Source organism: Dorea sp. 210702-DFI.3.125, from assembly GCF_020560945.1.
GTDB lineage: Bacteria > Bacillota > Clostridia > Lachnospirales > Lachnospiraceae > Dorea > Dorea formicigenerans.
Window position 1 is genome coordinate 1 of the sequence record NZ_JAJCNF010000010.1, and the last position, 92442, is coordinate 92442.

General features: G+C 43.6%; 110 protein-coding genes and 2 pseudogenes. 52 read left to right on the forward strand and 60 right to left on the reverse strand.

All coding sequences use genetic code 11. The features are described 5' to 3' along the window. Positions 1 to 35: 35 nt before the first annotated feature. The 4 genes and pseudogenes from LI164_RS06360 to LI164_RS06375 all read left to right on the forward strand — a co-directional run. Positions 36 to 119: pseudogene (locus tag LI164_RS06360) on the forward strand (Maff2 family mobile element protein); the annotation flags it as partial. Between the two features lie 10 nt (positions 120 to 129). After that, a complete protein-coding gene (locus tag LI164_RS06365) occupies positions 130 to 993 on the forward strand; it encodes a VirB6/TrbL-like conjugal transfer protein, CD1112 family (protein ID WP_005361084.1) in 864 nt (287 codons plus the stop codon). A 38-nt stretch (positions 994 to 1031) separates the two neighbouring features. After that, complete coding sequence (locus LI164_RS06370; RefSeq protein WP_227086902.1) at positions 1032 to 1484, forward strand: SpoVG family protein; 453 nt, start codon at positions 1032 to 1034, stop codon at positions 1482 to 1484. Next, positions 1484 to 2059, forward strand: coding sequence for an MT-A70 family methyltransferase (locus tag LI164_RS06375; protein ID WP_227086903.1), 576 nt, complete (start codon positions 1484 to 1486; stop codon positions 2057 to 2059). The genes LI164_RS06370 and LI164_RS06375 overlap by 1 nt, the downstream gene beginning before the upstream one ends. 142 nt (positions 2060 to 2201) lie before the next feature. On the opposite strand, the pseudogene LI164_RS06380 reads toward LI164_RS06375, so the two are convergent. The 5 genes and pseudogenes from LI164_RS06380 to LI164_RS06400 all read right to left on the reverse strand — a co-directional run. After that, positions 2202 to 2642 (reverse strand): annotated as a pseudogene (locus LI164_RS06380) (plasmid recombination protein); the annotation flags it as partial. A gap of 306 nt (positions 2643 to 2948) precedes the next feature. After that, a complete protein-coding gene (locus LI164_RS06385) occupies positions 2949 to 3326 on the reverse strand; it encodes a TnpV protein (RefSeq protein ID WP_117605767.1) in 378 nt (125 codons plus the stop codon). A gap of 30 nt (positions 3327 to 3356) precedes the next feature. After that, positions 3357 to 3728, reverse strand: coding sequence for a hypothetical protein (locus tag LI164_RS06390; protein WP_117605766.1), 372 nt, complete (start codon positions 3726 to 3728; stop codon positions 3357 to 3359). Further along, a complete protein-coding gene (locus tag LI164_RS06395; protein WP_117605765.1) occupies positions 3712 to 4806 on the reverse strand; it encodes a site-specific integrase in 1095 nt (364 codons plus the stop codon). Before LI164_RS06395 ends, LI164_RS06390 begins: the two co-directional genes overlap by 17 nt. Beyond that, the gene (locus LI164_RS06400) at positions 4807 to 5004 is read right to left on the reverse strand and encodes a DNA-binding protein (RefSeq protein WP_117605764.1); all 198 of its coding nucleotides are present in this window, start codon (positions 5002 to 5004) and stop codon (positions 4807 to 4809) included. It abuts the gene before it with no gap. A 312-nt stretch (positions 5005 to 5316) separates the two neighbouring features. On the opposite strand from LI164_RS06400, the gene LI164_RS06405 reads away from it, so the two are divergent. The 11 genes from LI164_RS06405 (at position 5317) to LI164_RS06455 (ending at position 15390) form a co-directional block, all read left to right on the forward strand. Then, on the forward strand, positions 5317 to 5961 hold the full coding sequence (locus tag LI164_RS06405; RefSeq protein ID WP_117605763.1) for a helix-turn-helix domain-containing protein: 645 nt from the start codon (positions 5317 to 5319) through the stop codon (positions 5959 to 5961). A 1-nt stretch (position 5962) separates the two neighbouring features. Further along, the gene (locus tag LI164_RS06410; RefSeq protein WP_117605762.1) at positions 5963 to 6511 is read left to right on the forward strand and encodes a hypothetical protein; all 549 of its coding nucleotides are present in this window, start codon (positions 5963 to 5965) and stop codon (positions 6509 to 6511) included. A gap of 15 nt (positions 6512 to 6526) precedes the next feature. Then, a complete protein-coding gene (locus LI164_RS06415; RefSeq protein ID WP_173793482.1) occupies positions 6527 to 6703 on the forward strand; it encodes a hypothetical protein in 177 nt (58 codons plus the stop codon). Between the two features lie 314 nt (positions 6704 to 7017). Beyond that, positions 7018 to 8193 (forward strand): helix-turn-helix domain-containing protein, encoded by a 1176-nt coding sequence (locus tag LI164_RS06420; RefSeq protein WP_227086904.1) that lies wholly within the window; start codon positions 7018 to 7020, stop codon positions 8191 to 8193. 2 nt (positions 8194 to 8195) lie between these two features. Next, complete coding sequence (locus LI164_RS06425) at positions 8196 to 8726, forward strand: hypothetical protein (RefSeq protein WP_005333547.1); 531 nt, start codon at positions 8196 to 8198, stop codon at positions 8724 to 8726. A 132-nt stretch (positions 8727 to 8858) separates the two neighbouring features. Next, the gene (locus LI164_RS06430) at positions 8859 to 9707 is read left to right on the forward strand and encodes a MerR family transcriptional regulator (protein ID WP_005333545.1); all 849 of its coding nucleotides are present in this window, start codon (positions 8859 to 8861) and stop codon (positions 9705 to 9707) included. A 328-nt stretch (positions 9708 to 10035) separates the two neighbouring features. Continuing rightward, entirely contained in the window at positions 10036 to 10563 is a 528-nt protein-coding gene (locus LI164_RS06435; protein WP_005333543.1) for a DUF5697 family protein, read from the forward strand. Between the two features lie 6 nt (positions 10564 to 10569). Then, positions 10570 to 11271 (forward strand): DUF6100 family protein, encoded by a 702-nt coding sequence (locus LI164_RS06440; RefSeq protein ID WP_117603938.1) that lies wholly within the window; start codon positions 10570 to 10572, stop codon positions 11269 to 11271. Positions 11272 to 11428: 157 nt separating this feature from the next. Then, positions 11429 to 12487 carry a hypothetical protein gene (locus LI164_RS06445; RefSeq protein ID WP_226861986.1) on the forward strand — a complete coding sequence of 353 codons (1059 nt, stop codon included), beginning with the start codon at positions 11429 to 11431 and terminating at the stop codon, positions 12485 to 12487. Further along, positions 12477 to 14447, forward strand: a complete 1971-nt coding sequence (locus LI164_RS06450) for a VirD4-like conjugal transfer protein, CD1115 family (protein ID WP_022415647.1) — start codon at positions 12477 to 12479, stop codon at positions 14445 to 14447. The genes LI164_RS06445 and LI164_RS06450 overlap by 11 nt, the downstream gene beginning before the upstream one ends. A gap of 19 nt (positions 14448 to 14466) precedes the next feature. Beyond that, a complete protein-coding gene (locus tag LI164_RS06455) occupies positions 14467 to 15390 on the forward strand; it encodes a S1 RNA-binding domain-containing protein (protein ID WP_227086916.1) in 924 nt (307 codons plus the stop codon). A 495-nt stretch (positions 15391 to 15885) separates the two neighbouring features. Here the strand turns inward: LI164_RS06455 and LI164_RS06460 are convergent, their stop codons facing one another. The 9 genes from LI164_RS06460 to LI164_RS06500 all read right to left on the reverse strand — a co-directional run bounded on the left by LI164_RS06460 (position 15886) and on the right by LI164_RS06500 (position 23570). Beyond that, positions 15886 to 18348, reverse strand: coding sequence for an ABC transporter permease (locus LI164_RS06460; RefSeq protein ID WP_227086905.1), 2463 nt, complete (start codon positions 18346 to 18348; stop codon positions 15886 to 15888). Continuing rightward, complete coding sequence (locus LI164_RS06465) at positions 18348 to 19019, reverse strand: ABC transporter ATP-binding protein (protein ID WP_172676439.1); 672 nt, start codon at positions 19017 to 19019, stop codon at positions 18348 to 18350. Before LI164_RS06465 ends, LI164_RS06460 begins: the two co-directional genes overlap by 1 nt. Before the next feature lie 95 nt (positions 19020 to 19114). Further along, positions 19115 to 20368, reverse strand: a complete 1254-nt coding sequence (locus LI164_RS06470) for a sensor histidine kinase KdpD (protein WP_005333534.1) — start codon at positions 20366 to 20368, stop codon at positions 19115 to 19117. After that, complete coding sequence (locus LI164_RS06475; protein ID WP_227086906.1) at positions 20341 to 21015, reverse strand: response regulator transcription factor; 675 nt, start codon at positions 21013 to 21015, stop codon at positions 20341 to 20343. Before LI164_RS06475 ends, LI164_RS06470 begins: the two co-directional genes overlap by 28 nt. A gap of 225 nt (positions 21016 to 21240) precedes the next feature. Beyond that, the gene (locus tag LI164_RS06480; RefSeq protein WP_226850873.1) at positions 21241 to 21624 is read right to left on the reverse strand and encodes a hypothetical protein; all 384 of its coding nucleotides are present in this window, start codon (positions 21622 to 21624) and stop codon (positions 21241 to 21243) included. 55 nt (positions 21625 to 21679) lie between these two features. Beyond that, a complete protein-coding gene (locus LI164_RS06485; protein ID WP_005333531.1) occupies positions 21680 to 21913 on the reverse strand; it encodes an LPXTG cell wall anchor domain-containing protein in 234 nt (77 codons plus the stop codon). A 61-nt stretch (positions 21914 to 21974) separates the two neighbouring features. Beyond that, complete coding sequence (locus tag LI164_RS06490) at positions 21975 to 22304, reverse strand: DUF1648 domain-containing protein (RefSeq protein ID WP_022415592.1); 330 nt, start codon at positions 22302 to 22304, stop codon at positions 21975 to 21977. 85 nt (positions 22305 to 22389) lie between these two features. Further along, positions 22390 to 23103, reverse strand: a complete 714-nt coding sequence (locus LI164_RS06495; RefSeq protein WP_005333529.1) for a hypothetical protein — start codon at positions 23101 to 23103, stop codon at positions 22390 to 22392. Positions 23104 to 23258: 155 nt separating this feature from the next. Next, positions 23259 to 23570: a helix-turn-helix domain-containing protein gene (locus LI164_RS06500; RefSeq protein ID WP_179960461.1), complete on the reverse strand. Its 312-nt coding sequence runs from the start codon at positions 23568 to 23570 to the stop codon at positions 23259 to 23261. Positions 23571 to 24030: 460 nt separating this feature from the next. On the opposite strand from LI164_RS06500, the gene LI164_RS06505 reads away from it, so the two are divergent. The 13 genes from LI164_RS06505 (at position 24031) to LI164_RS06565 (ending at position 38372) form a co-directional block, all read left to right on the forward strand. Beyond that, complete coding sequence (locus LI164_RS06505) at positions 24031 to 24396, forward strand: hypothetical protein (RefSeq protein WP_040015535.1); 366 nt, start codon at positions 24031 to 24033, stop codon at positions 24394 to 24396. Positions 24397 to 24414: 18 nt separating this feature from the next. After that, complete coding sequence (locus LI164_RS06510; RefSeq protein WP_005333522.1) at positions 24415 to 25125, forward strand: hypothetical protein; 711 nt, start codon at positions 24415 to 24417, stop codon at positions 25123 to 25125. A gap of 15 nt (positions 25126 to 25140) precedes the next feature. Further along, positions 25141 to 26049, forward strand: a complete 909-nt coding sequence (locus tag LI164_RS06515; RefSeq protein ID WP_005333520.1) for a hypothetical protein — start codon at positions 25141 to 25143, stop codon at positions 26047 to 26049. Position 26050: 1 nt separating this feature from the next. Beyond that, the gene (locus LI164_RS06520; RefSeq protein ID WP_005333517.1) at positions 26051 to 27742 is read left to right on the forward strand and encodes a lysozyme family protein; all 1692 of its coding nucleotides are present in this window, start codon (positions 26051 to 26053) and stop codon (positions 27740 to 27742) included. Positions 27743 to 27752: 10 nt separating this feature from the next. Then, the gene (locus tag LI164_RS06525) at positions 27753 to 28373 is read left to right on the forward strand and encodes a DUF5038 domain-containing protein (protein ID WP_023921583.1); all 621 of its coding nucleotides are present in this window, start codon (positions 27753 to 27755) and stop codon (positions 28371 to 28373) included. Then, positions 28370 to 31567, forward strand: a complete 3198-nt coding sequence (locus LI164_RS06530; RefSeq protein WP_023921581.1) for an ATP-binding protein — start codon at positions 28370 to 28372, stop codon at positions 31565 to 31567. Before LI164_RS06525 ends, LI164_RS06530 begins: the two co-directional genes overlap by 4 nt. Positions 31568 to 31623: 56 nt before the next feature. Next, complete coding sequence (locus LI164_RS06535; protein ID WP_226861981.1) at positions 31624 to 35256, forward strand: VaFE repeat-containing surface-anchored protein; 3633 nt, start codon at positions 31624 to 31626, stop codon at positions 35254 to 35256. Positions 35257 to 35323: 67 nt separating this feature from the next. Next, positions 35324 to 35686 (forward strand): hypothetical protein, encoded by a 363-nt coding sequence (locus LI164_RS06540; RefSeq protein WP_040015509.1) that lies wholly within the window; start codon positions 35324 to 35326, stop codon positions 35684 to 35686. A 62-nt stretch (positions 35687 to 35748) separates the two neighbouring features. Next, positions 35749 to 36024 (forward strand): hypothetical protein, encoded by a 276-nt coding sequence (locus tag LI164_RS06545; protein ID WP_008373818.1) that lies wholly within the window; start codon positions 35749 to 35751, stop codon positions 36022 to 36024. Positions 36025 to 36184: 160 nt separating this feature from the next. After that, positions 36185 to 36604: a DUF3268 family zinc-finger domain-containing protein gene (locus LI164_RS06550; protein WP_005333505.1), complete on the forward strand. Its 420-nt coding sequence runs from the start codon at positions 36185 to 36187 to the stop codon at positions 36602 to 36604. Between the two features lie 13 nt (positions 36605 to 36617). Then, positions 36618 to 37205, forward strand: a complete 588-nt coding sequence (locus tag LI164_RS06555) for a sigma-70 family RNA polymerase sigma factor (RefSeq protein WP_005333504.1) — start codon at positions 36618 to 36620, stop codon at positions 37203 to 37205. A 20-nt stretch (positions 37206 to 37225) separates the two neighbouring features. Next, positions 37226 to 37912 (forward strand): cell division protein, encoded by a 687-nt coding sequence (locus tag LI164_RS06560; protein ID WP_227086907.1) that lies wholly within the window; start codon positions 37226 to 37228, stop codon positions 37910 to 37912. Between the two features lie 13 nt (positions 37913 to 37925). Next, positions 37926 to 38372 carry a hypothetical protein gene (locus LI164_RS06565; protein WP_005333500.1) on the forward strand — a complete coding sequence of 149 codons (447 nt, stop codon included), beginning with the start codon at positions 37926 to 37928 and terminating at the stop codon, positions 38370 to 38372. A 188-nt stretch (positions 38373 to 38560) separates the two neighbouring features. Here the strand turns inward: LI164_RS06565 and LI164_RS06570 are convergent, their stop codons facing one another. From LI164_RS06570 to LI164_RS06615, 10 genes are all read right to left on the reverse strand, one after another. Then, positions 38561 to 38893 (reverse strand): DUF5301 domain-containing protein, encoded by a 333-nt coding sequence (locus tag LI164_RS06570; protein WP_005333498.1) that lies wholly within the window; start codon positions 38891 to 38893, stop codon positions 38561 to 38563. Beyond that, entirely contained in the window at positions 38850 to 39686 is an 837-nt protein-coding gene (locus tag LI164_RS06575; RefSeq protein WP_005333496.1) for an EcsC family protein, read from the reverse strand. The genes LI164_RS06570 and LI164_RS06575 overlap by 44 nt, the downstream gene beginning before the upstream one ends. Position 39687: 1 nt before the next feature. Beyond that, positions 39688 to 40047, reverse strand: coding sequence for a YccF domain-containing protein (locus tag LI164_RS06580; RefSeq protein ID WP_005333494.1), 360 nt, complete (start codon positions 40045 to 40047; stop codon positions 39688 to 39690). A gap of 3 nt (positions 40048 to 40050) precedes the next feature. Then, a complete protein-coding gene (locus LI164_RS06585; protein ID WP_005333491.1) occupies positions 40051 to 40485 on the reverse strand; it encodes a hypothetical protein in 435 nt (144 codons plus the stop codon). A 229-nt stretch (positions 40486 to 40714) separates the two neighbouring features. Continuing rightward, complete coding sequence (locus LI164_RS06590) at positions 40715 to 41047, reverse strand: hypothetical protein (RefSeq protein WP_005333489.1); 333 nt, start codon at positions 41045 to 41047, stop codon at positions 40715 to 40717. A 3-nt stretch (positions 41048 to 41050) separates the two neighbouring features. Beyond that, on the reverse strand, positions 41051 to 41341 hold the full coding sequence (locus LI164_RS06595; RefSeq protein WP_022415108.1) for a hypothetical protein: 291 nt from the start codon (positions 41339 to 41341) through the stop codon (positions 41051 to 41053). A 121-nt stretch (positions 41342 to 41462) separates the two neighbouring features. Then, entirely contained in the window at positions 41463 to 42359 is an 897-nt protein-coding gene (locus LI164_RS06600) for a sensor histidine kinase KdpD (RefSeq protein WP_005333486.1), read from the reverse strand. Further along, the gene (locus tag LI164_RS06605; RefSeq protein WP_005333484.1) at positions 42360 to 43211 is read right to left on the reverse strand and encodes an ABC transporter permease; all 852 of its coding nucleotides are present in this window, start codon (positions 43209 to 43211) and stop codon (positions 42360 to 42362) included. Beyond that, entirely contained in the window at positions 43204 to 44130 is a 927-nt protein-coding gene (locus tag LI164_RS06610; RefSeq protein WP_008373911.1) for an ABC transporter ATP-binding protein, read from the reverse strand. Before LI164_RS06610 ends, LI164_RS06605 begins: the two co-directional genes overlap by 8 nt. A 77-nt stretch (positions 44131 to 44207) precedes the next feature. Then, positions 44208 to 44906, reverse strand: coding sequence for a response regulator transcription factor (locus LI164_RS06615; RefSeq protein ID WP_005333481.1), 699 nt, complete (start codon positions 44904 to 44906; stop codon positions 44208 to 44210). 325 nt (positions 44907 to 45231) lie between these two features. Here LI164_RS06615 and LI164_RS06620 point away from each other — a divergent pair, with 325 nt between their 5' ends. From LI164_RS06620 to LI164_RS06675, 12 genes are all read left to right on the forward strand, one after another. Then, the gene (locus LI164_RS06620) at positions 45232 to 45933 is read left to right on the forward strand and encodes a single-stranded DNA-binding protein (protein WP_005333477.1); all 702 of its coding nucleotides are present in this window, start codon (positions 45232 to 45234) and stop codon (positions 45931 to 45933) included. 141 nt (positions 45934 to 46074) lie between these two features. Continuing rightward, the gene (locus LI164_RS06625) at positions 46075 to 46851 is read left to right on the forward strand and encodes a hypothetical protein (protein WP_022415111.1); all 777 of its coding nucleotides are present in this window, start codon (positions 46075 to 46077) and stop codon (positions 46849 to 46851) included. Positions 46852 to 46867: 16 nt separating this feature from the next. Beyond that, positions 46868 to 48679: an AAA family ATPase gene (locus LI164_RS06630; protein ID WP_005333473.1), complete on the forward strand. Its 1812-nt coding sequence runs from the start codon at positions 46868 to 46870 to the stop codon at positions 48677 to 48679. Positions 48680 to 48688: 9 nt separating this feature from the next. After that, the gene (locus LI164_RS06635) at positions 48689 to 48955 is read left to right on the forward strand and encodes a helix-turn-helix domain-containing protein (RefSeq protein ID WP_005333471.1); all 267 of its coding nucleotides are present in this window, start codon (positions 48689 to 48691) and stop codon (positions 48953 to 48955) included. Next, entirely contained in the window at positions 48952 to 51069 is a 2118-nt protein-coding gene (locus LI164_RS06640) for a nitric oxide reductase activation protein NorD (protein ID WP_005333469.1), read from the forward strand. The genes LI164_RS06635 and LI164_RS06640 overlap by 4 nt, the downstream gene beginning before the upstream one ends. A 16-nt stretch (positions 51070 to 51085) precedes the next feature. Continuing rightward, the gene (locus LI164_RS06645) at positions 51086 to 51772 is read left to right on the forward strand and encodes a hypothetical protein (RefSeq protein ID WP_227086908.1); all 687 of its coding nucleotides are present in this window, start codon (positions 51086 to 51088) and stop codon (positions 51770 to 51772) included. Positions 51773 to 51834: 62 nt separating this feature from the next. Beyond that, on the forward strand, positions 51835 to 52353 hold the full coding sequence (locus LI164_RS06650; RefSeq protein ID WP_005333466.1) for an AbrB/MazE/SpoVT family DNA-binding domain-containing protein: 519 nt from the start codon (positions 51835 to 51837) through the stop codon (positions 52351 to 52353). 19 nt (positions 52354 to 52372) lie between these two features. Further along, positions 52373 to 52621: a hypothetical protein gene (locus LI164_RS06655; RefSeq protein ID WP_005333464.1), complete on the forward strand. Its 249-nt coding sequence runs from the start codon at positions 52373 to 52375 to the stop codon at positions 52619 to 52621. A 5-nt stretch (positions 52622 to 52626) separates the two neighbouring features. Then, positions 52627 to 53205: a hypothetical protein gene (locus LI164_RS06660; RefSeq protein ID WP_005333462.1), complete on the forward strand. Its 579-nt coding sequence runs from the start codon at positions 52627 to 52629 to the stop codon at positions 53203 to 53205. Continuing rightward, positions 53186 to 53563: a hypothetical protein gene (locus LI164_RS06665; protein ID WP_005333460.1), complete on the forward strand. Its 378-nt coding sequence runs from the start codon at positions 53186 to 53188 to the stop codon at positions 53561 to 53563. Before LI164_RS06660 ends, LI164_RS06665 begins: the two co-directional genes overlap by 20 nt. Continuing rightward, positions 53563 to 54171, forward strand: a complete 609-nt coding sequence (locus tag LI164_RS06670) for a hypothetical protein (protein ID WP_005333458.1) — start codon at positions 53563 to 53565, stop codon at positions 54169 to 54171. The genes LI164_RS06665 and LI164_RS06670 overlap by 1 nt, the downstream gene beginning before the upstream one ends. Positions 54172 to 54226: 55 nt before the next feature. Then, positions 54227 to 54511: a hypothetical protein gene (locus tag LI164_RS06675; RefSeq protein ID WP_005333456.1), complete on the forward strand. Its 285-nt coding sequence runs from the start codon at positions 54227 to 54229 to the stop codon at positions 54509 to 54511. 32 nt (positions 54512 to 54543) lie between these two features. Here LI164_RS06675 and LI164_RS06680 read toward each other — a convergent pair whose 3' ends face one another. The 7 genes from LI164_RS06680 to LI164_RS06710 all read right to left on the reverse strand — a co-directional run bounded on the left by LI164_RS06680 (position 54544) and on the right by LI164_RS06710 (position 59880). Next, positions 54544 to 54945: a response regulator transcription factor gene (locus tag LI164_RS06680; RefSeq protein WP_005333454.1), complete on the reverse strand. Its 402-nt coding sequence runs from the start codon at positions 54943 to 54945 to the stop codon at positions 54544 to 54546. Between the two features lie 62 nt (positions 54946 to 55007). After that, a complete protein-coding gene (locus tag LI164_RS06685) occupies positions 55008 to 55880 on the reverse strand; it encodes an ABC transporter ATP-binding protein (protein ID WP_005333452.1) in 873 nt (290 codons plus the stop codon). A 4-nt stretch (positions 55881 to 55884) separates the two neighbouring features. Next, positions 55885 to 56541, reverse strand: a complete 657-nt coding sequence (locus LI164_RS06690; RefSeq protein ID WP_227086909.1) for a hypothetical protein — start codon at positions 56539 to 56541, stop codon at positions 55885 to 55887. Then, positions 56538 to 57602 (reverse strand): ABC transporter permease, encoded by a 1065-nt coding sequence (locus tag LI164_RS06695; RefSeq protein WP_005333443.1) that lies wholly within the window; start codon positions 57600 to 57602, stop codon positions 56538 to 56540. Before LI164_RS06695 ends, LI164_RS06690 begins: the two co-directional genes overlap by 4 nt. A 70-nt stretch (positions 57603 to 57672) precedes the next feature. Further along, the gene (locus LI164_RS06700) at positions 57673 to 58875 is read right to left on the reverse strand and encodes a HAMP domain-containing sensor histidine kinase (protein WP_227086910.1); all 1203 of its coding nucleotides are present in this window, start codon (positions 58873 to 58875) and stop codon (positions 57673 to 57675) included. Next, a complete protein-coding gene (locus LI164_RS06705; protein ID WP_023921570.1) occupies positions 58863 to 59537 on the reverse strand; it encodes a response regulator transcription factor in 675 nt (224 codons plus the stop codon). Before LI164_RS06705 ends, LI164_RS06700 begins: the two co-directional genes overlap by 13 nt. 94 nt (positions 59538 to 59631) lie before the next feature. Continuing rightward, a complete protein-coding gene (locus tag LI164_RS06710; protein ID WP_227086911.1) occupies positions 59632 to 59880 on the reverse strand; it encodes a winged helix-turn-helix domain-containing protein in 249 nt (82 codons plus the stop codon). Positions 59881 to 60485: 605 nt separating this feature from the next. On the opposite strand from LI164_RS06710, the gene ligA reads away from it, so the two are divergent. The 4 genes from ligA to LI164_RS06730 all read left to right on the forward strand — a co-directional run bounded on the left by ligA (position 60486) and on the right by LI164_RS06730 (position 65010). After that, positions 60486 to 62480, forward strand: coding sequence for an NAD-dependent DNA ligase LigA (gene ligA / locus LI164_RS06715; protein ID WP_040015507.1), 1995 nt, complete (start codon positions 60486 to 60488; stop codon positions 62478 to 62480). Positions 62481 to 62557: 77 nt separating this feature from the next. Beyond that, a complete protein-coding gene (locus LI164_RS06720; RefSeq protein WP_023921566.1) occupies positions 62558 to 63061 on the forward strand; it encodes an NADAR family protein in 504 nt (167 codons plus the stop codon). A gap of 21 nt (positions 63062 to 63082) precedes the next feature. Continuing rightward, a complete protein-coding gene (locus LI164_RS06725) occupies positions 63083 to 63556 on the forward strand; it encodes an LPD11 domain-containing protein (protein ID WP_005333427.1) in 474 nt (157 codons plus the stop codon). Between the two features lie 89 nt (positions 63557 to 63645). Then, positions 63646 to 65010: an ATP-binding protein gene (locus LI164_RS06730; RefSeq protein ID WP_005333425.1), complete on the forward strand. Its 1365-nt coding sequence runs from the start codon at positions 63646 to 63648 to the stop codon at positions 65008 to 65010. 63 nt (positions 65011 to 65073) lie between these two features. On the opposite strand, the gene LI164_RS06735 is transcribed toward LI164_RS06730, so the two are convergent. The 6 genes from LI164_RS06735 to LI164_RS06760 all read right to left on the reverse strand — a co-directional run bounded on the left by LI164_RS06735 (position 65074) and on the right by LI164_RS06760 (position 67490). Continuing rightward, complete coding sequence (locus tag LI164_RS06735; RefSeq protein WP_005333424.1) at positions 65074 to 65436, reverse strand: type II toxin-antitoxin system HicB family antitoxin; 363 nt, start codon at positions 65434 to 65436, stop codon at positions 65074 to 65076. After that, positions 65420 to 65677, reverse strand: a complete 258-nt coding sequence (locus LI164_RS06740; protein WP_005333422.1) for a type II toxin-antitoxin system HicA family toxin — start codon at positions 65675 to 65677, stop codon at positions 65420 to 65422. The genes LI164_RS06735 and LI164_RS06740 overlap by 17 nt, the downstream gene beginning before the upstream one ends. 2 nt (positions 65678 to 65679) lie before the next feature. Next, positions 65680 to 66036, reverse strand: coding sequence for a hypothetical protein (locus tag LI164_RS06745; RefSeq protein ID WP_005333420.1), 357 nt, complete (start codon positions 66034 to 66036; stop codon positions 65680 to 65682). A gap of 9 nt (positions 66037 to 66045) precedes the next feature. Then, positions 66046 to 66267 (reverse strand): DUF5348 domain-containing protein, encoded by a 222-nt coding sequence (locus tag LI164_RS06750; protein WP_005333419.1) that lies wholly within the window; start codon positions 66265 to 66267, stop codon positions 66046 to 66048. A gap of 46 nt (positions 66268 to 66313) precedes the next feature. Further along, positions 66314 to 66973, reverse strand: coding sequence for a recombinase family protein (locus tag LI164_RS06755; RefSeq protein ID WP_040015506.1), 660 nt, complete (start codon positions 66971 to 66973; stop codon positions 66314 to 66316). 205 nt (positions 66974 to 67178) lie between these two features. Continuing rightward, positions 67179 to 67490, reverse strand: coding sequence for a winged helix-turn-helix domain-containing protein (locus tag LI164_RS06760; protein WP_023921561.1), 312 nt, complete (start codon positions 67488 to 67490; stop codon positions 67179 to 67181). A gap of 292 nt (positions 67491 to 67782) precedes the next feature. Here LI164_RS06760 and LI164_RS16310 point away from each other — a divergent pair, with 292 nt between their 5' ends. Beyond that, positions 67783 to 68085 (forward strand): helix-turn-helix domain-containing protein, encoded by a 303-nt coding sequence (locus LI164_RS16310; RefSeq protein ID WP_226861513.1) that lies wholly within the window; start codon positions 67783 to 67785, stop codon positions 68083 to 68085. Positions 68086 to 68238: 153 nt separating this feature from the next. Here LI164_RS16310 and LI164_RS06770 read toward each other — a convergent pair whose 3' ends face one another. Beyond that, positions 68239 to 68763, reverse strand: coding sequence for a PadR family transcriptional regulator (locus LI164_RS06770; RefSeq protein WP_005333410.1), 525 nt, complete (start codon positions 68761 to 68763; stop codon positions 68239 to 68241). Between the two features lie 210 nt (positions 68764 to 68973). On the opposite strand from LI164_RS06770, the gene LI164_RS06775 reads away from it, so the two are divergent. Then, positions 68974 to 70329, forward strand: a complete 1356-nt coding sequence (locus LI164_RS06775) for an MATE family efflux transporter (protein WP_005333407.1) — start codon at positions 68974 to 68976, stop codon at positions 70327 to 70329. A 130-nt stretch (positions 70330 to 70459) separates the two neighbouring features. Here LI164_RS06775 and LI164_RS06780 read toward each other — a convergent pair whose 3' ends face one another. Together LI164_RS06780 and LI164_RS06785 are read right to left on the reverse strand one after the other, a co-directional pair. Continuing rightward, complete coding sequence (locus LI164_RS06780) at positions 70460 to 70648, reverse strand: helix-turn-helix domain-containing protein (protein WP_005333406.1); 189 nt, start codon at positions 70646 to 70648, stop codon at positions 70460 to 70462. Next, on the reverse strand, positions 70648 to 71175 hold the full coding sequence (locus tag LI164_RS06785; RefSeq protein WP_005333404.1) for a sigma factor-like helix-turn-helix DNA-binding protein: 528 nt from the start codon (positions 71173 to 71175) through the stop codon (positions 70648 to 70650). The genes LI164_RS06780 and LI164_RS06785 overlap by 1 nt, the downstream gene beginning before the upstream one ends. A 326-nt stretch (positions 71176 to 71501) precedes the next feature. On the opposite strand from LI164_RS06785, the gene LI164_RS06790 reads away from it, so the two are divergent. Next, complete coding sequence (locus LI164_RS06790; RefSeq protein WP_005333402.1) at positions 71502 to 71831, forward strand: helix-turn-helix transcriptional regulator; 330 nt, start codon at positions 71502 to 71504, stop codon at positions 71829 to 71831. Positions 71832 to 71981: 150 nt separating this feature from the next. Here LI164_RS06790 and LI164_RS06795 read toward each other — a convergent pair whose 3' ends face one another. Next, positions 71982 to 72353: a hypothetical protein gene (locus LI164_RS06795; protein WP_195464614.1), complete on the reverse strand. Its 372-nt coding sequence runs from the start codon at positions 72351 to 72353 to the stop codon at positions 71982 to 71984. 4 nt (positions 72354 to 72357) lie between these two features. Continuing rightward, the gene (locus LI164_RS06800) at positions 72358 to 73296 is read right to left on the reverse strand and encodes a ParM/StbA family protein (protein WP_070097296.1); all 939 of its coding nucleotides are present in this window, start codon (positions 73294 to 73296) and stop codon (positions 72358 to 72360) included. 181 nt (positions 73297 to 73477) lie between these two features. On the opposite strand from LI164_RS06800, the gene LI164_RS06805 reads away from it, so the two are divergent. After that, positions 73478 to 73822, forward strand: coding sequence for a MazG nucleotide pyrophosphohydrolase domain-containing protein (locus LI164_RS06805; protein WP_008373991.1), 345 nt, complete (start codon positions 73478 to 73480; stop codon positions 73820 to 73822). Between the two features lie 63 nt (positions 73823 to 73885). Further along, a complete protein-coding gene (locus LI164_RS06810; protein ID WP_021865125.1) occupies positions 73886 to 74314 on the forward strand; it encodes a hypothetical protein in 429 nt (142 codons plus the stop codon). Positions 74315 to 74416: 102 nt separating this feature from the next. On the opposite strand, the gene LI164_RS06815 is transcribed toward LI164_RS06810, so the two are convergent. The 8 genes from LI164_RS06815 to LI164_RS06850 all read right to left on the reverse strand — a co-directional run bounded on the left by LI164_RS06815 (position 74417) and on the right by LI164_RS06850 (position 83054). Next, positions 74417 to 74863, reverse strand: coding sequence for a hypothetical protein (locus tag LI164_RS06815; protein ID WP_008373995.1), 447 nt, complete (start codon positions 74861 to 74863; stop codon positions 74417 to 74419). Positions 74864 to 74895: 32 nt separating this feature from the next. Continuing rightward, positions 74896 to 75678 carry a class B sortase gene (gene srtB, locus LI164_RS06820; RefSeq protein WP_005333383.1) on the reverse strand — a complete coding sequence of 261 codons (783 nt, stop codon included), beginning with the start codon at positions 75676 to 75678 and terminating at the stop codon, positions 74896 to 74898. Beyond that, the gene (locus LI164_RS06825) at positions 75675 to 76895 is read right to left on the reverse strand and encodes a CHC2 zinc finger domain-containing protein (RefSeq protein ID WP_005333381.1); all 1221 of its coding nucleotides are present in this window, start codon (positions 76893 to 76895) and stop codon (positions 75675 to 75677) included. Before LI164_RS06825 ends, srtB begins: the two co-directional genes overlap by 4 nt. A 54-nt stretch (positions 76896 to 76949) precedes the next feature. Next, complete coding sequence (locus LI164_RS06830; RefSeq protein ID WP_005333375.1) at positions 76950 to 77897, reverse strand: hypothetical protein; 948 nt, start codon at positions 77895 to 77897, stop codon at positions 76950 to 76952. An 83-nt stretch (positions 77898 to 77980) separates the two neighbouring features. Then, positions 77981 to 80218, reverse strand: coding sequence for an ATP-dependent RecD-like DNA helicase (locus LI164_RS06835; RefSeq protein ID WP_005333356.1), 2238 nt, complete (start codon positions 80216 to 80218; stop codon positions 77981 to 77983). Between the two features lie 51 nt (positions 80219 to 80269). Beyond that, positions 80270 to 81328 (reverse strand): YqaJ viral recombinase family protein, encoded by a 1059-nt coding sequence (locus LI164_RS06840; RefSeq protein WP_005333354.1) that lies wholly within the window; start codon positions 81326 to 81328, stop codon positions 80270 to 80272. Continuing rightward, complete coding sequence (locus LI164_RS06845; protein WP_227086912.1) at positions 81322 to 82461, reverse strand: transposase; 1140 nt, start codon at positions 82459 to 82461, stop codon at positions 81322 to 81324. The genes LI164_RS06840 and LI164_RS06845 overlap by 7 nt, the downstream gene beginning before the upstream one ends. A 398-nt stretch (positions 82462 to 82859) precedes the next feature. After that, a complete protein-coding gene (locus LI164_RS06850; RefSeq protein ID WP_005333351.1) occupies positions 82860 to 83054 on the reverse strand; it encodes a hypothetical protein in 195 nt (64 codons plus the stop codon). A gap of 186 nt (positions 83055 to 83240) precedes the next feature. Here LI164_RS06850 and LI164_RS06855 point away from each other — a divergent pair, with 186 nt between their 5' ends. The 3 genes from LI164_RS06855 to LI164_RS06865 all read left to right on the forward strand — a co-directional run bounded on the left by LI164_RS06855 (position 83241) and on the right by LI164_RS06865 (position 85350). Next, positions 83241 to 83558, forward strand: a complete 318-nt coding sequence (locus LI164_RS06855) for a helix-turn-helix domain-containing protein (protein WP_005333350.1) — start codon at positions 83241 to 83243, stop codon at positions 83556 to 83558. Between the two features lie 381 nt (positions 83559 to 83939). Further along, positions 83940 to 84134: a DUF3173 domain-containing protein gene (locus LI164_RS06860; RefSeq protein WP_005333349.1), complete on the forward strand. Its 195-nt coding sequence runs from the start codon at positions 83940 to 83942 to the stop codon at positions 84132 to 84134. A gap of 34 nt (positions 84135 to 84168) precedes the next feature. Continuing rightward, complete coding sequence (locus LI164_RS06865; protein WP_005333347.1) at positions 84169 to 85350, forward strand: tyrosine-type recombinase/integrase; 1182 nt, start codon at positions 84169 to 84171, stop codon at positions 85348 to 85350. 77 nt (positions 85351 to 85427) lie between these two features. Here the strand turns inward: LI164_RS06865 and guaA are convergent, their stop codons facing one another. From guaA to LI164_RS06915, 10 genes are all read right to left on the reverse strand, one after another. After that, positions 85428 to 86975, reverse strand: a complete 1548-nt coding sequence (guaA, locus tag LI164_RS06870) for a glutamine-hydrolyzing GMP synthase (protein ID WP_005333345.1) — start codon at positions 86973 to 86975, stop codon at positions 85428 to 85430. Between the two features lie 202 nt (positions 86976 to 87177). Further along, entirely contained in the window at positions 87178 to 88539 is a 1362-nt protein-coding gene (locus LI164_RS06875) for an MATE family efflux transporter (RefSeq protein WP_227086913.1), read from the reverse strand. A 116-nt stretch (positions 88540 to 88655) separates the two neighbouring features. Continuing rightward, positions 88656 to 88886, reverse strand: a complete 231-nt coding sequence (locus LI164_RS06880) for an HPr family phosphocarrier protein (protein WP_005333338.1) — start codon at positions 88884 to 88886, stop codon at positions 88656 to 88658. A 138-nt stretch (positions 88887 to 89024) separates the two neighbouring features. Then, the gene (gene spoIIID / locus LI164_RS06885) at positions 89025 to 89291 is read right to left on the reverse strand and encodes a sporulation transcriptional regulator SpoIIID (RefSeq protein ID WP_005333337.1); all 267 of its coding nucleotides are present in this window, start codon (positions 89289 to 89291) and stop codon (positions 89025 to 89027) included. 74 nt (positions 89292 to 89365) lie between these two features. Beyond that, positions 89366 to 89953 (reverse strand): manganese efflux pump MntP family protein, encoded by a 588-nt coding sequence (locus tag LI164_RS06890; protein WP_227086914.1) that lies wholly within the window; start codon positions 89951 to 89953, stop codon positions 89366 to 89368. Positions 89954 to 90302: 349 nt separating this feature from the next. Then, positions 90303 to 91028 (reverse strand): hypothetical protein, encoded by a 726-nt coding sequence (locus LI164_RS06895; protein WP_331464347.1) that lies wholly within the window; start codon positions 91026 to 91028, stop codon positions 90303 to 90305. A gap of 5 nt (positions 91029 to 91033) precedes the next feature. Beyond that, positions 91034 to 91180, reverse strand: a complete 147-nt coding sequence (locus tag LI164_RS06900) for a CD1871A family CXXC motif-containing protein (RefSeq protein ID WP_005343008.1) — start codon at positions 91178 to 91180, stop codon at positions 91034 to 91036. Then, positions 91167 to 91631, reverse strand: coding sequence for a thioredoxin family protein (locus LI164_RS06905; RefSeq protein WP_227086917.1), 465 nt, complete (start codon positions 91629 to 91631; stop codon positions 91167 to 91169). Before LI164_RS06905 ends, LI164_RS06900 begins: the two co-directional genes overlap by 14 nt. Then, on the reverse strand, positions 91546 to 91896 hold the full coding sequence (locus tag LI164_RS06910; protein WP_255642262.1) for a transglutaminase-like domain-containing protein: 351 nt from the start codon (positions 91894 to 91896) through the stop codon (positions 91546 to 91548). The genes LI164_RS06905 and LI164_RS06910 overlap by 86 nt, the downstream gene beginning before the upstream one ends. Further along, a complete protein-coding gene (locus LI164_RS06915) occupies positions 91893 to 92366 on the reverse strand; it encodes a hypothetical protein (RefSeq protein WP_227086915.1) in 474 nt (157 codons plus the stop codon). The genes LI164_RS06910 and LI164_RS06915 overlap by 4 nt, the downstream gene beginning before the upstream one ends. Positions 92367 to 92442: the final 76 nt, after the last annotated feature.

Genomic DNA, 92442 nt, shown 5'->3' on the forward strand with positions numbered 1-92442 from the left:
CCGCCCGCCATCGAGCAGAGTTTTACACCTAATTGGGGATAAAACAGCTTATGGCAGGCGGAGGTATCGCTCTGGTTGGTGCAACGCTGATTCCGCTGCTTTCCGGCCTGTTCGGTTAAGGGCTGACTTATGGGCAGTCTGTTTGAATGGATAACAGACTGGATTAAAGAGGGACTGATCGATGCGATCACCGGACAGTACACCAGTATTTTCAACTCCGTCAACAACCAGGTTGCGGATGTGGCAAATCAGGTAGGACAGACCCCGCAGGGCTGGAATGGCGGCGTGTTTTCCATGATCCAGAATCTTTCGGAAACCGTCGTCATTCCCATTGCGGGCATGATCCTTACCTTTGTTCTGGTGTATGAACTGATCCAGATGATTCTCGAAAAGAACAACATGCACGAATTCGATACATTCAACATCTTCAAGTGGATTTTCAAGACTTTTGTTGCCACTTACCTGCTCACCAACTGTTTTACGATTGTGATGGCGGTCTTTGATGTGGCCCAAAATGTGGTGTCGCAAAGTGCCGGTGTCATAAACGGGAACCTGGATGTGCAGGCGGCGTTATCTGACCTGGAAACCCAGCTTGAAGCAATGGGAATGTGGGAACTGATTGGACTGTGGCTGGAAACCAACATCATCAATCTGTGTATGTGGGTACTGTCCATCGTGATCTTTGTCATTGTATATGGCCGTATGATCGAGATTTATTTAACCGTGAGTCTTGCACCGATCCCGTTTTCCACAATGGCAAACCGGGAATGGGGACAAATGGGAACCGGGTATCTGCGTTCCCTTTTTGCCCTAGGCTTTCAGGGTTTTTTGATCCTGATCTGTGTCGCCATTTATGCAGTGCTGGTCCAGTCTATCCCATCGTCCGGCGACGTGCACGGTGCGATCTGGGGAACGGCGGGTTATACGGTACTGCTGGCTTTTGCCCTGTTTAAGACAGGTTCGTTATCCAAATCCATATTTAATGCAAGATAGCATGAACAAAACCAATTCTAAAAAGGAGGATTTCATATATGAGTAAAACCAATACAGAAAAAATGGCATCGGAGACACAGACGCCGGAAATGGCAAACGGCATGAAGCTGGATGTCCGCGTGCGTCCGATCGCTCCAATGGGAAACCTGCTGGCGTTTGCCAATGTTACGATTGGCGGATGCTTTAAGATCGACGGCTTCCGTATCTGTTCCAGTGAAAAGGGGCTGTATGTCAATATGCCCGCAACCCAGGATAAGGGCGGCAACTGGAAAGATGTCTGCTGGCCGGTTACGGCAGAGTTCCGCAAGCAGCTCAACGATGCTCTCATTGATGGGTACGGCCAGGCTATTGAAAATTTGCAGGCAACTCTTGAAGCGACAAAGGGAGCAGCGGAAAAACCTTCCCTGACCGGTGCATTGAAAGAAAATGCCGGTAAGGTCAAAGAACAGCCGGCCAAACCGGCCACATCTAAGAATGAGCAGGCTCGCTAATGCCGGAAACGAAACAGTACGGCATTATCTATGCCGATCCGCCCTGGCATTATGACAGGAAACATGGAAGCGGCGTTGCGGAAAACCATTACCCCACAATGAGCATTGAAGAAATCTGTGCCCTGCCGGTATCGGAACTTGCCGCAAAAGACAGTGCCCTTTTTCTGTGGGCGACCTTCCCGCAGCTCAATGAAGCCTTCCGGGTGATCGATGCCTGGGGATTCAAATATAAAACGCTGGCTTTTCTATGGCTCAAACAGAACCGGAAAGCGGATAGCTGGTTTTATGGCATGGGCTTTTGGACCCGCTCAAACGCGGAGGTCTGCCTGCTGGCAACCAGAGGCCGTCCGAAACGCCAGTGTGCGGGAATCCATCAGTTTGTGATCTCCCATATTGAGCAGCACAGCAAGAAACCGGACGAGGTGCGGGATAAGATCGTAAAACTCATGGGCGATCAGCCCAGAGTGGAAGTGCAGCCACTTCTTTTGCCCGCTCCTGCTTCTTATAATCCAGTACGGATAAATGCTTATTGTGTGTATCTTTCTTTTTCCAGTCAATTCCGTACCGGCTCATAATAAGAGCAATATCCTCTTTCTCTGCCTCCGCCCACTGCCTCCATTCGGTATTGCCTTTTCCTTCACTTACAAATCCTCTGGTAGCAAGTGCCGCCTTAAGACTTGTCTTTGTCTCCAATCCTCTCTTGCAACCGGATACCCAAGGGATAAAATTCAGATGCAAATGTGGTGTTTCCTCATCCAGATGAATATAAGCACCAATCACATAAAGCTGTGGATTGCGAAGTTGAAACTTTTTCACATAATCCTTTAGCACCCATGTTGCAACCTCTGCAGAAGAACTACCTACTCCGGTATCATCCCTATTGCCTATCTGAACGATAACCTCATAAAATAATTTTTCCTGCTTGCTTCGGGAAATCTTATCATAATAACTTTTAATCTGCCTGTCCTTGCGTTTCTGTTTTGCATTGTATTCCTTAAGTGCCTTGTCAAACAATTTATGATAAGCCTGCTTAATATCCTCATGGATAAGAGTGATGTTATTCTTGGTACGGCTGGCATCTACATTGTCAGCTATAAATCTCCTAGTGTTGTGCCCGATGGAACCTTCTCCATTCATGAAACTGATTGTTCTTTCCATTGTCAAAATCCTCCTCTTTTGGTATGTATATAGGCACCACCTTCTTATCCGTAATGAGTGCCGGATACGGCACGAAACAGCAGATTTCCTTGGGAAGGTTTTGTTACTTTTGTCAAAAGTAACGCAAAAGCACTTTTGACAGCTTCGCCATCAAAAATGCAGACCCGCAAGCGGGTTTTGCGCTCCTCGCCGGAGTGGCTGTACGGCTCTGCGAGCCAGATAAAGCTCCCCTGTGGGAGCTTATGAGCCGCAGATATGCGGCATATCCTTTACCATACACAGCCCCTTTAATACCCGTGCCGGTTCCTAATGAAAACAGTTCACCACATCATGCAGAACTACCTCCTCTGCTATCATTCTTGCTTGTGTTCGTAGCCGGTACATTTCCACAAAAGAATTTGCTTGCTTGGATTTATGTTCGCTCAGCCATTCCTTTTCAATTTCCTCTAGCAGCTCATAGGCAACCTCATTTACCTCTGCTGCCTTATCATGTAATTCGTCAAACCGCACCAGACTTTTGTATCGCTGTGGATACTCCGTCCGTATGTAATCAATCCACATGTGACCATATTTCCCAACATCTGTGCTTTTCTCCTCGCAACATAATGCAATCAACGGATAAAAGATGCCGTCCTTTTCTATGTATTTCACGCCTAATTTTTCAAATAATGTTTCTTCGCTCATAGCCGCCACTTCCTTTATATAAAATATCTGTTATTCCTCATTTGGTACTGTAAGGTGTTTCATATCCGCCAATGTTCTCGGTTGTTCCTTGAAGCCTTCCAATATTTCCAGCATGGAACGGATGGGAGTAAGCAACTCCCCATCCATATCCGATGCCTTTTCTATCCTCTCAAGCTCATGCTCAATCCTTTGCAGGTTCTGCCGGAATTGTACCAACATCAACAGATTGCCTGTGGCAACCACCTTTTGATGAAGAACACTCTGGATAATATAATCCTGCTTGGTACGAAATCCACTGAGCTTCACTCTGTTATTCAGTTCTTCATTTTCCTCCGGCGACATACGAAATGCGATTGTCACATTACGCCATCTGTTTTTATCATCTCTATTCTTTTCTGACATTGACCAACGCCTCCCTTTCTGTTTCCAGTTGTGCTGCCATATCCGTCTGCACCGTTGGAAATAAATGTGCATAATGATATGTGATATCAACCGCCTCATGCCCGACTCTTTCCCCTATTGCCAATGCTGAAAATCCCAAGTTAATCAACAGAGAAATATGAGAATGTCGTAATCCATGAATTCGGATTTTCTTCACTCCTGCAAGCTTTGCACCCCTATCCATTTCATGATGCAGATAACTTTTTGAAATGGTGAAAATTCTGTCATCATCCCTTATTCCATAAAGACTGCTTATGAAATCCTCCATCTCAACAGCAAGAAAATCCGGCATAACAATTGTTCTGTTACTCTTTGGTGTTTTCGGGTCTGTAATTACATCTTTGCCTTCCAGTCTCTGATATGACTTGTTTATCCGAAGTGTTTTCTTTTCAAAATTGAAATCACCCGGTGTCAAGGCAAGCAGCTCACCTTCACGAATACCAGTCCAATAAAGTATTTCAAATGCATAATAGGAAATAGGCTTATCTGCCACGCACTCCAAAAATGCCTGAAATCCCTCCTGTGTCCAGAACTCCATTTCCTTATTTTCTTCTTTGCCCATAGTTCCGGCTTTTCGTGCCACATTATCCTTAAGACCATACATATTTACAGCATGATTTAATATGGCACTGAGCTGATTATGAATAGTTTTCAGATAGGTAGGGGAGAATAACTCCCCATTATCCTTTTTCAACTTCATAATCTCATTTTGCCACTGGATGACATCCGAGGTCCTAATATCATCCAGTTTCCGTTTCCCGAAATAAGGCAGAATCTTTGTCTCAATAATGTGCTTCTTTGTCAGGAAAGTATTGCGTTTTATTCTTGGTTCTAAATCCGTCAGATAAATATCCACAAAACTTTTGAAGCTCATACTGATACTCTGATCCTCTTTCAGCTTGAAATTTCTCTCCCATTCAAGGGCTTCGCTCTTCTTGTCAAAGCCCCTCTTGGTTTTCTGTTTCCTTGCTCCGGTCAAATCCTTATAATAGGTTCTCACCTCCCACATTCCAGTCTTATTATTCTTGATAACCGCCATCTATCCCACCTCCTTATCCGTAGATAGCCCGTAGATTCGTTTCATAAAATACTGTGTACTGACACACCCTTTTATTGTCACGAATCCATCAGCCTCAAGTTCCGCATTCAGCCGTCGTATCAGTTTATAGGAATACGATAGTGAAACTCCCAGCATTTCCATTACATCCTGCGCTGTTAAAAATCTCTTGTTCTCCATAAGCAAATGCCTCCTCTCTTTTGTTTTAACAGTTCATTTCTGAACGGTTATGATGCGCATTATATTAACAATTCATTTTTGTACTGTCAATACTTTTTTGCAAAAAAACATTTCACTTTTGTACTGTTAATGATATAATGTACGCGAAGGCAAAACTCCATGAGAACGCGCACGCGAACGAGGAAAACCGAAGGTTTTTCGAGTTTTTGCCTTCGCAGAAAACGTATTTAGTATTAATGTACGATGCATGGTTTGTACCCCGTGTCTCCGTGCATGCTACAACACTCATTCCACGAATAAGGAGCAGTTAAAATGGGCGAGAAATTCACCAGCCGGGTAGGCTATTTGATTCGAAATTTCAGAATTGCATCTGACATGACGCAAAAGGAATTAGCAGATAAATGTGGATTAAACGAATCCACTATCAGAAACTATGAACTTGGAAACAGATATCCTGATGAAGCGACTTTATTAAATATTGCCAACAATCTAGGAGTCAGCTTTTATGCATTATCTGACCCTGATGTAGCAAATATATTCAGTGCACTTCACGTGCTGTTTGACATTGAATGGGCATACGGGCTACGACCTACTATGAAAGACGGGGAAGTTTGCTTTAAATTTGAAGAGCGGCTTCCAAGTGCTGGTCCCCGTCCACAGGAAGACCTTGATAACTTTCGAAAGATGGTTGAGTATTGGGCACGTTTACGAGACAAGCTGGAAGATGATAAAATATCAGAAACGGAATATTATCTCAAAGAGATAAAGTACCCAATGAACCCAACAGACCCGAATAAAGAGTACACTGTCTCATTGAATCTTGATGATGACGACCAACTACTGATTCAGAATATGAATGAGGATAACGATGCAGAAGAAACTGCTGAATTGTTAAAAGACCTGTTTCCGGATTTCTCTTATGTGAAGAGGAAAAGGAAACCGAAGAAAGGAGATTAAAATGGAATACACTGTAAAAATTGATAAAGTTGACACACCAAATATGTCATATGATTCTTCTGCCGAATGTTTAGAAATAGCACTTGAGGAATACAGACATGTTACAGAACGTGCAAACAAATACGATAATAAAATCTATATAATGATTACGTTTTGTAGTGTATTTTTTGCTTTCATATTAACTCTGCTAGATAAACTGGTAACACTTTCTTTCCCGCAGACAACAAGATCTGGCATTATATTTGTATTATGTATTGTGCTCTTTATAATAATAAGCTTGTGTTATATTTCTTCTATGCTTATACTTGTTATTGGATTACGACCAATCAAATTACACCGTTTTAATCCAAAATTATTGATAGACTACAGCTTATGGAATAAACCTTCTAGTCAAGCTAACATGCTCGCTGTTAAGCAGTACACAGAATTTGTCTTGAGCAATAATGAAGCACTTGAGAAAGCATATAAAAAAATATACATAGTGACTTTACTTATGAGCATCGTAGTTTCATTCAGTTTTTTAGAATATATTCTATTGATTTTTGCATAGAAAGGAGGCCTACTAATGGACGATATTCAAGATTTTTTAAATACTATTGCTGCTGGTCAAGATACAAAACCTAGCGATGTGGTAGTTCCATCTTCAACACAAAATGACACTTCTCAATATCTTTCACATGGTCAAAGCACCTGGAACTATGAACATCGTGGAGATAATTCTTCCAGCGAATCCAATCAATAATTTCCCAAAATTATTGTCATTTGATTGTCACACCAAAAAACAAGAGCCAAGAAACGCCGTAAATTCGGCATTTCTTGGCTCATTTGTATTATTCAAACTCCAGACAGACAGTACGGAGTATTAACGCATATAGACGATTTTAAAGGCTTTTTAACCAGTTAAGAGCAACATAGCCACATAATCTAAATTTTAAAAATGCAATAAAAATGCAATGAGTGACACGACTACTTGCTATACTTCCATCGGCTTCTTCTTGATACCAACACTATGAAAAGTCCGATTACAATTAAATATACTTTGAAAGGAAGATCACCATGAATTACAAATTAGAACTCAAACAAATCGTGGAATTTCCACGCTGTCGCATTTACCGTGACTTCATACAAACTTTAATCACTACCAAGAGCATCCGAACTACCGGGGGCTCTTTTCTTTTTTATTATCTGGTATTATGCTCCTATGCAAATTACCGCACATCCTACCGCCGGATGGAACACATTACCTATACCATTGGTCCAGGAGAGTGGATCTGCACAGTCACAGATCTTCAGGAATGGTTTCGCTGCCGTTTCCAACATCAAGCGTTGTCCATCCTTCGATTTTTTGAAGAGCAGAATTACATTACCTACTCTCTTCTCGGCAAAAACCGCCTGGTCAAATTCAAAATATCAGACTGGCCCAAAGACAATACCGTATTGGAATACAACTATCCCTGTAAAAAAGATACAGGGTTTTTCTTTTTCCCGATTGCCAAAGTTCACGAACTAATTGGCATTGGAAAATGCTCGGAAATGGATGTTATTCTGGATCTGTGGATTCATGCAGTTTACAACGATTCCTCTGTCCTGGGATCTGATTCCGGTCCCATTGTCTATTACCGGGATAATACCGGAAATCCCCTTACCAGCTTTAATGAACTGGGTGAAAGGTGGAGTCTGTCAAAGGCATCGGTATCACGACTCTTGAAGAAACTGGAGGAAAAAGAATACATTACACTTATCTCATTTACAGGAAAACACGGAAGCGTAATTTATCTCAACAATTACCTGTCCGTGATGTTTAATATCAGCGACGTTATGATTGACAAGGAGGAGATCGCTATGAAGATGCAATTACCAATCCATGTACCTGAAGAAATCACTATTGAGGATTCTGCTTCTGTTAGCGTTTCAGAAACTGTCACAGACTCACAAATCACCGTTACAAAAAATGATTCCTGCGTTCCAGATTCACACATGAAATTTATCGTGCAAAAAGTCGCAGAACTATTGGATTCACAAGGGATTCCATGTTGCCACTGCTCCAAAACCCGCTATATATTATCTCCATTATCAGCCTGCAAAGATATATTTAATACATTTAATATAAATATTATCTGTCCCTACGGAAATGCCGCTTATCGGTTTGAGTTGTCCGTAAGTCCAGGGGATGAGTCTGCCCAAAAGATGCCTGCCGTGGCAGAGCCTTCTGCACTGAAAGGGGGGGAATAGACATGGCAAACCGCAATACACAGGGATTTCCTTCACCCGAAGAAGATCCACGTTTTCACGACACCTATCAGTTTTTACGCAGATACCGGGATGCAACCTACAGCCTGAAGGTAGTCGTACACCAGATGGAGCACCAGTTTAAGCTCCAATACGACAATGACATCGACAAATTTCTGGACTCCATCTATGCTGCCGGGGCTGATCTTACCGGAAGCGACATCGAACAACGGGCAAAAAGTATTGCCAGAAGCAACCAGATGCTGAAGCTTTTGGAATCATCCATCGATCTCCTCCGGAACAATCACAAGCATGGGGAACAGTATTACTGGATTCTCTACTACGCTTTTCTCTCTCCACAGGAAATGAAAAATACAGATGAGATATTGGATAAGCTGGCTCACCACATCACCAATATTTCCTACCGCACCTATTACCGGAAACGCAGGGCTGCGATTGAAGCACTCAGTACCATCCTTTGGGGATTTACTGCAAAAGAGACATTGGATACGCTCAACAAGTTCTTTCCAGAGTAATACATATCGCCTATCTCCTCGGCTTTTCGTAATATCATAAAAATGTTATACTAAAAAATGCAAAATATATATTGACTCTCACGGAACGTCATAGCGTACAGTTATCTTATCAGGAACAGGAGGTCAGCAACTATGAGGACAGTCAAAGAAATATCAGAACTTACAGGTATCAGCGTTCGCACGCTTCACTATTACGATGAAATCGGGCTTTTAAAACCAACACAAAAAAGTGATGCGGGATACCGGCTTTATGACGATAGGGCATTGGAAATATTACAGCAGATTCTGTTTTTCCGTGAGTTTGACATTCCTTTGAAAGAAATCAAAGCTGTTCTGGAGAATCCTGCTCTTGAAAGGAACCAGATCTTGCAAATGCAGAGAAAAATGTTGGTAGCAAAGAAAGAACGTATGGAACATCTGATTGCCAGCATTGATGATATCCTGAAAGGAGAGAATAAAATGGATTTTGCGATTTTTAGTAAAACGGAAGTTGAAGAAATGTTCCAAACTATGTTTGAACATATGCCTGACAATATGAAAGAACTTGCTGTAAAAGAGTTTGGAAGCATTGAAGAATGGAAAAAGCATTATATTAAGACAGTTTCATCAGAAGAAATGCAGAAAGGCTATGCTAAAGTTGTTGAGTGGTATGGAGGAAAAGAGCAATTCCTGTCTGTTGCCAACAATCCTATTAGCAAAGAGGCTGCAGAAAGTTACAACCAACAATTTGACAATCTTTTATACAAATTAGCAGCTAAAAAAGTATGTTCACCAGATTCTTCTGAAGTAAGAGAACTTGTTTCCGAATACGGTTTTCTTATGAAACAACTTTCACAGATAAAGAAAGAACACGGTCTGATGGTTGCACAGGCTCAATATTACCGTAATGAAAAAATCAAACCTATGATAGATGAAAAATACGGCAATGGTACAGCCGAATTCTTCGCACAAGCTTTCGAAGCATTTTATAAAGACAAGTAATCATTAGAACTACACAAAAGCACAACAATACACCATGCAGGGAATCAAAATGGTTTCCTGCTTTTTTTATGCCAACCAGTGAAAATGGCACAGAAATGACCTGCTTCTGCGATTGAAGCGTAAAATTACCCATGCTACAATAGGTATTGCTTATAGTTTTCCTTATTTCCAGCACCCATAGATGGTGCTTTTTTTGTACCTGTAAATTCAATCGCTGACAGCAGGTTCTATGTACTTTGTACGTACACTATACTTACAATACCAAACGTATCCTGTACGTACAGCCATATGTATAAAGTTTCCTATTATATATAGAAGGGAGTCAATCATGAAAACAAGGAACGAAATCTATCAAGGAGAGGGAGCCAAGCTCTTACGGTTCATTACCACTTACCATACTCTGAGGTATGACCAGGTTTTACAACTTTTCTCCCGACATGAGCAGTCTATCAAGTCATTGATTACCAGCCTCATCAAACAAGGGCGCATCATTTACGATAAAGAGCATGACCTTCTTTGTGACAGCCAGCAGTCTGCTGAGAATCCTGACTATGCTATAATTACATGCTTCTGGGTACTGCTGGATTTTAAGAAAGGTGTTGTATACCACACCAGTGGCGAATTTCCAATCAAGCTCAATTTCTTTTCGCAAGATGAACAATACGAAATCATCTATATCGGTGAAGAACAGGAGGCTCTGATCAATCATGTGATGGAAAGTATCCCATCACATGGTTCCAAACGCCTGATTGTCTTAGAATCCGAAAGCCAGGCTGCCAAAATCACCATTGATGATGTAGCCGCTTACTGCCTTGTAAATGAATCCGGTGCTGTCAGTTACTACATGAGAAAGTAGGTTATTATGACGCAAAATACACCAACCATTTACCAGCGGCTTGAAAAACTGGAAGGGGAGCTGCAAAAACTGACGAATACCGTTTACGCTCTGAAGGTCACTGATATCCAGAATTATGATAAAAATTTTGAGGAACTGAGCGTCAGTGCTGCTCTTCGGGCGGAGCGGATTGCCTGCCAGATGCGTAACCTTGTCTGTCCGGCTCTCTCCCCAAATCAAGCAGCTTATCTTTCCAAAGCGGCAGATGCACAGGGAATGCGGATTGCAGAACAGCAGGGGATTCTCACCATTACGCTTCCCGGACTGCTTCCGAAACGAAGAGTCCACACAAACACTGCATTTCTCCATGAACCGCTTAATTATATGCTTCGGGAGTATGTAAAACAAAATGCCCTGCCCCTCTATCGTGACTGCGTGATATGTTTCAGTCAAATATATGACAGGGAACTTCCTCAAAGACGTATCCGGGATTATGACAATCTGGAGTTTAAACAGATTCTGGATACACTTTGTACTTATGTTCTGACAGATGACAGCGGCTTTTTCTGTGATTCCTACTACACGACACAGCTTGGCTTAAAGGACTGTACACTGGTATCGGTTATGGAAAAAGCTGACTTTCCGAAATGGCTGCAGAACCAGAAAAATCATCACGAAAGCATGTCGGAAAATCTCCTGACTTCTCAGGCAGAAATCCGACATCGGTAAGAACCACCGCAGGGAACTTTGTTTTCTTGCTTTTTTTATCTCCAAACCACCGGAGATTTACCCAAGTATAGGCTTGCATGGGTAAGAACTGAATTGAGGTGATGCTTATTTGATAAGACCTGACACTACGAAATACCGCTTACTGGAAATGATAGGGATGTGCGGGGAATTTCCCGCAGACCAGCTAAACAGACTCATCCCAAGTGCCTCCTATGCGGAAAAACTCATTACGGATTTGAAGGCGGAACACCTCATCCGTACCCACTACCGGGATGCTCTCAGAGGCTACCGTCTTACAAAAGCTGCGAAAGAGATGCTGTTATCTGTCTCGCCGCTACGCTTCCAGTGCTATCTGACCGGCAATACCGAGACGAACCTCATCCGAAGTGAAGTATCCCGACGTATCCGCTTACATCAGAAAGCCGAAACGTATCTGACACTCCTTCATGCCGGGATTCCCTTTTATCCGGATGTAAAACCTGACATCTTCTGTAATCACCGCGAAGCTGGTTCCATCGGTATGCGAAGCCTTCCTCTTTTTTACGCTTCCAGAGAAATTAAGGAATTGGGCCCGGAGACCACGAAGATTAGGAACTCCCGCAGCATGGGCATCCTGATGGCACCGCAATGTGTCTATGTCCTTTATAACACGGGAAACGGAGTCCTGAAATGGGAATATCGAACGGAAGTCCGCTTAAACGCCTTCCTGCAGCATTACCTGCAAGGCTACCCTTACAACGGACATCCACAGATCCGGGCAATCATGACCGGAACCGACATGGAAATGGCTTTCCGGCTGTTTACCAGTACCGGAGGCTACAAAAAGAGCCTGTTTATGCTGGACACCTCCTTCGAGCATTTCCATTACCTTCCCAATACTCCGGAAGGGGAAGTGCTTTTAAAACTGCTGGTTCACCCTGAGATCATGGAAAAGCTGGACAACCTCCTGCTGTCCGATCTGGGCTGCCGCAGCGATTCAATTCCACTGGAACATGATGCCACGGATGCTTCCGGGAACCCCATCCTTCTTGCTTATGATTTTGACATGCAGCGAATCAACCGGTTCAATACCGGCTTAAATGTATACGGCAGATCCGGGAACCTGATCTGTTTCGATTTTCAGATTCCGGTCCTGAAAAAATACTTAACTGCCACAATCCATTTCTCCAGTATTGACCTTTGCAAATTCAAAAGGGGGTTTTTACATGAACCGTAAATGGTGGAAGCTCATTTATATGCTTCCGATCACCTTCTGCACCCTCTATGCAGGAGGCTATGTTGCTCAATTTATCCGCAACTATCAGACCTGGGAATCTGCCGGCAATTTTGCCGGAAACGGAACTGCCCCGCAGATCCCCTCCCCGCACCCGCTCGCCTGTCTGGATGCCCTGACTGCTTTCCCGTACAATCTGTATGGGATTTTTCTATGTCTGGCAGCTTTTGGACTCCTGACCTTCCTTCTCATGCGTATGGGATTTGACCGAAACGGGGAAATAACAGACCGGGGCCGGAACCTGAATTATTCCACAAAGGGAACCTATGGGACTTCCGGTTTTATGACTTTGGAGGAAATGCATCAGGTACTGGAGCTTACGAATGATGTCAAGAAACACAAGGGAACCATTCTTGGAAAACTGAACGGAAAAGCCGTTTGTCTCCCGAAGGATACCCGCATGAACCGGAATATTGCCGTTTACGGTGCCAGCGGTTCCATGAAAAGCCGGGCCTTTGCACGCAACATGATCTTCCAGTGTGTTGCCCGCGGGGAAAGCCTCATCATCACCGATCCAAAATCGGAATTGTACGAAAGTACAGCCACTTACCTTGAGAATGCCGGATATATCGTGAAATCCTTTAATCTTGTAAACCCGGAAAACTCGGATAGTTGGAATTGTCTGGGTGAAATTGGCGGACAGGAAACCATGGCACAGGTATTTGCTGATGTCATCATCCAGAATACCGGTTCTGCCAAAGGCGATCACTTCTGGGACAATGCCGAGATGAACTTATTAAAAGCTCTGATTCTCTATGTGGATCAGGGATTCCCACCGGAGGCAAAGAATATCGGACAGGTATACAAACTCCTGACCATGAGTTCGGAAAAAGAACTGAACAGCCTCTTTGACCTGCTTCCGGTCTCCCATCCGGCAAAAGTCCCCTACTGCATCTATAAGCAGGCAAGTGACACGGTACGTTCCGGCGTCATCATCGGACTCGGTTCCAGACTTCAGGTATTCCAGAACAAGCTGATCCGCCAGATCACTTCCTATGATGAGATCAACCTGACGCTGCCGGGAAAAGAAAAATGTGCATACTTCTGCATCACTTCGGATCAAGACAGCACTTTTGATTTTCTTTCTTCCCTGTTTATGACCTTCGTATTTATCAAACTGGTCCGTTATGCAGACACCTATGGGGAAGATGGAAAACTGCCGGTTCCGGTACATATCCTGGCTGATGAGCTGGCGAATACGGGAGCAATCCTATCGCTCAACAAAAAGATTTCCGTGATCCGAAGTCGAAACCTCAGTATTTCCTGCATTTTCCAAAACCTGCCTCAGATGCAGAACCGGTATCCCTTAAACCAATGGCAGGAAATCATCGGGAACTGCGACACTCAGCTATTTTTAGGCTGTACGGATGAGGTAACTGCTACATTTATCTCTAACCGCTCCGGTGATGTGACCGTTGGTGTCAGCAGCGAAGCCAAACAATTAAATAGCTGGAGGGTATCCGATTATACACCGGAATACCGCCAGACCAGATCCATCGGGAAACGAAAGCTCTTAACTCCGGATGAGATCCTGCGGCTCCCGCTGGATACTGCACTGATTATCCTGCGTGGTCAGAAGGTACTGCAGGTAGAAAAATACGATTACACCCTGCACCCGGATGCCCAAAAACTCATTCCCCGGAAGGCTTCCGAACATATTCCGGAATGGAGAAAAGGAGCATGTAGTGAAGAATATACGTACACTCCAACTATTCCTGCTTCCCACCCGAAAAAAACCGCTTCTTATGGAAAGCAGAAAAAGAAAAAAGCTGAACCGCACTTTGACCAGCAAAGCGTTTATCAGGAACCTGGCTATCACGATTTCCCGGATGACTTCTCAGCAGATAACTATTCGGATCACACAGACATGGTTCCTTTAGATAAAGATTCTATCATGTCATAATTTGAAAGGAGACACTATGATGCCAAACGAAACAACCAACACACCTATTTTAACTCTGGATTCCGATGCGAAGCTGGAAACAGCCCAGTCCATTTCAGACCTTACCTGGCATGAGATCCAGAATGCCTACCGTCCCCGCCGGATCTTAACCGGAATGCTTGGCGGTATCGAGAAAACAGAAAACGGCAGCCTCATTGCCGTGGTTTACTACAAGGATTTCCGTACTGTCATCCCAGTAACTGAGATGATGATCCATCTCATGCAGGATGAAGCACACGATTATGGGGAGCTTGCTCTGCGGCAGAACAAAATCCTCAACAATATGCTTGGATGTGAGATTGATTTTCTGATTAAGGGATTAGATCCGAAGACACGCAGCATTGTCGCCAGCCGGAAAGAAGCGATGCTGAAGAAACGCCAGATCTTCTATCTGGATAAAGATGCTTCCGGAATGCCGAAAGTTTATGAAGACCGTATCGTGCAGGCAAGAGTCATTGCTGTTGCGGAAAAGGTAGTCCGGGCAGAAATTTTCGGTGTGGAAACCTCCATTCTTGCCAGAGACCTGTCCTTCGACTGGATGGGTGATGCCAGAGAACGCTTCCAGGTAGGCGATCACATCCTGGTACGCATCCTGGATGTGCGGGCAGACTCACCGGAGCAGGTCATTGTCCACGCAGATGTCAAAAGTGTGGAAGGCAACACCAGCAAGGAAAACATGAAAAAATGTAAGATTCAGGGAAAATACGCCGGAACTGTGGAAGACATCCATAAAGGCACCGTCTTTGTCCGGCTCTCCATCGGTGTCAATGCCATTGCCCACTCCTGCTATGACAGCCGGACAGTCGGGAAAAAGGATCAGGTATCCTTTGTGGTGACGCATATTGATGAAGAGCGTAATGTTGCCCTCGGCATCATCACCCGCATCATCAAGCAGACCATATAAGGCTTCCACCTTATTTTTAAATAGCTTTTTTTCATATACAGCACCAATTAGTCCAGCAAATACTCACGATACAGCTACATAAGGTGACAGAATAAAGTATTTTTCAGACCATTACCTTATTGTACTGAAAACGGTAACGTGTTATACTGATTCGGTATTACTGAACCGGAAAGACGGATGCATTTCGATTTTGCCCTCTAGTATCCAAGGAGGGTGATGCCCATGAATACAATGGAAGTATTGACTTTACTATTGGTAATTTTTGCGGCTTTGACTTATATAGATCGACATAATAAGAAATAGCATCCACGACCCTAGGAAAGTTTTGGATGCTATGACTTATACATAGAATATAAAATTTAACTGAGGGCATCAGATTTTGCATCTGAATACCTTTCTTGAGTTCATTATACACTGGGGGATTTGAGAAATCAAGTCCCCCTTTTTATTATGACATTGATTAGTATCTGCATTAAACATCAGAAATTTATATTCTTACTCACTGAAACGAATTCTCTCTATCAATGAATCTTTCCTTACTGACTTTGCAATGAATATTGCCAATAACATCTGTATCACAAACAATGTTAAAATTATAATAATAGCTGCTGTTACCGGATAATGGTATGTGCTGATATCAAACATTCCTGTACGCTTTGCATATAAAAACAACGGATATCCTGCAAGACTTCCCACTCCGATACTGATAATAAGAGTGCCTACTGTATAGAATATACCTTCCAACTGGAGCATCTTCATCAACTGACGGTCCGACATTCCGATTGCCTGCATCATGCCAAGCTCCTTTTTTCGCACATGGACACTATTGATCATTGTGTTAATCAAGTTCATAATGCTGATTGCTGCCAGAATGATGATAAATGCATAACATGCACCTCTAGTCATCTGTATGGCATTTTCCCATGTATCGTACTCATTCTTCCAGGTACGCATCTGCAGTCTGCCTGATCCATCCACAATAGCCTGTAGAGATGCTTCCAGTGCCTCATCATAATCCTTATCTGCAATCACCTGAAAATAGCTGGAAGAATTATTTATGGTAAGTTTCTCTGCCCCTTCTTTTGCCATGATAAGACAGTTATAGTTTGTCAGACCTGTTCCATATTCACCAATTGCTGCCACTTCAATCTCTTTTTGAAAGGTATTATCTCCATCATGAATATTGAGTTTCAGCTTATCTCCCACTTTAATATCTGGATACCAGTGAAGTAGCGCGCGGTCCAGAATCACTTTATCCCCGGATTTCAATTCCTCGTATGTGACATTGCCTTCAGTGATTCCTTTTTTCAGCTCTTCTGCGTATTCTTCCGGCACTCCATTGATAAATTCGGTTCCAATTTTTTCTTCAAAAGGTCCTCCTGATACCTTCAACGCGGTAAACACATCTACCCGCTCAACACCGTCAAGCTCCTCTATCTGCTGCTTTAGTCCTTCATTTAATGGATTATTCTTTTGAACCTCCGCCCATTCATATTCAGGATGCTCTTTATTCCCGGATTCCACAATTGGAGAAATCTCATATTGCCCCACAATCGAACTCTTTGCACTTTCCATCGGATTTGCACAAGACAGCACCGTTGCTACCATCATGACAAATATTCCGGTAACGACCATAGATACAATCGTGATAGTACTCTTCTTTTTATTCTCTGCAAGATTTCTCTTGGTCAGTCGTCCGATATTCAGAAATTGATATCCCTTCCTGCTGCTTTTCTGTCGCTTACTGCCTCCCTGGTAACGCATAGCTTCTATTTCTGATACCTTCGCCGCCATACGCATAGGCTTCATCAGTGACAGATACACTGTACACAGAGTCACTGCAATTGCCAACAGATAAATCCACCAATAATAAAGTTGGACTTCTCCTTTAGCTACAACCTTGTATGCCTCTGTTATAAGTACGTTTGAATCCTTTGCATGTTCTACAAACTGGAGAAGTACAACTTTCACAGCAACTGTTCCGATCAAAAGTCCTATCGGAATGGCAAACAACGCCACTCCCATTCCCTCTCTTAGTACGATTTGTCTAAGCTGCCGTTTCGTAGCCCCGATTGCCTTTAACTTTCCAAATTCCCGAACCCTCTGGTTCATAGATACATAATAAACACTATAAATTGTGATAATGCCCGCCAATACAACAATAAGCATGATTCCTACAATCACCGGAATTGTAGCCGGATCCACATAATTTGCTGCAAGATACTCTTTATTAATATTCATGTCATCCTCGGAAATCCCGAACTGTCTGGCAATATTCTGTATCGTCTCTGTATAATCTGCAGTCGTATTTCCTTTCTGTCCATTCACCTGAAGTAAAAACCGATATTTCACCTGTTCTACCGGTATCTCCGCTTTCAGAAAGGCCTCTGAAACCAATGATGTATATTGTTTTTGTTCTTTGCTGCTCTCATTATCTGCTAAAAAACCACAGATTCGAAAGTCTTTCTCCTTCGTATAATCCAGTCCGTCATCTTTCAGAATCTGATAAGGTACTGTGATAGTGTCACCGATTTTCCCATTCTGTCCTAATGCTTCCAGTATTCCTTTTGAAACCACAATATCATTTTCTTTCTGCGGAAGTTGCCCCTCTTTCAGCTTCACTTTATAAAGTTCCATCCCTGTTCTGTCCATATACATCATGGAAACCGTCGCATCTTCCAGATTCATGTACCCCGCATCGCTGCGGAGTCCGTAAGTTTTCACATCATGATGTGCCGCCAGTTTCATAACTGTACTCTCGTCCACGTTCCGATAAAGGGCATGCCATGTTGGATAAATCTTATTGATTACCGCAAAGTTCACTTCCACCATATCTTTTCCGATTGATGGGATTACGAACAGCAGTAATGTTGTCAGGATAATGGCAATTCCAATCAGTATGTTTTTGCTCTTATAATGCCGCATATTGCAATATGCAACTCTGGTCGTCATCTTCATTATCTTCTCACCGCCTTGCCATCTTCAATGATAATCATTTCATCCGCCATCTGGGCAATCGTTTCATCATGGGTAATCATGATAAGCGTCTGCCCGAAATCCGACACGCAGCTTTTCAATAGGCTCATAACCTCTAGCTCAGTCTGGGAATCAAGGTTTCCCGTCGGCTCATCCGCCAAAATTATCGCCGGTCTTGTCACCAATGCCCTGGCTATCGCAGTTCTCTGTTTCTGTCCACCAGACAAAGCAGACGGCATCGCATCTTTCTTATCCTGCAGTCCGATTTTTTTGAGAATATCTTCCACTTCCCGCGGCTTTACCTTGCGATTATCAAGTCCCAGCGGAAGAACGATATTCTCCCACACATTCAGCGATGGAATCAGATTAAAATCCTGAAAGATAAATCCTATCTTCTTTCTTCGAAACTGTGCCAGTTTATCATCTTTTCGAGAATAGATATCGGTTCCATCAATCCATACTTTGCCGGAATCCGGTCTGTCAAGCCCTCCAATCAGATGCAGAAGTGTAGATTTTCCGGAGCCGGAACGTCCTACGATAGCTGTAAACTTGCCTCTCTCTATCTGTAAACTTGTATGATCCACGGCTCTCACCTGATTCTCGCCTTCTCCATAATACTTTACTAGATCTTCTACTTTTAAAATACTACTCATATCTTCAAGTCCCCTTTCCATTTCATACCCCTACTATAACATTCCTGCATTACAAAACCCTTACAACAACCATAACAGTTTTGTAAGGGTTCCGACTATTCTCCTATTATGAGCGGCAGTGTCACTTTAAATATCATACCTTTCTCAGCCTTTCTTTTGGCTGCTATTGTCCCCCCCTGTTCTTCTATGATCTTTCTGGCAAGATACAGACCGACACCCGCTCCGTCTTTTACCTGTTCCTTTGCTTTCCTTCCCCGGTAAAATCTCTGATAGATCTTATGCAGTTCCTCCGCAGGAATGCCCATTCCTTCATCTTCTACTTCAATAAGCACATTGCTTGCTAGCTCCTGCGTCCTCACTGTAATCGTTGTATGTTCCGGTGAATATTTGACTGCATTCTCAAGGATATTCGTTAATGCTTCTACCGTCCATTTTGAATCATGGTTCACAACTATATCATCATCCATCTCCACCTGAATGGAAATATCTTTTCCTCTTGCCTTCATATAAATCTGACTGACAGCCTCTGTTAGCGTTTTCTTCAGGCTTTCATGAAGCGAATGTATCTGGATCATATGTGTTTCCAGCCTTGAAAGATTTACCAGTTCATTCAAGAGCTGTTCCAGTTTGGTAAGTTCCTGTGATTCCTGCTCCAGAAACTCCCTCTGTTCTTCTCCTGTAACCCGATTTTCTGCCACCAGCTCATGACTCATCCGGAGTGATGCAAGCGGAGTCTTCAACTGATGGGAAATATCTGTAATCAGACTCTTCGTACCATTTTCTTCCTGCTCCAGACGTTCCTTCAAATCTTCGAAATATTGCCCCAGCTCCTTTACAGATTCCCACACCTTTAACCATTGTTCCGATTCTGATGTTTCTTCAGGATATGTTTGGAATTTTCCTTTTCTGAATTCCTGCAGACATTCATATAATTGCTGTAATTGTTCCTCATCACCGTATCTGCTCCAGTTTTTTCTTCGGTCCAGGTACAAGAACAGGCTACATACTATGACTCCCACTAGTAATCCAATTCCCCAGATAATCCTTATAACCACATCTGAAGATCCACTCCCTGAGTGATAACCATAAGTTTCTTCCAGCATCTGTACGACTCTTTCTATCTTCTGATCGTCCCGGTCTCTTATAAAATCTACTGTTCCTGACTTTTCCCAGATTGCAACTATTTCCCCTTCCAGTTCAGGATGTTCTGCAAGGAGCAGTGCTATCTGCGTTGCTTTCGCATTTTCCTCATACTTTGTTATCAGATACATTCCTACTGTAAAAAATACTGCAAAGATTACATATACGATAAAATACCGTTTTAATTTTTGTTTACCTTTCCGGTCCATATATATCCCAGTCCTCTCACATTCGCTATCTCTTCTGTTCCAAGTTTATTCTTCAGTCTGCTTATATTGACAGTAACCGTATTATCATCGACAAATTGACCGTCTATATCCCCTACATGCTCCAGGATACTTTCTTTTGAAACAATCTGTCCTGCATTCTCCCAGAGATACAGCAACAGAGAGAATTCTTTCTTACTTAAAGTAACTGGTTCATCCCCTTTATACACCTGCATCGTTTTCATATGCACCGTAATCTCTCCGGAAGACATAATCTGTGCCTGTACCTTAGAAAGCCGTCTCATCAATGCGTTCACCTTCGACACCAAAGCCATCAGTGAAAATGGTTTGGTAATATAATCATCTGCCCCTGTATCATAACCATTTACAATATCTATTTCCTGATCCAAAGCCGTAAGATAGATAAGATATGTATCTCCACCTGCACGTACCATCCTTCCAAAATCCAGTCCTGTACCATCCGGCAATGTAATATCGCTGATAACAAGAGCATAATCTCCTTTTTGAAATGCTTCTTTTGCTTCCTTTATTGTATAAACCTGACGAACCTCATACCCTTCCCGTGAAAGTAACAGGGCAATTCCCCGATTTAGATTCAAGTCATCCTCCAGTAATAATATTTTCTGCATCAAATACTCCACCTCTATTTGTAATAACCTGTTCTTTTATCATATCAGTCCTATCTTTTGTCTACAATAAAAATAAAATTAACATACATACTTTTCCTTCATATGTTCAAGGATTTCACCGGATACTGCTTCAGAAATCGATCAATCCATTTCTGATTGCTTCTCTGTAACATCCGAAGTCTGGATAAAAGCTGTAGACAACTGCAGCTCTATGTTACTAAAGTCCTATCCATCAATACAGGAGTTATAGAATGCCGTGAAGATACCGTCAAATTCCATTTCAATAATATGTAGGCTGTCCATTGTGTGCTCCAGATAAGTCAGTGTTCCTCTATCCAAATCTATACTCGGCTTTCCTAGTGAGTTTGCTATTACATCTGGATTTGTAATTCCAAACATCTCCTTTATATCCGGCATAAGATAATCCACGATATCCGGCAGCCTTTTCTCATACGCCTGTGCCAGTTCAACTGCATGCTTCTCATAATCGGAATGTATACTGTCACAGACAAATTCAATCCCGTTTATTTCCATCTTATAGTAATCATTATTCTCATCATAGACAAACGCTGTACCCTTACTTTTTTTATTTTTTTCCAAAATCCCCATGATATATCTACACTTTCCCGGTTCTTCCGCCATACACAGTCTAAAAAACTGTAACTTAATGCTTACGTTTGTAAAAAATAACTCCTGCCAAAATCAATAAAATAATTCCAACTACAATCATAAAAATAAAATTATCACCATTTAACTTCCCTGCTATGAAAATAGAAGTCGGGCCATCCGCACCACCAATAACAGAAACGGCTGTGTTTTCTTTCTGCTTCAGTACAATGCCAATGACTGCCAATACAATTCCTAAAATTCCGGCTATGATTCCCAATCGCTTTTTCATTGCTACCACCTCAAATCATTTTTATCTGCTCAATCAAATGTAAATTGTTATGCAAGTATTTCTATGCAAATGAAGCATAGATAACCCATATTTCTGCAAACATTACCAATAAAAGTACACCATCTATCATCCAATTAAACTGAATGTCCGTTAAGAAAGTTTTTGAATGTGTCAGGCAATATTTTACTTTTTCTCGTCCAGTCAAAAAAGTGATAAGCACTTGTAATATAGGAAATAAAAATATTTGTATTTTTCTTCCATAATCATCCGCAATCCCATTTGCAAAATGTACTGGAATAATACTCGGTAAGAAAAATATACTTACAAGAGCAAGCAAAAATCCTATTATACAAATTATCCATGTGAATTTTCTAGTATTGATAAATTTCATAACAATCCTTCTTTCTGCTAAATTCAAGTTTTTCCAATACATAACACGTACTTACATTATACTCCTCACCAATGCAAACCTCAATTTATTCTCCATCCTTTTTCCCGTTATTAAGCTTCGGGCAGTAAAATGCCTTTACTTCCACCCCATCTTCCTCCGACTCAATTTCCACATAATAATCCCGGATAAAGTATCCCGCATTATGCTCCTGAATGGCGTACAGCTCCAATGTCTGAAAATCCACCAGTACCAGATCACGGGGCTTGGGTTTTTGCGTTTCCTCACAGAATACCTCCATGCTTTCCACCAGCTTATCCAGGCATTCCTGACACAGATGGTTCTGTACTTTTTTCACATCGAAGATACTATCTTCCCCGTAATCCACCGATACTTCGGAAATCCCGTAATCCGACATCTGCTCCGTATGGAAAAAGCAGCCGCCTTCTCCTGTCCCGGTATAACCCATATGCCCGTTTCCCTGCGGGCCGGTAAGATTCCCGTCCTCATCATGATTCCGGATATGCATATCCATCACATACCAGTGATTGGTACAGATCACTCCCAGATCGTCAAACTTCCGGAAATAATCCATCATACTCCGTTCATCGCTTCCACACAGCCAGCACTGTTTTGGATCTTTCAGCTTGCTTTCTACTGATTCAGGCACCTTTCTTTCTACCGGGTGATATTCCTGCTCCTGTGTTTTTTCAAGATAACCTGTCAGATCCAGCCGGCTGATTCCCAGTCCGATCAGAATTCCTGACGCACATGCCAATAATCCCACATATCCCTTTTTCATATTATAGTCATCCTTTAAGAATTAGTTTTATAATGCTTTTAGGATTACTATATCAAATCTTGCAATCACTTTCATCATAAATCGCATATTTTTATGTGTTTTATTGCATATACAGCTTTCAAAAAAACTGCCTGCGGCAATTTCGCAGACAGCTTCTATTTCATCATCTCTTCAATTATCACATCCAGCATCCGAAGCACGCTTTCCTGCTTCTTCGGTGTGAGCCTTTCCAGCTTTCCTTCCACTACAGAAGTATGTTCCATTCTGGTAAGAGGAATCACTTCCTTCAGCACTTCATTCGGTTCCGCACCTAATACATTCAACAGCTTTACAAATGTTTCCATCGTAGGTGTTTTCACTTCCCGCTCAATCGCACCCAGATGGTTGGTACTGATATCCACCAGTTCAGCCAGTCTCTCCTGCGTAATTCCTGCCTCTTCCCTGTACCTGCGGATTGCCTTTCCCATTCCTTTCACACGCACACCTCCTCCTTCCAGTATTCACTAACGCTTAAAGCATTAGTCATGTAAATCCAGTATAATTGGTTGCAAATCACGCTTACAGTATCCATAAGGATTGCATTTATAACGCTTTTAGCGTTGGTCACATTTTTGGCACTCCATCGTCTGTAACTGGCACAGTCCTGCGATTGTAGCGGTAATTTACCCATGTTAAAATTGATATTGTCAAAATTATATGCAGAACGAAACGCAGCACTGCCGTATGGGAAGCCTCTCCTGCGGCAAATAAGCTGCGTTTTTTCTGTAAGATAGGAGGATCTTTACAATTTCATACTTTGATTTAGGACGCAGCCTGCATTGACCGGGCTGCGTCCTTTCTTGAGGCAGGAAAACCATAAGCAAAGGCAGGGGAGGTAATTCTCCTGCCGCTCTTATAAAAAGGAGGTACTTTTACGTGAAACACAAACTGAAAAACGCTCCGCCGGACACAAAACGGCATGTCAATTATGGCAGATGCCTGTATGCTGCATTTCTGGCTGTCACAGTCCTCTGCGGATACACACAGCCGGTTTTTGCCGCTACCATCTGGACCAAAGCCAATGAGATCATGAAGGATGTCTATAACCAGATTATCCTCATTTCCACCATTGCTGCAGTCGTAACGGCATCGGTTGCCCTTCTGATGATGAATTTTTCCAAAAGCGGAAAAACCGTGGACGAATCACGTGCATGGCTCAAGCGTATCGTCATTACCTGGGCGATCTTAAACGGGCTTGGCTTTATCATGGCTTACATCACCCCGTTCTTTGCAGGCGGAAAATGGAACGGATAGACGAAAGGAGATGCCACTATGGGAATACTTGACGGAATCGTGGAATGGATTGCCGAACAGGTCATGAACATTCTGGATCTGATCACCACTTCAGTCCTCGGTGCTCTGGGCTGTTCCATGGATACGTTTCTTCGCTACTTTCCTGCTGCCGAGACCATGTATCAGGTCTTTCTGGCACTGGGCATCGGGCTGATCCTCTTAAACTGGGTATGGCAGCTCTTTAAAAATTACTTTATGGGAGCCGGTATCGAAGCGGAAGATCCCATTAAGCTGTCCATCCGTTCCTTCCTCTTTATCTTTCTCACCTTCTATGCGAAAGATATTGTGGATCTGCTCCTGAAGATTTCAGGAACACCGTACAACTGGATTCTGACGGAAGACCTGCCGCCTTTAAAATTTGCGGATTTTAACTCCGTAGTCACAGTCATCCTGGGAGTCTGTGCAAATGGGGCGGTAGCCATCATTGCACTGATTCTGGTACTGATTCTGGCGTGGAACTACATCAAACTGCTCTTTGAAGCGGCAGAACGCTATATTCTTCTGGGGGTACTGGTCTACACAGCCCCGGCAGCTTTTTCCATGGGTGCCAGCCAGTCAACCGGAAATATCTTCAAAAGCTGGTGCCGGATGCTTGGCGGCCAGTTCTTTTTGCTTCTGATGAATGCGTGGTGCCTGCGGCTGTTTACTTCTATGGTCGGCACCTTCCTTGCCAATCCGTTATCCCTATAAGAAAGGAGGACCAAAATGAAACTTAGAAAGAAACTCATACCATTCCTGGTACTAACTGCCTGTCTGGTACTGTTTTGCTCCATGCCGGTCTTTGCAGCGGAGCTTACGGAAGCAGACGTGGAAGCGGCAGTTGCCAGTCAGGGAAAGGAAGCGGTAACCGGAAATGTCTTCGTCTGGTTCCTGTGTGCCATTGCCTTTTTAAAGGTATCCCAGAAAATTGATTCTTTTCTGGCATCGCTTGGCATCAATGTCGGCAATACCGGAGGAAACATGATGGCTGAACTTCTGATTGCAGGACGGAGCCTGACCGGTTCCATGCGTTCCCATGGTGGTGGCGGCTACCACAAAGCCTCTTCTCCCGGAAGTGCGGCTGTCGCAGGAAGCTTCCTATCCGGCGGGCTTGCCGGGGCAGTGGGAAGACAGGTACAAAGAGAAGCGGTCAATTCCGCAACCGGTTATACCGAACACAGCAGTATCGGAAACATGCTCTACCAGTCATCCCTGAACAAAGGCGGAGACTTTGCCAATCAGGTCATCAGCAACATTGCACAGGGAAATTACGGTCAGGTAGGTTCCATCAAGGGAGCAGACGCACAGAAAGCCTTTACTTCCTATATGGGCATCAATCCGGGCGGCGGTTCTTCCTATGATAATGTAGAAATCGGTGGCGGAAGGATCACCGGTACCGAAACCGGAAGCTCCGGAAACCGGGATTTTGCCCTGTACCATGCCGACCAGTATGCAGCTCCTACTCAGGGCTCCTACTCTACGGTACAGTCCGTGGATGGTTCCACCTGGTACAAGCAGTATGCACAGGATACGGTCGAAAAAACACCATATACTTCCGGCAGCGGCAAAGTAGCCTACAATGAATCCATTGTCCAGAAACTGCCGCCAGCCCCACAGCGAAAGGAGCGTATGTAACATGCCAAAAACAGCCTTGATGGGCAGTCCTCTTGCTGTCATCGGTACAGTATTCCGGCACAGGCGCACCCTTGCGAAAACTGGAGCAGCCGTCGGCGGTGTACTGATGCTTCCCATTCTGTTCCTTGTCATGCTTCCGGGACTCGTCTTCGGAGACCTCTCTGAAAATACCGGAGCACTGACCAGCAACACGGTAATCAGTGAAAATATCCGGGCTTCCAATCAGGCAATCGTGGAGGTGCTTCAGGAAAGCCATGATGCACTGCTTGCTAAGATCAATGCGGAAATTGCCAGACTCCCGGAAGGAGATACTGCCTCTATCAGCGATCCTTACGCTTCCAGTATCATCGTAAATGCGAACCAGCTCATCGCACAGTTTTGTGCCAGCCAGGATGACTATAAAAATATAAATATCAGCAAACTCAAAAGCCTGATCCGGGAAAACGAGGACGGGCTTTTTTCTTATGACGTTACTTCAGAAACGGCCACGGTGGAAGTTCCGGCGGAAGAGGAAAATGCACCACCCAGAAAGGTTACTTTTACCCGCCATACCTACACGGTCAGCTATGCCGGAGATGCCTACTTTGCAGATCACGTCTTTCATCTGACCGATAAGCAGAAAAAAACGGCAGACAGTTATGTGGAAAACCTGACCATGTTCTTTGGCGGCTCCGCTTCCGGTCTTGCCATGGCGGTAGGTGTCAGCGATGAGGTGCTGGCTTACCGGGCTACCATCCAGCAGGTCGCACAGAAATACGGCATGGAAGCTTATGTGGAACTCCTCATGGCAGTCATGATGCAGGAAAGCGGCGGGCGTGGAAGCGATCCCATGCAGGCGGCAGAAGGCGGCTTTAATAAGAAATACCCCCATGTCCCCAACGGCATCACCGATCCTGCTTATTCCATCGAATGTGGGATTCAGGAATTAAAGTATGCACTGGATAAAGCAGGATGTACCGGACCTACCGACCTGGACCGCATCAAGCTGGCGCTTCAGGGTTACAATTACGGCTCCGGCTATATCGACTGGGCAATGGAACGTGACGGCGGTTATACCAAAGAAAACGCCATTGCTTATTCGGATATGATGTGTGCCCGTCCGAACTGGCATTATGACCGGTATGGGGACAAGGAATATGTGGAGCATGTTCTCCGGTATTATCAGATTACCAATACCGGCGGAAGCTATCCGGCAAACGGAATGCAGATTCCGCACTATCTCCAGACCGATTACGGGAACATTCCTTATGGCGGCGGCTCCATCGCATCTTCCGGCTGCGGGCCTACCAGCTTTGCCATGATCGCCAGCTACCTGACCGGGAATACCATTACCCCTCCGGATGCGGTGGCATGGTGCGGGAATTCCTATTACAAGCCGGGAGTTGGAACCTACTGGAGCTACTTTCAGGCTGCAGCCAGTCATTTCGGCTGTGGCAGCGTCACACAGACCAGCAATGCCAATACGGTACTTCAGGCACTCTCCGAAGGCTGTCCGGTCATCTCCTCTCAGCGGGCAGGACTTTTCACCAGCGGCGGACACTTCATCGTACTCCGAGGTGTTACGGCAAACGGCAAGGTACTGGTCAATGATCCCAATGACAGTGACGCAAAGAACTATATTAACCGTGAATTTGATATGATGTCGGAAATCCATGCTACGGCAAATGCCTACTGGATCTTCGACAAAAAATAAAGGAGCCATTATGAACAGAACAAAAGTGATTCTTTCCATTTTTCTGATGCTGTTTCTGCTGCTTGCCGGACTGGTTCTCCCCAGTTTCTGGAAAAGCCAGAAAAAAGAAGCTTCCGGAAACAAAGGCAGGGAACCGGCAAAGGAAACAACAGAAACAAATTCTGATACCCCCATGCCGGAATATCTGGATTTTGATGCTTTAAAAGCATTTTTCTCCGACAGCCAGATTGCTTCTCTCAAAGGGCAGTTTCCTGTCTACCTAAAAGAGTATGTCAAAAAAGAACAGACAAGCATCACCTTCCTGCCGGAAAAAACCAGCTACCCTACCGAAACAACCGTCTGCCTGATGTTTTCACTTTCCGATCAGGATACGCTTCCGGTTACCTATCACACCCCGACGGGTGTGTTTTTATTTGGAGAAGACGGGGTACAGGTCTCTGCAGATACGACTGTTTACGAAAAGCAAACCGATGATTCCCTGCCGTCCCTGACTTCGCAGGACATTGAACACCTGCAGGAAGGCGGGTATCCGGATACTTCTGACAGCCCGGAAGCTCCGGACACAGAATCCGGCAGTGCCTCTGTGCCTTCCGAAGATGCGAAAGATACGAAAAAGGAGGTGCAGCCATGACACAGCCAGAAGAAACACCGGTTTCCTTTATCCCTTCCAACTTCATTGAGAAAGGCAAGATCCTAAACGGAACTTTTGACATCCGCAATGCCATAGAAAGCATTGTTCTTTCCCTGGCAATCGGTATCCCTGTTTTCCACCTGCCGCTGTCCCTGACTGCCCGCATCATCATTCTCTGCATGACCGCACTTCCAGCGGCAATGGTAGCCCTGATTGGAATCGGCGGGGAGAGCATCACTGCCTTTTTGATGAATGCCCTGCGTTTTGTAGTGAACCGCAGGGTAATCTGGAGGTCCGACAGTCTTCCGGAAGGAAAGCCACGCAGGAAACCACGTTTCAAAGAGCCAAAGACAAAGAAACACCGGAAAGCAGAAAAAATGGCAGAGCCTTCCAAAGTAATGGCATCGGCTCCCCCACAGTCTGAACCGGACGCACCAGCTCCGCCAAAAAGTAAAAAAAAAGAACACCGGCAGTTTGATACCTCCACCAAGCGGGGCATCAAAAAACAGGCAAAGGAAGATATCCGTTATCTGAAGTGGGAGCAGAAAGAAGCCAGCCGACAGAAAAAAGAGGCGGCGAAACAGATAAAAATACAGAAAAAAACGGAAGCCCGGAGACGAAAGGAGGAAGAAAAACGGGCAGTTTCCGAAAAGCGGGCTGCAAAAAAAGAGCAGAAAAAAAAGGTGGTTTCCAAGGAGGACACCTCATCTGCCACGTCAAAACCCGTTTCCCGGAAAAAGCGAAAGAAAGACCAGACCTTGGAGGATTATCTTCCGGTGGAAAAAATCGCAAACGGAATCGTCTATACCACAGACGGACGGTACGTGAAGATCCTGGAGATTGAACCAATCAACTTTCTGCTTCGAAGTGCCAGGGAACAGCAGGGCATTATCTACAGCTTTATCAGTTACTTAAAGATCAGCCCTGTCAAACTCCAGATCAAGATGATCTCCAAAAAAGCAGACATCAATAAGCATCTGGAGCAGTCCCAGCTGGAGCTGGAGCGGGAAACCGATCCCCACTGTCAGGAACTGCAGCGTGACTACATCCAGTTTGTCCAGAACTTAAGTTCCAGAGAAGCAGTATCCAGACGGTTCTTTCTGATCTTTGAATATGAACCATTCAACGCAAACCGAAAGGAAGAGGAACGGGAAATCCTTGCTGCTCTTGAGACAGCCTCCCAGACCGCCAAAACCTTTCTATACCAGTGCGGGAATGAAGTGGTCTCCCATGACAATGAGGATGAATTTACTACGGATGTTCTCTACACCCTTTTAAACCGTACCCTTTGTACGGAGGTTCCGCTTTCGAACCGGATCAGCACTGTACTGTCCGCCTATACAAAGGAAAATCGCATGGAGGAACTGGATCACATCCGGATCAACGAGTTTCTCGCACCGGAAAGTGTGGATTTCAAGCACTCCCATTATGTGCAGATCAATGGGCTTTACCATTCCTACCTGCTTGTGCCGTCTGACGGCTACAAAAACCGGGTAACTCCCGGATGGCTGTCACTCCTTGTCAATGCCGGGGAAGGGATTGATATTGATTTCTTTCTCCAGAAACAGCCAAAGGACAAGATTCAGCAGCGTCTCGGTCAGCAGATCCGTATCAACCGTTCCAAATTAAAGGATGCGTCCGATACCAACACTGATTATGACGATCTGGATTCTGCCATCCGCTCCGGATATTTTCTGAAGCAGGGACTTGCCAACAACGAAGATTTCTATTACATGAATCTTCTCATCACCATTACTGCTTCCACGTTGGAAGAACTGCAGTGGCGGATTCAGGAAATGAAAAAGCTCCTGATCTCGCAGGATATGAACTTACACTCCTGCTACTTTTTACAGGAGCAGGGATTTTTATCCTCTCTGCCGCTGGCAAATCTGGACAAGAAGCTTTTTAAGCTGTCCAAGCGGAACGTACTGACTTCCGGGGCGGCAAGCTGCTATCCCTTCGTCAGCTACAGTATCTGCGATGATAACGGAATCCTCTTTGGGGTAAACAAGCATAACAATTCCCTGGTCATTGCGGATATCTTTGATTCCAGGCAGTACAAGAACAGCAACATCTGTATCTTAGGCTGTTCGGGAGCAGGAAAGACCTTCACCATGCAGACCATGGCACTAAGGATGCGAAGAAAAGGCATCCAGGTGTTCATCATCGCTCCGCTAAAGGGACACGAATTTTACCGGGCTGCAAGGAATGTCGGCGGAGAATTTATCCAGATCTCTCCTGCCAGTAAGAACTGTATCAACATCATGGAAATCCGGAAGGTAGACAATTCTGTAAATGAACTGCTGGACGGACCGACACTGGATGCCTCCGCACTGGCAGGCAAGATCCAAAGGCTTCACATCTTCTTCAGTCTGCTGATCCCGGATATGTCCCATGAGGAGAAGCAGCTTCTGGATGAAGCCCTAATCAAAACCTATGCCAGAAAAGGGATTACACATAAAAATGAATCCCTGACAGATCCGCAGCATCCGGAGCAGTACAAAAAGATGCCCATTCTGGAGGATGTCTACAATGTCCTGCTGGAAAGCGAGGATACCAAACGTCTGGCTCATATCCTGAACCGCCTGGTTCACGGTTCTGCTTCTTCCTTTAACCAGCAGACCAATGTGGACCTGACCAATAAATATACGGTACTGGATATCTCCGAACTGACCGGTTCCAGCGATCTTTTAACGGTCGGCATGTTCGTTGCCCTGGATTATGTCTGGGATAAAGCGAAGGAAAACCGTACCGAAGAGAAAGCCATCTTTGTCGATGAGGTCTGGCAGCTCATCGGTGCATCCAGCAACCGGCTTGCAGCGGAATTCGTACTGGAGATTGCCAAGATCATCCGTGCTTACTCCGGAGCCGGCATCTTTGCCACACAGGATTTAAACGACTTCTTTGCTCTGGATGACGGGAAGTACGGCAAGGGTATCATCAATAACTGCAAGACCAAGATTATCCTGAACATGGAGGATGAAGAGGCACAGCGGGTGAAGACTATCCTGCATCTATCGGAAACAGAAGTAATGAACATCACCCATTTCCAGCGGGGCAACGGTCTGATCTCAACCAACAACAATAACATCACTGTGGAATTTAAGGCTTCCAATCTGGAAAAGGAGCTGATTACCACAGATCGGCAGGAGCTTCTGGAAATCCTTGCGAAACAGAAGAAACAGGCTGTGTAACTTTTGGCAGCACTGACGCTGCCCTTTTCATTTGAACTTCAAGAAGGAGGAGACTTATGTTACAGACATACAAATCCTATACCAGACGGACGCTGGCTATGCTGCTGGCAGTCCTTGTCGCAGTCGGCGCATTGTTTTCCGGCAGTTTTCCGGTTCATGCAGCCGACGGCACCATCAGCTATAAGGCAGGTGCCAATATCCCTTACGGCAGCTATTTTACCTCCCGCATGAGCTTTGACGGGAGCAATACTGCCTACTGCGTGGAACCACTGAAGAAAACACCTTCCTCTGGTTCCTATTCCTATGACCTTTTAAGCCAGAACTCCCCGCTCAGAAAAGCGCTCTACTACTTAAACGGCGGTTACGGCTACGATAAAGTCGTCAAGGATAAATATTTCAGTGGCTGGAGTGATGATAACAGCTATGTCATCGGACATCTGGTTGTCGCTTACATCTATGCCGGTAATTCCGCTGACACCGGAGCTTTCCATGGCGCCCCGCAGTCCTATATTGATAAAGCACTGGAAGTAGCCAGTGCCATTCAGGGACTTCCGAACCCGCCGGAAGGCTTCCGGGCATTCATCGTTCCGGGACAGGGCAGCCAGACCATTGCCGGAAGCTGGTATCAGGTTCCAAACGGCTGGATCGAACTGAAAAAATCTTCTGCCAACGGAAGCGTATCGGACGGGAATCCGAATTACAGCTTAAAGGGTGCTGTGTATGGGATCTATCAGGGTGAGAAGCTCATCCAGAAACTGACCACTGATGAAAACGGGTATGCCAGATCCGGCGAACTGGAGGAAGGCGATTATACCATAAAAGAGCTCTCTGCTTCCAAAGGCTACATTGTAGACACCAAAGCTCACAAAGTCACCGTAAAAGCAGAACAGACTTCTGCTGCAAACGTAACAGATATTCCGCAGAATAATCCCATGAATCTGGTGCTTGAAAAGCTGGATGCCGAAACAAAGAAAGCCTCCCCACAGGGAGCAGCTTCCCTTGCAAACGCAGAATTTACAGTCAAGTTCTATACCGAGCAGTCTGACAGTGATCCTGCGGAAGCTGGAAAGAAACCGGCACGTACCTGGGTATTAAAAACAGATGTTTCCGGAAAGATGCATTTTACCAAAGATTCCTTTGTAAGCGGCGATGCCTTTTACTATACCAGTGATGGCAAGACCGTCTGTCTTCCGCTCGGTACCATAACGGTACAGGAAAGCAAAGCCCCTGCCGGATACCAGCTCAATCCAACTGTCTTCGTACAGAAAATTACAGGTGACGGTAAGCAGGAAATGGTTTCGGTATACCAGTCTTCTACCATAGAAGAATCTGTCATCCGTGGCGGAGTGAAGATCCAGAAACGTGACAGCGAGACCGGAGAAGCAAAACCGCAGGGTTCTGCCACTTTGGAAGGTACTGTCTTTGCGATCACTACGTTAAATGAAAATCCGGTATTAGTAGACGGAACATCCTACACGAAAGATCAGGTTGTCCTTACACTTACTGCCGATAAATCCGGTTCTGCTGCAACTGCAAAAGATGCTCTCCCATTCGGACATTACCGTGTGGATGAAACAACTGCACCTTCCGGTTATCTGAACAGCGGAAAGATCTCTGTAGAATTTGACATCACAGAACAGGGAAAAATCGTGGAACTGACTGCAAAAGACAATTCCATCTCCAATCAGGTCATCCGCGGGGATCTGGAATTTGTCAAGATTGCTGACGGCAGCCAGAACCGTCTGGCAAATGTGCCATTTAAGATCACTTCCAAAACAACAGGCGAAAGCCATGTGATTGTGACAGATGCCAACGGTTATGCCAGCACTTCCTCCAAATGGAACAAACATACCGCAAATACCAACCGGGGTGAGTCTTCGGAAGACGGCATCTGGTTCGGCACCTCCAAACCGGATGATTCCAAAGGCGCTCTCATTTACGATACTTACACTCTGGCGGAACAGCGTTGTGATTCCAACAAAGGCATGGATCTTTTAACCTTTGAAGTCAAGGTTTATAAGGATTCTGTTCTGATACAGGTTGGAACTCTGACCGATGATGCCATTGAGATCGGCACGACTGCTCTGGATGCCGAGACCGGTACACACATGAGCCAGCCGGCAAAAGAAGTGACCATTGAAGACGTTGTGGAATACGAAGGACTGAAAAAGGGCCAGAAATACAAACTGACTGGAACCTTAATGGATAAAAAAACCGGGGAACCAATCCTTGTGGATGAAAAACCGGTGATTTCTGAAACTGAATTTACTGCAAAGAAATCCTCCGGCTCCGTCAAAGTAACCTTTACCTTTGATGCAACTTCCTTAAAGGGAAAAACAACCGTTGTCTTCGAGGAATTATATCAGGATGAGATGCAGCTTGCAGTCCATACCGACATCAACGATGAAGACCAGACCATCTATTTCCCGGAAATCAAGACTACTGCGAAAGATGCGGACACGAACTCCAATATTTCCTGTGCAAAGGAAGAAATCACGCTGGTGGATACGGTTTCCTTTAAGGGGCTGGTTCCTAACCAGAAATATGAAGTGACTGGAACTCTGATAGATAAAGAAACAAAGAAACCAGTCGAAGCAGACGGAAAACCGGTGACAGCAAAAGCATCCTTCAAGCCAAAAGAATCCGCTGGTACGGTAGATGTTACCTTTACCTTTGATGCCAGCTCCTTAAAAGGGAAAACAGTAGTTGTCTTTGAATCCCTGGCTTACAAAGACAAGGAAGTTGCCGTACACACAGACATTGCGGATGAAGGACAGACTATTTACTTCCCGGAAATCAAAACCACTGCAACAGATGCTGCTTCCGGCACACACTATGCAAAACCGGAAAAAGAACTGACGCTTACAGACCTTGTGGAATACAAAAACCTGATCCCAGGCAAAGAGTACAAGCTGACAGGAACACTCATGGATGCGGAAACCGAAAAACCTTTCGATGTGGATGGCAAAGCTGTGACTGCAGAAACAAGTTTCACTCCGGAAGAAGCTAACGGCAGCGTAGAGCTTTCCTTTACCTTTGATGCCTCTGCACTTTCCGGAAAAACGCTCGTGGCATTTGAAACAATGACTTTTGAAGATCACGAAGTAGCGGTACATGCGGACATCAAAGATGCCAACCAGACCATCTACTTCCCGGAAATCAAAACCACAGCCAAAGACGGCAGTGACGGGGATCAGGATGTCTCTGCTTCCAAGGAAGCGACTATCGTAGATACGGTCACTTATCATGGTCTGATGCCTGGATCTGAGTACAAAGTCATCGGAACCCTGATGAATAAGGAAACCGGAGAGGCTTTGTTAAAAGACGGAAAACCAGTTACCGCTCAGGCAGAATTTAAAGCAGAAAAAGCTGGCGGCTCTGTGGAAGTTACCTTTACCTTCGACGCTTCTGCTCTTGCCGGACAGGATGTGGTTGTCTTTGAAAAGCTCTACTATACAGACGGAAAAACCGAGCATGAGATTGCTTCCCATGAGGATCTGAAGGATGAAGGTCAGACCGTACACATGACGGAGCTTTCGAAAGAACCGGAGACGCCTCCGGTAGCTCCGCCTGTAAAGACCGGCGATGAGACGCCGCTTCTCCTGTATGCCGGAATCGCCATAGCTGCACTTGCAGGTGCAAGTGTCCTGGGCATCGTTTACTTCAAACGCAAAAAGAAACATCAGTAACTCATAACGAAGACTCCTGCAGGCAGCTCCCACATGGAACTGCCTGCTTCTTTAGTAGGTGATGAATATGAAACACCCCCACTGCAAGACAGATGCCAAGCACATCCGTCATTTTCTGAACCTCTGTGAAGGGAACTGGCACTCCTGTATCTACGTCTGGTGCCGCACTTGTAACGCACAGGAAAGCTGTGAGAACTCTGGCTTTTTATTCCATCCGGATGAAACGGGAAGCCCCTGCATCCTCCCTCTTTCAGATGCAGCGCTTTTGTTTCCCCGGATACCGGAGCCAACCGAATGTACCGGAAGCATGAGCATTGCTGCTTTTACAGAGCTTTATCTGCCCTATCTGGCCGCTCAGAAGCTGCCTTTAAAGCCATGTCCCATTCCGGCACTGCTCCGGCTTCAGGAGAACCAGCAATATGACTGGTAACAAAAAGTTGCACTTTCAGGCTCTTATACGTACAGGATATGTAAAGAAAGGAGGCACTGCCTATGTTAAACGTAATTTCAATCATCCAATGTATCGATCAGGTCTTTACGAACCTGATATTTATTCCCATGATTTTTGTCCTGTATGTGAAATTCCGTCCGAAAAAGCCATGGACCAGAAGGCGCAGGAACACTTACCTGCTCTGTCTGGTACTGATCAGCTTATTCCTGCTACGGATTTTCTGTGAGAAGTTCATCTTTACACCGGTTAATTATCCACGTTTCACAGACAGCGGCTTATTCCCGCTCATCCGAGCAATTTTCTATCCCGGCATCTGAAAAATGGGGATTCGTGCCATTTAGTCCGAATCTGGGATCAGTATCCGCTTGCGTCCTATGGGAATTCATCACCTGCTTACTTACAATATAAGTATACAGTACGTACTGGTTATTCACGTACACGTTACGTATCGTGTATGTACAAGCGAGGTGAAAACAGATGAAGAAACCAAAAATCATCCGCTGCCCTTACTGCGGCGGAACAGCAATATTAAGAGATGCATCCTTTGTATATGGAACGCATTCTCATGGCGGACAGGTTTATGTCTGCTCCCACTATCCATCCTGCAATTCCTATGTCGGGGTACATCCGGGAACCAAGATACCAAAAGGAACGCTCGCCAACCGGGAGCTTCGTCAAAAGCGGATTCAGGCACATCGAATTTTCGATCAGATCTGGCAACAGGGCATCCTTTCCAAACCGGAAGCATATCGCTGGGTGGCAGATAAGTTCTGTCTGACAGATAAGCAGGCTCACATCGGACAGTTCAGCAACTATATGTGCGACCAGCTCATTCGGGAATCCGCAGATGTTTTAAAGAACAACCATATTCCCTTCCGCCTCCGGGCAGCCAGCTGAAAGGCGGTGATTGATGATGACCTTACCACTAAATAAAAAGCAAAAACAACTGGTGGAAAAATCCATGGATCTGGTTCCGATCATGATTCGTTCCATGACCCGCACCGCTGCCTATGTAACTGAGGAAGAACAACAGGAATTATGTCAGATTGGATATCTGGCTTTGTGCCGGTCGGCTGTCGGATTTGAGGAAGGAAGATCATTCCAGCCTTATGCCAAAACTATCATCCGTCATGCCATCTTTGACTACTGGCGGAAAATTGCCCGTGACCGCTCCATGCTCTGTTCTCTGGACGAAGCATCATCTGAAGATGAACATCTCCATTATCGTGATTTGTTTTCCTACGAGGATACACAAACAACTCACCCGGAAAAGGACACAAACCAGACCTTGCTTCTTGAGCATTTAACCCAGCTTGGCACCGGACAGTCCTCAACTATTCAGAAGGGAATTGTAGCCCTCTATCTGCAACAGCAGGGATATACCAGCTTTGACTTGGCAAAACACTACCAAGTACCAGCCAATCGTGTACGGGCATGGCAGAGCAAAGCACGGAAACTATTACAGCAGGATGATGCACTCTATGCACTTCTGACTTAACCTTGAAGGAGGGAACTTTTATGCTGACACTTTATACTGCTGTCGGAACCTTAAAATTTCAAAAAACGACAGGCGGAAAATCCATTCCTCTTGTAATCAACGATGGACAAGAATATGGACTATCGGATGACGAGCTGCTGCTCTGGAGCTGTCTTGCCTTCCAGATTCTGACGCTCCATGAACTCCAGGATGCCTATACCCTGCGCCAGATACAGAAAGAAGGTCCGAAAGGCTTATCCTTCCAACACTATCTGAACCGACTTTCCTTACGCGGTCTGGTTGTAAGCGGAATTGGACTGACAGGGGTGGATGCCTTATATCGCCTTCTCGGCAGTCTGACCATTATTCACTTGAAGGATACCTTTCCCATCCGGCTCTTTGGCTGCGTTCAGCTTTATCTGGAAGGAACTATTGGTGCAAAAGAGTTTGGCAGATATTTAAAGAAGAAACCCTCTTCACCGATGGAAGATACCATTCTGAAGCTGGCTGATAAGGTATCCCTCACGACCGCTGAGCTTGTCACAAGTATGGAGCAGGAAAAAGTAATCCACAACGAATCGGATATTATGGATGAGTTATACACAGAACCGGAGACAACTTACCAAACACTTGTGGATGATGTCCAGATTCACCATACCCAGTATCCAGTGCTGCAGGCTATTGCTAATTTGTACCTGAATAAACAAATCACATTTCATACATGTTAAAGGAAGGAACCTTATGCCAAAACCATTTTTCACAAAGCTGGTTGCCATCAGTGCAATCGGCTTTTTCTGTGTACTTTTTGGGTGCATCTTCGGGATCGCCACCCATGACCGGCTCTTTATCCTCATGAGCCTCCTCATCGGAATCTGCAGCATCTTGCGTGCACTCAGTTTCTACCACCTGATCCATACACATGCTTATCTGTCACTGGACGTAAGCTGCACGAAACGGGAACAGACACTCTTCGGGAAAAACCAGCAATATTGGTTTGCCAGTGATAACGGAAAGGAATACGCCTTCTCACTGGAAAAGAATATCAAACTCCTAGAGGGACATCGGTATCGGCTGTACTTCCGGAAACCACAGCAGGGAACAGGGCAATCGATGCCATGTGCCGGAGATATTCTCGGATATGAAGAACTCACCGATCAACTGCCGGAACTTCCGGATACATCCGTTTAGATAGAAAATGAGCCGCCCGTACTGCATCACCCCTACAGTTCTGGCGGCTCATTTTATTATAAATAACCTCTCTTATTTCTATCAAACAATAGTGTTTGTATCCGCTTCAATGCCATGAGCATTTGCTCCGGGAATGTCTTAGTTAAACTTGAAAGAATTAGATTTTCATTCTCATTACACAAATATTATTAGATAACCAATTCAGAAATATCAATGCTCGTTTTATAGTTTTGTTTTACTCCGCCAGGAGAAGTAATAAAAATCGTAGCATATTCCCCATTTTCATAAAGGGTAATTTCTTTTATATCTTTTTCTTCATCTTGGTTCGTAGTATCGCAATAAAATTTTATGGTATATTTAGGGTTCATACCTATGCTTTTTTCTGTCTCTTTCCATGATTTTATATTTAAAGCAGAAATAACCTTGTCTATATTATGCTTATCATCATACTTTACCAGCAATTCCTTATTTGCGGCATCATATATCTCTATAACTTTTACACCTTTTACATAATTGTCCATTCTCTGCCTTTTTCCGCCCCGCCAGATACCTGTGCCGGTATTTCAGCTCTGCATACTCTGTGATCCGTTTCATGTAGACTGCATCATAAGCTCCGCCTACAGCACCAACCACCGGAATTCCCTGTAAGAACTTCATATACAGAAGCTCTTTTGACAAAGCTCCCGCCGTTTGTTCGATCTGCTCCTTATCCTGATACTCTTCCGGCAGTATTCCGTTTCTGATAAATTCATTTACTTTCCCGTCAATCTCACAAAGTGTATCCCCATAGGATACTGCTCCCCGGATCAATAATAAGATAAAATATTTTTCTTCCCTGCTTTCATAGCTGTATCCATACTGCAGAGCAGTCTCATAAATATTCTTTAAAATCATCCCTGTAAATACCGGAATATCCGGCAGACCGATTCCCAATACGCCCATCCCGATTCCAGACACACCGGATAGCAGTAAATTCTTTGTTCCCGTATCTCTTGCCTTTTTAGAAAAAGAGCGGAGGGATTTGGAATTCTGCTTTACATCCGCCATATACTGCCGCACCTGATAATCCTGCTCCAGTTTTGTCCGCTGATACGTCTTTTCAATAACCCCGGTTCCTTTCTCGAAAATCAGAGCAAATGCCTTCGCAAAAGCGGTATCCAATGTTTTCTGAAGTTTCGGCGGTATCTTTTCCTCCAGTTTCTGATTCAGAATGCTCTCCCTTTTCTCTGAACGCTTCTGAAGGAATCTCTGCTCCTGTACTTCCAGCTTTTCCCACTCCTTCTGAAGCGGTGTCCTTTTATCAAATAATCGCATCTTAATACACCTCCGCACCAAACGGCATCAATGCCAGTTTCGCCAGTTTAAACTGCTGTAAACCAAACGGGATTCCGATAATCGTCACACATAAAGCTGTACCCAACGCCAGATGCTCCAGTGCAAGAGGCAGACCGGATACAATCAGCCAGATGATATTCAAAAGGAACGAACCAGCTCCGCCACCATACTGCACCTCTTTTCCAAAGGGGAAAAAACTAAGCGCCGCAAATTTAAAACACTGCATCCCCACCGGAATCCCCACAACGGTAATACACCAGAGACAACCTGCCAGACACCAGCTCAGCCCACTGACTGCGCCGCCAAACACAAACCACAACACATTTCCCAGGCATCCCATATGCTACACCTCCCCATTCATCCGATTTTTCACATCAGCAAGTATCTTTTCTATCCGGTTGATGGCATCATCCACCTGTTCTCTTGCATCTGCAATCTTGCTCTGCACCATATAATCTGCCACCAGCCCGTCCAGAAAGAAATCCGCAAAGGAAAGGAAGCTGCCGATTTCCATGCGCAGATCCAAGGAAACCTGCACATCTCTTAATTCTCTCTGAAAACGCTGAATATCGCTTTTCGCCTGTTCCATCAACGCAGCTGCGTCATTCATTTTAGAATGCTTCACAAAGTCACTGATAAAGCCTCCTCCAAGCATATCAAAAATGCCCCAGTTTCTCGCACTTCCCAACTTATCCCTTGCTGCGTAAAGGCTCTGAAGCGCCCGCTCCCCTGCCTGTACTGCTTCCTGCATTTCCCGTTTCATCATTTCGTTACTCATCGTTTATCCTCTCTTTCTTTTTAGCAGACTATTGCGGCAGATTTTCTATATTTCATAATAAAAAAAGACTCCTATCATGACCTCTGCCACAATAAAAGTCTTGCTATCTCATTTGCTACGGGTATCTCTCGATACCGGTTGTCGGTTACAAAACCACCTCTTTCAAGGCGTTCAGCTACTCCCTTTTTTGCTTGAGATGAATATAACATATTGGAAATAATTTGTCAAATCATGCATTTTTCTTTTCCAACCGTTCCGCTTCTCTGGCAAATACATGCGAGATATCAAACAGTTCCGGTACATCTGATATGGTACACACATTCACACAATAATTGAGCCATGGAAATTCTTTTGTCATCTGATAAATAACTGCCATGGCTTTTGCTTCTGACATTGCTTCCACCGAATGATATCCCGATCCCTGAATATGCTCAAATCCGTTTGCTTCAAAAAAGTCCCTTACATCCGCATATGCATTATGCCAGTCACCTTTCGGATAATATTCCTTTAGTGCTTGTGTATTCAGGTCAAAATTGATGCCTTTCCTCTGTAAGCTGTCCATCTGTTAGTTCCTTATAAAGTCTGTAATCAGGTTCTCCTTTTCTGTTCCGTTATACCAGAAACACTCTAACAAATTCTCTGCAATTCCTACGGAGTTTTTCAACTGAAAGATTGCTGCCCAGAATCTTCCATAGTCCTGCTTGCGTCCCCGGTCAAGATAAATCCTGCTTCCAAGGGCTTTGACTGCACAGCTTAAATCCTCCTGCTCAAAAATCTGATCTGCCTGTTCACACATCTGATTTACCGTTTCCGGAGCGAGCTTGCTTGTATCAAATTTAAGTTCTACTTTATACATTATACTCATCCTTTCATACAACAAATGACTGAGTGACTCTTCTCTTTCTACTGTAATTCTACCATGAAACCTATATAAAGTCATTCCCCATTTTCACTTGCTTTAATATAAATTTTTCCTTTTATTTTGGAAACACAATCTCCACACAGAACTCATTCCCTTCTATCCGGGCGCTGATTTTCCCATCCATACGAAGTACCAGCTCTTTCGCAATTGATAAGCCGAGACCGCTGGAAGTCTTACTGCGTGCTTCATCCGCTTTATAAAACCGTTCAAACACCTGATCTACATTTATTTTTTCCACATGACATACTTGATTTTTTATCTGTATCCGGATGTTGTTTTCAACTTCTTCCAGTGAAATACTGATTTTCTTCTCCCCGTGATCCAGTCCGTTTTTTATGATATTCTGAAAAATTCTCTGGATTCCCTGTTCATTTCCGTTCATAAACAGCAGTTTATCTGTAATCTGTATCTCCGGTTCAATTCCTCTGCCCGTCCATTCATCGTAGTAGGAAAATATGGTATCTTTCAAAATCTTGTTGATACAGCAGGATGACATTTCCAGATGAAAAGAATCGTTTTTAAGTTTTGTAAAAGTAAATAATTCTTCCAGCATTTCTTTCAGGCTGCCGATTCTCTCCTGTATGATCTTCATATACCGTCTCTGCTCTTCCTGGTCTTCACAGGTTTCCATTAACTGAAAATATCCGTCAAGGGATGTCAAAGGAGTACGGATATCATGTGAGAGATTTGTATATGTATCCGAAATCATCTCCTCTTTCTTCAAGTATTCCTTCTTTTCCCTTCGCTTCAGTTCCAGCCATTCGTTTAAAACATCTGCCAACTCACCAATGCCTCCAAAATCCATTTCTCTGGTAATCAGCATGTTGCTGTCGTGCTTCATCAGAAACGACAACTGGCGGCAGATGTCTTTCACCTGCCGCTGGTATTTCCAAAATAACATTCCTTGTACCAGTATCACTGCTATCAATAGCACGAACCCTAGTTTTATCATTTAGATATCTCTCTTTCTGAATACCCATGCTGTCAGTAATGTAACCACGATTCCGAACGCCGCCGCAATCACAACTGCCGTCAGGCATTCCTTATTGGTCGGTGACATGGATAAAAGTGCAATCTTTCCTGTCACTGTATATTTCAAAATCTGGAAATTCTCCACACCTGCCTTCTGGATCAAATGATTGATCACTCCGTATAAGACAATCATGGTATTCATGCACAGGCAGATAACAATCGTCATGCTGAACACGTTGCTGTTCAAAACCACCGCAATCGCCATACTGATTAGTACCAGTGCATAATGAAGCAAAATCTGAATACCAAAGTATCTCAGCAACTCGCTTCCATTCCCCCACTCCAGATATCCGAAGTACATCTGCTGTGCAATAATCTGAATGATGAAATAAAGCAGCATGGTAACAGTCGTATACACAAACAACACGGAAGCTTTGGAAAAGATCAGGTTTCTCCGGCTCCTTACCTGCCCGCCGATATTTTTAATATAACCGCTTCCTATATCTGCACTGGAAAACAGCACTGTAAAAATCACCAGAAACAACGCCACAAACTTCGCCTGCAGGTTTGCATATACCTGATCAAAGACCGTTACTTTTTCTCCCGGCTGTGTCGGCAGGAATACGGACATTCCCATATTGATGGTTTCTGGTTTCACTGTTTCTGCAATGTTTTCTGTCTGCTGTTGTTCCGCTTCCTTGTTCATCGTATCAATATCCAGTTTCGACATGGATGTGGAGAAGAATATAGCTGCCGCCATCACAATCCATACCACATACATACTTTTTGTCCGGACCATCCGGTACAGATCCATTTTTATCATATTAAGCATTTTGATTCCCTCCTGTCAGATTCAAGAAATAGGTTTCCAGTTCTTCACTGGTAATGGAAATTCCATTGACCAAAATTCCTGCTTTTGCCAGTTCCATATTGACATTGGCGCTTTCATTCAATCGTTCAAATATATGGATATGGCTCTTATCTGTAACCTGATAGTTGGTAAATCCCATTCTGTCCAGAATCGGGACTGCCTGCTCCGGATGGATTAACTCTATTTCAATCCGTTCACTGCAGCGTTTCATCAGTTCTTCGCTTGTCAGCTCCTGCAGAAGACTTCCATTATGGATAATTCCATAATCCGTTGCAATCTTAGATAATTCCTCTAAAATATGACTGGATATCAAAATCGTCATATTCCGTTCATCTCGCAGTCTCTGTATGGTATCACGCACCTCTGCAATTCCCTGGGGATCAAGCCCATTGATCGGTTCATCAAGGACCAGGAGATCCGGCTCCCCGACCAGTGCCAGCCCGATTCCGAGACGCTGCTTCATTCCAAGGGAAAAATGTTTCGTTTTTTTCTTTCCGACACCTTCCAGTCCGACCGTCTCTAAGATATCTTCGATGTATCCCTTTTTCCGAATACCAAACAATTCACATTTTATTTTCAGGTTTGTATATGCATTCATGTTGCCATACAGCCCCGGTGCTTCAATCAGACACCCCACACGAGAACGAATCCTCTCCAGTTCTTTTCCTTTACACCCGAACATCTCAATCTCTCCGGCTGTCGGTCTTGCAAGTCCACTGATCATCTTCAGGCAAGTCGTCTTTCCCGCACCGTTCCGTCCGATAAATCCATAGATAGCACCCTTTTTTATGTGAAGGTTTACTTTATCCACTGCCTTATGATGACCATACTGCTTCGTCAATCCATTTGTACTTAATAACAATTCACTCAATGCTTTCATCTCCTTTTCTTATCTGCTGTTATCATATCGGATAAATCCTAATCAAACGCAAATAAATAGTAAAAAAAGAGTAAAGATTAAGAATGCAGACGGTAGCCGATTCCCCATACGGTATCAATATATTCCTCCTGCGTTACTGCTTTTATCTTTTTCCGGATATTGCTGATATGTACATCCAGTGTCTTTGTCTCTCCCATATAGTGTTCATCCCACGCATATTCAAAAATCTCTTCTTTGCTGAAGACCTGTTTCGGATGCTCCAGTAAAAGCTCCAGAATTGCAAATTCCTGCTTTGTAATTTTGGGAAGCAGCACTCCGGCAATCCGGACTTCAAAGCGCTCACGGTCCAGTTCCAGGTTTTTATATGACACGCTTTTATGTTCCGGCTCCTGCTGCATATGGCGGAGCTGAACCTGAATCCGGGCAAGCACCTCCTGTATCTCAAACGGTTTTGTAATGTAATCATCTGCCCCACTGGTAAGAAGCCCGATTTTTTCATCCAATCCGTCTTTGGCTGTCAGGACAATAACCGGCGTATTGCCCTGTTTCCGAATCTGGGCAAGCACCTCTTCTCCTGAAATTCCCGGAAGCATCAGATCCAATAGAATCAAAGAAAAGCCCGCCTTATCCATCTGGAACAGCATCCTCGCTTCCGTCCCGGAAAAAGCCTGTACCGTCTCATACCCTGCTTTCTGTAATGCCGTATATAAAAGATTATTGATATCCGTATCGTCTTCTACAATCAGAATTCTGTTTTTCTGCTCCATTTTTCTCATCCTTCCATTTTCCGATTTAAACAATATTATATTGCACTTTTATAACTATGTCCAAAATTCTTTTGATATTATCCTTCCACCTCGTCTACATATGCTATATATAGTTCTAATTCTTTTGACATATGCTATATCTTGTGTTAATATAATCTTGTATTTAAGTTTTTGTGCTGTCCCGTCATGGGAGTCTGGACCATTCATCCAGAAGCATATGCAGTTTAAGTTTGGAAAATCGTGTCATTATACTGCCGTTTTATACGGTGCTATAATGGCACTTTTTTTATTTTAATCTATTTTAACGCCCAAAGAGGCAGAAAGGAGAATTTTTATGTCAGCAATTTTAACAATTTTAGGGAGGGCCACAAGAGATCCTGAGATGCAGCAAGGAAAAAATTCCGGTACGGAATATGTTTCTCTGGACATTGCAGTTTCACAGCGAGGCCAGGATGGAAAGGAAGAAACCATTTACTATCAGTGCTATTTTAACAAGTTCCTTGCAGAACGCTTAGCAAAAGCAGGCGTAAAGAAAGGAACCGGGCTGATGATCTATGGTGATCTGGAGCTTCATCCGTTCATTTATCAGAAAGGAAAGAATGCGGGGCAGGCAAATGCCGGTCCGAGGATCAATGTCAAGGACTGGCACTTTGTACCATCCAACCGTTCTGACAGCAATACCGGACATCCGGGTGCAAACCAGAACAGCCAGCCGAATGGTGGTGCGGCAACGCCCGGTGCAGCCGGCAATGGCAGCTACCCAATGCAGGGAAATCCCAATGGCAGCTACCAGAATCAGGCAATGCCTGGCGGCTATCCACAGCAGGGAATGGCTCCTGCTAACGGTGCCTACACGCCTCCTGCAAATGGCGGACAGTATCAGGCTCCGCCAAACGGAACCGGTCAGCCACAGAGCAGCTACCCGCCGCAGGGCAGTTATACCGGAATGCCAAATTACGGAGGTATGCCGGGCAGTCAGCCAACTGACGGCTTTCAAAATGTGCCGGAACAGATGGCATCCCAGTTGCCCTATTAACTCTCAAGGAACCCTATGTTGAGGAATTGCATTTATCATCTTTGTGATGATGCAGTTCCTCTTTTTCATGTCCGGAAGCGGCGATTTCCCATCCAGCTTCCGGGCTTGTCTAAGAATCATGAATCAGAAAGGAATCAGCTCATGAAAAAATCAAATCGAAAAAAATTCTTACAGTTTGTCGTGCTTGTACTGTTTCTTGCAGCACTTTTCGTACCACAGGATGCCAACCGGCTTCTGATTGCAGGCATTGCCCTGATCGGTATCGGAGTCACGCTGTTCAGTTATCTTCTCCCGCTTTTCACGGAACGCCTGAAAAACAGGGAGCATAAGCTACGAAAACGCCCAGAAAGAACTCGTCATCTGGAAGGAACACCTGATCTGGAAACCATTCTCTGGAGACAGATCAAATTCCAGATTACCGGAAAGCTCAAGGAAGCCTTCCCGGATGCCACATGGGATTTTGTGAAAGAACCACCGCTCTCCCAGATACTGGATGGGGAACCATTACGGATTCGCACACGGAATACCGGAAGTTATAATTTTGCGGAAATTCTCATGGATGCCCGTGGCAGTCTGACGCTTCAGATGATGACCATTGAATCCTTACATAAAAAGGAACCGTCAGAAGGAAATCCGGATTCCAGACCAGCCGTTAATCCCAAATCATGGTATTCCCTGATTGGGAAACCGCTACTGATGGAATTGGTCGGTGACTTACAGGCAAGGGGCTATGAAAAGCTGTTTATCAACGAGCAGGGAGATGTCTATATTCTGAACGGCACTGAACCGGAAGTCCGGGGAAAGCTGGAACATTTCCCGCCCAAAGATTACTGGGGCGAATTGACGGAGATTTTTACTGAAGATGAATTGACCACAGAAGAGACCGAGCAGGCACTGGAACTGTCCTGGATCTCATAAGAAGGAGGAACGAATCATGGCAAATAACATCGTAGCAACCTGGGGGTTCAAACGCAAACTCCCGGAACCATTTGAGGATTATACGGACCATGCAATCTTTGATGACATTGCATCCAAATACTGTACTCAGCCACGGAAAAAATCCACGCTTCATGCAGCTACCCTGCGGGCAGTCCTTGCTTATCTGGAGCTGGAAAACCCGGTTGGCAGTACCCCGCCGGAAAAGCTTGGGGCGGTCGGTACCCAATCCAACAATTTTGTTGTGGCGGAATATCCGAGCAAAACCGGTGATCTTCAGGTGGTTGTCTACAACCAGCTAAACGGAAAGTTTTACGGAGGCTGCTATACTCCTCCGCCGGATGTGGAAAGCACACCGGAAAAATACGAATTTAAAGACTCCAAACAGTCCGGTGCGGCTCTGCTGTTCGCACTGATGCCGGTTTTTCTGGCAGATGAAGAGTGTAATGAAAAGTATCAGGAATTAAAAGCGCACCGGGACAACGGTTATCCCGATCTGGACGCCGCTGCGGAAACAGCAGCCGTTCTCTGCGACAACATTTACCGGAGAACCCGCTATGCATCAGGTCTCCCGACCGGTGGTGTTAAGATTGACCTTCCGGCAAACGGCGTATTGTCGCTGATCAAACCGTTAAATATCCAGAAGGGGGTCTATGCACCAACCGAAGTGCTCCATGGAGACTTTCAGGTGTTACGTCCAGGAAGTGGATTTAAGAAAGCACAGGCAGCCATTTCCAGAGATGATTTTGTTGGGAAATTTATCCTGACTGCATCCCGAAGGCTGTCTCCGGAAGAGGAGGTATCTGTTCCGACATTGGCAGAGTGGTACATCATCCCTCCGGAAATCAAACGGATCTGCGAACACGCAAAACTGACAACGGATACCACACAGCCGATGCGGAATTTTCTTTTACGGGGACCGGCAGGTACCGGAAAGACCGAAGGAGCCAAAGCCATTGCTTCCGCACTTCACCTTCCTTACCGCTGCATTACCTGTTCCGCAAATACAGAGGTATTCGACCTTTTAGGTCAGATTCTTCCGGATGTGGACGGAAAACGCACCCGGCTTCAGCGGCAGTACCCGTCTTTTCAGGAAATCCAGTTAGATCCCTCCGGTGCCTATCAGAAGCTGACCGGAAACTATGATGAAGAAATTTCTGCCGAGGACACCTACCAGAAGCTGATCGATACGATTTTTGATGAAATGCACAGCTATTATAAGGAACACACCTCCGGACAGAACTTCCAGTATGTGGATACGCCTCTAGTCGAAGCCATCCGCTATGGGTATATTCTTGAGATACAGGAGCCTACGGTCATTGCTAATCCCGGTGTACTGGTTGGACTTAACTCCCTTTTAGACCGCTGTAACAGCGTATATCTTCCAAACGGAGAAACCATCCACCGTCATCCGGATACGACCATCGTAATCACCACAAACAATGACTATGCAGGCTGTAAACAGATGAACCAGTCTGTCATTTCCCGAATGAACCTTGTGATTGATCTGGATGAACCGGATGAGGATACACAGGTAGAACGTGCCATGGCTGTTACCGGATGCAAGGATGCAAAAACGGTACGTCTGATGACACGCATTGTCAAATCCATGGCTGTCTACTGCCGGGAAAATCTCATTACAGATGGCTGCTGTGGCATGAGGGAGCTGATTTCCTGGGTGCAGTCCTACATGGTCTGCGGGGATATCCGGGAAGCGGCCCGTTACACGGTGCTTGCCTCTGCCTCTGCCGATGCTGAGAACCGTACGGAAGTGGAAGAAAGCTGTCTGGATACTGTGCTTGCTGCGTAGGACACGCCTATGAGAAAAGCAGCACTCACAGAAGCCCAGATCCGAAAGCATCTGGCAGATAATCTGTCTTATCTCCGGCAAGCCAAAACACCGAAGTTATCACAAAAGGCAGTTGCCAGAATCTTAAATCTTCCCCCGAAAACCATTATGAATTATGAAAATGCAAACTCCTCCCCGATGGCTTATGCCGTCCTTCGCCTTGCTGTGTATTACGGCTGCACGATGGAGGAACTGCTGACAAAAAATCTAAGAAAAGAAAGGAAGAATATCACGTGAATCACAGCCAAAGAAATTTAAAGAAACTAATCCGGGCAAAAGAGGATTCCATTGCGGATGAGGAGTTATTCCTCTCCGCTGCCTATCAGAAGTACCAGACCTCCCTTGCCAGAGCCGTTACCGGACGTTACCGGTATGGACTGCAGGTACTGCTGGACTGGGACATTTCCGAACAGGCAGGCGTTGCATATACCGACAATTATAAGGTACATCTCAACGCAGCGAACCCGATCACCCAGTCTTTCCCCACCCGTTTCTTACGTTCCCAGAGCCTGACAGGGCTCACCGGGCATGAAGTGGGGCACTTACTCTATTCTGATTTCACAGCCCACGCTGTTCATCTGAGGAGTCTGGAAAACGGTTCCTTCTATCCGAAGGAGCCGGAGCTATCCCTTCCAGCTTATCAGACAGCACTGGAGGAGATCAAAGAAGTGTTAGAAGAAAAGGACAAAGCCGGATGCCTGACACTGGCACGATGCGCCGCAACTTTTCAAAACATTCTGGAAGACATCCATATTGAAGACCGTATGTGTGAGGAATTCCACGGCACCTTCCGACAGGGGATTGAACTCAATAACCTGCGTATGTCCGAACAGATTCCTTCCATACAGGAACAAATTGACAAAGAATACCAGCCATTTTCCATCATTGCCAACCTGATCCTTTCCTATTGCCGGACCGGAAACATCAACAATCCCACCGGCTATCAGGGGGATTATCTGGATACCATTTCCGATTGTACCGATCTTCTGGATACGGCAATGGAATCGGAAAAAGGCACTGACCGGATGCTGGTTTCCAATGCGCTCTTAGCCCTGACCTGGAACTATATCCAGCCGCTCATCGAAAAAACACGGGAGGAATTGGAAATGCATGGCGAGGATTCCGCTGCCGATGCTCTGGAAGATCTTCTGGGGGATGAAGTCAGCAGCGGCGCTCCTCTTCCGACCGGAAAAAGCGGTGCCATTCCAAAGAATATCAAACCAGCTTCCCCAAAAGGAAGCGGGAATGATGAGGGCAATGCTCCTTCCGGTCCACGTACCAAAGAGGATGCTATAGAGGAAGCCAAACAGGTGCTTTCGGAAGAAGGCGGGCGCATCGCTCTTACAAAGACCAATACCATTCTGGATGAAAACAACCCCGGCGTCACTTATGTCAGTCAGTATCAGGGCAGCGGCTATGAGCATGCTGCAGAGGATCTGTTCCGGATCTTGAACGATGTGGCTGCAGAAAAGGTGCAGGAAGACTGTCAGACGGAACTGACCGAGGAACTGCAGAAAACAGCCAATGATATTCATTACGGCAATGCCCATGCAGGCATCCATGTTACCATCCATCGCCTGACCAGTGTTTCCGATTACCTGAAGAATGAATACCAGACAGTTGCTCCCCCGCTCCTGCGGGCTTCCAAAAAGCTGCAAAGCACCATCCTGCCGCTTTTGAAAGAAGAACAGCAAGGCGGAAAGCAGAAGAATCTCCTGTTTGGAAAACGTCTGGACTCCCATGCTCTCTATAAGACAGACGGAACCATCTTTACCAGAACCAGACTTCCAGGAGAGGAAAAACGTCTGGCTGTTGCCCTCCTGATTGACGAGAGTGGTTCGATGGGTTGGGGTGACCGGATGACACATGCAAGAAAGACTGCCATTGTCCTTTATGATTTCTGTAAAAGCCTCGGTATCCCTATCACCATTTACGGGCATTCCACGGATGCAGGCGGCGTTGCTCTTTACTCCTATGCAGAATTTGATTCTGTGGACAATGAGGACTGTTACCGGCTGATGGATATGTGCGACCGCAACGGGAACCGGGACGGCGCAGCTCTCCGCTTCGTAGCAGAGCATTTGTGCACACGCCCGGAGCTTCAGAAGCTGCTGATCCTGATTTCTGACGGTCAACCAGCCGATTACGGCTACAGCGGAACGGAAGCAGAGGCAGATCTGCGGGGCATCAAGAAAGAATACGAAAAACGGGATGTCATCCTGTTTGCGGCTGCCATTGGTGACGATAAGGAAAATATCCGCAGGATTTACAAGGACGGATTCCTGGATATCACGAAACTGGAAGAGCTTCCAAAGAATATGGCACAGCTTGTCAAACAGCATCTCAAATAAAGGAAGGTGAATACTCATGAATGAAACTTATCAAAACCGGATTACCGACCAGATCTGCAAGATCCAGAATGACCGGGCACTCATTGCCTTTTATGACCGGCTCCGCTACGCACCACTCGGCAACTATGCACAGCTACATGCCAAAGGGGAATATCAGGAAAACGGGCATAAAGTACATTCTTTAATCTGCATCACCATTCAGGATTATTCCAACGGTACCGGAGACCGGAATATCATCACCCGTTTCAACCTGGCACCGGAACAGATCCAGTTCCTCTTAACCCGGATCACTTCCGGTTTTCAGGAATTTGAATGGAGCCAGAGCAAGATCTACGGCAATCCCGATCAGAACGGTTATTCCACAGCCCAGATGTTTTATATCTCCAGACATCCCTATGATTCCAAAGGGCAGCCTATGAAAAGCCCATGGAAAATCCAGATTGTAAATGGGAAAGGCATCAGAGCACAGAATAAGAACGGTGGTTCCTACATGCAGCCACGCAGCTTCCAGTCCGAAAAGACGACAGCCATCCAGCTTACCGACATGGATCTGTTCACGCTTCTGAAGCGGACGGATTCCTATATTTCCAACTGGGAAACGGTGATTGCTGCATCACTGATCAATAACGGAAAACGGATGCTGGCAGACCAGCAGAACAGTCAAATGCAACAGACAGCACAGGCTCCGCCTTACGCTGCCTAAATTTTCAGAAGAGAAGCGGTACTTTACTGCTTCTCCTCTTTTTAAGAAAGGAGACTTTAGTTATGAATATTGCACTCATCCGGACCATGGACTCTCAGGGGCGTATCGTCATCCCTGCAGAAATCCGGAAACAAATGAAGCTCTCAGACGGAGATGCACTGGAACTGGAAAATGTGGGAATGGAGCTGCTTTTACGCAAATGCCCTACCCACTTAAACGGAAAAGAGGAAATGGCTTCCTATCTTTCCGTCCTCTACAGTGTCATCCACTGTGGTATCGCAATTTGCAGTGAGGCTCACATACTCGTATCTGCGGGCATCTATCTTCCGGAAGGCACTCCCGTTACAGAAGAACTCGCCGAATTGGTTGCGGACGGCCAGGAACTGATCTCTGCTGAGAACTGCCCTGTCTACCCGGTATCCAACACCCGTCAACCGGTTTGTGCTTTTTTCCCGATTTTAAGGGAAGACAGAGAGCCGCTGGCACTTCTTCTCTGTTCCAGAACCGGACAGCATTTATCCGAGATGGAATTGGGATGCGCTAAACTGGTCGCTGCCGTAATTGCAAACAAAATTAAGTAAGGAAAGGAGCGTGAAATCAATGAAGAATACAAATATAACCTTACACACCACCCAAAAGAAAGAATATGTCCTCACCGGAATCCTGTCCCTGCCCCTCCATCTGGGAGAACGGGCGTGGATCTATAGTTATAACCAGACCTTTGCTACCAGTCCGGTGCAGAGTATTCTGGAAGTATCCGAAAACGGTGTGGTATTTGAGACCTGCAACAGTATTTACCGTCTCAGCTACACCCGTGTTCCGATGGAGCTGGAGGCGATGTGTGCTTGACAAGAATGGAAGAACTGGAGAGCTGCCTTTCGGGGCTCCTCTCCACCTTAAAGAAGAACCGGGAACATGTGCCTCTGGAAGTGCTGAAGACACAGTATAAGCAGCCGTATGAAGAACTGGTCAGAAACATCAACCTGACCGCTTCTGCCTATGCAAAATCTGTGCTGCTCCACCGGCTGGTCCTGAATCCGGATGCAGATGTGGAGGAACAATGTACCGTCATCAACCAGATGATACAAACTTCCGGGATGCTGAAGAAAATCAGCTCCTGCATGTCCAAAACCTATGATGTAGGACAGATATATCCTCTGATACTGGAACTACGCCATATGGTCGAACAGGCACTCTGGCCCTATGTGAATCAGGCAACTTGTCTGGTCGCAGATCTGGATGATATAGAAAAAGAACCGACAATTTACAATTTTTTGACACATGAAGTTTATGAAAATGATACCTGGATTCACCGAGAAATCGACCTGCGCTGGAAACTACTGGTACATCTTACTCCCGAACAAAGAGAATCCGTACCACCAGCCAATCATAGTATGAATGGAGGAATTTACCATGAAAGAACAACCATCTAATCCTTGCGAGAAAGTCTCATTTATTTTGACCTATGACCAGCTTGAAGCTGCTTATAACATCTACCGGGAACAATTTATTTCCTGCGACTTCATCCGCCGCTCCATGGAACGTCTGGAGGAAAGAATCGGACTCTGCAACCTTCCATATGAAACGCTGCGTGATGATCCAAGCCTTCTTCATGAAGCATACCTGCAGTTTCTCCGACTGGAAGACTGCAATGTGGCTTATAACGACACGCTGGAGCAGGTAATTGATGCAATCGAACAATGGCTTGCCTCTGGCACCTTATCCCCTGTAAACCTTACGGTTTCCAACCAGAATATGGGTGAAACTTTTGGAACGGAGGTGGATGTGTAATGGCAAATATCTGCTGTGATGATGTGATCTTTTATACAGAAGGAAATCCGGAAGGACTATATGACTTGTGGGAGGACCTGGAAACCTACATCATTCTGAACCAGAATCCTGATTTATGCTGGATTGGCAATTTATTTTCCCACAAGAAAATAGATTCCACCGGAATATCTCTTCGTGGAAATGTCAGCTACATGGAATGGAATGATACGTATATTCTACTTTCTTTAGAGACAGCATGGACTCCACTTTATGAAGCATATCAGGCGATAGCCGCTGCATATCATGTTCCCTTTGTGATGCAAAGCATAGAACCTGGAGAACGAATTTATTATAACACGGATGAAGCACACCTATTTTTCCCTGACCGATATTGTGTCCGCTTATATGAAGAAAGCCTATTGACTCCATGTGGCTTAATAATCGGAGAAAAGCTGGAAGACGGTGAACCATTTGAAACGGAAACAGACGTATTAGAACGATTCAGAGATTGCGGATATCCAGCAGCTACACTAAAAGAGTTGGAGCTCATGTTCGATGCGGATGAACTTATTATTTTTGAATTTACAAATCCATATTTGGATCTGGAGCAGAAAAATGCTTGTGCATGAAACTTCTCCCCTCCACACCAAAGACGATTATCATCAGATTTAAAGGAGGAACACCATGACTGATTTGGAACTGGATGTCTGGGATGCATGGCTCAGGGAACGTCAGGAACATCTGGAAGAAACCCTGTCCAATATCTCACCATCGGAAGAACCCTGCAGATATTACCTGCTAACCGGATATATTCAGGGAATGCTAGAAGCTCTTACCATGCTTACGACTGTTGAGGATGGGAAACGCTTCAAGATCAAACTGGAGCAATTTCGCCAGAATCTGCTCCTCTCTGGAGATTACGATGCTACCGGTAACTATAAACAGGCAGTGAAGAAAACTGCTGTTTAAATACTTCGAGCCGCCCAATCGGACGGCTCTTTTTATGCCCGAAAACGGTAGCCTACACCACGTATCGTTTCTATGTAGTGCGGTTCTTCCGGATTTTCTTCTATTTTCTTTCTCAGATTCTTGACTAACCCATAGACACGGTTATCCACTTCTGACTCCACATCCTCATAAATATGCTGGTAAATCTGTTCTTTTGTAAATACCCGATTGGGGGATAAGGCCAGATAAAAAAGCAGGTCATATTCATGTCTGGTAAGTTCCACAACCTTACCATCTTTGATTACGCTCCGCTGAAGCTGGTCTATTTCCAAACCTTGGAATGTCAACTTTTCAGAATTTGTAATCTCCATAACTTCTAACGTACTTTCGCAGGCTAGAACTGATTTAATTTTATTCAGGATTCCCTCTTCGGAATCAGAAATGGTAAGAATCATCACTTTCCCATAACATCACCTGCTTTTCTTAGCATTTAGCTTTCACTCCTCATTAACAATGTTTATCGATTGGTTACATAGATATATGCATCTTCCAAAGTTACGTCACAAGCTATACATCCACTTTCTGACGGCATATTCTCCCCTAACAGTCTTAATCTAATTCCTTCCTCCGTATACTGCTTACTGGAAATATGATATTTTCTTTCTAATTCTCTTGCAAGGCTTTCGTCCTCTGTACAGCATTCCCATACATGCCCTCTTGCCTTATTCAATAATTCCCTCATTGTTCCTGTATAAAGGAATCTACCTTTTTTCATAACCGCAAGCTGATTACAGGTTGCCATCAGATCCTCCACCACATGCGTTGAAAATAATACGGTGCGTTCTTCTGCAAAATCTACCAGTAAATTACGGATACGGATGCGTTCCTCCGGATCGAGCCCTGTTGTTGGTTCATCCACAATTAAAAAATCCGGCTCATGGAGTAATGCCTGCACTAATCCAACTCTTCGCTTCATTCCACCTGAAAGCTGCCGCATTTTCTTTTTCTGATGGTCTGCAAGACTGGTCTTCTCCAGATAGTAATCAATCCTTTTCTTGCTTTCTCTTTTCTCAATTCCAGCCAGATCTCCCATATACTCCAGACATTCTCGAACAGTCAAAGACGGATACAGATCAATTTCCTGTGGCAGATACCCAATCTTTTTCTGTATCTTTTCGTAATTTGCTTCGCAATATAGCGTACCATCTAACAGAACTTTTCCACTTGTGGGTGCAAGCACCGTTGTAAGCACCCGCATCAACGTTGTTTTTCCTGCACCATTTTCACCTAACAGACCAAATATCCCATGTGGGATTTCCAGATCCACATGATCTACCGCTGTCACTCCATTTTTAAATGTTACTGTTAAATCGTCTATTCTTATACTCATAATCTTACCCTCTCTTCTTTAATATCTTAGGAACAAATGCAAGCATCATCCCCGCAAATACCACGCACAGCACCTTCCCGCCAAGCCATCTCCACTCTGTCAGCTTACCGAAATCACAAGTTCCGTAGGAAAATGGTCCCCAGTTTTTCAAAAACTGAGTTGCCTTTCCGGAAATAGAGAAAAACCAGAAAAGCAGCACGACACCCATACCAATCCATCTGTTTCGAACCAGATTGCTGACAGTTACGGAAAGCACACTCCAAAACAAAACAGTTCCGGGAATCGCAATAAAATAAATTCCAAACAAGGCACCGCCATCTAATTCTTCTGTCAGATTCACCGGTTTCTGCCAATAAAAGAGTCCATATGCCAACAAACTGATTCCAATCAGATAAGCTACCTGCACAAATAGTCTTTTATAAACTACCCCTGCCTGCTTTTTTAGATTATAAAGGCAGAATACTTCCGAGCGTTTGCTCTGCACTTCCACCAGATAAGTATCTGCACAGAAAACGACTGCCAGAAGCGAAACAGCTCTTTCTACTGCCTGCCCGATTTCATTCGCATATACAACAGGCTGGATTGCACTCAATATCACAACAAAAGCGATTGAATATGCAATTTTATAATATGGCATACATATTTTTACTTCTTTCTTCAATATACTCTCCTCCTTTTCCACATCCACACCGCTATAAACATGAGCAGTATGGATGCTGCCACAAGAAGCAGTTGATTGAGATATACCTGATGTGGCAATTCCGTTTCAAAAAAATTCCCCGGAAATCGAACCATAATAGAGAATGGTCTTGCATGACACTGTCCTTTGCTATCCCATGTCAGCATATTAGAATAAATGATATAAAGAACCAGCGCCGGAACCGCTGGAAGCGGATTCTTAAACAGCAGCGCTGTAACCGCATACACACAGCAGATCATCAGGATGTTCGGCAGGACATACAGGATCGAATTCTGAACAAAATCCAGTATGTTCATAGCAAATCCTGATTTTACTGCCGTGGCGTAACACAAAATGATAAATACGATATTCATAATGACCAGTGCCGCCGTCATAATGAGAAATCCACTGCTTATTTTCCCGGCAATATATTGAAAAGCCGTCATCGGTTTGGTGTGCAGCAATTCATAAGTATTTTTCCTCATATCCTGGAAAAATAAAAACGCCAGCAGAACCGTTGCAAAGAATGCCATATGCAGGCTTGCAAAATCTGTAAATTTTCTTCCGAAATAATAGGAGAATGGATGTTTCTCAAGATTTTCTCTGATATACCGGTTGACTTCCTCCGGGCTTCCCTGATACCATGAAACGTCCTCATACACATAATTGGCACCATTAAAGTGGTATTCCGTTTTCAGATACTGACACGCCTCCGTAATCTTCATCTGTTTCATCTCAGATATCACTGCCTCCGCCTCTACTTCCGACATGCCAAACCCATTCTCTGTGTCCTGAAGTATCTTTACAATCTCTTTCTCCCACAGTTCTCTCTCCTTATCCGGTGTTGCCGGAATACATCCCTCCATAACATCCCCATCGGAGGCCATTTTTACCTTCCTGAAGGTTTCATCCGACTTCACGTAATGAATGGACAGATAGGGTGCAAGTGTCTGGTACATACTGATTAAAACAACAATCAAACCGATCCAGAATATCGGATTTTTAAGATAATTTTTCAGATTCCTTTTTATGATTGCTTTCATAAGTCATCCCGCCTTTCTTTTTTCTACAAACAGCATAGCCTACAAATCACAACAAAAAAACAACAGCCATTTATTTCTGCTGTTGTTCTTCTAATACATAATTTTTAAACACTGCCTCAACTTCCGCACCGCCATCTGCTACATTTTTTATCAGCAGTTTCCCACCATGCCGTTCGCAGTAGATACGGCTGATATACATACCCATTCCAAAATGCTTTAAGTCATCCTGTGGATTCTCATGATAAAACGCCTGTGTCACCCTGTCGATATTTTCCTGAAATCCAATTCCGTCATCCCTGATACTCATTTTCAGATATTGGGGTGTCACTGTCAGCTTCAGCCTAACTTCCTGATTGGCATAGCGGAATGCGTTAGCCAACAGATTATCCGCTACTTCCATGATGATTTCCTCATCCGCAGTCAGTATTTCAGATTCTCTCACTGTCGTCACTGTAAAATTCTTTTCTGATTTTTCCACCACGACTTCTGCCAGAGCTTCTATCTGGTTTATCAACTGCCGGATATCTACCACGGAACAGTTTAATTCCCGTTCTTCCAATTTCGTCATCTTCCTCATACTATCAATAAAATGGTTCATCCGTTCAATCTGAAGCATACCGCCCCTTAACATCTCCATCATTTTCTCTTGATCAAGCATATCTTCCGGAACAAATTCCAAAAGCATTTCCTGATATCCCCGCATGATTGCAAGCGGCGAGCGGATATCATGGGCAATCGCTGCACGCAGTACCCGCTCATCTTCGATCATCTGCCAAAGTCTACGGTTATTTTCTTCCAACTGCCCACGCATCCTTTCAAATTCCCTGCACAGCATCCCCATCTCGTCCTCGTTCTCATAAGCCATATGAAAATCCAGATCTTCCTCCGCAATCATCTGTGATGCCATCTTCAGTTCCTGAATCGGTCTCTTTAATTTATTTTTGTAAAACAGGCTGACCGCAATTCCACATCCGGCAAAAGAAAAAAGCAATACTCCGTACGTCTGAAGGAAATCACAGGTTTCTGAAATATGCCAGTCCATTCTGCTCATTTTACTCTGATTCGGTCTCGGTACCACTACCTCAAAATTTTCATTGCGGTCATTCATTGCCTGATAATACTCGTCCTGATCCACGTACTTCCACCAGACCTCCTTCTGTATCTGCCCGGCAATCTCAATAATTGACACAGAAAGAAAAAAAGTGACAATCAAGCTGAGTATCGTATATAAAACCATTGTCTTTTTCAAGGATAAATTTCTTATCTTTTCCATCGATACCCCATCCCCCATACTGTCTCAATGTATTCTGTCTGCGTATATTCCGCCAGTTTCTTTCTCACTCTCCGGATCAGTTCCGTAACAACACGGCTGTCACCTTCCGCATCATAACCACACACCTTTTCGTATATCCGCTCCCTGTCAAAAACCTGTCCTGGATTCATGGACAAAAACTCAATGATTGCATATTCCAGCTTCGTAAGCTCCAAATCATTTTCACCGATCTGAACCCTCTTTGCTCCATAATCAATACTGAGGTCTCCGTGGAATCTGTATTCAGACTTCCCTTTATGACGCTCCTCACGCTTCAAATGTGCAATAATACGAGCATCCAGTTCTTTCAGACTAAACGGCTTCAGTATATAGTCATCCCCACCGGATAAAAGCCCGTTTACCCTGTCCTGCTCCTCCACTTTTGCCGTCAGGAAGATAATGGGACAAGTTACTTTGCCCCGGATACGTCTGCATACTTCTAATCCGTCTATTTTAGGCATATTGATGTCCAGCAAGATAATATCCGGTTTCTTATGGATTTTTTCCAAAGCATCTGTGCCATCTTCTGCCATCATTACATCATATCGTTTGATTTCAAAATAGTTCTTTAACATCTTTAATAATTCGATGTCATCATCCACGATCAAAATTCTATATGCCACTTTTATCACCTCGTTTTATCAGTATACAACGAAAAAAACAATAAATAAACAACAAGAGAAACACTTCGAGCCGCCCATTGCCGGACGGCTCCTTTTATGCCCGAAAGCGATAACCAACACCACGTATCGTTTCTATGTGGTGCGGTGTTTCCGGATTTTCTTCTATTTTCTTTCTCAAGTTCTTAATCAGACCGTAAATTCGGTTATTCACTTCTGACTCCGCTTCCTCATAGATATGCTGATAGATCTGTTCTTTCGTGAATACCCGATTAGGAGATAAAGCAACCACAGCGATTTGCTTCAAAAGTCTCTTTCGCCTGGTATACCGTTTATAACTTCTCATGTTTATCACCTTCAATCTGCTTTCAAATTTAATAATCTATATTTTATGACAATTCAGCATATAGAAAAGTTAGTTATTCGTGAAAATTATTTTTAAATTTAGAACTTGCATAACCACTACGATGTAAAAACAGTTTAGAGGCATTTATGACAGAGATTGATTTTATCTGGTTTTCGACTTTCTACACGAAAGTGGCAAAAAATACCTGGCTACGAATTCCTTCGCTTAGGGCAAATCTGAAATCCTGAACGCTTTTATTCCTGTAGCCGACAAATTTGTCATCAACATAAGGCAAAAGCTTCATTGAGGAATCTATTTCATTTGACATATACTACATCTAGTGTTATACTGTTCTTATATCAATTATTTGTGTCAATCCGGAAAGGATTTATCACACGCAGTTTAGGTTTGAAACGTAGTCAGGAGTTTTCCTATGCCCAACAAGCAGCAGGGACTTCTGGCTTTTTTTATTTTGCAGGAAACTGCATCTATTTTGAGAATGAACATAAGCGTCATTCTCTTTTTTTATGCCTGAACGCAGGGAAAGGAGGATTACGGAAACAAATGATTCCGGAACTGGCACGCCACAAAAGAAAGGAGACTCTATGTCAGTCAAAAGAATTAAGAATCTTGTAAAACAACTCAATGAATACCGTCATGCCTACTACAATCAGGATGCCCCTCTGGTATCTGATGCCGAGTATGACCGACTCTTTGACGAACTGAAGGAACTGGAGGAACAGACTGGTTTCATCCTGTCAAATTCTCCGACACAGACGGTTGGATATTATCCGGTCAGTGAACTTGCCAAAGTCACCCATCCGATTCCACTGCTCTCGCTTGAGAAAACAAAACTGATTTCAGAGCTTTTAGATTTCATGAAAGGACAGGAAGTTCTCTTTATGCTGAAACTGGACGGTTTGACTACCAAACTCATTTACGAAGATGGCAGACTGATTCAGGCTTCTACCCGTGGAGATGGTGAAGTGGGGGAAGATATTACACACAATATCCCGGCATTTTTAAATGTACCGCTTACCATTCCACACAAAGAACGTCTGGTCATTACCGGTGAGTCTTTTATACCAACCAATGATTTTGAACGTCTGAAAGATACTCTGCGTGATGGAAATGGAAAACCTTATAAAAACGGACGTAATTTTGCTTCCGGATCAGTACGAAGTCTTGATCCGAAGAACTGTATCGGACGTTGTGTTCGCTTTCTTCCGTTCAATGTATTAGAAGGAATGGAGGATGTTCCCTTCCCGGACAGCAGAGCCTGCAAATTAGAAGGTTTAACACACCTGGGCTTTGGTTACTGCCCGTTTTTCTCAATTTCAGGAACCGGACTTTCAAAAGAATATGCGGAGAAATTCATTCAGGAATTGGTATCCACAGCAGCAAATTTACATCTTCCTATCGATGGCATTGTCATGATTTTTGACAGTCTCAGCTACTCCAAAAGCTGCGGAAAAACCGGACACCACTATAAGGACGGCCTCGCCTATAAGTTTGAGGATGATACCTACGAAACTTTCTTGCGTGAAATTGAATGGACACCGACCAGATTCGGAGAGATTGCTCCGGTCGGCATCTTCGATACCGTGGAGATTGACGGCTGTGATGTTTCCAGAGCTTCCCTTCATAATCTGACCTTTATCAAAAATCTGGAGCTTGTACCCGGATGCCGGATTCTTGTTTCCAAACGAAACATGATCATCCCACATATAGAGGATAATCTGGATCGTGGAAGGTATACCGACATCACGCCTCCGGTCTGCCCTTGCTGTGGTTCCAAAACCAGAACCTACAGCCGTAAGACCAGCGACGGTCGCACCGTAGAAACTCTGCATTGTGATAATCCGCAGTGCGACAGCCAGATCACAAGAAGGTTTGTCCATTTTGCCAGCAAGAAGGCAATGAACATCGAAGGACTGTCAGAAGCCACTTTAGAAAAATTCCTGAATCTGGGCTATCTGCACTCTTTTCAGGACATCTATCATCTGGAGGAACACCGGGAAGATATTGTGGCACTGGACGGATATGGTGAGAAATCTTTCGACCGCTTGTGGGAATCCATCAACGCCAGCCGGAGGACCAGCTTTGTCCGCTATCTGGTTTCCATGGATATTCCTATGATCGGCAGAACCAAAAGCCGGATTCTGGACACCGTATTTTCCGGAAATTTAACTGCATTTGAACAGGCGGCTGTCGGAGATTACGACTTCACTCAGTTGGAGGATTTTGGCGAAATCTTAAATCACAACATCCATTCCTGGTTTGCAGATGAAGCAAATCTTGATTTATGGAAAAACTTACAGAACGAATTCACATTTGAACAAAGAAAGGAAGAGACCATTATGACAAAAGAAAACAAATTTACAGGATGTACCATCGTAGCAACAGGGAAACTGGAGCATTTTACCAGAGACGGTATCAACGATAAGATTCTGGAGCTTGGTGCCAAACCTGGCAGCTCTGTAACAAAGAAAACCGATTACCTGATCTGCGGGGAAAAAGCCGGCAGCAAACTGGCAAAAGCCCAGAGCCTTGGTATTCCAATTCTTACAGAAGCTGAATTTTTGGAGATGATTGCATAACCATCTCTGCAATAGATGAGAATTATTTTGAGGTGTGGCTGAAAGGCCGCACCTCTTTTACAAAGGAGGAATTTATAATGAATCAAACAAATACAAGCAAGCGCATACCTACACAGATCAATGAATTTCGGGGAGATTATGCTTTTCTAAGCAATTTCTATCCGGCACCGGTCTCTTACATGGGACAAACCTATGCAAATAATGAAGCTGCTTTTCAAGCGCAGAAAACACTCTCTGCGAGAGAGCAACGCAAATTCTGTATTTTTCGGATGCATAATCCTTCTGATGCAAAGAAACTCGGCAGAGATCTTACATTACGCCCGGACTGGGAAAAAGTGAAAGTCCGGCTCATGTATGAAATCTGCATGTGCAAATTCATGCAGAACCCGGAACTCCGGGATAAACTTCTTGCAACCGGAGAGTCCACACTTATTGAAGGAAACAACTGGGGTGACTATTTCTGGGGCAAAGTCAATAACTGCGGAGAAAACCAGTTAGGAATCATCCTGATGGATGTACGTGCGAAGCTGCAGTGGAATGCAGAAACAGCGCCCAATAATATACCTCAATGTCTGCAATAAAGGAAAGGATGGTCTAATAGAATGAATGAAAATGCAAAAACAAAATTAGTGCTTGAGTATACTGGCATGGATGATTTTTCCTGTCCGGTATATAAGGACCAATTCGGAAAGTTGTGGAAGGATATTGACCTTGGCAAAGAGCCTGAACCGAATCTTTATTCTTTATCTTTTAACCATATTGATGGAGAACCTTCCCATCCCATACAGCAGGAGTACACATTTCATCCGGCTCCGTATCAAAGAAGTTCCTATGAATTCGAGTACCGGATGTTAAGTAAATTACAGTCTGACTGTGAATACTATCTGGGCTACGGAAATCGCAGTCCGTCTATCCTATGCAATCATAGCGTTCAAAACCATATTGCCCGTATGAAAGAATTATGGAATGGTTTTCCCACAGATCAGAAACCGGAATGGCTGACCTGGGAACAGCTTCTTCAGTACGAAAAAGTAATGACAGAAACCGGAATACCCGTGAAGAACTGCTCAGACTAGACAATTCATCATTTATCAGAAATTACCCTCTATATTATCCATTCATATTTTGATATAATAGGAACAGTTGAAAGAAAGGAGCATTTCCCATGTATCTGAAAAGAAAAGTTTACGATCAGCTTCTGGATTGGAAAAACGATACCGTCCACAGCACCTTGGAAGTGAATGGTGCCAGACAGGTCGGAAAAACATATATTATCAATAAATTTGCGGATGAGAACTTCAGGCACAAGATCTACATTAACCTGTTTGATTTGTCCGGCAAACAATTTATGGAATGTTACAAAAAAGCCACAGACTGGACTCCCGGTACAAAACGACCGGAGCAGCCGCTTCACGATGCTTTTAAACTCTTCGATCCGGATTTTGAAGATACCAACGATACAGTCATCATTATTGATGAAATTCAGGAATCCTCAGAGATATTCAACCGTATCCGAGAATTTACCCGCTATTTTCAAGCGCATTTCATTGTAACTGGAAGTTATCTGGGACGTGTACTGGAACCGGAATTCAAATTCTCCAGTGGAGATATTACCAGTATCCGTATTTATACCCTTTCCTTTAAAGAGTTTTTGGAAGCATTGGATGACCAGCTTTTTCAGAAGTATCTATCACTTCCACTGGATCATGCAGATGACACCGTACCGGAACTATATGACGAATTAAAGAATGTTTACGACATCTATAGACAGATTGGCGGCTATCCAAAGGTTGTGGAAACATACCTTAACACAAAAGACGTGGAAGCAGCTCAAAAAGAGCTTGTTAGAATCATCCGCATTTTCTTAAACGAATCTATGCGGTACTTTGATGACATCACAGATATTAGTGTTTTTACCAACATCTTTTTAAGCATCTGCCGTATTCTGCTTCGTGAAAAGAAAGGATTAGATGAGGACAGTATAAGTGAAGAACTGCAAAAGCTCGTTACAAAGAATTACTCCAGTAATCTTTCTAAAGCAACCTGCTATCGTGCTATCAACTGGCTTTACCATTCTGGAATCATCGGTTTCTGTGGCAAAATCACAGAACTGGACATCTTGAATTTCAAACCGGGAAGCCGCTGCTTCTTCATGGATCTTGGAGTTGCATATTATTATCTCTCCAGAACTGGTGCTACTGTATCAACTATGGATGGCTCATTGAACGAAAACTATGTTTACATTAACTTGTCCAAACGCCAGGAATTCCCGGAAGAAATTATCTTTGAGACACCGGCTTTTGCTACTTATAAAGGTGGTGAAATTGATTTTGTAGCTCAGACATTGAAAACTCACATCCGCTATCTGATTGAAGTTAAAGCCGGTAAGGGAACTGCATCTACTGCCTTGAAGGCATTGGAACAGGGGAAGGCCAATAAACTACTATATCTGAAAGGTGATACCAAAGGCGGAACCGTTGGAAACGTACAAACACTTCCTATCTATCTGCTAGAACAATATCATTTTTAATCAAAGAAAGAATACTTCGAGCCGCCCATCCGGACGGCTCTTTTCATCTATATTCTTGTATATTTATTTTACTAACAGCGCATCATTCTTTGAAAGAAGATATATACAGTATTGATTCATACTGATGCCTTCTTTTTTTGAGTGTTCCGCCAGATCCCGGTGTAAGCTGCGTGGCATCCTTATTTTAAACTGTCCCGAATACTCTTCCAGGCTTCCCGGTTCGTGAATCTCAATCCCTTCTTCCAGTGCAGCTTCTAACCATGCTTTTTTTGCATCCGCTGCATTTTCAACTGCCCTTTCTATCGTCTCTCCACAGGTGATGCATCCCGGCAGTTCCGGATAAGAAACCACAAATCCACCTTCATCCTTATCTTCCACAATTTCCATGCGATAGGACATTGCCAAATAATCATTCAGTGTCTTCATCGTTTTTCGCCTCACTTTCTACAATCTGCTTTACCATTTCAACATAAATTTTCTTGATTGGTTCGTGTTTCGGTATTGTTATCGGCTGGCATCCCGCTTTACGGAATGTATAATGGCTGCTCCCACTTCTCGGAGCATTTATCTCATATCCATAACTTTCTAATACTTTTCTTAGTTCATCAAAACGAAGGTCTTTCGATAATGAGCAAATTCTTGTCAATAGTTTATCCCATTTCGACATCTTTAATGCCTCCTATCTATAGTATATGTGGTGTCATATGTGGTGTCAATCTGTTTTTCATCTTTCTTGGTCAAATAAGGCTGCAGCTCTTTCTTAGCAGCCGTCACAAATTCTTCTTTTCTCGAACTTACCATATAAATCTTCCAGAGCATCAGATTCAGCTTTTCCGCATCCACTGCTTTGCATTTCTTTTTAATCATGCGGATAAACGGATAGATTACCGTATCCGATAACTTGTTCCCAGCAATCAACATCGTTCCATCCGTTCCATATACCTCATACAGACATTCCAAAATACTCCCCAAATCTGTCACCAATCGGAATGCCGGCTTTTCATATTTCTTTTTAGCTTCCATCATATGCTCCTCCTACATTCGAACCGTCAGTCCACTGAGACTCGTCTTAGGAAGCCCTACCAGATACCAGTCTTCATCCATTTCAATCCGAACCGGAATCCATGCATCCTTTACCTTCACATCAAAACATTCTCCGCAATGAAGACCTCCATAATAAGATTCAATCCCAAACCGGATATCAAATCTTCCCATTGATGGATCATAAATTAAAGTACCTATTCTCTTTTCACTCATATTTCTTTCCTCCTGAAATTCTTTGGTCTATATAAGTAATAGGACTTTAATTTGCAGAATTTGAAAGTTCCGGGTATTTTTCATAAAAAGTTTTTCGATAGCGATAAAAAGTTGAGTGCGTCATTCCCAAATTTTTACGAAGCTGTGTAGGTGTCGTTTCTCCAGAAACTACGCTTTGAAAGTTCTCATCAAAAGTTTCCTGCTTCATCACACTTGGTCTTCCATAATCATCCCATTCGCCCCGCAATTTCTTCGCTTCTATCCCTTCCCGCTGTCGCTTCTCCTTTTTCTCCAGCTCTGCCTGCGCCATAGAAGCATAAAGCTCCAGCATCATGTTATTGATTGTTTCCAGCATCATCCTTGCCATCGCATTATCCATCACAGATAAATCCATAAGCGTAGTCGGCAGTTCCAGAACCATAAGCCGCACTCCCATGTTCTTAATCCGCTGGATCTGTTGCATGGTGTCATACTTGTTTCTTCCCAGTCTGTCCAATTCTGTAACAATCAAAATATCTCCCGGCCGCAGGACATCCTCCACTAAAACGGTATATCTCGGACGATTAAAATTCTTCCCTGTCTCCTGATCCGTAAAAATATTCGTAAGTGCCATCTCATGCTCGTTACAGTACCGCTCAATTTCCTGTATGCCACGGTCAAGATGCTGCTCCTTTGTACTGGTACGGTGATATCCATATATCTGCATCCACATTTCTCCTTTCCATGTCCCAAAATATCCACACTTTTATTGGTATATTTCAAAACTGTGTGTGTAACCTTTTTGAAATATAATCCCTCTTTCCGGAACGTACTTCTAAAATGTATACATTTTGGGATATGTTTCTTTTCTATTTCTGTACGTACCAGAGCCGAAAAGTGCAACAAATATGACAAAAAACTCCCAGAGGATGTTACTCCCCTGAGAGTGGTTGAAACTTATAGCCCACACCTCGGACGGTGCGGATGTAATTCCAGTTCCGTGAATCTACTTTTAACTTTTTACGAAGCTGGCTAATGCAGCACATAACCGCATTAGCACAGTCAATCGGTTCTTCCTTCCAGACATTACGATAAATCTCCTCGTGAGAGAATACCCAGCCAGGATGTTCTGTTAGATATTTTAGTACCGTAAATTCTTTCAGACTCAATTCAATCTTTTGATCATTCATAAAAACAGTATGACAGCGAATATCTATCTGTAGGTTTTTGTCTTTGTAATGCAATTTACTTTCCTCCTAATCTGTTTCACCTTATCACAGCTAATCTAAAATGCTATTATTAGACTGCCAAAACTCAAATTCAAAACCAGAGCAATGCTTTACCTGCAAATAGTCTGGTAATAGACCAGTAGAATCGCAATGGCTGCAAGAGCCAGAAACGGCAAACACATAATTACCGGGGCAGAGTGAAGTGATAAATAAGAACCACTGATTTTTTAGCATTTCAGCCGGATATACAAGCCATCCCCATAGATTGGTGACCGTTACTGTTAAAATTACAGCACTGCCTATATATGTGGCAGCTCCTTTCCGGGTAAAGTTAAAGTCGCAGACCTTTACGACCTACGGCTTAATAGTACGAAAAGACATTAACTTTTCTGTAAAAGAATTTGATGTACTTTATATGCTATATTCTAATCCAGGGATGGCTTTTACTAAACAACAGATTTATGAAGCAGTTTGGCATGAAAAAGCAAATGGTTATTTCCACGCCGTGGAAAACACTATTTTTCAAATACGCAAGAAGATAAAAAAGTATTCCAGCGACAAGAATTACATAAAAACAGTAGTTGGATATGGGTATAAATTTGAAGTTTAATCTGCAGGATATAAGGAGCACCGGGTTTGAGGGAGATTCCCCACTAAGAAAATTTCTATGTTCTGGCTACAAAGCCGGAACATAGGTCGGCATCCATCCCTGTTTCTTCCCAATCCTGCAGACCTAATAAGAAATCAGCTAGTGACTTCTTCATCAAAAGTCTTTTTTTAGAGAAATAATCCATTTTTCAATAGCATCCGCCAAAACTATCTGCTGTTGCAATACTGCCATACCAGTCTTAGGGATTTCCGGATCATTCTCTTTCTCTCGAAGATTTTCCTCCAGATAAGTTTTTAATATTTCAATATTTTCCTCAATACTGGCAATACATGATTGTTGACTTTCAGGCGGTAACTTATCCAAATTTACAATTACTGCATTAAAATCTAAAAAAAAGTGAATGGGTTTAGAGGCTGTTTCCATCATAAGCTTTACAAATTCTTTTTCGCCTTCATCTGTTAATGAATAAACTGCTTTTTCAGGCATCTTACCTTCTTTCACAATTTCTCCTTTAATGAAGCCTTTTTCCTCCAACTGAATTGCTTTTTTGTAAATGGATGGTGTACTGATTTTTACCCATTTTGATATATTACGATATTCCACTAATTTTTGAATATCATAGGCTCCCATCGGTTCCTTTTTCAATATTCCTAACACAATTAAATCTATTGTAGCCATAGTTCACCCACTTTCTATATCCACGAAAGCTATAAAATACTTACGGTTATATATACTGTAATTTATAGTATTTGATTTTATACCTCTTGTCAAGGAAATTGCAGGATACACGCTTGACAACTACTATAAATTATAGTAGTATTCTCTCACGTAGTATACTATAATTTATACTACTATAATTTATATTCTTAATTGAAAGGAGTATTTGAAATGAACAAGAATAACAACAAAATGGATTTATTAGGAAATGCACCTGTTCCCCAAGCACTAATGGCTCTTGGTATACCGATAATGATTGGTATGCTTATTAACGCTCTCTACAATTTGGTGGATGCTTATTTCATAGGAGGACTTGGCGAGAGTCAAATGGGTGCAATTTCCATTGCGTTTCCTTTAGGACAAGTAGTTGTTGGTTTAGGTCTGATGTTTGGCAATGGTGCCGCCTCCTACTTATCAAGACTTTTAGGGCGAGGAGATAGGGAAGCTGCAAGTAAAGTCGCCAGTACTGCATTATACAGCAGTGTTTGTATTGGCGCAGTTATTATTATCGGAACTGCAATTTTTTTGAAACCTATTTTAACCATGTTAGGTGCAACAGACACGATTATGCCATACGCCCTTTCTTATGGAAGAATCTATGTTATTTCATGTATTTTCAATGTATTTAATGTAACGATGAACAATATCGTTGCAAGTGAAGGCGCCGCAAAAACAACTATGTGTGCATTATTATTAGGAGCTGTATTGAATATTGGTTTAGATCCTATTTTCATCTATACTCTCGACATGGGGGTTGCTGGTGCGGCAATCGCTACAGCAATTTCTCAAATGGCTTCTACTCTTGTATATTTAATTTATGCATTACAGAAAAAAAGCGCTTTTACATTTTCCATTAAGGAATTTTGTCCTTCTAAGCAGATCATAACTGAAATTCTGAAAATCGGTATACCCACATTGACTTTCCAGCTTCTTACAAGCCTTTCTATCGCATTCATAAACCGGGAAGCTAATATCTATGGAGATGCTGTTATCGCCGGAATGGGCGCTGTTACAAGAATCACTTCAATGGGAACTCTGGTTGTGTTCGGCTTCTTAAAAGGTTTCCAACCAATTGCCGGCTTTAGCTATGGTGCCAAAAAGTTTGATCGGCTCAGGGAAGCAATTAAAACTTCTATCTTATGGTCAACAATATTTTGTGTAGTTGTGGGATTGACAATAGCCCTATTTTCCACACAGATTATTTCGCAATTTACAGAAGGCAATACAGAGATGATTTCTGTAGGTCAAAAATCGCTAATGGCAAATGGATTTTCCTTCTTCGTATTTGGATTTTACACAGTGTATTCTTCTCTGTTTCTTGCACTTGGAAAAGGCACCGCCGGATTCGTTCTTGGGGCTTGCCGACAAGGTATTTGCTTTGTTCCGATCATTCTGTTGCTCCCATCATTCTGGGGCATAAATGGAATACTATATGCACAACCGATTGCCGATGTAATTTCTGCTATTGTTACTGTGTTTATGGCTCTACATCTTCATAAAGAACTGGCAACAACAAAAGAGCATTAAAGCATCAGGCAACATAATAGATCAACACCGTCTGCCGCTTCGAACTGAGGCAATATCACCCTTCAAAAAACAATCACTCCCAGAGGATGTTACTCCCCTGAGAGTGATTGCAGCCTTTGTTTAAGATAACTTACTCAATTATCTGGAATCTCTGGATACACTGAAGCAATGTACTTACCAGTTCCTGATACAGATCTTCATCAAATCTGCCATTCACAATCGCATTCTTAATTAAAAGCGGCTTATATATCTCTAAAATCTTCAGTACCGCATCTGCATTTCCTTCTTTTGCCTTTAAAAGTAATCGTTCAAAATTCATTAGTTTTCACCTCCCATCACCTTGCGGATCTTCCGGATTGCATAATAATAAATACCCTTGCATCGCTCCTCTGATAACCCGTTTAGCCTGCTCATTTCCTCAAAAGTACGTTCTTCAAACACATGCTGGTAAATCAGCTTCCGTTCTTCATCCCGCAGCGTATGAAGCGCTTTCATCAGTCTTTCATCTGACATCTTATTCCATTCTGGATATTTCCCCTGTGCCTCCTGCAATAAAAGCTGCTCCCTCGTTTGGTTCTCCAGCAATTCTTCGATTACAATTCTTGCCTCCATCTGTCCAATATCCTCCAACAGTTCTTCTGCATCAGCCATCTGGATTTTCTTCTCCAGATAATCATGTCGTTTTCCACGGACAAACTGTATCAGATATGCTGTAAAGTGATTTTGTATCTTTGATCCTGTATATGTTTTTTTGTTCATTTGTTTTATCCTCCGAAATTTTTTATCACGTTCCAAAAAATTCCGAGGATGGCGGTGAGCGGCAACAAAACGTGACACTGCCTTCATTTTTTCGAAAAAAAGAAAGGCTGGACCACTCTATTCGTAGTCCAGCCGATACTTCTCTTTCTATGTAATTGTGTAGGATATGCGATGATAGTATCTCATATACTGCATATTCTAACTTCTCTCCGACACATTGTATGGATAAGATTTTTTTAACAGATTCAGTTCCTCTTTGGCTTTTATCTTATGCTGTCCATTCATGTCTGTCGTACTTACTTCCATGTTTCTCTATTTGTGCATGTGTTATCCTGCTTATCATAACGCACTTTAACGCATTTCGTATAGTGTTAATCTACGATAAAATATATGCATTAAGTGAGGTGATATAGATGGTGAAAAAATTATTGGGAGATGCAGTCAGGGAAGAACGTCTCCGCCGCAATCTTTCGCAAAACAGCCTTGCGGAACAGGCAAAGATTTCTTTACGGACTGTCTCTGATATTGAAAACTATATTGGCAATCCACAGTTGGAAACACTTTATGCCTTGGCAACTTACTTACATATTTCCATAGATGCTATATTTTCTAACCAGAAAACGAACCCGGATTCTACCATGCAGCAAATCATGGCAGAACTAAATTCCTGCCCGGAGGAGCAGAAACAGCTTGCCCTTTCTACACTGCGTGGACTTCTGGATGGATTCAAGAACCTAAGTTAAGGCTCTCCCGTATCCTTCATCATCTACACATTATACAAAGACAATCTGTGAGTAATCTGTGAATAGTCTGTGAGTTTTCTGTCTATTCCCATTCTGATACAAAGAACAGGAGAGTACACTGCCATAAGCATGTGTATCTCTCCTGCTTTTTTATGCCCTGCGAAATGCACTGATAGCATCCACTACATTCTGTCTCATAGTCTGATCCATCCGCAGCGGTTCTTCTTCCATCAAATCAACTTCTGTGGGCATTTCTCTATTTATCTTAGAAACGTCCTGCCCTTCCAATACCTTTCTTACTTCTTCCCGGATGATTTGCTGCATCATTGGCCGGAGCATATCCGGTTCCATGCTTATACTGCCATTACCTGTCTCATCCGTTCTTCCCGTATATGCCAGAATTGCCGCAACGATCAGTTTTGCTTTTTTCTCTGTCGTATTCAGAAGTTCTGTCACATACACGTGACCTGGATCCGACTTATCAAAACCAATAGTGAATACAAACGGATTTTTCTTTCCCATAAAATCACACTCCAGCCTGTGTCATGCGATACAAAAGATCATATCCATCGGCATTTGCTTTCATATCCCGGATAAAGGTATGTTTTCCCAACCGGTCTGCCTGCTCCAGAAATCGTTCCAGAAGCACTGCTCCGCCGCCGATAAACACCGTATAAGTAGATTTTGTATCAATGCCCCGCTCTCGGATGCTGTTCAGAAGATCGGTAACAAAATTCTGAACCATGGTTTCTACTGCCTGTACAACAGCTTCCTCATAATACTGCGTTTTTCCCTTGATGATACTGTCGATATCTGCCTCCTCCAGAAGCATGTCATATTCACTGTTAATACTGGAAATGATATCGTTATACATGGTAATCACACCTTTTTCCAGAGAATCACAATAATCCATATCCGGTCTGCCACTTCTCATCAGAAGATAATCAGAAGTAAATCCGCCAATATCAATCCCTACGACTTTCGGAATCTCACGGATTTCCATCATCCTCGTCATCATGGCTGCATAATCCTGCGGAAACGCCATTACATTCTGTATACAGAGGTGATAGACTTTATCGTTGAAGCACAGTTCCTGCACCTTCCCGTCCCCTTTGAAATAGCGTTCATATCTCTCACAAAGCTCTGCAAAATGCTTCGGCGGAAGCCCAATCGGAAGTTCCACCTGAATGACATCCTCCGGCTGGATCTGGCTTTTCTGCTCCAGCTCCATTGCAATGGCAAATAAGGTCAGAATCCAGAATCGGTTCCGGCTGTCCTGCGTCTTGTCTCTCTGGTACGGAATCCGCTTCTCACTAAGGGTATAATACTTTCCCTGATATTTCAGATACTTCTCTCCCCTGGCAGGCTTTTTATCCTGTTCCGTCAGTCCTGTGGTAAATACAAAATTACAGGTTTTCATGTTCCGGTTCCCGTGATCCACGGCTACTCTTAATTTTTTTATCATGCTACATTCACTCCTTTGTACTTGATACTTATTCTGTACGTAGGAGATACTTAAAGTGCAACTTTTTAAAAACTATTTCCATAATTTTTCTTCCTGTATACTTCCATATCGTTGATATCATTGGTAAAACACAGTATAATGAACATATTATCAAATATGAATTTGCGGAGGAAAAGATACTGTGAAAATTACAATAGAGGAACTGCAAGAATACTTATTCGACCATTATAAAAATGGTGGGATTGACCAAAGCCTGTTTATGAAACTCGTAGAAGAAATAGGTGAAGTGGCAGAAGTACTAAATAAAAAGGCAGGTAGAAAATCTGTTGGTCAAGAGGATTTACAAACCCAATTAGGTAACGAATTAGCCGATGTGGTACACTACACTATTGCGATTGCTGCATTAAATGGAATTGATATGAATGATATTATACTCTCTAAGGATAAGGATGCATCCATAAAGTATAATCACAGAATAAATTTAGAGCAGTTTGTAATGGAACGCAGAACGAAAGATAACGACTAACAGTTCCAGTTGTTCAGGATGAATGACAGAGCAAAAAAATATGAATTTGAAGAGGTAGTGATTATGAAAAGATTGATAGCAATGGTTCTTTGTCTTTTATTTGTTATATCTTTAGCTGGTTGTGGAAAAGGAAATACAAAAAATTTAGTTATTGATTATGGGACATCATCTATATACACAAAAGATGACATGGATGAAGCTATTGATGTTATAAAGAAACAATTTAGTTCTTTTGAGGGGTGTGAATTGCACAGCCTATCTTATACATCTGATGATGCGTGCAATAATGAGGATAATATTGCCTGGATGAATGAATTGGAGGAAGCAAATGACAATAAAGAGAGTTTCACACAATGTATTTCGTTTGATAGTAGTTTCAGGTCACCTAAAAATGGAGGTGGAGCGTGGAACGCTAATGAAGAATACACATGGTCATGGTGGTTGGCGCGTAGCGAAGGCGGAACGTGGAAATTAATGACTTGGGGATATTAACGGTCGGTTCCTAAGTAACAAATAACAGTTTGTCTAAGAAAAAAAGATACCAACCATTCTCAAAAATGCTTAGTATCTTTTTTCTTTTGTTCTGTCATTGTCCTATGCTGAAAGCTTTTCCACCAATTCCGGCAGGCACTTCTCAAATAATTCCCGATATCTTCGATACCCTTCATCCCGGAGTGGACCTTGCAGTGATGTCAGAGACCAAAGGAGAAGCTCTTCCTCTTCCACAGCATACGGAGAGGTATAGACAAATTTTTTCCCGTCAAAATGCGGTTTTGATAACTTCAGTATTTCCGTAATCTCTCCTTTTGTTTCCGCCTGCATAATCATTTCCACTTTCTTCCGATGGAACTCGCAGACGATGCTCTCCAGAAATCCCTGCTTCAGATAAAATTCCGCCCTTCTATAAAGTTTTACAAGAGCCTCCACTCTTTCATCAAATAACTTGTCCTTTTCACTGACTATCATCTGTGCCAGTGCGTTTGCATGTTCCATAACCAATGCTGTTCCCATTACATTTCCTCCCATAATAAAAGCTGGCATAAGAAATTTCTTCTCACACCAGCACGATTCTTTTATTCCTCTGTGATGATCTCACTGCTTAATTTTCCATGTACCAGATAGCGATAATTCCGTCTGGAATTGACACAGGTAGACAGCGTAACTATCCGATCCGTTGCCGACAGCTCGGTGCCGGTATCATAATCCCTATAAGAAGACACCGTATCCAGAAACGTCTGAAAATCTTCCGCTTCCGGGAAATGATACCTATATCCCTCACTTCCGGTTCTTCCCGCATAGCAGGAAAAGATACGATACTTGAGGATCTTGTCCGGCAAATAGAGATAAAACTCCGGATGTTGTTCAAATAGCTCTTTGTCTTGGTACTTATCCAGAGTTCCGAACATGCTCCCGTTTTTCATATTATGCCCGTACACGATCGTATTCTGATCCGTAAAGTCCGGCTGATTATGGCAGTCCACAAAGATGCTCCCGTTGATATTGGATTCTCCCGAAAAAAGGTGATGAAGATAATATGCATTATCTTTCCCCTGTACCACCGGATAACTAATATCCAGTGCCGGAATCTGAATCCACGCTATGACATCCGGATTAACCGCTTTTAAACCTGCAAAATCAATTTCTAGATACCTATTCTTAGGTTCCTCCTTTTCTTTCTCAGACTCCGGTGATTCTTCTTCCTCTGGTTCCTGAACATATTCCTGCAGTTTCTCGTAACTTACGTCCCCTTTCTGATACTTCAGATAAGCACCAAAGAGTTTTCCTGCCGCTGCGAGAAAAACAAGCAACAGGCAGATAATGAGTCCTGCAAGAACCGTATTTCCTTTTTTTCTCATGATTGTTCTCCTTTCGGAAGAGCCGAAGTCTGTGCCCCGGTTCCTTCCTTCTGTTTGATGGCGGCTAAATAGTCATCAATCCCCTTGTGTTTCCCGTTCCACTCCCCGCTCTCGTCCATATCCCAGACCATCCGGTTCATCGGCAGGGAAAGCTCCCGGCAGATTTCATAGACCTTATTGCAGCCGTTCTGGATAATCCTCCGTTTCTCCGCCTTATGCTGGCAGATAACAGGGGAACGCTCAAAACAGACCGCACACTTACTGTCATGCTTATTGCAGGCTACTTTCATCTTCTTATCCATGTCATACGCCTCCAAAAGCTGTTTCATCCCATATCCTTTCATCCGCTCCAGCACCGGTTTCAGATTCCGGTACTGGTTCACTCCGGCAACGCACACAAAGGTAGCGCCGGACAGATAATGGGCTATGGTCCCTTTTAAGGCTCCTTCGGTCAGATAGACACGTTCTGCGGCAAGATCACCGATCACATGTACCGGACTTCCGGAGGAAACTCCCTGGTCATAATTGACACTGGACAGCCAGATATATTTTTTCGTGTCAGTCACATGATCTACCCGGATCTGAAAACCCTGGATGAACCCGTCCAAAGAAACTATGGGAATCAGGATTCCTGAGTTTTCTGCTTTGAAGTTAATCGTCCAGTTTCCGTCTGTATCCCGGTAGAATCCCGGCACGCCTTTCACCATATATCCTTCTTCTGCCAGCCTTTTGACCAGCTTCTTCATTCCAAACAGCGGGACACTCCGGTAACGCTGTGCTTCGATCTGTTCCGGTTTTAATCCTCGTCTTTGCAGATCCTCCTGATGCTTCCTGTTAAGCGTGAGCATGGACAGCATTCTCTGATACGTCCGGTGGATTTCCTCTATGGGTGCAAGCTCTGCCGTTGCCTTTTCTTCCTGTACCGGCGTTGCTTTGATATAATCCGTCCGGTATTCTCCTTTTCCTAATGCTTCCCGGATCTGCTGATTTGCTTCGGAGAGTGTAACATTGTGCAAATCCGCATAAAGCTTCAGCATCCCCCCGGACGCATCACAGCGGTTGCACCGGAATACATTCTTTTCCACATTGATATTCAGTTTTCCATGCGTCTCTCCACAAAACGGGCAGTCATAATAGTTTCCCCGCCGCTTTCTGAGATGCAGCACCTGCACCACATCCAGTATTCCATAATCAAACCCAGACATATCATAATACATCCCGGTCTCTTCCTCCTTTCCCCCGCAGAAAAAAGCTCTCTGCGGGGTTCTTCCTTAACCAGCCATCGGCATTGCTTTTTGTAAAATTACCTTTGCTGCCGCCGGAACCAGATTGTTCGGTCCGGAATATTGCTCGGCAAACCACTGGATCGTTGACGGGCTTTCAACTGCCACCTGTCCCATGGTCTTTCCGCCGTATTTTCCCTTTCCCGGAATCACAGTCCCGACTGCCATTTCATAGTTCATGTGTTTCATCAGTTCTTCTACCGGAAGGGACGTATCCAGATTCTGTAATGCTCCCTGCAGCATCTGTCCGGTCTTTGGCGGCGTAGAGGCAGCCGGAGCGGAACCGTAGCCAGGCATTTGTCCACTGCCATGGTAAATGGTGCTTCCCGCCGCCTGTGCCTGCTGATAGAACTGATTCATCATCTGCTGGCCTGCATATTCCGGCTGACCTGGCATCTCTCCATAAGTTGGCATAGGGGCATTTGGCATGACACCCGAATCCGGCATGGCTGCATTTTCCATGGCACCTGAATCCGGCATCTGTGGATTCTGATATGGAATTCCGGCATCTACCTGTGCAGGATCATTTTCCTCTCCCACATCCGCAAACTGCACACCATATCCGGCATCCGATAATGCCCTTCCTACGGCTGCTGTTTCTGCCATTTCCAGAAATTTGTCTCCAAACTTCGGGTCATCGCTCCGGAATTTCTGCGAAAAGGAATTGGCTACATAATTGTCTTCCTGATCACATTTATCCAGATAGATACGTGCTTCCACAACTGCCATGTTCTCTGTGAAAGTGATAATCCGGCTGATGATCTTTCCTGCCGGATTGACCAGACGAAACCATAGCTTCCGGTATTTCACATCCAGATAAAGCTGCTCCTCCTGCCCTTCTTCTCCAATCTTTCTTGCCAGTTCCATCGGATGGAAGCCATCCACACGGTTCAAAGCGGCAACTGCCTCTGATTTCTTATACAATAATTCTTTCATTCTCTGCTCCTTTCATTTAGAAAAGCAGACGTTCCCCTATATAAGAGTAATAGTCCGCTTATTTCAAAAATTGAAAAATATTTTTAAACAACAAGTTTTAACTGCTCCATTTCCGGTTTCTGTTCACTCTGATACTGATCGTAATACTGTACGATCCGCTCACTCAGAATGGTGTTCCTTGTCCCGCTGTCATCCGTATGGATTGCCTGACAGACTGCAGCCCATTCCCCTACCAGATAAACCTTGCTTTTCGCTCTGGTCACTCCGGTATAGAGAATATTGCGCTTCAGCATCATATAAAAGGCTTTTACCCAAGGGATGATGACAACCGGACATTCGGAACCCTGTGCCTTATGGATGGTTGTTGCGTTAGCATGTTCGATCATTTCCATCTGGTCAGCTTCATATTGCACCTGCCGCCCATCCGGGAATCCGATCACTGCCCTGGCATTTCCATCCTCATCCGTGATACAGTCCAGTATCCTGCCCAGATCGCCGTTACTCGCCATCTCGGTATTTTTATTCTGTAAAATCTTATCGCCAACCCGGAACACCTGACTGCCGATATGCAGTTCCTTCTTCCCTGCGATTGGCGGATTTACAAAATCCTCCAGAGATTTGTTCAATTCATCCACTCCGGCAGCACTGCGTTTCCGATACGGAGTCAGGATCTGTACCTGATCCATGCCGTTTTTTGCAATCTCGTCCAGATAAATCCTCCGGACAATCTCTGCCGCTTCATCTGCTCCTTTACAGGCAATGAACTGAAAATCCTCCCCAAAGCTCAGATTAGTCTTATTCTCCTGCATCAGTTTTGCATTATAAGGTATGCTGCTCAAAGCGCCCTGCCGGTAAACCAGATCCAGTACCGTGACCGGAATCAGCCCGCAGGCAATCAGTTGCCGGAACACATCCCCGGCTCCTACGGATGGAAGCTGGTTCTTATCCCCGACTAAAAGGACTCTGGCATGTCTGCTAACCCGCCGGAAAAATTCATAGGCAAGATGCATGTCCACCATGGACACCTCATCTACATTTAGAAATCCGGCAGACAGGTACTCAAAATCCGGTTCAAAATCCGTATCATCTCCCAAAAGCCCCAGGGCCAGATGCATCGTGGATGCATTTTCACAGCCGGTACTCTCCACCATACGTCTTGCCGCACGTCCGGTCGGAGCCATAAGCTGTACCTCTGACCTGCATAACGCCTGATGGATATAGAGAATCACCTTGAGAACCGTTGTCTTTCCGGTTCCGGGACCTCCGGTAATAATACTGATGGGATGTGCAAACACCATCCGCACTGCCTGTTTCTGTGTTTCTGACAGCGTGATCCCCAGTGTCTTCTGTGCCTTTTCCAGCTCCGGTTCAATGGACAGCAAAACCGGCTTCTCCAAAAGCCGTCTGGCTATCATGGAAGCGGTCTGTGTTTCTTCTTCATACTGCCGGATAGAATAGATCCGTTCTTCCTCCACAACAATGCTTTTTTGCAGCACCAGCCGGTAAAGCACCTGACTGACATCCTGCTCCGATACTGCCATGACCTGCAGATCCCGGTTCAGCATTTCCAGTGCTTCCCTGATAACCTCCTGACGCTGCTTAAACAGATGTCCTTCTTTCATTGCCTGATTCATGATATGTCCGATGCACCCGGATATCCGCATGGGATCATTGAGTGCACAGCAGCACTGTCTTCCGATCGCATCCACAGTCAGAAACCCGAAGCCTTTGACTGCACTCAGCATGTAAGGGCGGTGCCGGATAATATCCACCGATTCATTTCCGAATTTCTTCAGAATCATATTCACTTTTTTGGGTGTTACCTTAAAAGGCGCCAGAAACGTCATCAGTTCCCGGAACACCTGGTTTTTTCCATAGGACTCCACAATAGCAGCCAGCTTCTTCTCGGAAATTCCACGGATCTTCAAGAGTTCCTGCGGGTTGTTTTCCATGATTTCCAGTGTCTGAAGCCCAAACTTCCGGAAAATAGTATCTGCCATCTTGGGACCGATACCTTTGATTGCACCGGAAGAAAGGTATCCTAAGATACCCTCCTTTGTCCGTGGTACAACCTCCATGAAATTTTCCACCTGATACTGAGTTCCATGCTCTCCGCTCTCCCATCTGCCTTCCATCTCAAGCTCAATCTCGTCTGTAAGCGGAAGACCGAATCCAATCGCTGAGAAGCCGATGATATTCCGGGATGCCAGATATTTGTCTCTGGCTGACAGGGGGACAGACGTATCCTGTGTGGTGAATATGGCAATCGTATACCCATTCTCCTCATTCTGGAAAATCTTATGTTTAAATCTGCACCTCATTGTTTATATCCCTCCAGCTTTTTATCCGCATCCGTTCATTTGGTTTTCTCATTACGCCGCCTCCTTCTTAATTCGGAAAGTACGGCTCTCCGTTGTTTTTGTATATTCCTCATAGATATCCGGATGCTGGTTTTTCAGCTTCTCCATCTGGTCTTTCCCAACCGAAGTACGTCTGGTCGGATTATAGGTAATACGGTAACGGTTCGTACCGTCCTCCAGCACTGCCTTGCAGCCCTGCCCCAGCTGTTCCACAAAAGGAACACTGATTGCCCGCTGTTCTGCTTCGATTTCCTTTTTCCGTTTTTCCAACTGTGACTTTTCCTCCGAAAGGGTAAGATACTTCTCAAGATTTTTTGATTCCAGACCGGAAAGCACAATTTCCGGAATAGATTTGTCTGCAAAACCACCATAATTACGGATATTTGCCAGAACCAGATCGGAATTCCCGTTATGCGGCGGTACTACATTTTTCAATACATGTTCCTGCCAGAAATACGTTTCCTGATCAATGATGTCTTCTTCCTCAATCAGATCACGCTCAATGGTGCGATACACAAACTCATTCTCGTTATTTCCATACAGGCATGCGATAAAGGCTTTCTGCATATTCATCACAGACAGATAATGCCTTACCTGCAGCACATAATGAGCTGGAATACCCTCATCAGCCCACTTATCTTTCGCATTATAATTGCAGGTTTTACATTCCAGAATCGCAAATGTCCCATCCGGCATACGAACAAAAAAATCCACATCTGCAAGCATGAACGGATATAATGGATGCCGGAACATGACACGTACCGGAAATACTTCCAGTCCGGTCTTTTTGGAAAAGATTTCTGCCACCAGATCTTCCAGCCGGTGTCCGACTTCCTTGGCAACCCAGTTGCTTTCCTCTTCCTCCTGAATGACCGGCTGCACACCTGTTTTGTTGTAAAACAGATCCCGGATAGTGGCAAATGGAGAGATCCCCATGATTGCCGCTACATCACTGCCGCCGATTCCTTTTTTGCGGTATTCCAACCAGTCTTCTCTTGACAGGTTACTGATATCCACAACCTTTTCCGGTGTATACTCTGCTTTGTTATTCATTCCAATTCCTCCTAACATTTGACTGCTCCATAAACGTCATATTTTTTCCAGTCTTTTATAAGCGCCTTCGTAATATCCTCCTCCAGCTTCAGGATGCCCTGTCCGGACATTCCTTCACAGGCTGCAAAAAAGGAGGCTTCATTCATGGCATAATAAAGATCATGTGCCGTACAGGCACCTTCCCCGTTCTGGGATACAAATAGCTCCACCACCTCATTCCGGATCTTCTGTTTAATGCCAAGTTCCTTCATCAGCAGCTTCAGGCAGTTCACCGGATTACGGATCTCAATGTCCATAAGCTGAGTAAGATTCTTCATCGCATCCACATAGCGGGCGCATACCTGCTCCAGATTTTTCCGGAAGTCCAGAATCGTTGCCCCTTTATCGTGAGCCAGCTTGATTGGACTTCCCAGACTGATAACGCCGTTTGGTCCGTCTGTCAAAAGCATCGGATACAGATTTGCACCGCTCGCTGCCACGTCAGATATGGTAAAACGAAGTGCCGGTGACAGGATCTTCTCATCCATTCCGTGTGCATCCAGTGCTTTTCGGTAAGTATCCAGAAGTTCCTGACTTCCTCCGAGCTTCCACATGGCAGATACAATGGAATGGTCATAGATACCAGAGCCCTCCATGTAAACACTGCCTTTGAAATTCAGATTCAGATATTCGCAGGTTGTCTCAAACATGGCTTTCATATCAAGGATGCAATAATCATGTTTATCCCCGCCATGTACTGCGGAAACCTTTCCGTCCGCAATCTTAATCAGGGCATCCCCTTTTGCAACCCGCAGGCAGTAATTGACTACCTTCGCATATGTTGCCTTATCCAGCTTGCGAAGCCCGTCTCCATTGACACCTGCGCGGCTTAAAATGGTGCGGATGGCACAGTCACGTACCGGATAGGATTCTCCTCTCATTTTCAGTACAAGCTGCGTATTCTTCTCTGTATCCTCCAAAATTTCTTCCATGGATGCATCTGCCGCATCCAGATTTTGAGCCTCCTTTTCCAGTGGTGCCAGCCGTAACGTATTCGTTGGCTTTCTGATCCATTTGGCATTTCTTCCTCTCTCTGCCAGAAACTCCAGCAGATCTTTTACTTCTGCAAAGGATCTCTCAAATCCATCTGCATACACTCTTGCTTCATTCATGTTCTTATTCCACCTTTCTTAAAATAATATTTATCCATCAACAGCCGAAGCTGGTTGTGGCATGCAACTATGCCGAAACCTAAATGTAAGCACAAAAAAAGAATGAAAAGAGAGTCTTTTCTCTGTTCATTCTTAAAAGTCTGGTTTCTTCCTGAAAAAACAAAAGTGCCACGCAGCCAAAAAAGGCATACCGTGACACTCACTACAAACATAAACTACTTATGCCAGGAATCAGCTCCTGCTGTTTCCTGTAAGTTTGGAGATTCTTATGAATCCCGAAACTCCCCAAAAAGGGTGTGCATAAAATAAACTATATCAGTATACTAGCACAAGATATTCCTCATGTCAATTCAGGCTTATACTATATATGGTGTTTATATTTGTTCAAAATACTACATCTATTTTTCTACTACGAATTCAATCTTCTCTTTCAGATACTCCCGGCAGCCAAACCGAACCGTTCCACACTGCTTTGACTCCTCTTTCGCCTTTTCATTACAGCAGTCCAAGTAGGGACAATCGTTACATTGATTCCGCAGTGCTTCCTTCGCCCATTCAATTTCCTGCTCATTTCCTATAATCCGCACAGACATCCACTTCCTTTGCTATCATCATACCCCAAAATCCATTTTCTATCATCCATAATTTCTTTTTTTGTATCATTTTAGTAAATTACGGTTATATTACGGAATAATCACTATATTTCAAATATATCTCTATTTTATTCCGTAATTTGCTGTAAGTAAATAGTTTAAAATGTGGAAGAGAGGTGTAAATGTATGGATAAAAACTTTATTGGAGAACGCATCAGCGAACTGCGTTTAAAGAAAAATGTATCTGAATATCAGATGAGTCTGGATCTTGGCAAAAATAAAAGCTACATCCAGTCCCTCACTTCCGGACGTTCTCTGCCTACCATGCAGAGCTTTCTGGATATCTGTGACTATCTGGAAGTCACTCCTCAACAGTTCTTCGATTCAGAGCTGCACAATCTTCCTCTGATTGACAAAGCAACTGATCTGATGAAACAACTCGATGACGAGGATATGCTTGCGCTCATTTCCATGCTGAATCGTCTGGCTCTAAAACGCAAATAGATTTCCGTGGCTGCCAAATCAAGGCAGCTTTTATTTTTATCATTTTTTCTTAAAATTTTTCAATCTTAAAGAAAAGCCCCCTATTCCTTAATTGAATGGGTAATATATCCATTCGCCGTACCTTGAAAACAAAAGAAATCTTTCGGGAGATTGATATAGGTGACTGCAGATAGTTTGCATCTTCGCACGCCTGCAGCTTAATAGTTACAAAGTAACACCGTTTTACGTGGCCGGAACGGGCATAGGAACTGGCTTCTGAAAGAATAACATAGACTTTTGGGATTTTAGCTTATAGCGCTTTTATTAGAGAACTTTTACTCAAAATTTGATATAATAATAGACAGGTATCAAGTTGATTCCCTGTCTGTGGAAAGGAGATTCATGATAACTGTAACAAAAAGGGATTTGATTGAATTAGGCTACGGTCCTTCCTTTGCTGCTGATATTATCAAAAAAGCAAAGGAACTTATGGTAGAAAAGGGGCATACCTATTATCAATCCAGAAAATTAGACAGGGTTCCAAAAGAAGCCGTTGAAGAATTATTAGGGATTACTTTGCCCGATAAGCAAGAATGATCGTGCTTTTTGCATTTTAGTAAGGAGTGAAATCATGGCAAAAGATCCAATTAAAAAAGCAGAAAACGGCACTTATTATTTTCGAGCCAACCTCGGATATCATCCTGTAACCGGAAAACAGATTCAAAAATACCGCAGCGGATTCTCAACAAAAAAAGAAGCCCGTGCCGAGTATTCCAAATTGATTCTTGCATCAACGGAAGAATTAGCTGATAAGAAGGAAGACATTACCTTCAAAAAGTTTATTGAAGAAATCTATCTTCCGTGGTACAAAACTCAGGTGAAAGAAAGTACCTACAAGAATCGTTACTCGACCATTCAAAAACACTTTGCCTATTTCTACAAGAAGAAAGTGTCCGAAATAGAAGCGATAAATGTACAGACCTGGCAGCTCAAGTTGGCAAAACAATTCAGTCCAAACTATGTACGCATTGTTCAGGGAATGTTATGTTTAGCTTTTGACCGGGCGATTATCCTCGGACTTGCAAAGAAGAATCCTGCCCGCATGATCGGCAATATCAAATCTAAAAAAGTAAAGATCGACTTCTGGACTTTGGAGGAGTTTCAGAAGGTAATATCCCTGCTGTACAAAGGTGACTACTACGAGCACTATCTCTTCATCTCGTTCTGGCTTTTATTTATGACTGGAATGCGTATTGGAGAGGCTGCCGCCTTACAGTGGGATGATATTGATTTTGAAACAGGTATGCTGATTATTAGTAAAACACTGTACTATAAAACAATGAATGACTACAAATTCGTTGAACCTAAGACGCAGGCAAGCAACCGTACCATTTATATTGATGCTGATACCATCAAGGAATTACAAGAATGGAAGGCGGTCCAGGCAAAGGTTTTACCAAATTGTGGATTCGTACTGAGTTATAACAGTACACCCACCAGCAAAACAACGCTTCCAAGAGCATTAGAGAAATTGGCAAATTTAGCTGGTGTCCACAGAATCAAAATTCATGCCCTGAGACATTCGCATGCTTCCCTGCTTATCAGCATGGGCGAAAATCCACTGCTGATTAAAGAGCGTCTTGGACATGAAAAAATACAGACGACACTAGGAACTTATGGTCATCTGTATCCAAACACCAATATTGAGATTGCAAAGAAGCTGACCGGGGTTCTCAGCTACCAGTCAGCTTCTCAAAGTATTGCTAATTATACCAGTAATCAGCATACTGCAATGTATCACAAAGAAATATAAAAATGCAATGATAATGCAATTTCAAACACCCAAAGCCGCAAAGCCCCGTGGTTACGGGCTTTGTAGCCCAGCGTCAACTATTCAAACTCGATCGTTCCAGGTGGCTTACTCGTCAGATCATAGAATACTCTGTTGACTCCTTTCACCTCGTTTATAATTCGGTTCATGACTTTATTCAATACTTCGTATGGAATTTCTGCTGCCTCGGCTGTCATGAAATCGATTGTCTTTACAGCTCTAAGCGCTACTGCATAATCATATGTTCTGAAATCTCCCATAACTCCTACACTTCGCATATTTGTAAGTGCTGCAAAGTACTGGTTAATATCACGATCAAGTCCAGCTTTTGCAATCTCTTCTCTGTAGATTGCATCAGCGTCCTGAACAATTCTTACTTTCTCAGCTGTTACTTCTCCGATAATTCGGATTCCAAGTCCCGGTCCTGGGAATGGCTGACGAAATACCAGGTTTTCTGGAATTCCAAGTTCAAGCCCAGCTTTTCTTACCTCGTCCTTAAACAAGTCGCGGAGCGGCTCGATGATTTCTTTGAAATCAACGTAGTCCGGAAGCCCTCCTACGTTATGATGAGATTTGATAACTGCGGATTCTCCGCCAAGTCCACTCTCTACAACGTCCGGATATATCGTTCCCTGTGCCAGAAAATCTACTGCACCGATTTTCTTTGCTTCTTCCTCAAAGATACGGATAAATTCTTCACCGATAATCTTACGTTTTGCTTCAGGCTCTGTAACTCCTGCCAGTTTATCATAATATCTCTGCTGTGCATTGACACGGATAAAGTTCAGATCAAACTGACCATTCGGTCCGAATACTCCTTCAACTTCATCTCCTTCATCTTTACGCAGAAGACCATGATCTACAAATACGCATGTCAACTGCTTTCCGATTGCTCTGGATAACAGACCTGCTGCAACAGAAGAATCGACTCCTCCTGATAATGCCAAAAGCACTTTTCCATCTCCGACTTTCTCACGGATTTCTTTGATCGTATTCTCTACAAATGCATCCATCTTCCAGTCTCCGGCGCATCCACAGACACCAAGAACGAAGTTGGAAAGCATCTTTGTTCCTTCTGCTGTATGAAGTACCTCCGGGTGGAACTGAATCGCATACAGATTCTTATCTGCATTCTCTGCTGTTGCTACCGGGCAGTCTGCTGTGTGTGCAGAAATTTCAAATCCCGGTGCTATCTGAGAAATATAATCTGTATGGCTCATCCAGCAGATAGTCTTCTCAGATACATCTTTGAACAACTTAGATTCGGTCTTGTCAACCAGAACCTCTGTTTTACCATATTCACTGACCTCAGCCTTCTCGACTTTTCCGCCAAGCACGTGCATCATAAGCTGTGCACCATAGCAAAGTCCAAGTACCGGAATTCCCATCTCGAATAATTCTTTTGAACAGGTCGGTGCTCCTTCTTCATAGCAACTGTTCGGTCCGCCAGTTAAAATGATTCCCTTAGGATTCATTTCTTTTATCTTCTCAAGATCTGTCTTATAAGAATAGATTTCGCAGTACACATTGCATTCTCTGACACGTCTTGCAACTAACTGATTGTACTGTCCGCCAAAATCAATGACAATTACTAATTCTCTCTTCACAAGATTTTCCTCCTAAATTAAATACGCTAATTTTATTATAATGTACGTCTGTCACCTTGACAAGCAACTTTCTAGCATTCTCTATGTATTCCCACATTTTTCTGAAATTCTCTTTTAAATTCTCTAGAATTTTTTCACATTTTATAAATAATGACTCTGCTTCTACCGAATTTTTTCTTACCTGAATGGCATATAGCAATATCTAACTTACAAGTGCATGCTTTTTCCACTTTCCGCTAAAATAACGGATTCCAAATAATAGTGAACGGAATGCCCAATCGATAATCATAGCCACCCAGACTCCAAAAACTCCAAGCCCAAGATTTTTCCCGAGAATATAACTGGCTCCTACTCGAAAAATCCACATAGATACTGTAGAAATAATCATACATGCCTTTGCATCACCGCAAGCTCTGAATGTTGCCGGCAATGTAAATGATTCAGCCCAAATCAATATTGCACAAAAGCCATGGAACCAGATAATGTGTCTCGTAGCCTCAGATGCAGCTTCTGAAAGATTGTACACTTTTAAAATAAATGGCAATGTGATAAATACAATAAAAATTGTGATTGCCATTCCTATGTGCGTAAGCAGAATTAGTTTTTTATTGTAATATTTTGCCTGTTCATAATCTCCTGCCCCAACACACCTCGCAATTACAGTAGTTACTGCCAAACAGATTGCCTGTCCCGGCAAAATGGAAAATAACGTAATGACATTGCTAACTGCATTTGCTGCAATCGCATAAGTTCCGAATGTGGATACCAGGCTCAGCACCAGAACTTTTCCAAGCTGGAACATACTATTTTCAAGTCCATTAGGAATTCCCACGCTCAATATTTTCCTGATCATGCTCCAATCCGGATTGAAACGAAATGTTCGTTCCAGATGTAACGACCATTTATCCTTTAATAATAGTTTTATTATGATAAATGCTGCTACAAATCTGGACACTAGCGTTGGAATCGCAACACCTTCTGTTCCGCAATGAAACCCGTAAATTAAGATTGCATTTCCACTTACATTGATTGCATTCATAAGCAATGACACCCTCATGGACACTTCTGAATTTCCCATTGCCCGAAATACTGCTGCCCCACCATTGTACAATGCGATAAATGGAATAGATGCTGTCACGATCAGAAGATAAACATCTGCATGATGCATAACATCTGCCTCAATCTGTCCGAACACCCCATGCAAAATCCAATATTTGCACGCATATACAAATGCTGTAATGACAAGGGAAATAAATCCCATAGACCACATGAGCTGTGTCGTAGACTTACATGCCTGTTCTTTATTTTTCTGTCCAAGGTACTGTCCTGCAACAACAGCACCTCCTGTTGCCAGTGCTGCAAATATATTAATCAGAAGGACCATAATCTGGTCTACCAACGAAACACCAGACACCGCTGCTTCACCAACATTTGCAACCATAATGGAATCTGCCATTCCAACCAGCACTGTTAAAAGCTGCTCAATAATTAATGGTACAATTAAAGATACCAGAGCCTGATTATCAAACAGATAATGACTCCGGTCAACATTACATTTTTTCATAATTCAAAAAACTCCTCACCGCACCTATTATACGACGAGAAGTTTTTCCCCACAAGATTAATTTTCTTTTGATCTTCTATCATTAGATCTTCATTCATAAATATCCTGATGACTGCTTATGCTGCAAAGTACTCTGAAATTTCATCAAACAGATCCTGGCAGTTTTCATCGTAAACTTTTAACTCAATTTCTTTGTTGAGTCCCAGATTCATCAGACCTAAAAGTGACTTTGCATCTACAACGGCGCGTCCGCTTTCCAGATCCATATCATAAGGGTACTTTTCAACTGTTCTAACAAAATTCAGAACGTCTTCAGGGCTCGAAAATATGATTGTTCTCTGACTCATAATGTCATACCTCCTTTGCTGTGCTACATGTTAGCACAATCGGAGACGGAAAAAAAGAGACAAATACGCCAAAATATTAGCTTTCAAAATCCCTTTGTATGCACAAATCTGATATTTTTAACAGTATCTTAACACCGCTTAATGCTGTCTTAGCATATGTTGATGAAGATACTTCTCTTTCGTAGCAAGTCCACCACGGATATGCCTTTCCGACTTATTCTGATCCAACACCTTCCTTGCCTCCCCCGCCAGTGCCGGATTGATCTGCAGCAGACGCTCCGTGACGTCCTTATGTATCGTGCTCTTGCTCATTCCGAATTTCTTCGCAGTCTGCCGGACAGTCGCTTTATTTTCAATAATATAATATGCGATTTCCACCGCCCGCTCTTCAATATAATCCTTCATAGAAAACCCCTGCATAGTTTGTTTTTTTACAATCTATGCAGGGATGTGGTGATGTATGTCTGCTTCACCCTTTCCTAGAAAAATACGCCTTTCACAAATATCTCGATTCCAATACCAGTCAGAATCACTCCACCTAAGACATCTGCTTTTCCGGCCAGCTTTGTTCCTAATGTCTTTCCAAGATATAAGCCTGTCTCACATATCGCAAATGTCACAACTGCAATGATAATGGAACAGACCAGCGCCATAACAAATCCATAATCTGCAATAGTAAATCCTACAGATAATGCATCAATGGATGTTGCAATTCCCTGCAGCATCAATACTGCGAAACTTAATTTTTTTACTTCTTCAATTTCTTCTTCGCCTTTTGCTGATTCCCATATCATGCTTCCGCCAATATAAAGCAATAGTATTAATGCAATCCAAGGGATACATTTCTGAAACTGACCAAATAGCTGCACAATTGTATGTACGCAAATCCAACCCACCATAGGCATCAGAAACTGAAAAAATGCATACACTCCTGCAATATAGGCCATACGAGATTTCTTCATCTTTTTTTCATTCATTCCATTCGCAAGTGACACAGAAAATGCATCCATTGCCAACCCCACTCCCAAAAGAGCGCTGTTCATAAAAAACAAAAAATTCCAGTTCATCGTTCATTTCCTCCTATATAAAAACCAGGTACAGCTGTCTGCCATACCTGGTCAATACTTCCATATAAAGAGAGTCCACGTATAAGCTTTACAGCCATACGTGAGTCTCACAAATTAAAACAAGCCAGATCTAAAAGATCAGTATGTTGACTTGTTGCGTTCAGAATCCGTTTTCATCTGATATACGCCTGCTACTCCCTCACAAATCATAATCTTTTACAAGGAGACACGATAACATAATTGATAAATTTTGTCAATAAGCGTGTCGTTTATTGACAGAATTTATTTTCTGCAATTTATTTTCTGATGCTTTATTTTCTGAACTTATTTTCTGAAGACATTTATGAAGCTATCCCTTTTTTCCATATACGAACTTCAAAGCCAGTGATTCTTTCGGGCATGATGCCACACATTTTCCACATCGGATGCACTCTGCAGAATTGGGATTCTTCACTGGATCTACATCCATTGGACATATGTTATGACATTTTCCACAGGAGACACAAGTTTTTTTATTGCATTCCATATGGTAAATGCTGACTTTATTCAGTAGTCCGTAGATTGCTCCAAGTGGACACATGACTTTACAGAAGAACCGGCAGACAGACAGGCAGCCGATTAAAGTTATGATCAAAATACATGCTTTCACAGAAAACAGTGCTCCCAGTATTGCGCGTAACTCCGGGTGCGTACTTAAAAGTGGAATTCCACCTTCCAGCGTTCCTGCCGGGCAAATGTATTCGCAAAACGCCGGGCTGCTCATTCCCAGCTCATTGACCATCGTAACCGGCATGATAACGACAAACACTGCCATCAACACATTTTTTACATAAGTAAGCCATTTCCATAATTTTTTCTTTGAAAATGGAAAGAACCACTGACTGCCTGCATAGCTCCAATCGGACAGGCAAGTCTTGCAGCCGGACATGAATAACAGTTCATTCCGGGATTGCAGAACTTTTTTCCAGCTTCCTTTGTAAATCTGACCTGATACGAAATTTCCAATATATGTATTCGAGTAGACAAATGCCGCTACTTGAACAATTTTTCGTTTCATTTCCTGATTAATCTTCATATCACTTATCCTAACCCAATACATTCCAGGCAGATATTCACCGCCTTATTAAATATGATAGCTGTTTCTCCCCGGCTAACACCATATATAATCATAACTGCCGCCACACAGAAACCTAATACCTGCACTGCAATCTTGTTATTTCTGCTCATTCAAATAATCCTCTACCTGCTGTTTGTATTCTTCTACCTTCGCACCTACAATAGCTTCTCCTACAACTTTTCCGTTTTTATCAATAAATACTGTTGTAAGAACGCCTGCCAGTTTATTAATGAACTGGTCAAATGCTCCCGGTGCAATAACATTTTCATAAGTTACACCCGTTTTTTCCACAATCTGCTGTGCCAGTGCATATTCGTCAGAATCTACAGTTTCTACATCTACGATTGCTCCAAGCATCTGTACGTTGTCAGGCATTTCCTCATTCCACTTTGCAAGTTCCGGCATCTCATCGATACAAGGATTGCAGAATGTTCCCCAGAAATTCACGACTGTTAAATCTGCCTGTGAAAAGATATCATTGGTGACTGTATTGCCTTCCAGATCTGTCGTAGAAAATACATTTACAGCAGACGGAAATGAAGCATTCTTTGTCCCAGCTATTCTTCAGAACTGCTTTCAGTACATCTGCCGGATCTGCTGCTACCCAGCCAAATCCTGGAAGATAGAACTCTGCCCAGCAATGCTGATTCTTTGTGATATCTGTATCATTGATACGAACACCGAACATTTCTCTTGCAGGAATTCCTGATGCACGGCAAAGGCCTACAAATACGGAGTTAATGTCTGTACATTTTCCACCCTTTGTATCAAGAAGTACACATACATCTCCCTGGCCACAACCTTTTACACTCTCATCACGGTTCATATTAGCGATAATCCAATCATAAATTGCTCTTGCTTTGTCAAGATAGTATCTTTTCCCTTTGTAATTTCGTCAGCTGTCTCTTTTACAACTCCGTCTACCGGGATTGTGCTTGAGGCCTCAAGATACTCGTCTAAGTCAGATCCCGGCTCACCCTCTTCTTTGAGCTCTGGACGTAAGATTTCTTCTCTGTCTACGTGGAAAGAACATGTAGCTGTACGGTCAGCGGCTGCTGTGTCTTTATCCCACTCAATGTAAAGCATTTTGTTTCCAAGTGCATCTTCTGTAATTTTTCCTTCAGCACCGTTTACATCGTAAGTTACGTCTTTGATTGTCTGATAATCTGTATCCTGAGCAACCGGAACATCATATAATACAGAACTGGACGATCTGAAAGCAAAATACACTGGTGCAAAGTCTGTCGGTGGTGAGGCAAAAGCAAGTACACTGATCATTAAGAAATAGTCAGTCAAATTATTACTTATAAAATTATTTAAGTCCAGCTAATAAATGTCAATAGTTAAATGAGAAAAAAATTATTTTGTTTTC

Coding starts and splice junctions, on each gene's coding strand:
- LI164_RS06550 (WP_005333505.1), top strand. CDS start 36,185: ATGAAGAAACCAAAAATCATCCGCTGCCCTTACTGCGGCGGAACAGCA.
- LI164_RS06420 (WP_227086904.1), top strand. CDS start 7,018: ATGAATTACAAATTAGAACTCAAACAAATCGTGGAATTTCCACGCTGT.
- LI164_RS06395 (WP_117605765.1), bottom strand. CDS start 4,806: ATGGCGGTTATCAAGAATAATAAGACTGGAATGTGGGAGGTGAGAACC.
- LI164_RS06450 (WP_022415647.1), top strand. CDS start 12,477: ATGAACCGTAAATGGTGGAAGCTCATTTATATGCTTCCGATCACCTTC.
- LI164_RS06745 (WP_005333420.1), bottom strand. CDS start 66,036: ATGATGGAAGCTAAAAAGAAATATGAAAAGCCGGCATTCCGATTGGTG.
- LI164_RS06530 (WP_023921581.1), top strand. CDS start 28,370: ATGACACAGCCAGAAGAAACACCGGTTTCCTTTATCCCTTCCAACTTC.
- LI164_RS06865 (WP_005333347.1), top strand. CDS start 84,169: ATGGCAAAAGATCCAATTAAAAAAGCAGAAAACGGCACTTATTATTTT.
- LI164_RS06685 (WP_005333452.1), bottom strand. CDS start 55,880: ATGAGTATAAGAATAGACGATTTAACAGTAACATTTAAAAATGGAGTG.
- LI164_RS06655 (WP_005333464.1), top strand. CDS start 52,373: ATGAAGAATACAAATATAACCTTACACACCACCCAAAAGAAAGAATAT.
- LI164_RS06545 (WP_008373818.1), top strand. CDS start 35,749: ATGTTAAACGTAATTTCAATCATCCAATGTATCGATCAGGTCTTTACG.
- LI164_RS06370 (WP_227086902.1), top strand. CDS start 1,032: ATGAGTAAAACCAATACAGAAAAAATGGCATCGGAGACACAGACGCCG.
- LI164_RS06735 (WP_005333424.1), bottom strand. CDS start 65,436: ATGAAGACACTGAATGATTATTTGGCAATGTCCTATCGCATGGAAATT.
- LI164_RS06785 (WP_005333404.1), bottom strand. CDS start 71,175: ATGAAGGCAGTGTCACGTTTTGTTGCCGCTCACCGCCATCCTCGGAAT.
- LI164_RS06430 (WP_005333545.1), top strand. CDS start 8,859: ATGAGGACAGTCAAAGAAATATCAGAACTTACAGGTATCAGCGTTCGC.
- ligA (WP_040015507.1), top strand. CDS start 60,486: ATGTCAGTCAAAAGAATTAAGAATCTTGTAAAACAACTCAATGAATAC.
- LI164_RS06840 (WP_005333354.1), bottom strand. CDS start 81,328: ATGTTAGGAGGAATTGGAATGAATAACAAAGCAGAGTATACACCGGAA.
- LI164_RS06615 (WP_005333481.1), bottom strand. CDS start 44,906: ATGAGAAAAATGGAGCAGAAAAACAGAATTCTGATTGTAGAAGACGAT.
- LI164_RS06555 (WP_005333504.1), top strand. CDS start 36,618: ATGATGACCTTACCACTAAATAAAAAGCAAAAACAACTGGTGGAAAAA.
- LI164_RS06535 (WP_226861981.1), top strand. CDS start 31,624: ATGTTACAGACATACAAATCCTATACCAGACGGACGCTGGCTATGCTG.
- LI164_RS06860 (WP_005333349.1), top strand. CDS start 83,940: ATGATAACTGTAACAAAAAGGGATTTGATTGAATTAGGCTACGGTCCT.
- LI164_RS06405 (WP_117605763.1), top strand. CDS start 5,317: ATGGGCGAGAAATTCACCAGCCGGGTAGGCTATTTGATTCGAAATTTC.
- LI164_RS06910 (WP_255642262.1), bottom strand. CDS start 91,896: ATGAACCGTGATGAGAGTGTAAAAGGTTGTGGCCAGGGAGATGTATGT.
- LI164_RS06540 (WP_040015509.1), top strand. CDS start 35,324: ATGAAACACCCCCACTGCAAGACAGATGCCAAGCACATCCGTCATTTT.
- LI164_RS06660 (WP_005333462.1), top strand. CDS start 52,627: ATGGAAGAACTGGAGAGCTGCCTTTCGGGGCTCCTCTCCACCTTAAAG.
- LI164_RS06895 (WP_331464347.1), bottom strand. CDS start 91,028: ATGAAGATTAATCAGGAAATGAAACGAAAAATTGTTCAAGTAGCGGCA.
- LI164_RS06565 (WP_005333500.1), top strand. CDS start 37,926: ATGCCAAAACCATTTTTCACAAAGCTGGTTGCCATCAGTGCAATCGGC.
- LI164_RS06575 (WP_005333496.1), bottom strand. CDS start 39,686: ATGCGATTATTTGATAAAAGGACACCGCTTCAGAAGGAGTGGGAAAAG.
- LI164_RS06835 (WP_005333356.1), bottom strand. CDS start 80,218: ATGAGGTGCAGATTTAAACATAAGATTTTCCAGAATGAGGAGAATGGG.
- LI164_RS06600 (WP_005333486.1), bottom strand. CDS start 42,359: ATGATAAAACTAGGGTTCGTGCTATTGATAGCAGTGATACTGGTACAA.
- LI164_RS06625 (WP_022415111.1), top strand. CDS start 46,075: ATGAAAAAATCAAATCGAAAAAAATTCTTACAGTTTGTCGTGCTTGTA.
- LI164_RS06500 (WP_179960461.1), bottom strand. CDS start 23,570: ATGGGAAAGGCAATCCGCAGGTACAGGGAAGAGGCAGGAATTACGCAG.
- LI164_RS06445 (WP_226861986.1), top strand. CDS start 11,429: ATGTGCGGGGAATTTCCCGCAGACCAGCTAAACAGACTCATCCCAAGT.
- LI164_RS06570 (WP_005333498.1), bottom strand. CDS start 38,893: ATGGACAATTATGTAAAAGGTGTAAAAGTTATAGAGATATATGATGCC.
- LI164_RS06375 (WP_227086903.1), top strand. CDS start 1,484: ATGCCGGAAACGAAACAGTACGGCATTATCTATGCCGATCCGCCCTGG.
- LI164_RS06855 (WP_005333350.1), top strand. CDS start 83,241: ATGGATAAAAACTTTATTGGAGAACGCATCAGCGAACTGCGTTTAAAG.
- LI164_RS06720 (WP_023921566.1), top strand. CDS start 62,558: ATGAATCAAACAAATACAAGCAAGCGCATACCTACACAGATCAATGAA.
- LI164_RS06455 (WP_227086916.1), top strand. CDS start 14,467: ATGCCAAACGAAACAACCAACACACCTATTTTAACTCTGGATTCCGAT.
- LI164_RS06830 (WP_005333375.1), bottom strand. CDS start 77,897: ATGAAAGAATTATTGTATAAGAAATCAGAGGCAGTTGCCGCTTTGAAC.
- LI164_RS06680 (WP_005333454.1), bottom strand. CDS start 54,945: ATGATTCTTACCATTTCTGATTCCGAAGAGGGAATCCTGAATAAAATT.
- LI164_RS06605 (WP_005333484.1), bottom strand. CDS start 43,211: ATGCTTAATATGATAAAAATGGATCTGTACCGGATGGTCCGGACAAAA.
- LI164_RS06410 (WP_117605762.1), top strand. CDS start 5,963: ATGGAATACACTGTAAAAATTGATAAAGTTGACACACCAAATATGTCA.
- LI164_RS06460 (WP_227086905.1), bottom strand. CDS start 18,348: ATGAAGATGACGACCAGAGTTGCATATTGCAATATGCGGCATTATAAG.
- LI164_RS06515 (WP_005333520.1), top strand. CDS start 25,141: ATGAAACTTAGAAAGAAACTCATACCATTCCTGGTACTAACTGCCTGT.
- LI164_RS06390 (WP_117605766.1), bottom strand. CDS start 3,728: ATGTCAGAAAAGAATAGAGATGATAAAAACAGATGGCGTAATGTGACA.
- LI164_RS06790 (WP_005333402.1), top strand. CDS start 71,502: ATGGTGAAAAAATTATTGGGAGATGCAGTCAGGGAAGAACGTCTCCGC.
- LI164_RS06850 (WP_005333351.1), bottom strand. CDS start 83,054: ATGTCTGTGCGGATTATAGGAAATGAGCAGGAAATTGAATGGGCGAAG.
- LI164_RS06465 (WP_172676439.1), bottom strand. CDS start 19,019: ATGAGTAGTATTTTAAAAGTAGAAGATCTAGTAAAGTATTATGGAGAA.
- LI164_RS06490 (WP_022415592.1), bottom strand. CDS start 22,304: ATGAAATTTATCAATACTAGAAAATTCACATGGATAATTTGTATAATA.
- LI164_RS06480 (WP_226850873.1), bottom strand. CDS start 21,624: ATGGGGATTTTGGAAAAAAATAAAAAAAGTAAGGGTACAGCGTTTGTC.
- LI164_RS06560 (WP_227086907.1), top strand. CDS start 37,226: ATGCTGACACTTTATACTGCTGTCGGAACCTTAAAATTTCAAAAAACG.
- LI164_RS06590 (WP_005333489.1), bottom strand. CDS start 41,047: ATGGACAGCTTACAGAGGAAAGGCATCAATTTTGACCTGAATACACAA.
- LI164_RS06815 (WP_008373995.1), bottom strand. CDS start 74,863: ATGCCAGCTTTTATTATGGGAGGAAATGTAATGGGAACAGCATTGGTT.
- LI164_RS06510 (WP_005333522.1), top strand. CDS start 24,415: ATGGGAATACTTGACGGAATCGTGGAATGGATTGCCGAACAGGTCATG.
- LI164_RS06755 (WP_040015506.1), bottom strand. CDS start 66,973: ATGCAGATATATGGATATCACCGTACCAGTACAAAGGAGCAGCATCTT.
- LI164_RS06670 (WP_005333458.1), top strand. CDS start 53,563: ATGGCAAATATCTGCTGTGATGATGTGATCTTTTATACAGAAGGAAAT.
- LI164_RS06470 (WP_005333534.1), bottom strand. CDS start 20,368: ATGGACCGGAAAGGTAAACAAAAATTAAAACGGTATTTTATCGTATAT.
- LI164_RS06880 (WP_005333338.1), bottom strand. CDS start 88,886: ATGAGTCAGAGAACAATCATATTTTCGAGCCCTGAAGACGTTCTGAAT.
- LI164_RS06810 (WP_021865125.1), top strand. CDS start 73,886: ATGAAAAGATTGATAGCAATGGTTCTTTGTCTTTTATTTGTTATATCT.
- LI164_RS06630 (WP_005333473.1), top strand. CDS start 46,868: ATGGCAAATAACATCGTAGCAACCTGGGGGTTCAAACGCAAACTCCCG.
- LI164_RS06900 (WP_005343008.1), bottom strand. CDS start 91,180: ATGAGCAGAAATAACAAGATTGCAGTGCAGGTATTAGGTTTCTGTGTG.
- LI164_RS06435 (WP_005333543.1), top strand. CDS start 10,036: ATGAAAACAAGGAACGAAATCTATCAAGGAGAGGGAGCCAAGCTCTTA.
- LI164_RS06800 (WP_070097296.1), bottom strand. CDS start 73,296: ATGATAAAAAAATTAAGAGTAGCCGTGGATCACGGGAACCGGAACATG.
- LI164_RS06635 (WP_005333471.1), top strand. CDS start 48,689: ATGAGAAAAGCAGCACTCACAGAAGCCCAGATCCGAAAGCATCTGGCA.
- LI164_RS06580 (WP_005333494.1), bottom strand. CDS start 40,047: ATGGGATGCCTGGGAAATGTGTTGTGGTTTGTGTTTGGCGGCGCAGTC.
- LI164_RS06585 (WP_005333491.1), bottom strand. CDS start 40,485: ATGAGTAACGAAATGATGAAACGGGAAATGCAGGAAGCAGTACAGGCA.
- LI164_RS06695 (WP_005333443.1), bottom strand. CDS start 57,602: ATGAAAGCAATCATAAAAAGGAATCTGAAAAATTATCTTAAAAATCCG.
- LI164_RS06795 (WP_195464614.1), bottom strand. CDS start 72,353: ATGGGAAAGAAAAATCCGTTTGTATTCACTATTGGTTTTGATAAGTCG.
- LI164_RS06525 (WP_023921583.1), top strand. CDS start 27,753: ATGAACAGAACAAAAGTGATTCTTTCCATTTTTCTGATGCTGTTTCTG.
- LI164_RS06595 (WP_022415108.1), bottom strand. CDS start 41,341: ATGTATAAAGTAGAACTTAAATTTGATACAAGCAAGCTCGCTCCGGAA.
- LI164_RS06385 (WP_117605767.1), bottom strand. CDS start 3,326: ATGAGCGAAGAAACATTATTTGAAAAATTAGGCGTGAAATACATAGAA.
- LI164_RS06710 (WP_227086911.1), bottom strand. CDS start 59,880: ATGAGAAGTTATAAACGGTATACCAGGCGAAAGAGACTTTTGAAGCAA.
- spoIIID (WP_005333337.1), bottom strand. CDS start 89,291: ATGAAGGATTATATTGAAGAGCGGGCGGTGGAAATCGCATATTATATT.
- LI164_RS06620 (WP_005333477.1), top strand. CDS start 45,232: ATGTCAGCAATTTTAACAATTTTAGGGAGGGCCACAAGAGATCCTGAG.
- LI164_RS06740 (WP_005333422.1), bottom strand. CDS start 65,677: ATGTCGAAATGGGATAAACTATTGACAAGAATTTGCTCATTATCGAAA.
- LI164_RS06725 (WP_005333427.1), top strand. CDS start 63,083: ATGAATGAAAATGCAAAAACAAAATTAGTGCTTGAGTATACTGGCATG.
- LI164_RS06610 (WP_008373911.1), bottom strand. CDS start 44,130: ATGAAAGCATTGAGTGAATTGTTATTAAGTACAAATGGATTGACGAAG.
- LI164_RS06495 (WP_005333529.1), bottom strand. CDS start 23,103: ATGAAAAAGGGATATGTGGGATTATTGGCATGTGCGTCAGGAATTCTG.
- LI164_RS06415 (WP_173793482.1), top strand. CDS start 6,527: ATGGACGATATTCAAGATTTTTTAAATACTATTGCTGCTGGTCAAGAT.
- LI164_RS06665 (WP_005333460.1), top strand. CDS start 53,186: ATGAAAGAACAACCATCTAATCCTTGCGAGAAAGTCTCATTTATTTTG.
- LI164_RS06425 (WP_005333547.1), top strand. CDS start 8,196: ATGGCAAACCGCAATACACAGGGATTTCCTTCACCCGAAGAAGATCCA.
- LI164_RS06440 (WP_117603938.1), top strand. CDS start 10,570: ATGACGCAAAATACACCAACCATTTACCAGCGGCTTGAAAAACTGGAA.
- LI164_RS06770 (WP_005333410.1), bottom strand. CDS start 68,763: ATGGCTACAATAGATTTAATTGTGTTAGGAATATTGAAAAAGGAACCG.
- LI164_RS06875 (WP_227086913.1), bottom strand. CDS start 88,539: ATGAAAAAATGTAATGTTGACCGGAGTCATTATCTGTTTGATAATCAG.
- LI164_RS06775 (WP_005333407.1), top strand. CDS start 68,974: ATGAACAAGAATAACAACAAAATGGATTTATTAGGAAATGCACCTGTT.
- LI164_RS06780 (WP_005333406.1), bottom strand. CDS start 70,648: ATGAATTTTGAACGATTACTTTTAAAGGCAAAAGAAGGAAATGCAGAT.
- LI164_RS06485 (WP_005333531.1), bottom strand. CDS start 21,913: ATGAAAAAGCGATTGGGAATCATAGCCGGAATTTTAGGAATTGTATTG.
- LI164_RS06675 (WP_005333456.1), top strand. CDS start 54,227: ATGACTGATTTGGAACTGGATGTCTGGGATGCATGGCTCAGGGAACGT.
- LI164_RS06730 (WP_005333425.1), top strand. CDS start 63,646: ATGTATCTGAAAAGAAAAGTTTACGATCAGCTTCTGGATTGGAAAAAC.
- LI164_RS06890 (WP_227086914.1), bottom strand. CDS start 89,953: ATGAACTGGAATTTTTTGTTTTTTATGAACAGCGCTCTTTTGGGAGTG.
- LI164_RS06645 (WP_227086908.1), top strand. CDS start 51,086: ATGAATGAAACTTATCAAAACCGGATTACCGACCAGATCTGCAAGATC.
- LI164_RS06650 (WP_005333466.1), top strand. CDS start 51,835: ATGAATATTGCACTCATCCGGACCATGGACTCTCAGGGGCGTATCGTC.
- LI164_RS06400 (WP_117605764.1), bottom strand. CDS start 5,004: ATGGAGAACAAGAGATTTTTAACAGCGCAGGATGTAATGGAAATGCTG.
- LI164_RS06825 (WP_005333381.1), bottom strand. CDS start 76,895: ATGTATTATGATATGTCTGGGTTTGATTATGGAATACTGGATGTGGTG.
- LI164_RS06750 (WP_005333419.1), bottom strand. CDS start 66,267: ATGAGTGAAAAGAGAATAGGTACTTTAATTTATGATCCATCAATGGGA.
- LI164_RS06520 (WP_005333517.1), top strand. CDS start 26,051: ATGCCAAAAACAGCCTTGATGGGCAGTCCTCTTGCTGTCATCGGTACA.
- LI164_RS06475 (WP_227086906.1), bottom strand. CDS start 21,015: ATGCAGAAAATATTATTACTGGAGGATGACTTGAATCTAAATCGGGGA.
- LI164_RS06845 (WP_227086912.1), bottom strand. CDS start 82,461: ATGAATGAAGCAAGAGTGTATGCAGATGGATTTGAGAGATCCTTTGCA.
- LI164_RS06365 (WP_005361084.1), top strand. CDS start 130: ATGGGCAGTCTGTTTGAATGGATAACAGACTGGATTAAAGAGGGACTG.
- LI164_RS06700 (WP_227086910.1), bottom strand. CDS start 58,875: ATGGAAAAGATAAGAAATTTATCCTTGAAAAAGACAATGGTTTTATAT.
- srtB (WP_005333383.1), bottom strand. CDS start 75,678: ATGAGAAAAAAAGGAAATACGGTTCTTGCAGGACTCATTATCTGCCTG.